This is a genomic window from Acinetobacter schindleri CIP 107287 (genome assembly GCF_000368625.1).
GTDB classification, from domain to species: domain Bacteria; phylum Pseudomonadota; class Gammaproteobacteria; order Pseudomonadales; family Moraxellaceae; genus Acinetobacter; species Acinetobacter schindleri.
This window is the reverse complement of sequence record NZ_KB849579.1, coordinates 1-115,343: the sequence shown is the minus strand read 5'-3', so window position 1 is coordinate 115,343 and position 115,343 is coordinate 1. Positions and strand designations below refer to the sequence as shown.

At 41.2% G+C, this 115,343-nt stretch carries 85 protein-coding genes and 8 pseudogenes (1 of these 93 running past the window's edge); 50 read left to right on the top strand and 43 right to left on the bottom strand.

Annotated elements, in window-relative coordinates:
- The 4 genes from ilvD to F955_RS13700 all read left to right on the top strand — a co-directional run.
- Positions 1 to 819, top strand: partial view of a dihydroxy-acid dehydratase gene (gene ilvD / locus F955_RS13715; protein WP_004895908.1) — the 3' end only. It extends 867 nt beyond the left edge of the window; 819 of the gene's 1,686 nt are visible here — the last part of the coding sequence; the start codon falls outside the window, past its left edge; the stop codon is at positions 817 to 819.
- A 155-nt stretch (positions 820 to 974) separates the two neighbouring features.
- Positions 975 to 2,297: a hypothetical protein gene (locus F955_RS13710; protein WP_004814079.1), complete on the top strand. Its 1,323-nt coding sequence runs from the start codon at positions 975 to 977 to the stop codon at positions 2,295 to 2,297.
- Positions 2,278 to 2,565 carry a chorismate mutase gene (locus F955_RS13705; RefSeq protein ID WP_004814081.1) on the top strand — a complete coding sequence of 96 codons (288 nt, stop codon included), beginning with the start codon at positions 2,278 to 2,280 and terminating at the stop codon, positions 2,563 to 2,565. Before F955_RS13710 ends, F955_RS13705 begins: the two co-directional genes overlap by 20 nt.
- 157 nt (positions 2,566 to 2,722) lie before the next feature.
- Positions 2,723 to 3,460, top strand: coding sequence for a sulfite exporter TauE/SafE family protein (locus F955_RS13700; RefSeq protein ID WP_004895906.1), 738 nt, complete (start codon positions 2,723 to 2,725; stop codon positions 3,458 to 3,460).
- Here the strand turns inward: F955_RS13700 and F955_RS13695 are convergent.
- The 4 genes from F955_RS13695 to F955_RS13680 form a co-directional block, all read right to left on the bottom strand.
- Positions 3,457 to 4,362, bottom strand: coding sequence for a LysR family transcriptional regulator (locus tag F955_RS13695; RefSeq protein ID WP_004895904.1), 906 nt, complete (start codon positions 4,360 to 4,362; stop codon positions 3,457 to 3,459). The two genes, F955_RS13700 and F955_RS13695, sit on opposite strands and share 4 nt — an antisense overlap.
- Positions 4,363 to 4,459: 97 nt before the next feature.
- Positions 4,460 to 5,755, bottom strand: a complete 1,296-nt coding sequence (locus tag F955_RS13690; protein WP_004895903.1) for a solute carrier family 23 protein — start codon at positions 5,753 to 5,755, stop codon at positions 4,460 to 4,462.
- Positions 5,756 to 6,053: 298 nt separating this feature from the next.
- A complete protein-coding gene (gene ppc, locus F955_RS13685; RefSeq protein WP_004895901.1) occupies positions 6,054 to 8,738 on the bottom strand; it encodes a phosphoenolpyruvate carboxylase in 2,685 nt (894 codons plus the stop codon).
- Between the two features lie 145 nt (positions 8,739 to 8,883).
- Entirely contained in the window at positions 8,884 to 9,504 is a 621-nt protein-coding gene (locus tag F955_RS13680; RefSeq protein WP_026056706.1) for a TetR/AcrR family transcriptional regulator, read from the bottom strand.
- Positions 9,505 to 9,652: 148 nt separating this feature from the next.
- On the opposite strand from F955_RS13680, the gene F955_RS13675 reads away from it, so the two are divergent.
- The 7 genes from F955_RS13675 (at position 9,653) to F955_RS13645 (ending at position 18,236) form a co-directional block, all read left to right on the top strand.
- The gene (locus F955_RS13675) at positions 9,653 to 10,756 is read left to right on the top strand and encodes an efflux RND transporter periplasmic adaptor subunit (RefSeq protein ID WP_004895897.1); all 1,104 of its coding nucleotides are present in this window, start codon (positions 9,653 to 9,655) and stop codon (positions 10,754 to 10,756) included.
- A 2-nt stretch (positions 10,757 to 10,758) separates the two neighbouring features.
- Positions 10,759 to 13,896 (top strand): efflux RND transporter permease subunit, encoded by a 3,138-nt coding sequence (locus F955_RS13670; RefSeq protein ID WP_004895894.1) that lies wholly within the window; start codon positions 10,759 to 10,761, stop codon positions 13,894 to 13,896.
- Positions 13,897 to 14,028: 132 nt separating this feature from the next.
- Positions 14,029 to 14,406, top strand: coding sequence for a hypothetical protein (locus tag F955_RS13665; RefSeq protein WP_004895891.1), 378 nt, complete (start codon positions 14,029 to 14,031; stop codon positions 14,404 to 14,406).
- Positions 14,407 to 14,511: 105 nt separating this feature from the next.
- Complete coding sequence (gene dnaJ, locus F955_RS13660) at positions 14,512 to 15,624, top strand: molecular chaperone DnaJ (RefSeq protein WP_004895889.1); 1,113 nt, start codon at positions 14,512 to 14,514, stop codon at positions 15,622 to 15,624.
- 296 nt (positions 15,625 to 15,920) lie between these two features.
- On the top strand, positions 15,921 to 16,394 hold the full coding sequence (locus F955_RS13655; RefSeq protein ID WP_004895888.1) for a Dps family protein: 474 nt from the start codon (positions 15,921 to 15,923) through the stop codon (positions 16,392 to 16,394).
- 313 nt (positions 16,395 to 16,707) lie between these two features.
- Entirely contained in the window at positions 16,708 to 17,529 is an 822-nt protein-coding gene (dapB, locus tag F955_RS13650; protein WP_004895886.1) for a 4-hydroxy-tetrahydrodipicolinate reductase, read from the top strand.
- Positions 17,530 to 17,591: 62 nt separating this feature from the next.
- Entirely contained in the window at positions 17,592 to 18,236 is a 645-nt protein-coding gene (locus tag F955_RS13645; protein ID WP_004895885.1) for an SRPBCC family protein, read from the top strand.
- Between the two features lie 50 nt (positions 18,237 to 18,286).
- Here F955_RS13645 and F955_RS13640 read toward each other — a convergent pair whose 3' ends face one another.
- Positions 18,287 to 19,462, bottom strand: a complete 1,176-nt coding sequence (locus tag F955_RS13640; RefSeq protein ID WP_004895882.1) for an MFS transporter — start codon at positions 19,460 to 19,462, stop codon at positions 18,287 to 18,289.
- An 8-nt stretch (positions 19,463 to 19,470) separates the two neighbouring features.
- Positions 19,471 to 20,277 carry a 2,5-didehydrogluconate reductase DkgB gene (gene dkgB / locus F955_RS13635; protein WP_004895881.1) on the bottom strand — a complete coding sequence of 269 codons (807 nt, stop codon included), beginning with the start codon at positions 20,275 to 20,277 and terminating at the stop codon, positions 19,471 to 19,473.
- A gap of 112 nt (positions 20,278 to 20,389) precedes the next feature.
- Between dkgB and F955_RS13630 the strand changes: the two genes are divergently transcribed.
- Positions 20,390 to 21,280 (top strand): LysR family transcriptional regulator, encoded by an 891-nt coding sequence (locus F955_RS13630; protein WP_004895880.1) that lies wholly within the window; start codon positions 20,390 to 20,392, stop codon positions 21,278 to 21,280.
- A 71-nt stretch (positions 21,281 to 21,351) separates the two neighbouring features.
- Here F955_RS13630 and ahr read toward each other — a convergent pair whose 3' ends face one another.
- The 13 genes and pseudogenes from ahr to F955_RS13565 all read right to left on the bottom strand — a co-directional run bounded on the left by ahr (position 21,352) and on the right by F955_RS13565 (position 33,294).
- Positions 21,352 to 22,374, bottom strand: coding sequence for an NADPH-dependent aldehyde reductase Ahr (gene ahr, locus F955_RS13625; RefSeq protein WP_004895878.1), 1,023 nt, complete (start codon positions 22,372 to 22,374; stop codon positions 21,352 to 21,354).
- 4 nt (positions 22,375 to 22,378) lie between these two features.
- Complete coding sequence (locus F955_RS13620) at positions 22,379 to 22,960, bottom strand: DNA-3-methyladenine glycosylase I (protein ID WP_004895876.1); 582 nt, start codon at positions 22,958 to 22,960, stop codon at positions 22,379 to 22,381.
- 16 nt (positions 22,961 to 22,976) lie between these two features.
- On the bottom strand, positions 22,977 to 23,222 hold the full coding sequence (locus F955_RS13615) for a hypothetical protein (protein WP_004895874.1): 246 nt from the start codon (positions 23,220 to 23,222) through the stop codon (positions 22,977 to 22,979).
- A gap of 15 nt (positions 23,223 to 23,237) precedes the next feature.
- Entirely contained in the window at positions 23,238 to 23,741 is a 504-nt protein-coding gene (locus F955_RS13610) for a M23 family metallopeptidase (RefSeq protein ID WP_171058615.1), read from the bottom strand.
- A 109-nt stretch (positions 23,742 to 23,850) separates the two neighbouring features.
- Positions 23,851 to 24,879, bottom strand: coding sequence for an A/G-specific adenine glycosylase (mutY, locus tag F955_RS13605; protein WP_004895871.1), 1,029 nt, complete (start codon positions 24,877 to 24,879; stop codon positions 23,851 to 23,853).
- Positions 24,880 to 25,037: 158 nt separating this feature from the next.
- Positions 25,038 to 25,406, bottom strand: a pseudogene (locus F955_RS13600) (HIT family protein); the annotation flags it as partial.
- Between the two features lie 71 nt (positions 25,407 to 25,477).
- On the bottom strand, positions 25,478 to 26,212 hold the full coding sequence (locus F955_RS13595) for a dienelactone hydrolase family protein (protein ID WP_004895868.1): 735 nt from the start codon (positions 26,210 to 26,212) through the stop codon (positions 25,478 to 25,480).
- A 140-nt stretch (positions 26,213 to 26,352) separates the two neighbouring features.
- Complete coding sequence (locus F955_RS13590; RefSeq protein WP_004895866.1) at positions 26,353 to 27,042, bottom strand: BamJ family beta-barrel-assembly machinery protein; 690 nt, start codon at positions 27,040 to 27,042, stop codon at positions 26,353 to 26,355.
- A 49-nt stretch (positions 27,043 to 27,091) separates the two neighbouring features.
- A complete protein-coding gene (locus F955_RS13585; RefSeq protein ID WP_004895864.1) occupies positions 27,092 to 27,796 on the bottom strand; it encodes a BamJ family beta-barrel-assembly machinery protein in 705 nt (234 codons plus the stop codon).
- 195 nt (positions 27,797 to 27,991) lie between these two features.
- Complete coding sequence (locus tag F955_RS13580) at positions 27,992 to 29,434, bottom strand: capsule assembly Wzi family protein (RefSeq protein ID WP_004895863.1); 1,443 nt, start codon at positions 29,432 to 29,434, stop codon at positions 27,992 to 27,994.
- Between the two features lie 146 nt (positions 29,435 to 29,580).
- Positions 29,581 to 31,764: a polysaccharide biosynthesis tyrosine autokinase gene (locus F955_RS13575; RefSeq protein WP_004895862.1), complete on the bottom strand. Its 2,184-nt coding sequence runs from the start codon at positions 31,762 to 31,764 to the stop codon at positions 29,581 to 29,583.
- Between the two features lie 17 nt (positions 31,765 to 31,781).
- Positions 31,782 to 32,210 (bottom strand): low molecular weight protein-tyrosine-phosphatase, encoded by a 429-nt coding sequence (locus tag F955_RS13570; RefSeq protein WP_004895860.1) that lies wholly within the window; start codon positions 32,208 to 32,210, stop codon positions 31,782 to 31,784.
- Between the two features lies 1 nt (position 32,211).
- Positions 32,212 to 33,294 carry a polysaccharide biosynthesis/export family protein gene (locus F955_RS13565; protein ID WP_004895858.1) on the bottom strand — a complete coding sequence of 361 codons (1,083 nt, stop codon included), beginning with the start codon at positions 33,292 to 33,294 and terminating at the stop codon, positions 32,212 to 32,214.
- A gap of 315 nt (positions 33,295 to 33,609) precedes the next feature.
- Here F955_RS13565 and tviB point away from each other — a divergent pair, with 315 nt between their 5' ends.
- The 17 genes from tviB to galE all read left to right on the top strand — a co-directional run bounded on the left by tviB (position 33,610) and on the right by galE (position 53,522).
- Positions 33,610 to 34,887 (top strand): Vi polysaccharide biosynthesis UDP-N-acetylglucosamine C-6 dehydrogenase TviB, encoded by a 1,278-nt coding sequence (tviB, locus tag F955_RS13560; protein WP_004895857.1) that lies wholly within the window; start codon positions 33,610 to 33,612, stop codon positions 34,885 to 34,887.
- Between the two features lie 21 nt (positions 34,888 to 34,908).
- Positions 34,909 to 35,934, top strand: coding sequence for an NAD-dependent epimerase/dehydratase family protein (locus tag F955_RS13555; RefSeq protein WP_004895855.1), 1,026 nt, complete (start codon positions 34,909 to 34,911; stop codon positions 35,932 to 35,934).
- 2 nt (positions 35,935 to 35,936) lie between these two features.
- A complete protein-coding gene (locus tag F955_RS13550) occupies positions 35,937 to 37,205 on the top strand; it encodes an oligosaccharide flippase family protein (RefSeq protein WP_004895853.1) in 1,269 nt (422 codons plus the stop codon).
- Complete coding sequence (locus F955_RS13545; protein ID WP_004895851.1) at positions 37,202 to 38,218, top strand: ATP-grasp domain-containing protein; 1,017 nt, start codon at positions 37,202 to 37,204, stop codon at positions 38,216 to 38,218. The genes F955_RS13550 and F955_RS13545 overlap by 4 nt, the downstream gene beginning before the upstream one ends.
- Positions 38,219 to 38,240: 22 nt before the next feature.
- Entirely contained in the window at positions 38,241 to 39,356 is a 1,116-nt protein-coding gene (locus F955_RS13540; protein WP_004895850.1) for a glycosyltransferase, read from the top strand.
- Between the two features lie 83 nt (positions 39,357 to 39,439).
- On the top strand, positions 39,440 to 40,552 hold the full coding sequence (locus F955_RS13535) for a glycosyltransferase (protein ID WP_004895848.1): 1,113 nt from the start codon (positions 39,440 to 39,442) through the stop codon (positions 40,550 to 40,552).
- A gap of 20 nt (positions 40,553 to 40,572) precedes the next feature.
- The gene (locus F955_RS13530) at positions 40,573 to 41,922 is read left to right on the top strand and encodes a phenylacetate--CoA ligase family protein (protein ID WP_004895845.1); all 1,350 of its coding nucleotides are present in this window, start codon (positions 40,573 to 40,575) and stop codon (positions 41,920 to 41,922) included.
- Positions 41,923 to 41,924: 2 nt separating this feature from the next.
- Positions 41,925 to 43,064: a glycosyltransferase family protein gene (locus F955_RS13525; RefSeq protein ID WP_004895844.1), complete on the top strand. Its 1,140-nt coding sequence runs from the start codon at positions 41,925 to 41,927 to the stop codon at positions 43,062 to 43,064.
- Positions 43,061 to 44,203, top strand: a complete 1,143-nt coding sequence (locus tag F955_RS13520; protein ID WP_004895843.1) for a glycosyltransferase family 4 protein — start codon at positions 43,061 to 43,063, stop codon at positions 44,201 to 44,203. Before F955_RS13525 ends, F955_RS13520 begins: the two co-directional genes overlap by 4 nt.
- Entirely contained in the window at positions 44,204 to 44,812 is a 609-nt protein-coding gene (locus F955_RS13515; RefSeq protein WP_004895842.1) for a sugar transferase, read from the top strand. It abuts the gene before it with no gap.
- On the top strand, positions 44,812 to 45,465 hold the full coding sequence (locus F955_RS13510) for an acetyltransferase (RefSeq protein WP_004895841.1): 654 nt from the start codon (positions 44,812 to 44,814) through the stop codon (positions 45,463 to 45,465). Before F955_RS13515 ends, F955_RS13510 begins: the two co-directional genes overlap by 1 nt.
- Positions 45,466 to 45,495: 30 nt before the next feature.
- Positions 45,496 to 46,671 (top strand): DegT/DnrJ/EryC1/StrS family aminotransferase, encoded by a 1,176-nt coding sequence (locus F955_RS13505; protein WP_004895840.1) that lies wholly within the window; start codon positions 45,496 to 45,498, stop codon positions 46,669 to 46,671.
- Between the two features lie 115 nt (positions 46,672 to 46,786).
- Positions 46,787 to 48,661, top strand: coding sequence for a polysaccharide biosynthesis protein (locus F955_RS13500; RefSeq protein ID WP_004895839.1), 1,875 nt, complete (start codon positions 46,787 to 46,789; stop codon positions 48,659 to 48,661).
- Between the two features lie 13 nt (positions 48,662 to 48,674).
- On the top strand, positions 48,675 to 49,550 hold the full coding sequence (gene galU, locus F955_RS13495) for a UTP--glucose-1-phosphate uridylyltransferase GalU (RefSeq protein WP_004895838.1): 876 nt from the start codon (positions 48,675 to 48,677) through the stop codon (positions 49,548 to 49,550).
- A 30-nt stretch (positions 49,551 to 49,580) separates the two neighbouring features.
- Positions 49,581 to 50,837, top strand: coding sequence for a nucleotide sugar dehydrogenase (locus tag F955_RS13490; RefSeq protein ID WP_004895836.1), 1,257 nt, complete (start codon positions 49,581 to 49,583; stop codon positions 50,835 to 50,837).
- Positions 50,837 to 52,510 (top strand): glucose-6-phosphate isomerase, encoded by a 1,674-nt coding sequence (pgi, locus tag F955_RS13485; RefSeq protein ID WP_004895834.1) that lies wholly within the window; start codon positions 50,837 to 50,839, stop codon positions 52,508 to 52,510. The genes F955_RS13490 and pgi overlap by 1 nt, the downstream gene beginning before the upstream one ends.
- Complete coding sequence (galE, locus tag F955_RS13480) at positions 52,503 to 53,522, top strand: UDP-glucose 4-epimerase GalE (protein ID WP_004895832.1); 1,020 nt, start codon at positions 52,503 to 52,505, stop codon at positions 53,520 to 53,522. The genes pgi and galE overlap by 8 nt, the downstream gene beginning before the upstream one ends.
- Before the next feature lie 63 nt (positions 53,523 to 53,585).
- Here galE and F955_RS13475 read toward each other — a convergent pair whose 3' ends face one another.
- The 11 genes from F955_RS13475 to F955_RS13425 form a co-directional block, all read right to left on the bottom strand.
- Entirely contained in the window at positions 53,586 to 54,959 is a 1,374-nt protein-coding gene (locus F955_RS13475; RefSeq protein ID WP_004895830.1) for a phosphohexomutase domain-containing protein, read from the bottom strand.
- A gap of 58 nt (positions 54,960 to 55,017) precedes the next feature.
- Positions 55,018 to 56,856: a glutamine--fructose-6-phosphate transaminase (isomerizing) gene (glmS, locus tag F955_RS13470; protein ID WP_004895829.1), complete on the bottom strand. Its 1,839-nt coding sequence runs from the start codon at positions 56,854 to 56,856 to the stop codon at positions 55,018 to 55,020.
- A gap of 11 nt (positions 56,857 to 56,867) precedes the next feature.
- The gene (glmU, locus tag F955_RS13465; protein WP_004895827.1) at positions 56,868 to 58,232 is read right to left on the bottom strand and encodes a bifunctional UDP-N-acetylglucosamine diphosphorylase/glucosamine-1-phosphate N-acetyltransferase GlmU; all 1,365 of its coding nucleotides are present in this window, start codon (positions 58,230 to 58,232) and stop codon (positions 56,868 to 56,870) included.
- 20 nt (positions 58,233 to 58,252) lie between these two features.
- Entirely contained in the window at positions 58,253 to 58,774 is a 522-nt protein-coding gene (locus F955_RS13460; RefSeq protein WP_004895825.1) for a phosphatidylglycerophosphatase A family protein, read from the bottom strand.
- Positions 58,752 to 59,669 (bottom strand): thiamine-phosphate kinase, encoded by a 918-nt coding sequence (gene thiL / locus F955_RS13455; protein ID WP_004895824.1) that lies wholly within the window; start codon positions 59,667 to 59,669, stop codon positions 58,752 to 58,754. Before thiL ends, F955_RS13460 begins: the two co-directional genes overlap by 23 nt.
- Before the next feature lie 24 nt (positions 59,670 to 59,693).
- On the bottom strand, positions 59,694 to 60,143 hold the full coding sequence (nusB, locus tag F955_RS13450; RefSeq protein ID WP_004814175.1) for a transcription antitermination factor NusB: 450 nt from the start codon (positions 60,141 to 60,143) through the stop codon (positions 59,694 to 59,696).
- 4 nt (positions 60,144 to 60,147) lie between these two features.
- On the bottom strand, positions 60,148 to 60,618 hold the full coding sequence (ribH, locus tag F955_RS13445) for a 6,7-dimethyl-8-ribityllumazine synthase (RefSeq protein ID WP_004895821.1): 471 nt from the start codon (positions 60,616 to 60,618) through the stop codon (positions 60,148 to 60,150).
- Positions 60,619 to 60,637: 19 nt separating this feature from the next.
- Positions 60,638 to 61,753 carry a bifunctional 3,4-dihydroxy-2-butanone-4-phosphate synthase/GTP cyclohydrolase II gene (ribBA, locus tag F955_RS13440; protein WP_004895820.1) on the bottom strand — a complete coding sequence of 372 codons (1,116 nt, stop codon included), beginning with the start codon at positions 61,751 to 61,753 and terminating at the stop codon, positions 60,638 to 60,640.
- A gap of 360 nt (positions 61,754 to 62,113) precedes the next feature.
- Entirely contained in the window at positions 62,114 to 63,625 is a 1,512-nt protein-coding gene (gene exaC, locus F955_RS13435) for an acetaldehyde dehydrogenase ExaC (protein WP_004814181.1), read from the bottom strand.
- Positions 63,626 to 63,994: 369 nt separating this feature from the next.
- A complete protein-coding gene (locus F955_RS13430; RefSeq protein WP_004895817.1) occupies positions 63,995 to 64,960 on the bottom strand; it encodes an alpha/beta hydrolase in 966 nt (321 codons plus the stop codon).
- A gap of 399 nt (positions 64,961 to 65,359) precedes the next feature.
- Positions 65,360 to 66,259, bottom strand: coding sequence for a LysR family transcriptional regulator (locus F955_RS13425; protein ID WP_004895815.1), 900 nt, complete (start codon positions 66,257 to 66,259; stop codon positions 65,360 to 65,362).
- 150 nt (positions 66,260 to 66,409) lie between these two features.
- On the opposite strand from F955_RS13425, the gene F955_RS13420 reads away from it, so the two are divergent.
- The 5 genes from F955_RS13420 to F955_RS13400 all read left to right on the top strand — a co-directional run bounded on the left by F955_RS13420 (position 66,410) and on the right by F955_RS13400 (position 71,526).
- Positions 66,410 to 67,447, top strand: coding sequence for a cupin domain-containing protein (locus F955_RS13420; RefSeq protein WP_004895813.1), 1,038 nt, complete (start codon positions 66,410 to 66,412; stop codon positions 67,445 to 67,447).
- 21 nt (positions 67,448 to 67,468) lie between these two features.
- Positions 67,469 to 68,689 carry a 3-hydroxybenzoate 6-monooxygenase gene (locus F955_RS13415; protein ID WP_004895811.1) on the top strand — a complete coding sequence of 407 codons (1,221 nt, stop codon included), beginning with the start codon at positions 67,469 to 67,471 and terminating at the stop codon, positions 68,687 to 68,689.
- Positions 68,686 to 69,324: a maleylacetoacetate isomerase gene (gene maiA, locus F955_RS13410; RefSeq protein WP_004895809.1), complete on the top strand. Its 639-nt coding sequence runs from the start codon at positions 68,686 to 68,688 to the stop codon at positions 69,322 to 69,324. The genes F955_RS13415 and maiA overlap by 4 nt, the downstream gene beginning before the upstream one ends.
- A gap of 36 nt (positions 69,325 to 69,360) precedes the next feature.
- Positions 69,361 to 70,065, top strand: a complete 705-nt coding sequence (locus tag F955_RS13405; RefSeq protein ID WP_004895807.1) for a fumarylacetoacetate hydrolase family protein — start codon at positions 69,361 to 69,363, stop codon at positions 70,063 to 70,065.
- 102 nt (positions 70,066 to 70,167) lie between these two features.
- Complete coding sequence (locus F955_RS13400) at positions 70,168 to 71,526, top strand: MFS transporter (RefSeq protein ID WP_004895803.1); 1,359 nt, start codon at positions 70,168 to 70,170, stop codon at positions 71,524 to 71,526.
- A gap of 786 nt (positions 71,527 to 72,312) precedes the next feature.
- Here the strand turns inward: F955_RS13400 and F955_RS16440 are convergent.
- The 4 genes and pseudogenes from F955_RS16440 to F955_RS13385 all read right to left on the bottom strand — a co-directional run.
- Positions 72,313 to 72,579, bottom strand: a pseudogene (locus F955_RS16440) (IS5/IS1182 family transposase); the annotation flags it as partial.
- A gap of 2 nt (positions 72,580 to 72,581) precedes the next feature.
- Positions 72,582 to 75,551: a tyrosine-type recombinase/integrase gene (locus F955_RS13395; RefSeq protein WP_004895802.1), complete on the bottom strand. Its 2,970-nt coding sequence runs from the start codon at positions 75,549 to 75,551 to the stop codon at positions 72,582 to 72,584.
- Positions 75,548 to 77,767, bottom strand: a complete 2,220-nt coding sequence (locus tag F955_RS13390) for a hypothetical protein (protein ID WP_004895800.1) — start codon at positions 77,765 to 77,767, stop codon at positions 75,548 to 75,550. The genes F955_RS13395 and F955_RS13390 overlap by 4 nt, the downstream gene beginning before the upstream one ends.
- 2 nt (positions 77,768 to 77,769) lie before the next feature.
- A complete protein-coding gene (locus F955_RS13385) occupies positions 77,770 to 78,351 on the bottom strand; it encodes a hypothetical protein (protein ID WP_004895799.1) in 582 nt (193 codons plus the stop codon).
- 421 nt (positions 78,352 to 78,772) lie between these two features.
- On the opposite strand from F955_RS13385, the gene F955_RS16435 reads away from it, so the two are divergent.
- From F955_RS16435 to F955_RS13365, 3 genes are all read left to right on the top strand, one after another.
- Positions 78,773 to 79,917 (top strand): IS3-like element ISAba14 family transposase gene (locus tag F955_RS16435; RefSeq protein ID WP_100222409.1). Its coding sequence is split into 2 segments (ribosomal slippage): positions 78,773 to 79,037 and positions 79,037 to 79,917, totalling 1,146 coding nucleotides; the frame shifts between segments, so codons are not numbered across the junction.
- A gap of 261 nt (positions 79,918 to 80,178) precedes the next feature.
- Positions 80,179 to 81,042, top strand: coding sequence for an OmpA family protein (locus F955_RS13370; RefSeq protein WP_000265727.1), 864 nt, complete (start codon positions 80,179 to 80,181; stop codon positions 81,040 to 81,042).
- A 42-nt stretch (positions 81,043 to 81,084) separates the two neighbouring features.
- Entirely contained in the window at positions 81,085 to 93,465 is a 12,381-nt protein-coding gene (locus F955_RS13365) for a VCBS domain-containing protein (protein WP_004895794.1), read from the top strand.
- A 330-nt stretch (positions 93,466 to 93,795) separates the two neighbouring features.
- On the opposite strand, the pseudogene F955_RS16635 reads toward F955_RS13365, so the two are convergent.
- The 3 pseudogenes from F955_RS16635 to F955_RS13350 all read right to left on the bottom strand — a co-directional run.
- A pseudogene (locus tag F955_RS16635) lies at positions 93,796 to 93,930 on the bottom strand (IS3 family transposase); the annotation flags it as partial.
- Positions 93,931 to 94,050: 120 nt separating this feature from the next.
- Positions 94,051 to 95,141 (bottom strand): annotated as a pseudogene (locus F955_RS16630) (IS4-like element ISAba33 family transposase).
- Between the two features lie 68 nt (positions 95,142 to 95,209).
- Positions 95,210 to 95,446, bottom strand: a pseudogene (locus tag F955_RS13350) (hypothetical protein); the annotation flags it as partial.
- A 441-nt stretch (positions 95,447 to 95,887) separates the two neighbouring features.
- On the opposite strand from F955_RS13350, the pseudogene F955_RS13345 reads away from it, so the two are divergent.
- Both F955_RS13345 and F955_RS13340 read left to right on the top strand, forming a co-directional pair.
- Positions 95,888 to 96,340 (top strand): annotated as a pseudogene (locus tag F955_RS13345) (LysR substrate-binding domain-containing protein); the annotation flags it as partial.
- 154 nt (positions 96,341 to 96,494) lie between these two features.
- The gene (locus tag F955_RS13340; RefSeq protein WP_004895784.1) at positions 96,495 to 96,680 is read left to right on the top strand and encodes a hypothetical protein; all 186 of its coding nucleotides are present in this window, start codon (positions 96,495 to 96,497) and stop codon (positions 96,678 to 96,680) included.
- 85 nt (positions 96,681 to 96,765) lie between these two features.
- Here F955_RS13340 and F955_RS16625 read toward each other — a convergent pair.
- Positions 96,766 to 96,854, bottom strand: a pseudogene (locus F955_RS16625) (transposase-like zinc-binding domain-containing protein); the annotation flags it as partial.
- Positions 96,855 to 97,057: 203 nt separating this feature from the next.
- On the opposite strand from F955_RS16625, the gene F955_RS13335 reads away from it, so the two are divergent.
- Together F955_RS13335 and F955_RS13330 are read left to right on the top strand one after the other, a co-directional pair.
- Positions 97,058 to 97,804 (top strand): IS5 family transposase, encoded by a 747-nt coding sequence (locus F955_RS13335; RefSeq protein WP_026056797.1) that lies wholly within the window; start codon positions 97,058 to 97,060, stop codon positions 97,802 to 97,804.
- 332 nt (positions 97,805 to 98,136) lie between these two features.
- On the top strand, positions 98,137 to 99,480 hold the full coding sequence (locus tag F955_RS13330; RefSeq protein WP_004895783.1) for an aspartate aminotransferase family protein: 1,344 nt from the start codon (positions 98,137 to 98,139) through the stop codon (positions 99,478 to 99,480).
- A gap of 68 nt (positions 99,481 to 99,548) precedes the next feature.
- Here the strand turns inward: F955_RS13330 and qhpR are convergent, their stop codons facing one another.
- Entirely contained in the window at positions 99,549 to 100,583 is a 1,035-nt protein-coding gene (qhpR, locus tag F955_RS13325; RefSeq protein WP_004895780.1) for an AraC-like transcriptional regulator QhpR, read from the bottom strand.
- 98 nt (positions 100,584 to 100,681) lie between these two features.
- Positions 100,682 to 101,686 carry a phosphotransferase enzyme family protein gene (locus F955_RS13320; protein WP_004681103.1) on the bottom strand — a complete coding sequence of 335 codons (1,005 nt, stop codon included), beginning with the start codon at positions 101,684 to 101,686 and terminating at the stop codon, positions 100,682 to 100,684.
- A gap of 181 nt (positions 101,687 to 101,867) precedes the next feature.
- On the opposite strand from F955_RS13320, the gene eat reads away from it, so the two are divergent.
- Positions 101,868 to 103,289 carry an ethanolamine permease gene (eat, locus tag F955_RS13315; RefSeq protein ID WP_004895778.1) on the top strand — a complete coding sequence of 474 codons (1,422 nt, stop codon included), beginning with the start codon at positions 101,868 to 101,870 and terminating at the stop codon, positions 103,287 to 103,289.
- Between the two features lie 110 nt (positions 103,290 to 103,399).
- Here eat and F955_RS13310 read toward each other — a convergent pair whose 3' ends face one another.
- The 3 genes and pseudogenes from F955_RS13310 to F955_RS13300 form a co-directional block, all read right to left on the bottom strand.
- The gene (locus tag F955_RS13310; RefSeq protein ID WP_004895776.1) at positions 103,400 to 104,113 is read right to left on the bottom strand and encodes an IS1 family transposase; all 714 of its coding nucleotides are present in this window, start codon (positions 104,111 to 104,113) and stop codon (positions 103,400 to 103,402) included.
- Positions 104,114 to 104,125: 12 nt separating this feature from the next.
- Positions 104,126 to 104,461 (bottom strand): annotated as a pseudogene (locus F955_RS13305) (hypothetical protein).
- A gap of 99 nt (positions 104,462 to 104,560) precedes the next feature.
- Complete coding sequence (locus F955_RS13300; protein ID WP_004895773.1) at positions 104,561 to 104,890, bottom strand: DUF4236 domain-containing protein; 330 nt, start codon at positions 104,888 to 104,890, stop codon at positions 104,561 to 104,563.
- Positions 104,891 to 105,041: 151 nt separating this feature from the next.
- Here F955_RS13300 and F955_RS13295 point away from each other — a divergent pair, with 151 nt between their 5' ends.
- From F955_RS13295 to cas6f, 8 genes are all read left to right on the top strand, one after another.
- Positions 105,042 to 105,632: a class I SAM-dependent methyltransferase gene (locus F955_RS13295; protein WP_004895771.1), complete on the top strand. Its 591-nt coding sequence runs from the start codon at positions 105,042 to 105,044 to the stop codon at positions 105,630 to 105,632.
- A 2-nt stretch (positions 105,633 to 105,634) separates the two neighbouring features.
- Positions 105,635 to 106,684 (top strand): HNH endonuclease, encoded by a 1,050-nt coding sequence (locus F955_RS13290; protein ID WP_004895770.1) that lies wholly within the window; start codon positions 105,635 to 105,637, stop codon positions 106,682 to 106,684.
- Positions 106,685 to 106,840: 156 nt separating this feature from the next.
- Complete coding sequence (cas1f, locus tag F955_RS13285; protein WP_004895768.1) at positions 106,841 to 107,800, top strand: type I-F CRISPR-associated endonuclease Cas1f; 960 nt, start codon at positions 106,841 to 106,843, stop codon at positions 107,798 to 107,800.
- A 5-nt stretch (positions 107,801 to 107,805) separates the two neighbouring features.
- Positions 107,806 to 111,204 (top strand): type I-F CRISPR-associated helicase Cas3f, encoded by a 3,399-nt coding sequence (cas3f, locus tag F955_RS13280; protein WP_004895766.1) that lies wholly within the window; start codon positions 107,806 to 107,808, stop codon positions 111,202 to 111,204.
- Between the two features lie 11 nt (positions 111,205 to 111,215).
- Positions 111,216 to 112,529, top strand: coding sequence for a type I-F CRISPR-associated protein Csy1 (locus tag F955_RS13275; protein ID WP_004895765.1), 1,314 nt, complete (start codon positions 111,216 to 111,218; stop codon positions 112,527 to 112,529).
- Positions 112,529 to 113,470 (top strand): type I-F CRISPR-associated protein Csy2, encoded by a 942-nt coding sequence (gene csy2 / locus F955_RS13270; protein ID WP_004895762.1) that lies wholly within the window; start codon positions 112,529 to 112,531, stop codon positions 113,468 to 113,470. Before F955_RS13275 ends, csy2 begins: the two co-directional genes overlap by 1 nt.
- A 26-nt stretch (positions 113,471 to 113,496) precedes the next feature.
- On the top strand, positions 113,497 to 114,507 hold the full coding sequence (gene csy3 / locus F955_RS13265) for a type I-F CRISPR-associated protein Csy3 (protein ID WP_004895761.1): 1,011 nt from the start codon (positions 113,497 to 113,499) through the stop codon (positions 114,505 to 114,507).
- Position 114,508: 1 nt separating this feature from the next.
- Positions 114,509 to 115,123 carry a type I-F CRISPR-associated endoribonuclease Cas6/Csy4 gene (gene cas6f, locus F955_RS13260; protein WP_004895759.1) on the top strand — a complete coding sequence of 205 codons (615 nt, stop codon included), beginning with the start codon at positions 114,509 to 114,511 and terminating at the stop codon, positions 115,121 to 115,123.
- Positions 115,124 to 115,343: the final 220 nt, after the last annotated feature.

Here is a 115,343-nt window from a genome sequence, read left to right as displayed (position 1 = left end):
AGTCTGGATGACTTTGTCCGGATTGGTAAAGATATTCCGGTGGTGGCCGATGTACGTCCATCCGGTAAATATCTGATGTCGGAGCTGATTGCGATTGGCGGGATTCAACCATTGATGAAACGTATGCTGGATGCCGGCATGCTGGATGGGTCCTGTTTAACGGTCACAGGTAAGACGCTGGCAGAAAACCTGGCCGATGTAAAAGATTATCCGGAAGGTCAGCAGATCATTTTATCTTTTGACAAGCCGGTGAAAAAAGATTCACATCTGATCATTATGAAAGGTAACCTGTCACCAAAAGGCGCCGTGGCGAAAATTACCGGTAAGGAAGGTCTTTACTTCAAAGGACCAGCACGGGTCTTTGAGGGTGAGCAGGGTGCCATGCGCGGGATTCTGGATGGTGAAGTTCAGCCGGGTGAAGTGGTGGTGATTCGCGGTGTTGGTCCTAAAGGTGGACCAGGCATGCCAGAAATGCTGAAACCGACCTCAGCGATTATCGGTAAAGGCTTAGGGGATTCCGTAGCACTGATTACCGATGGTCGATTCTCCGGTGGTAGTCATGGGTTTGTGATTGGTCATGTCACCCCTGAAGCCTATGAAGGTGGACCGATCGGTCTGGTACAAAATGGTGATGAGATTTCGATCAATGCCGAAACCCGTGAAATGACCTGGCATGTCTCGGATGAGGAAATCGCTGCACGTCAGGCCGCCTGGATTAAACCAAAACCGAATTACACGCATGGAGCATTAGCCAAGTTTGCCAAACTGACCTCTGGTGCAGAAACCGGGGCAGTGACTGACCTAAATCTCGAGATCTAAACGCTCTGTAAACATTGATCATTTTGTCTTGAATTGATATAAGTTTTTTCACATACAGCAGATCCAGGTGATCTGCTATTCTGGTGAAAAAGATAGTATCCTGTAGCAGTTAGACGCTGTCATCTGCTGCGTTGTTCTCTACTGAGGCTGATCTCATGTCCCTGTTACGCCGTTGGTTCGATCCAATCCGATCGAGTTGGTTTTATCAAAAGCCAACCCGCCAGGCGGTGCTATCTGCTGAAGATGGCTTAACGATTTATCTGCGTCTGGATGATGTGTATAGCTATCTGGCAGTGCAGCTGTTACCACAACTGGAAGAGATCCTGAGTCCGGAATTAAAACCGTTGAAGGTAGTCATCTCCAGTCAACGGGGCGAAATACCAAATCAGATGTCTTTTGAAGAATGGCAAAATTACTGTATTAATGATGCCAAAATCCTCTCCAGACAGCATCGTTTCAGCTTTCATGAAACACCAGAATTACCCACTGCAGAAGCCTTAAAACAGGCCGAAACCATTCTGCGCCGAACACCATTGCGTGGCCAGGATTTTCTTTATCTGCTGGAAGATATCTTTCATATGCTGTGGCAAAAGCAGTATGGCAAACTGCGTACCTTGCATACCATGGCCAGTCGCCATCATCAGCCACAGGATTTTTCTGAACGGGTCTTTGACACAACCCCGGTTTTGGCCAGCTATTTTGATTTCGGTGGCCGTCAGTATCATGCGGTAGATGATCTGCTGCGTTTAACCCGCCGTCTGAAACAGCAAAAATTACTGACGGGTAATCCAATCTTCCTGATCAATCATATTGAATGGCGTGAGCACCTGATCAGTGATGCTGAAGAACTGAATGAAATTCAGGGCTTAGATCCGGAACTGGATCTGTATATTGCCCTGGAAGATCCAATTTCCTGGCTGTTGCTGGCCTATATTAAGGAAGAACTGGCCGATTTTTATAATATCCATCTGAATGTCTATCCGCTGTCTTATCGTGGCCGTGATGGCTTTGACTGGGGACTGGCAACGCGTCTGTCAAAACGGACTGAAGTCGAATTTACCCCATTTTGCCGACCGACGGTACAAAGCATTTTGCCGATGGCACAGCTGTATTATAGCTGCCCGGAAGAAGGGCGGGTGGATGCGATGTACCGGATTTTGCAGGCGGTTTGGACGCGTGGACATGACTTGAGTTATACCCCACATTTCAATGCCTTACAGCAGGAACTGGGAATTGGGCAGCTGACCGAAGAAGATATTCAGGCCAAGCTTAAAGACAATGATATGCTCTGTGAAATGAAGTCTCAGCCCAACTTGCCGGTGCTGGAACTTCGGATTGATAATCAAAGTTTTGTATTTAATAGCTTATATCGTGTCTGGATGATTGAAAGTATTTTCAGTAATGTGTTAGAAGAAAAGTATAAGAGTGATAATCAAACTGAAAGTGAACTGAATAAACATGAACAAAGTAAAAGCTGAATCATTACAACATGCACGTGAGCAGATTGACGCGATTGATACAGCTTTGGTTGAGCTGATTGCTGCGCGCCAGTTTTATGTAGACCAAACCACCCGTTTCAAGAAAACTGAAACTGACCTGCAATCTCCGGAACGGATGGAGCAGGTTGTCGAAAATGTCAAAGCCCAAGCTCAAAAGCAGGGCATTGATCCAGTATTTATCGAGCACCTGTATCGGGAAATGTTTCAGCATTTTATTCAGCGCGAACTGAAAGAATTTCGTCCTTAAGCGCCCTTTATTTAAAATCTGTGCTGGTCAATCTGATGCTTTCCAGCAAAGTACATCTTGAGCCTCAAGATTTGCTTGAGGCTGTATCCTTAAAACCCTGATTTTTCTTTGGCAGTAATTTTTATAGCATGGTCCTAAATAAATTTGGGATCATCAGATGATTGCTTTCGTTATTGCCATTTTTACCTTGGCAGGTCTGATTAAAGGTACGATTGGTTTAGGTTTACCCGCAGTTTCTATGGGTTTACTGACTATTTTCATGAGTCCCTTTCAAGCGGCAACTTTACTGATCATTCCCTCCATGCTGACCAATTTCTGGCAACTCTTTGCTGAAGGTCATGTGTTACAGCTGATACGCCGTTTTTGGCTGCTGTTGTTAGGCATTATCGTCGGTTCAGTGTGGAGTGTTTTCCCGACCCTGGGACATTCTGAATTTCACAGCGAAGCTCTGTTGGGCGGGATGTTGGCCTTATACGGGCTGTATGGCTTGTTTGCGAAAAAGATGCCGGATTTAAGCCGGCATGAGAGCTGGCTGTCTCCAATTATGGGTTATCTCGGTGGTGCTTTAACCGTTGCCACAGGGGTCGTGGTGATTCCAGTCGTCCCTTATCTACAGACTTTACATTTAAAACGTGATGATCTGGTACAGGCTTTAGGCTTAGCCTTTACCACCTCGACGTTGTGTCTGGCGATTTTCCTGCATCAAAATCCTGTGGAAGACATTCCGATCGATTATGCGATGTCGGTAATTGCTTTAATTCCTGCGCTCATCGGCATGTGGTTGGGTAAGAAAATTCGCTATCGCATTCCTGAGCAGAAATTCCGTACTGTATTTTTTATCGGTCTGATTGCTCTGGGCAGTTATATGATACTGCACCAGTTCGGCTGGATTTAATCCAAGGCCTTCTGAATCTCGGCAGAAAGTAAAAACTGGCTAAAATGTTGATAGGCAATACTCAGTTCATCAAAATTTTTCGCAGCTAACAGTAACTTGCGGTTGGCCCAATCTCCAGTCAACTGGATTTGCTTAAATGCATAGAGCTTGGCCAAACGTTGCGCAGCACGTTGCGGCATGATGGCAATGCCAACACCATTCGCAACCACCTGAGCAATAGCAGCAAAATTCGGCAATCTTAAGCGGTATTGGATTTCGCAGTGGAGTAATCTGGCCTGGGTTTCAATGGACTGTTGTAAGGAGTGATATTGCATTAAACCCACAAAGGGATAATTCAGACAGTCCCCTAATTTCAATGCTTTACTGGTACTTAGATCATGCTGTTCTGGACAGATTAGCACCAAAGGATCATCTGAAAATTCCAGGGTTTGCAACTGTGGAGTAGCAAAGAAGCTGGAAATTAAACCGAGTTTGGCAGTGCCATTGGTCAATGCTGCAATGATGTCATTGCTCTCTGCTTCTTTTAGATCAATCTGGATATTGGGGTTATTCACCAGATACTGTGGCAATAATAGGGGAAGGTACTCACTTTGTGCTGAAGAGTTACACCATAAGCTGATATTGGAATTAAGTCCTTCACTAAAACCCGCCATGGCTTGAGACAACTGTTGTCCCTGTTGCAACAGGGCTTGGGCATGCTCAGCAAAGACCTGACCTGCAAAAGTCATTTTCACTCCGCCAGAATGGCGACTAAACAGACTGACCTGATATTGCTGTTCCAGCTTTTTAATCCGCTCACTGGCTGCCTGTAAGGAAATAGCAGAGCGTTCAGCACCTTTGGTCAGACTACCTGTGTCGACTATATTGAGAAAAAGACGTAAATCAAAAAAATCCAGACGCATCGGCAGGATGCTCATATAAAAGATCAGGCCTATTTAAACAATTCTTGCGATATAAAAAAAGCAGCCTGGAGGCTGCTTGAAAATTTAAGTCTTCGAATTATTTTTTATCAACTAGGCTAAAGAACCAGTTCAGGAATAACGCAGCAAAGGTCGCTGTACCAATTCCACCTAGGTTAAAGTTACCGAAGGTCAGGGCAAAGTCACCCGTACCCAGAATAATGGTCACTGCTGCTACCATCAGGTTTTTGTTCTGTGAAAAATCGACTTTATTTTCGATCCAGATTTTCGCACCGGCAATAGTAATCAGACCAAAGACCACAATTGAGGCGCCGGTTAAAATCGCCGTTGGAATGGTATGAATAATTGCACCAAACTTCGGTGATAAACCCAGGAACACAGCAAACACACCGGCTACGGCAAAGATAATGGTGGAGTAGACACGGGTCACAGCCATCACACCGATGTTTTCACCATACGTGGTCATCCCCGGAGCCCCGACACCACCAGCCAAGGTAGTCGCAACACCATCTGCAACAAAGGCTTTACCAATATGCGGATCCAAGTTTTCTCCAGTCATTGCGCCGACTGCTTTAATATGCCCGAGGTTTTCAGCGACCAGAATCAAGGCAATCGGTGCAATAATCAGCATGGCATTCAACTCAAAAGTTGGCGCATGGAAGGTCGGTAAACCAAACCAGGCAGCCTGCTGAATTGGCAGGAAATTGATTGCAGTGCCATAACCCATGACATTGCTGAGCACGAAATAGATCAGATAAGCCAATAACAGGCCGACCAATAAAAGTAGACGCTGTAATAGGCCACGAGTGAATACGGCAATTGAACCCATACACAATACTGTGACCAAAGACATCCACATATTAAAAATATTGCCCATCACGCTTTTTACAGTCACAGGAGCCAGGTTCAAGCCAATAATCATGACCACCGCACCAGTGACGACTGGTGGCATCAGTTTTTCAATCCAGCGGGTCCCTGTTGCCATGACCAGAAAACCCATCAAGGCATAGAAGATACCACAGGCAATAATCCCGCCTGCCGCAACGCCAATATTCGGATTGAGGCCAGCACCACCGGCATAACCGGTTGCCGCAATCACCACACCAATGAAGGCAAAGCTTGAACCTAAATAACTTGGAACTCGACCACCTGTCATTATAAAGAACAGAATGGTACAGATCCCTGACATTAAGATTGCCAGGTTTGGATCAAAGCCCATTAAAAACGGTGCCAGTACAGTGGCACCAAACATTGCAAAAGCGTGTTGTACACCCAGAATTACAGTTTGTGCGGGTGGTAAATACTCTGCGGTACCTACTGGTCGTGCATCGATACTGCCCTCATAAGGGCGCCATTTGGGAAACCAACTGGACATAAAATGAGCACTCAAAAGATAAATTGAGCACATCATACTCTTGTTCTTTCGAAGATTTAATTACCAAAACAAAATTTTTGTTCAAATTAATTCTATGACTTTATTTGAGATTTTACCGTGTGGTAAAAGTAACGTGGTTTAAAAATAAAGTGAAATCAGTAGATTAATTCATCAGCTACTTCTTGGGATGATCTATAAATAAATCTAATGTGATATATAAAAGAAAGCTTTTTTGGCTATTGACTGATCAATAAAAAAGCACATCATGGAGATGTGCTTCTTCATGATTAAAAATTACTTAGCCCGTATTACGTAAACCAGCGGCAATTCCGGCAATACTTACCATTAAGGCATGATCTACCGGGGTGTGTTCAGCATTTTGCTCTGCCAGATACAGACGACGGCGTTTCATCAGTTCGGCCTGTAACAAGTGCAGCGGTAGTAAATAGGGCTTACGCACACGCATTGATTGATCCAGCACATCGTTACTGGTCAGCAGTTTTGATTCACCTTTTAAAGTCAGTAGCGTTTGTACTGCATCTTTCAGACGTTGACGCAGTTCCTCACCCAATACTTTCAGGTCGGGATCATGAGTCAAGTGTGACTCATAATACAATGCCACATCACCATCTGCTTTGGACAGGACCATTTCCAGCATATCAATCAGGGTCTGGAAATATGGCCACTGCGCTAGCATTTCATCGAGTGTGGCACGTTGACCCTGATCCAGTACCTCATTTAATGCAGCACCCGTACCGAGCCAGGCAGGTAGCATCAAACGGATCTGGGTCCAGGCAAACACCCATGGAATTGCACGTAAAGATTCAATCCCGCCACTGACTTTACGTTTCGCTGGACGTGAACCTAAGGGCAGCATTTGCAGTTCCAGCTCAGGAGTAACGGTACGCAGGTATTTTACAAAGTGGGGATTTTCACGGACTGTCTGACGATAGACCTGTACCGATAAATCGGTCATCTGATGCATCAGGTCACGCCATTCTGTTTTCGGCACAGGGGGCGGCAATAGCGTTGCTTCCAGTGTTGCCGCGGTATAGATCTCCAGGTTTTGTAGCGCGATGCCTTCCAGACCGAACTTGAAGCGGATCATCTCACCCTGTTCAGTGACACGAATCGCACCTGAGATCGAGCCGGGTGGTTGTGAGAACAGGGCCTGTTGTGTTGGAGCACCCCCTCGGCTGATTGAACCGCCACGGCCGTGGAACAGCGTCAGCTGGATACCATGCTGTTTTGCAACAGCCGTCAGTTCCTCTTGGGCACGGTATTGCGCCCAGTTGGCAGACATAAAACCGGCATCCTTGGCTGAATCTGAATAGCCAATCATGACTTCATGCTTGCACTGAATATGCTGTTTATACCAGTGCATATTGAACAGGGTCGACATGGTGCTGGCTGCGCCGTCGAGATCTTTCAAAGTTTCAAAGAGAGGCACTACACGTAAAGCCTGTTTGATACCTGCTTCTTTTTGCAGCAATAAAACCGCCAGTACATCACTTGGATATTCCGCCATCGAAATGATATAGGCACCGAGTGATTCACTTGGCTGTTCTGCCAGCGTACGCATGGTCGCGAAGACTTCCTGCACATCCGGATGCTCAATCAGGCTGCCGGCCGGTTCATTGAGGTATTTTGGTAATAACGGACGCTTGCTTTGTAGTTCCTGTAATAAAAAATTTTGACGTGCCTGTTCAGTCCAGGTTTCAAAATTACCTAAGCCAAGATACTCCGTAATCGCAGAGATCGCTTGACGGTGACGGCCAGATTCCTGACGGATATCCAGTTTCAGCAATTCAATGCCGAAACTGTTCACACGGTAAATAAAGTCCAGCAGTTTGCCATTGGCAATTTCTGGCAGATTGCACGCTAGCAGCGAGCGATAGCACAGCAATAAAGGCTGTAATAACTCATCTTTGGTTTTAATTACCTGGCTGTCATCGGCATCATTGCCATGCAGTTTTTCTGCCAGCCAGTGCCGTGTTGCTTTCAGGCGTTCACGGGTGTCACGGAGATATTCACGATAAGGTTCCGGATGTGAGCTGCCCAGCGCCTGTTGCAGTTCTTCACTGCATTGCTGGATCGACAGTTCCCAGCGCAGATCTTCAATATCACGTAAATACAGATCAGCAGCTTTCCAGCGTGACAGCCACAGTACTTCCTGAGTAATGTGATGAGTCACATTCGGGTTACCGTCACGGTCACCCCCCATCCAGGAAGCAAAACGCACTGGCGCAACACTGAGCGGTAATGACTGACCGCACTGTTCCTGTACCATGCCATCCAGTTCACGGATGAATTTTGGTACTGCATTCCATAAGGTCTGTTCAATGGTAGTAAAGCCCCATTTAGCTTCATCGACTGGTGTCGGACGATGCTGACGGATTTCATCGGTCTGCCAGGCAGACGTGATTAGCTGTTTCAGTTCGGCCAAAATGGCTTGGCGTTCACGCGGGGTGAGTTTCTGCTGGTCGCATTTGGACAGACAGTCATTGATACCATCATATTTTTGAATCAGGGTACGGCGGCTGACTTCAGTCGGATGCGCAGTCAGTACCAGTTCAATTTTCAGTTCACAGATCTGCTGATATAGGCTTTCAGCGGAAATTTCCTGCTGTTTAAATTTTTCAAATAGGGGAACCAGGGGATTTGGCGATTCGGCAGTTTCATCAAATTCGCTTTGACGGCGACGACGGACCACGTGATATTGCTCGGCAATATTGGCAAAGTTCAGGAAGTGGGTAAAGGCGCGGGTAAGCGGAAGAATTTCATCATCTTCCAGACTGAGAAATAGCTGTTCGAGTTGTTTTTCTGCTTCTAGCTGGCCGTCGCGAGCACCTTTGGAAAGCGCCCGAATCTGTTCCACCTGATTAAACAAATCCTGCCCCGCATGTAGCTTTAAGGTTTCACCGAGCAGATTGCCCAGTAAACGTACGTCTTCGCGTAGTGGTGCATCAATTTGTTGAGCCATTTTTATATTCCCTCTGTTGCATTTCCTGACTATACCGCGCCTGGAAAGCATTCCAAGCCCGTTACAGACAAAAGTCGGACACGACCTGCCTATAAAATAGCAAGGTGAATGCCAATTTGTATGAATCTAATTACAAATTGGCATTTTAGGCGGCATAGCGCAATAAGAAAATATGAATAGCGTCCTGAATAATTATTTGCTGTTGTTCTAAGGCAGGTACGGGAAACACACCCAGCAGAACTTTCTGATGCCGGTTACCAAATAGCAGTGAGAGCATCAGTTCAGTTTGACGCAATGGATCATCTTGCTGAATAAAATGATAGCTCTGGGCCAGATGAAAGAACTCTTGCCAGAGCTGGCTTAATCGCAGATGCGAGGCATTAAAGAATTGTTGGGTTAAAGGACTTTGCTCGGAAGCCAGTTCCATCAGCAGTAAATCCAGTTTAATCGCTTCCGGCAGATTGACCATATTCATCGACAGTATAAAGGCTTCATGCAACGCATCACGAAAATTGCTCTCGGCATGCAGCAGTGTCGTTGGACTGGCTGGAATCAGATGCTCACAGGTATCTTCAATCGCGCAGGTAAACAGTGTGGCTTTGTCCTGAAAATGGTTATATACCGTCAGCTTGGTCACGCCCGCAGTCTGCGCAATCTGGTTCATACTGGAACCATGATAGCCATGCTGCAAAAACAGGTGTTTGGCCGCATCCAGAATCCGCCGGCGCTTTTCGAGATCTTTAGGACGTCCTACGGGAATTTGCACATTTTTTTCCAAAAAAATAAAAATGGTCATTGTTTTATGGGGGTAATTCTAATTAGTGTACCGCATGGTATATTAATTAAAAAATAACCAGTTCACTATAGCGCAGTCTATCGACCAGAAAAATCATTATTTGATAAGAGCAGACAACATGAGCACGATTCAGTACGTCCTGACCGGCATGATTATAGCTTGCAGTGTGACCTTAGGGGGATGCAGCAAAAACAATGCGGCAACAGAACAGGAAGTTCCCTTTGTCATGGTGACTCAGCCGAATACCTCCTATTTAGAACAGAAAAGCTATGCCGGGGATGTACAGGCACGTCAGCAAACGCCACTGGCGTTTCGGGTCGCTGGTCAGATCACCCAACGTTATGTCGATGTCGGGGATCAGGTTCGGGTAGGGCAAGTACTGGCAAGCTTAGATGTTAAAGATGCAGAACTGCAGTTAAACGCAGCACGTGCCCAACTGGAAAGTGCCCAGTCTGCAGCCAAAATTGCGGAAGATGAACTGAACCGTTTTAAACAGTTACTGCCGGCCAATGCGGTCAGCCGCTCGCAATATGATGCAGTCGAGAATCAATATAAGGCAGCTAGATCGAATCTGAAGCAGGCCCAGTCCAATTATGATGTCAGCCGTAACCAGACGAGTTATAACCGCTTAATTGCCAATAAAAATGGCGTGATTACTGCACGTCATATTGAAGTCGGTCAGGTCGTGGCAGCAGGGCAGGCAGCCTTTGAAATTGCGCTCTCCGGAGATCGTGAAGTGGTGATTGGGGTACCGGAACAGGCGGTGAGCGAAATTAAAGTGGGTCAGCCCGCTTGGGTTACCCTCTGGTCGAAAAAAGATGAAAAATTCAGTGCTTATGTGCGTGAGATTTCTCCAGCTGCAGATCAGTCCCGGACTTTTACGGTTCGGGTGGCATTACGTGAAGGCCAGAAGTCAATTCAGCTCGGACAAAGTGCCCGTGTATTCTTTATCAAAACTCAGGACAATGCTCTGAGCGTACCCTTATCCAGTGTCTCTGCGACGGATGGTCAGGCCTATGTGATGGTCGTTAAGCCGGACGCTACCGTGCGTAAGATCCCGGTACAGATTGGTGCTTATGGCCGTGATTCTGTGCCTGTGCTGAGTGGCCTCAAAGCAGATGATTATGTAGTGATTGGAGGCATTCACCTGCTCCGGGATCAGCAAAAGATCCGTCCGATTGACCGTCAGAACCGTAGTGTAACTATACGGGCTGGAGGTTAAACATGAATTTTAACCTTTCCGAATGGGCCCTGAAAAATAAGGGGCTGGTGCTGTATTTCATGATTCTGCTAGGTCTGGTCGGCATCATGTCTTATTCCAAACTGTCACAGAGTGAAGATCCGCCTTTTACCTTTAAAGTGATGGTGGTACAGACCTACTGGCCGGGGGCCAGTGCACAGGAAGTTTCCTTGCAGGTCACGGACCGGATTGAAAAGGAACTGATGACCACGGGGCAATATGACCGCATCATGGCTTATTCCCGTCCAGGTGAATCGCTGGTGACCTTTGTGGCCAAGGATTCGCTACGGTCCAAAGAAGTTCCTGATGTCTGGTATAACGTTCGTAAGAAAATTAATGATATCCGGCATGAACTGCCACAAGGCGTGCAAGGTCCGTTCTTTAACGATGAATTCGGCGATACCTTCGGCAATATCTATGTGTTGAAAGGCAAAGATTTCGACTACGCGACACTAAAAGAATATGCCGACCGTCTGCAACTACAATTGCAGCGTGTAAAAGATGTTGCCAAAGTTGAGCTGATTGGCCTGCAGGACCAGAAAATCTGGATTGAGATTTCTAATACCAAAGCTGCACAGCTGGGTATTCCAGTCACTGCTATTCAGCAATCGCTACAACAGCAAAATGCCATGAGCAATGCCGGTTTCTTTGAAACCGACACAGACCGGATTCAGGTTCGTGTCAGCGGTGCATTGCAGACTGTAGAAGAGCTACAGCAGATGCCACTCTATGTGAATGGTAAAACCATCCAGCTCGGCGATGTCGCAGAGGTCTATCGCGGCTTTACTGATCCAGCCCAGCCACGCATGCGTTTTATGGGGGAAAATGGCATTGGTATTGCGGTATCGATGCGTAAGGGCGGCGATATCATTGCGCTAGGTAAAAACCTGGAACAGGAATTCGCCCGTCTGCAGAAATCCCTGCCTCTGGGGATGGATCTGCAAAAAGTATCGGATCAGCCGGTGGCGGTAAAGCGCAGTATCAACGAGTTTATGAAGGTGCTGGTGGAAGCGGTAATTATCGTGCTTCTGGTCAGTTTCTTCTCTCTCGGCTTTCGCCCGGGTCTGGTGGTAGCTTTTTCAATTCCTTTGGTACTGGCAATGACCTTTGCCGGGATGCAGCTATTTGATGTCGGTCTGCACAAGATTTCCCTGGGTGCACTGATTCTGGCACTTGGCCTGCTGGTCGATGATGCCATTATTGCCATTGAGATGATGGCGATCAAAATGGAACAGGGCTATAGCCGGCTGGAAGCTGCCGGGCATGCCTGGCGTACCACGGCATTTCCGATGTTGACCGGAACCCTGATTACGGCAGCTGGCTTCCTGCCAATTGCGACTGCTGCATCCAGTACTGGTGAATATACCCGTTCTATCTTTCAGGTGGTGACCCTTGCCTTGCTGGTGTCCTGGATCGCTGCAGTGCTGTTTGTTCCTTATCTGGGTGATAAACTCCTGCCGGATTTTAATAGAGATCTGATCCAGAAAGCCCCTTGGTATCAGCGTTTATGGGCACGTCTGCGCAAGCAGCCTGAACCAGAGCCGATTGTGCATCATGCGGGGGAGCATCATGATCCTTATCAAACCCGGTTCTATCAGGGTTTTAGACGTTGGGTAAATACCTGTGTCACTTATCGCAAGACCGTGATTGCGTTGACTGTAGGAATTTTTGCCCTGTCGATCATCATGTTTAAATTCGTACCGCAACAGTTCTTTCCACCTTCTAATCGGGCAGAAATTCTGGTCGATCTGAAACTGGAAGAGGGGGCTTCACTGAAAGCTACCGAAGCTGCCGTGAAAAAAGTCGAAGCTTTCCTGTCTAAACAGGAGGGCATTGACAATTACGTGGTGTATGTTGGCACCGGCTCACCGCGTTTTTATTTACCACTCGATCAGCAGTTGCCTCAAACCAGCTTTGCCCAGTTTGTGGTATTGGCCTCTTCCCTGGAAGATCGCAATGAAATCCGTGAATCTTTAAGCAAGCAGATTCGTCTGCTGTTACCTGAAGTACGTACCCGTGTATCTTTGCTGGAAAATGGTCCACCGGTCGGCTATCCACTCCAATTCCGGGTGTCGGGTGAAGACTTGGCACTGGTACGCAGCTGGGCACAAAAAGTCGCTGCCAAGGTAGCCGAAAACCAGAATACCACCAATGTACATCTGGACTGGGGCGAGCCAAGTAAAGTGATCAAATTAGACATTGATCAGGACCGTGCCCGTCAGATGGGTGTGAGCAGTAGTGATCTGGCCAATTTCCTGAACAGCTCCATTGCAGGCGCGGGACTGGATCAGTTCCGAGAAAAACGTGAGCTGATTGAAATCCGTCTGCGTGGTGAGCAGGCTGAACGTGTCGATGTGGCATCTTTAAGCAGTCTGGCGGTACCCACTGCACGTGGTAACTTTGTGCCCTTGGCGCAGATTGCCAATATTGAATACAGCTTTGAAGAGGGACTAATCTGGCATCGTAACCGTTTGCCGACGATTACCGTACGTGCGGATATCCGTAGTAATTTACAACCAGCCACCGTGGTCAATCAGCTTGCTCCTGTCTTGGAGAGCATTAAAGCTCAATTACCAAGTGGCTACTTGATTGAGGTAGGCGGAACCGTAGAGGAATCAGCACGTGGTCAGACATCTGTGAATGCTGGTATGCCATTGTTCCTGGCAGTGGTTCTGACCCTGCTGATGATCCAGCTAAGAAGTATGTCACGGACCTTTATTGTGTTCCTGACCGCGCCACTGGGCATCATTGGCGTGGTACTCTTTCTGTTATTGTTTAATAAACCGTTTGGTTTCGTCGCCATGCTGGGTACGATTGCACTCTCAGGCATGATCATGCGTAATTCCCTGATTCTGATTGATCAGATTGAACAGGATATTCAGGCAGGGGAATCACAGTGGGATGCCATCATCAATGCCACGGTACGCCGTTGCCGTCCAATTGTATTGACTGCCCTGGCTGCTGTACTGGCCATGATTCCACTTTCACGTAGCATTTTCTTCGGTCCAATGGCGGTTGCCATCATGGGCGGACTGATTGTGGCGACACTGTTAACCCTGTTTTTCCTGCCGGCCTTGTATGCGCAATGGTTTAAGGTAAAGAAAACTTCGCAATCGGTCTAAAACTGTCTTAAAATCAGGTGCGAAATATTAAATTTTTTAATATAGTAGTGCCTGATAATTTTACAATTTTAAAAAATGCGAAGTTGCCGTTTTTCCAGTGTTGCAGAAACGGACAACGAGGTTGAAAGAGACATGAATCAAAAAAGTTTAACTCAAATGCGGCGCTCTGTAGCCATTGCATATGTGTTCATGTTTTTAGCCTCTTTTACCGTGATTTTTGGAATTTTTTCTTATTGGTTAGCACGCAAAGTCGCTCAGGTCGACTATGCAGAAGTCTGGCTACAGGCACAAGCGCTGTGGATCATGCGTAATGTGGTAATCTATACCATGCTGGCTGTTTTTGCAGCCCTCTGGTTCATTCCACTCTTTTTCCATGCCTGGGACAGCATGTTATGGGTGAAAGCCTGCACGGTTGCTGGCGTCGTATTCAGCTTTATTGCGTTTATTTTCATGATTAATGCCTGGCTCAAGGGCGTGTCCAAATTCTATCAAAGCAAAGCTGTCTTCTAGGCTTTCGATTTTTTTTCAGATTCCCCCTTGTAAAAACTGGTTTGGCCCCCAATTTCAGACCACAGTTAAGTATTAAATAAAATTCCGTGAGGAGCATCGCCAGACATGGCTAAACGTGATTATTATGAGGTTTTGGGTGTTGCTAAAACCGCTAGTGATGATGAGATTAAAAAAGCCTACCGTAAGTTGGCGATGAAATATCATCCAGACCGCAACCCTGACAATCCAGAAGCTGAAGAAAAGTTTAAGGAAGCTTCAGAAGCTTATGAAGTACTGTCTGACAGCGAAAAGCGCAGCATGTACGATCGCATGGGCCATCAGGCCTTTGAAGGTGGTATGGGCGGCGGTGGCGGCTTCGGCGGTGGTTTTAGCGCAGAAGATATTTTCAGCCAGTTCGGTGACATCTTTGGTGGGGCATTTGGTGGCGGTCGTCAGCAACAACGTGCGCGTCGTGGTTCTGACTTACGTTATGTCATGGAACTGAGCCTAGAAGAAGCAGTCAAAGGCGTCAAGAAAACTATTACCTTCACTGCGCCTGCACCATGTGATGCCTGTGATGGTAAAGGCTCTAAAAATCCGAATGATGTGGAAACTTGTCCGACCTGTCATGGTGCGGGCCAGGTACGTATGCAGCAGGGCTTCTTCTCTGTACAGCAAACCTGTAGTACCTGTCGTGGTCAAGGTAAGATCATTAAGAACCCATGTAATAAATGTCATGGTTCGGGCGTATCTGATCGTCAGCAAACCCTGGAAGTTACCATTCCAGCCGGTGTGGACAATGGCGACCGCGTACGTTTAACCGGTAAGGGTGAAGCGATCCGTGATGGTCAATCAGGTGATCTATACGTAGAAGTGGTGGTGCGTGAGCACGAGATCTTCCAGCGTGATGGTGCTGACCTGTATATGGATGTGCCTGTTTCAATTGCTGATGCTGCATTGGGTAAAGAGATTGAAATCCCAACCTTGGATGGCCGTGTCAGCCTGAAAATCCCGGAAGGTACGCAAACCGGTAAATTATTCCGTTTACGTGGTAAGGGTGTAAAACCTGTTCGTACCAGCATGACTGGTGACCTATTATGCCGTATTGTGGTTGAAACACCGGTAAACCTGACTGCACGTCAGCGTGAATTGCTGAAAGAGCTGCAAGCATCAATGGATGGGGAAGGTAGCCAATCTTCACCGAAGAAAAAATCATTCTTTGATCGTCTGTTTGACTAATTGAATGAAAATAAAAAAGGACGCTTAGGCGTCCTTTTTTTAGATCTCAGCTTTACAGTTCACCGCTTTTTAAAGAGAAAAAATTGGTATCTTCTTAAGGTTTGTGTATAAGTTTACTGCTCAGTAAAACTTCTGTCATACCTTGCATTCGGTGACTTGAACTTACTCTGTTATTTCAACAAAGCTAACATAAATGATACTGATCTCATCTTTTGCAATTTGTTGAAGTAGCTAAACTGATTATAAGAACAAAGAAATTGATCACGCATAATTTTTTAAAATTTAAGGTAACCGAGATGATAAAAGTAAATATTGGTATTTCAGCCGAAGACAGAGCGGAAATTGTAGAAGGTCTATCCAGACTACTTGCCGATAGCTACACCTTATATTTAATGACCCATAACTTTCATTGGAATGTCACCGGCCCGCAATTTAATACTTTACATAACATGTTTATGCAGCAATATACCGAACAGTGGAATGCTTTAGACATTATTGCAGAACGGATCCGTTCTTTGGGCTTTCCGACGCCAGGAACCTATCAGCAGTTTGCAAAGCTGACTTCTATTGAGGAAATTGAAGGTGTACCTAAAGCAGAGGAAATGATTCGGTTACTGGTGAATGCCCATGAGACGGTTGCCCGTACCGCAAGAAGCATGTTTGATACTGTAGATAAGGCAAATGACCAGCCAACTGCAGATATCCTGACTCAACGTCTAAATGTGCACGAGAAAACAGCCTGGATGTTAAGAAGTCTGTTAGAAGAGTAAATCTTTCAGATATACAAAGCTGAATTTTTATTTTTCTATTTTCAAAATATTGCTCTCATACAACTGGCCCATGGTTATCCTATGGGCTTTTTATATTTTTAATCCTGAGCTCGTAGTGTATACAGGAAAAACAGCTTGCCCAATATTTTATAGAAAACCGACTCTTTAGAATTTAATTAAACATTTCCTGCATATCAAAAACGCTCATGACCTTCTTTAATTCTTTTCATTGATTTTTATGCGATCAATCTTAGTGTTAGGAGCGAGTTTTGCTATAGTAAGAACAATTTCGAATCAATATCAGGACTATGTTATGTCAGCGACACCACGCATTGGAATTTTAGGGGCAGGCGGCCGTATGGGACGCATCCTTATTCAGGCAGTGAAAGAAGCCGGCTATCAATTGGGCGCAGCAGTTGAACGCCCAGAAAGTACCTTAATTGGTACAGATGCAGGTGAAATGGCAGGTATTGGTGCAGTTGACGTAAAAGTTGTTGGTAGCCTTGAAGAAGTGGTGAAAGACTGTGATGTTGTCATTGACTTCACTGCACCTGCAGCCACTGTACATCACCTTAAAGTGTGCCGTGAAAATGGCGTGGCCATCGTGATTGGTACCACGGGTCTCAACGACGAACAAAAAGCTTACCTCGATGAATCTGCAACTGAAACCCCTGTAGTTTACGCTGCCAACTATTCAGTGGGTGTAAACGTGTCAATTAAACTACTAGAGCTCGCATCTAAAGTTTTTGGTGATACCGTTGATATTGAAGTGATTGAAGCGCACCATCGTCATAAAGTGGATGCACCATCAGGCACAGCACTGATGTGGGGTGAAGCAATTGCAGATGCACTTGGCCGTGATCTGAAAAAAGATGCAGTCTATCACCGTGAAGGCCATACAGGTCCACGTGAGCGTCAAAGTATCGGCTTCCAAACGATTCGTGGTGGTGATATTGTGGGTGAGCATACAGCGATGTTTATTGCCGATGGCGAACGCGTTGAGATTACCCATAAAGCCACCAACCGCATGAACTTCGCTTCAGGTGCAGTACGTGCCGCAGCTTGGGTAGTTGGTCGCGAGGCGCGTAAATATGACATGAAAGATGTACTTGGTTTTAACGATATTCAAGTTTAAATTTTCGTCAAAATCATTTATAAGTATAAGAATAACTAAAACTAAAATAAGACGACAATGGAATGAAAAAAGTCATACTCATGATCTGTGCTGTGGCATTTGCCGCCGCAGCACAGCCTAAATCTGTACCAAATGCCAAACTCAGTATTAATAAAAATAATATCAAGGTCTGGACCTATCAAGACAAGAACAATCCGGTTTTTCTGTATAAAGCTGAAACGACCTATGATGTACCGATCGAACAGGCGGTGCACCTGATTATTGATGTCGATAATGCAGTAAAATGGGTGCCTTATATGGGCAATGTGAAGGTACTCTCCCGGGATGACAAAAAGGGCGATTTCACCTTGTATATGGTACTGGATTTTCCGTTTCCGCTGAAAGACCGGGACTTAGTGGTACAAGGGAAGATGATCCGTGAAGCCAATGGCCAGATCACGATTAAGAACAAAGCCATTCAAAAGGGCTATCCACTAAATCCGGATTATGTACGCTTGACCCATTATGAAGGTGATTGGACTTTTAATCGCTTAGGCGAGAAAAAGGTCAAGGTTTCTACCTATGGTTATGCCAATCCTGAAGGCTCTATCCCGCTGACCTTTGTAAATATGTTTGTACAGCAACAGCCTTATCAAATGTTGCAAAAAATGAAGCTGGAACTGAATAAATCCTCGACAGTTCCGGTATTGCCGGAAGCGCTGCGTTAGTCAGTCATAAAAAAAGCCCGCTTGATGCGGACTTTTTATGGCAAGGGCTTTTAGCTACAGGATGCAACATCCACAGTTTGTGGTGCAGCGATTTTCATTTGCAGTAAAACCAGTAACAATGCCAATGCACTCAGACCAGCGCCAGCAAAGGAAACTGCACTGTAGCTCAAACCAAGATTCAGCACAGCAGCCCCGGCAATCGCACCAACAGCATTGCCCAGATTAAAGGCACCAATATTGACTGAAGAGGCGAGTCCCGGTGCTTCATGTGCGACAGACATGACCCGCATTTGCAGTGGCGGTACTACAGCAAATGCTGCAGCGCCCCAGATAATTAAAGCCAGTGCTGCACCAATGGCAGTCGTAGCCAAAATCGGGAAGAGCAACATCATCAGCATCAAGAGTAACAGGAAGCCAATCAGGGTTTTATCCAGTGACAGGTCTGCAAATTTGCCACCCAGATGATTACCAATGGAAAAGCCTACTCCAATCAGGACCAGCATCAGGGTAATCAAGGTCGGTGAAGCTTGAGTAAAACTTTGCAAGCTTGGTGCAATATAGGTGTAGAGCGCAAACATGGCACCGGCACTCATGACGGTCGTCAGCAAGGCAAGGACGACAGGCAATCGGGTCAGGACTTTAAGTTCTCTACGGACATCTGGTTTTTGACTGCTTTGGCCTTCGGGTAGTGCTTTCCAGAGAGAGAACATGGTGAGCAGACCAAGTAGGGAAATTCCACAAAAAGCCATGCGCCAGCCGATATGTTGACCAACCCAGGTCGCCAAGGGCACACCACCGATATTGGCAATGGTCAGCCCCATAAACATCATCGCAACGGCACTGGCCTGTTTATCTTTGGGAACTACACTGGCGGCCACGACTGAGCCTATGCCAAAGAAAGCTCCATGATTTAAGCTGGTAATCAGTCGTGCACCCATCAGCCCGAGATAGTTCGGAGCAAGCATCGCCAGTAAATTGCCAATCGTAAAGATCGCCATAAGCAAGATCAGCGATTTACGTTTGGAATAGCGACTGAGCCATAAGGTCATTAGCGGTGCACCTATCATCACACCGAGCGCATAAGCGCTGATGAACATACCGGCACGCGGAATCGAGATGTCCAGATCCCGGGCAATTTCCGGTAAAAAGCCCATGGGAGAAAATTCAGTGGTACCAATGGCAAAGGCACCTACAGCCAAAGCCAATAAGGGAAAGTTAATTTTCATTCGTGTGCTTAATCCCAGATTGGTGCTAACTGTTCTGGATCAACTTCACGACCATTACGTTCCAGCGTACTGATCAATGCCATTTCTTCTTGAGTTAGCTGAATATCCTGTGCAGCCAGATTAGCCAGTAGATGTTCACGCTTGGTAGAAGATGGAATCACCGCAAAGCCTTTTTGTAAGGCCCAGGCTAAGGCAATTTGTGCAGTTGAAGCCTGATGTTGTGCAGCAATCTCTTGCAGGACTGGATCATTCAAGACTTTGCCATAAGCCAAGGTCATATAAGACGTTACATCAATATTCTGTGATTGCAAAAAATCGACCAGTTTTTGGTTTTGCAGATAAGGACTCAATTCAATCTGGTTGGTCGCAATATGTTCCAGCCCAATACTGTCAATTGCTTGCTGGGTTAACTCGATATTAAAGTTGGAAATACCGATATGTTCAGTCAGTCCTTGCTGTTTGGCTTCCAGCAGACTTTGCATCAATTCAGGAATGTGAGTGCCGAGTTTCGGCGCTGGCCAGTGGACTAGGGTTAGGTTGACTGTGTCGGTGTGTAACTTTTGCAAGCTTTCTTTGAGGCTTGGAATCAGTTTGTCTGGCGCGTAGTTATCTGTCCAGATTTTCGTAGTGATAAACAGCTCATTACGGTTGACTTGGCTTTCAGCAATTGCCTGACCAACTTCAGCTTCATTGGCATAGATCTGTGCAGTATCTACAGCACGATAGCCAACTTCTAATGCGGTTTTTACTGAGTCAATCACGGCCTGTCCAGAGAGACGAAAGGTGCCTACACCCATTTGTGGAACAATTTTCATAAATTCAATCTTGCTTATTTTTGATGTGAAGTATTTTGCGATTTTTATTGTTGCTAAAAAATAGTCTAATTTGCAAAATATTATTGACTAGAAATCAAAAAAAGGACGCAGGATGAAATCGACCATTGAGGAACTACAAGCCTTTGTCACTATCGTAGACAATGGTTCGATTATCAGAGCGGCAGAGCGGTTGGGACAGACAACTTCAGGCATCAGTCGGGCATTGCAGCGTTTGGAAAATAAGTTGAATGTCACTTTATTGGAACGCACGACACGTAAACTGAAATTGACCCAGGAAGGGCAATTATTTCTAGAAAAATCACGCAAGATTCTCAATGATCTGGCAGAAGCTGAAGATGCCTTGCTGAAATCAGATATCGATACTGCAGGCTTAATCCGGGTCGATTCAGCTACACCCTTTGTCCTGCATGTGATTGTGCCACTGATCCAGGAATTTATGCAGCAATATCCTAATATTGAGATTGAGCTGAATAATCATGATCAGGTGATTGATCTTTTAGAGCATAAAACTGATGTGGCCATCCGTTTTGGTGAGTTACAGGATTCTAGCCTGCATGCCCGATTATTATGTCGTAGTCGGCTCTACATTGTGGCGAGTCCTGATTATGTACAACAGAAGAGTGTTCCTCGATCTGTTGAAGACTTGTCTCAACATACTCTATTGGGCTTTAGCCATCCGACCCATCTGAATACCTGGCCGATTCAGCTAAATGATAGACATATTACGGTCGAACCCAAGATCAAGGCGTCTAATGGGGAAACTGTTCGTCAATTGGCTTTACATGGAGTGGGGATCACCTGCCTATCGCGCTTTCTGGTGCAGGAGGATTTGCAGGCAGGACGTTTACAGACACTGTTTGAAGATCAGATTGAATTGCAGTATCAGAATATTCATGCAGTCTATTATCGACAGGAACATTTACCGAAACGGGTGCATTTATTTATCGAGTTTCTAGCCACTAAACTGGCGAAATATCTCTAAAAGTTTATTGATACAATAAAAATCTGCCCGACTATCGCAGAAGGGCAGATGAGTGTATTCAAATCAACAATTTAAAAATCTGCTTTTAACACGATACGGTAACGGGCCTGACCAGAATGCAGACGTTCAATCGCTGCATTGATTTCTGACATTGGAAATAATTCAATTTGTGGCGCAATATTTTTACGCGCAGCAAATTTCAGTAACTGGCGTAAGGCTGCCGGTGAACCTGTCGGTGAACCCGTCACAGACTTAGCACCACCAATTAGAGAGCCAGCCGAAATTTGCATTGGTTCCAAAGGTAAGCCTAACATATGCACGGTACCATTCGGTGCCAGTGTCGCCAGATAAGCTTGCCAGTCCAAAGTGACATTTACGGTACTGAGCAGTAAATCGAATTTACCACGTAGCGTTTTAATCGCGGCAGGATCACGGCTATTTACCACATGATCCGCACCCATCGCTTTCAGCTCATCAGTCTTATCCAGATTTGAGGTAAAAGCGGTAATCTCACAACCCCAAGCCTTAAGTAGCTTGATCGCCATATGTCCTAAACCACCAATACCAATTACACCGACATGATGAATGGCCTGAATCTGATGCTTTAGAATTGGATCAAAGACGGTAATACCACCACAGAGCAGAGGTCCCGCACTTTCTGGGTCTAGATCTTCTGGTAGAGGAATTGCCCATTGCCAGCCAGCCCGGACTTTATCGGCAAAACCGCCGGCATGACCCACAATTGTTGCGACCTGACCGCCAGTACACAGGACCTGTTGGCCTGAAATACACGGATCACAATGCTGGCAGCTTTCAGCCGTCCAGCCAATCCCGACTCGCTGACCAATTTGCAAACCTTTGGCTTCTGAGCCTAATTGAGTGATGGTTCCGATAATTTCATGGCCGGCTACAACAGGATAGACTGAAGATCCCCAGTCATTATTGAGCACTGAAATATCGGAATGACACAGACCACAATATTCAACTTTGACTTCAACCTGATGTGGCTGCAGTTCACCTGCATCAAACTGATAAGGCTCAAGTAGCGCACCTGCAGACATCGCGGCATAGGCTTGAATGGTATTATTAGACATGGGCTCAGCTCTTATTTGAATGAGAGGATCTTGTTTTAAAGTGACAGTGATTTTCATGGTCATCGACCATGCCCACTGCCTGCATAAAGGCATAACAAATCGTTGGACCAACAAATCTGAAACCGGCTTTTTTCAGGGCTTTGGACATGTGCTGACTTTCAGCAGTTTGCGCCGGAGCCTGACGATAATTTGCCACATCATTATTTAAACGCGGCTGCCGGGCAAAAGACCATAACCATTCGACTACATCATGATCTTGAGATTTCAGCTGTTGCCAGGCCCGGGCATTATCCCGAATTGCGGTCAGTTTACCGATATGCCGGATCAGACTAGCATCTTGCAGTTTTGCTGTGAGTTGCTCATCTGTAAAGGCAGCAATGGTTGCAATAGAATATTGAAAGAAATGTTCACGGTATGCTTCACGCTTTTTCAGGACCGTGATCCAGGCCAATCCTGCTTGCTGGCCTTCCAGACACAGCATTTCAAACAGACGCGGTTCATCCAGAACAACCTGACCCCATTCCTGGTCGTGATATTGAATATAAAGAGGATTATCGGAGCACCAGCCACAGCGTTGAATGGTCATGTGATGCTCCTTATTTTTAGAGTTTGAACGTGGTCCATTGATCTTGCTGGTTATCCCAGTAAGATAACTCTGCCTGCTCCAGATCACTAAACTGGATCCAGGCATCTTTGCCGTTTTTATCGGCATAACCAGTACTGATCAGAAGTGCATCTTCGGTGATTTCCATAATCCAGCCCTGATAAGTCTGGTCATTGAGCACGATTTTTTGTTGATTGCCTGATTCAGCAAATTCTACCAGACGGTTGATCAACGCTTCTGACATGTACATTTCCTAAAATTAACGTAAATATGAATAGGGATTTACTGCACCACGGCCTTTACCCTGCAGATAAAGCGCATAATGCAGGTGAGGCGCAGTATGCCGTGCATTACCGCTATTGCCAACATAGCCAATCACCTGACCTTTTTTGACATAGTCCCCGACACTCAAGCCGCGCTTATGCCCGTCAAGATGCGCATAATAGTGCCAGGTTCCACCCGGGCCGAGTATCCAGATCACTTTACCACCCAAATTGTTATTGCGTAAGTCCGCAATCAGGCCCTCCGTCGCACTCAGAACCTTGGTTCCACGTGGAGCCATGATGTCGATACCCTCATGCAGGCGGCCACTGCTGCGGGAAGCTCCCCAGGTATCCTTGAGCTGGCGTGTCTTGATGTTATCTACCGGAATCGGCAGCCGGGAGGGCATTGATGTATTCCTCAGTTGCTGCACCAGAATCGGATTCAGTACTGCAGAACTCGGCTGTTTTGGAGTAGAGCTACACGCTGCCAATAGCAGCATTAAAACAGAAATAATGGCAAAACGAATATTATGCTGCAAAGCGTCCTTCCTTGTTCGCCTGTATCAAGTTCAAAATTATTAAGTTAAAAATCTCGTATTTCTAAATATGTCACAGTTGAGTTGCAGAGATCAATTTTTTCATTGCTGTGGGGATGCCGGCCTGAACTGCCGCGGTTGGCTCCAGCCAGATTCCGTTCAGTTCAATAGCTAAATGCTCTTGCAGATCAGCATCAATAGCAAATACCAGACCTTCCAGCTGCCAGGTAAAATGGGTAAAACTGTGCGAAATTTCGACTTTTTGTATGAACTGTTTTAAGCCTAGACTCTGTTTTAATACATCCAGTTCATGTACTTCTTCAATAATCGGCAAGCACCACAGACCACCCCAAAGTCCAGTATTGGGACGTTGCTGCCACAGCCATTGATCACCACATTGTAAGATCAGTACCTGGGCAGATTTCACCGGTACTGGTTTTTTAGCTTTTTTAAAAGGCAGCTCGTTTTCTAAGCCTTGCTGATGTGCCTGGCAATGCTGTTGCATCGGGCAATACAGACACAGCGGTTTCTTGGGCGTACAAACTGTGGCTCCCAGATCCATAATTGCCTGGGTATAGTCATGATTACGCTCGTGAGGACATAGCTCTTCAGCCAGTTGCCACATGGCACGTTCATGAATGGGCTTAGACAGATCATCTTCAATGGCAAAGAAACGCGACAAAACCCGTTTGACATTGCCATCCATAATCACGCCGTATTTACGTAACCCTAAAGACATCAATGCACCGGCAGTCGAGCGGCCAATACCCGGCAGGGCCATCCATTCTTGCAGGGTGTCAGGAAAATGACCTTGCTTAGCTACAATTCCAGCTGCTTTGTGCAGATTACGTGCCCGGGCATAATAACCGAGTCCAGCCCAGTAGGGGGCAACCTCATCCCAGGTCGCGGTTCCCAAATCCTGAACCGTAGGAAAGCGTGCAATAAAACGGTCAAAGTACTGTAATACCGTTTTGACCTGAGTCTGCTGCAGCATAATTTCAGAGACCCAGACTTTGTAAGGGTCATCTGCCACCTGCCACGGCAAGTCATGCCGGCCATGAACATCAAACCATTCTAAAAGCGCATCTGAAAATACAAACATGAATACTGGACAGGGCAGGGAAACAGAAAGGCATTATAGCGGATTCAGCTAAAGGAATCGGTGAAAAGTGTATCAAGGTAAACAGGCAGATCAGGCAATAAAAAAGTGAATGATCCGAAGTTCATTCACTCTGGTAAAACTTGATCTAAAAACTGATTTTAGTCTTCAATTCCCCAACGGGCATCCAGTTTCAGCACTTTGCCTTCATAACGTGGAATAAGGTGAATATGCAGGTGTTCAGACTTTGCCTTGAATACCTCACCGTCATTAAAACCTACATGGAAGCCAGCCGGCTGATAACGTAAATTCAATTCATTACGTGCCTGTTCCAGCAAAGACATCAAGCTTTTACGTTCTTTATCGGTAATTTCAAAAAAGGAAGCCACATGACGCAGCGGAACGATCACACTATGCCCTTGGGACAATGAATTCGGTTCAGGCAACACCACACCAAAGTCATTTTTGGCAATGACATTATATTCGTCATAGTTGCAGTATGGACAGTTGTTCTCAGCCATTTCATTCTCCTTATTTCTTCTTGAATAATCATTTTTGCACTAATTCGCTCCCCCTCAGAGTAGAATAGTACAAATATTCTTTATGCCAGGCGACGTGCTAGCAGGGCATACATTGCCTCAAGGCTCTGTTTTTCTGCTTCAGCATTGTAACCAAGGTCTACACCATTGGCTTTGGCCCGTTCATCGGCAAGCGGGTTGCTAAAGCCATGTTTAGCATCTTTGAAGATGATCACGTCGTGTTTCACATTGGCGGCCTGCATTTCCTTACGGAAACTTTCAACATCATCCAGTGAAACCATGCTGTCCTGTTCACCGTGCAGAACGAGAATTTCAGCCTGAACCTGACCTTCTTGAGCAGGTGCTTTGGGTGACAGATTGGCATGGAAAGTTACTACTGCCTGCAATGAGGCATTAGAACGCGCCAGATCGAGTACAACTTTACCGCCATAACAGAAACCGATTGCTGCCAGTTTATCTGCATCAACTTCATCTTGTGCAGCGAGGGTATTCAGGGCAGCCGTAGCACGGTTCACAATCGTATCGGGATCTTCAAAAGTCTGCATCATCCATTCATAGGCTTGGTTCGATGCCGTGGTGACTTTTTTATCGCCATACATATCAATCGCCAGGGCAGCATAGCCGTGTTCAGCCAGTTCACGGGCACGCTGTTCGGTATAGTCATTACGCCCCCACCATTCAGGTGCCACAATTACACCTGGAACAGGCGTATCGGATTCAGGCGCTGCAAAATAACCAATTAGCTGGCTGCCATCCTGTGCCGTATATTGAATCTCACGTGTCTTTATTGCTGCCATGGAAGTTCCTCTATTGTTGTTCAGTATTTTGATGAAAGCATAAACATAGCAAAAGCCAAACAGATGTCACAGGATTACAGCAGATTAATTTGTTCTTTTTAGTCAAAAAAAGGAGATATACCTGGATATCTCCTTTTTGATTATTTCATGACTTCAATCAGCTCAATATCGAAGATCAAGGTGCTATTCGGTTCAATCACATCACCTGAACCAATTTGCCCATAAGCAAGTTCTGCAGGTATAAAGAAACGGTATTTGGCACCAGGTTTCATCAGTTGCAGACCTTCGGTCCAGCCCATAATCACCTGACTGGTCTTGAATACGACCGGCTGATTACGTGCAATTGAACTGTCAAACACAGTACCATCAATCAAACGACCTTCATAATGTACTTTGACATTGCTGTTCGCATTTGGCGATTTTCCTTTGCCATCTTGCAGGATCTGGTATTGCAGTCCTGATATAGTCGTTTTAATCTCTGGTTTTTTAGCATTTTCAGCCAGGAATTCACGGCCAATTTTGGCATTTTCTTCAGCTGTTTTCTTGAGCTCAATTAACTCACGAGCATCTGCCTGACGCTTGTATTGCATCAGAACCTTGGCCATTTCTTCTTCAGTCAAGCTGGCTTTTTGCCCTGCTGCTGCGGCTTTCAGTCCAGCACTAAATGCATCCAGATTAATGCCTTTTAATGAGTCGGCATTATTGCGACCCATAAGATAGCCAAAGCTGTAACCCACCTGTTCTGCTTCTGTACTTTTGGTGGTGATATCCTTGGCATATAGGCTACCGGAACATAACAGCAGGGCAGCAAGACTAATTTGTATTTTCATTCTAATTTCTCAAAAACAAGGGAGAGCATATTGCTCTCCCTAAACCGTATTATTTTACTTCGATGAGTTCAACATCAAAAATCAAGGTGCTGTTTGGCGGGATGGTACCTGGCACCCCTTGCTGACCATAACCGAGCTGAGATGGGATATATAAGGTGGCTTTGCCGCCTTCTTTCATCAGCTGTAGACCTTCAGTCCAGCCTGGAATAACCTGATTCAGTGGGAATTCGATCGGTTCACCACGTTCTACTGAACTGTCAAATACCGTACCGTCAACCAGCTTGCCAGTATAGTGAACTTTGACCATAGAATCTGCAGCAGGTGGTTTTCCTGTACCTTCTTTGGTTACCAGGTATTGCAGGCCTGAAGCGGTGGTTTTGACGCCAGGTTTTTTCCCATTTTCAGTCAGGAAAGAATCACTTGAAGCTTGGGCCTTTTTAGCATCATCAAGCTGCTTTTGCTGCATATCCTTCTGGAACTGCTCATAAGCTGCCTGTAGTTCTTCTTCATTATAAGCTGCTTTATTACGGGCATGGCCATCACGAACACCGGTAATGAAGCTGTTGATATCCAGTTCTGGTGGAGTTTGATGTGCGACTTCATAACCGAGAGCATAGCTGATCTTAGAAACTGCAGATGCATCTTTAGATGCCTTAGAAGTTTGATTTACCGGATGTTGAGTTGCATAGTAAACAGGAACGAGCGCAGCACCGCCTAGAAGAACAGCGACAGCAATCGGTAAGGCCTTACTCATGTATTATTCCAATATGATGTTATCGTTAATGTTCGTTCCATCTTAGCAGAAATTTTTAAGAAATCTTGCAGAATGGGTGGTTTTTTAGCAAGCAAACATCGCCGTTTGGTAGAGTTTTATTTTAGCTTTTAATCATTGTTCGAGAATGTCTAACAACAATGATTGTCACAACTAAAAGTATCTTTTGCAAAGAACTTAGTAGGAAAATAAGCCTTTTTCTAAAGGAAATTCAATTCCAATCGATGCACCGCCATCATTACCATATAGGTCTGAATTACTGATCCAGCCATTTAATTTTAGTGGAATATCGGGACGTAGATAATGGGTCCAGCTCACATCAACAGCTTTTAAATTATCTTGCGCTGGAAAAGCTAAATTAGTAGTTCGGGTGGATTCATTCAACTTGGCAAACAGTACTCGTGCATTAACACGATTCAGGCGATCGAAACGAATATCACCACCCACAGAAATCATTTGCCCATCACCACCCATCGCATGCGCTAATGGATAACCATGCTGGTAAAAACCATCGGTATATACACTGTGATTATAAGAAATACCTTGGGCCTTGCCATTGGTGCGGGTGTCTGCCCATTCGGTATATAGCTGAAAAGGCATATTATTATAGCTAGAGGAATAATCGACTCCAGCCAAATACATTTTTTTGGCCGGTAAGCCGCCGGCTTCATCTTCACCAACATATTGTGCATACATTCCCATTGGGACTTGTAGCAATGGTTGTAGATTTAAGCGTGCATCAAAACCCGCAATTTGATTTGATGGATCAGGTTCACCTGTGCCGCCATTGTCTTTATTCCCGACAAAAGCATCCCAAAGTGAGCTCAGGCTTTCAGGTCTTCCTTCTCCCCCCCATTGAATAGCTCGCGAAGCACCCAGCTCCAGATAAGGTAAAGGTTGCGCGGTGACACGTAAACCAATCAACTTAGCATCAGGTACAGCATCGTAGTTATCTAGTTGTCCGGCAAAGGCTTGATATTGCCAAGGTCCGATCCAGGATAGCCATTTATTTGCAAAAGCATGCTGTTCGGCACGCTGCATGGTCACACCATACACAGGACGGCTGGCATCACCCCGAATTAAGCTGCCATCATGGCCAGGTCCCCAGTAGGTCGGGATTTGCCCAGCAATTAGCCATTGATTCCATAGTTTACCTGCGAGGTAAGACCCTTCAACATTCACATCTTGATCATGATCAATCTGGGGATCTTTTTCTGCATTCACGCGAAGTCTAGCATCCCAATTCTGATTACCTGTATTCAACTCTATACCTGCTTGATATTGAGCTTTTTGCTGGTCACCAAAGGCTTGAGGAATATTTTTTTGATCTGTCTCTGCAAACAAGGATGCTTTGAGTAACTGGTTATTGGTATTTAAGTGAGCCATGACAGAATCAATGACTTTTTGTTGATTACTATTGCTAACTTTTGCCTGAGAAAGGGCACGTTGAATTTCATCACCACTCATTGGCCAGGTCGAAGTGCTGATTTGAATCACACCTTGCTGATTTAACCAGTTTAAATCGGTACGCAGGTTTTGCTCATTTAAAACGATGCCTTGCGCAAAGGTTAGTGAGGAGCTTAATGCCAAGCTGGCGAGCAGTGTTTTCGATTTAAACATTCTTGTAAATTCTCAGGAGTTTTAAACTGTAACCACGATAGGTTTTTTAGTTGATTTTTTCAACAATGATCATTTGGGATAAATGTAATAGAGGGTGATTTCACACCCTGCTTAAGGCAGGATGTGAAATCAAAGCTTACAATGAATTAGTCATTGTCTTTATTTGCAGTATATACATAAGCATAATTATAACCATAGCTACTTGCCACCCCTTTTTGTACATCATTCAGAATCACACCATTCACTTTGACTTTCGCCTGCTCAAAACGGTTGATGGTCAATTCAAGCTCTTTCATCTGAGTTTTGGCATGACGTACCACCAGCAGGTTCACACCAGCAGACTGTGCAATGATCACACCATCTGTGACTGCCAGGGCAGGCGGCGTATCAATCAGAATATGATCAAACTGAGCAGATAACTCGCTCAAAAGTGCCTGGAACTTTTGTGAACCTAATAACTCTGCAGGATTAGATGGGTTTTTACCCCGTGAAATAAAGTACAGACCCTCATAGCTGTCGGCCTTGATGACTTGCTCCAAAGTATGAGTACCCAGCAGAAGCTCAGACAGTCCTGGGGCTGTATCCTGATTAAAATACTTGTGTAAATAGCCGCGGCGCATATCGCCATCCATCACCAAGACTTTTTTACCGCCCTGCGCCAGAATGGCACCCAGATTTGCTGTAATAAAAGATTTACCCACTTCTGGGGCCGGGCCAGAGATAGCAATAATATTATTTTTGGCTTCCGTCAGCGAAAAATGAATCGTAGTCCGGATACTGCGAATACTTTCCACCGCAATATCCTCGCTATCTTTAACTGCAAGAATAGGAATATTCTTTTTCTTCTTTAATAGTTTAATGTAACTTTCTTGAATAACAGAGCGAGGCACTGTGGCATAAACAGGAAGGTCCAGTTCATTTTCAATTTGGGTGGAATCCTTAACGCCACTACGTAGCATATTACGTAATAAGGCTAATAAAAGCCCAATAAATGTACCTATAAATAATGAGATGACTATTACTCGCATCTTTTGAGGCTTAATCGGTGCAAGAGGCTGAACTGCGTTATCAACAATACGTACATTGCCAATTTCCCCTGCTTTGACAACTCGCAATTGTTGGTATGAATTTAGCAGAGCCATATAAAGTTGTTGTTTAACTTCCACTTCACGGAATAGTTGCAGATATTGACGTTGTAACTCTGGTAGACGTCTTAAAGTGCCATCTAATTCTTTAATTTTCTTATTAATAGCAGCTAATTGTGCATTCATTTGTTGCATAATGGGGTGTTCAGCTGTGTATTTAGCTGAAATTTCTGCTATTTCTTGTTCAAGAGAAGCTTTTGTGGTTTCTAGATTAATACTTTGGGAAATATAAAGATTCGACTCTTGGGTAACATCTACAGTATTGTATTGTTCTCGGAAGTTATTAAATTCACGTTCTGCTATATCTAGTTGCTGCTTTAGTTCTGGTAACTGTTCTTCCAGGAATTTTAAGGTTTGTGCAGTTTCAGCAGTTCTTCGTTCAATATTTTGTTGACTGTAAGTAGCTAAAATAGCATTTAATACTTTAGTAATGTGTTCTCGATTTGTACCTTGTAAAGTTAATCCAAGAATACCAGTGCCTTTTCCTTTTTCTGAGATTTGATATGAAGAAAGTAGACTCGAAACGGCTGAAGGTAAATTTTGTTTACGGATCTGATAAGTAGTATCAAAAGTATCTTGTGTATAAATACCTACTTTCCATAGACCAGATGTAGACTGGGATTGACTTATTTGGTTTAAGGGGGCTGAAAATACTACTTCATTTGTAGTTGCATCAGTCAGGGTGTATTTACCTGAACTAAAGCTCAACAATAAGTTTCTATTTAAAAAGGAGGAGGGAACCTCAAAATACCGAATATCTAAGCTTTTTTGATTATCATTGAATAAGACAGACTTCTCTGAATATACTGTTCTATAGGTATTCGTTTGAAGTAAACGATTCCAAAAGGAATTTTCTGTAGGTGTAACAATAATATTTAAATGCAAATAGTTAATTACAGTCCCTAAGATCAAGCGAGACCTTAAAATTTCAATCTCTGCTTGAGCAGGTGACATTTGGTCAAGAGCAGAGGATAAATCTCCTGATAAGACGGCTGATGCTCCTTTACTGTTTTCAACTTGTATTAGAGCATCAACTTGGTAAGTAGGAAGCGTAGTTCTTAAATAAAGTAAGGCACAGATCAAACTTAAAATGACACAGAGAGTAATTAGTTTCCACTGGGAAATTAAGGAGAAAAATAATTCCTTCAGGTCAATGGTATCTTCTGTATTGGTATTTTGGCTCATAGTCTTTTGTTCAAAAGTTAAATATATTTTTTCCAGTCTGCAATGCAGGCTTGAATCAACTGACAGGTATCATCAAATACTGCCTGATCATGCTGGTAAGGGTCAGCCACATTTTTTTCTTGCCAGTGCCCGAGCCTAAAAGTTTTACCTTTGGCAAAGGGCCAGGTCTGTTCCACATGTTTTTTCTGGTTCAGACTCATGACTAAAATCAGGTCGGCTTTCTTGACGAGCTCGGCATTCAGCTTTCGGGCCACATGCGGGCTCATATCAATCCCTAAACGTTGCATGCACAGGCTGGCTTTATCATCTGCTGTATGACCGACCAGCCCGGAAATACCGGCAGATTCAATCTGTAAATGCGGAAATTCCTGTTTTAAAAAATATTCCGCCATGGGGCTACGGCAAATATTGCCAATACAGACCACAAGGATATTTTGAATTTTCATATTAATTGCTCAGATTGTTAGCCGTATTAATAAGACCAGAAAAAGGAACAATCTGATTAATTACACGTTGCCAGCGCGCAAGGCCCGATGCATCGACATAGACAATATCATTACTGCGCATTTTAAACTGATTGGCCAGGCCAAAGTCGGCAATACTGCTTAAATCTAGATGATAGACTTCAGTTTGTGTGCTACTTGGTTGACTGCGTACTACATAAATTTTGCTGCGGCTAGCAGTGAGAGGGTTTAATCCCAAGCTTTCTCCGAGGACATCTCCTAAACTCATACCTTCTGCACGCATTGGTAAAGATTGATTTTTACCTGCTTCACCCATCACATATATTTTTTGATTTTCTCTTGCATTGACATAAATTGTATCATTTGGCTGGATAAGCAAATTATGTAAAGAATATCCTGCTCTTTCTAATTCAATACTGTTAAGAATGTAACTTCTTCCATGGCGAATTAAAGTAATCGAGGCATTGTCACCTTGTTGAGCATTGATACCACCCGCCATACCTAAAGCACTATATATACTGACAGGTTGGTCTGTTAAATAATATACACCACCATTTTCAATATTTCCTTGAACTGAATAGCGTTGTCCTTGATAAGATGAGACTCGAGCAATCACATCCGGAGTTTTTAAGTAGCGAGATAATTGGCTGCGGAGTTCACGGTTAACTTGGCCTAAGGATTTTCCTGCAGCTTTATAGCGGCCAATAATCGGAAAGTGAATATAGCCGCTTTGGTCAATTTGATAACCATTTTTAGGATCAGTATTACTTCCTGAAATTTCAGGGTAGGCCCATAAATAAATGGACAGGATATCCCCTGGACTAAGGCTATAGTTACGGTGTGACTGGGTAAACAGGTGAGTATAATCTTGCTGAATATTTTGTACTGCTGGTTGCAAACCTAATACAGTATCTTGGGTCAGCCGGACCACATTCACCGACGTCCCCAAGTCTGTTTGATAGACACCTTCTGCCGGTAAGTCATAGGTTTGTAAGCCGGAGGTAACCGCACACCCGCTTGCTGTCACCAAAAAAGACAGTAGAATTATAGATTTAAATTGTCTCACGCGTATTCCCGTTCTCGATTTTTCTAAAATCATAAAAATAAAAAATAGTTTACCGAAGTTATTTTAAGGGTATATAACAAATTGTAAGTAGATTGCGAAAGTATACGCAAGCACAGCCATAAAAATGAGGCAAAAAGTATCTAAATTGTGAGACACAACAAAATTAAACAAAGATCATTTGCAAAAAACTGACACAAAAGGAAGCATTTTGGATTTTTTGGCTAAAAATCATAACAGAATATTCATGATTTTCTGCTAACATTCCCGCCGAAAGATTGACTCTTCATAAGTATAGTATATAAATAAGGCGTTAAAATGCTAAAGCTCTCTGACCTGAAAATTGCCGTAATTGGTTTAGGCTATGTTGGTTTGCCACTTGCCGTAGAATTTGGAAAAAAGATTCCGGTAATTGGTTTTGATATTCATCAAAAACGGATTGAAGAATTACGAAGTGGCCAAGACCATACTTTAGAAGTATCACCGGAAGAGCTACAACAGGCGACTCAGCTCTCTTATTCAGCCAATTTAGATGATTTAAAAAGCTGCAACTTTTTTATTGTGACGGTTCCTACGCCAATTGATGACTATAAACAACCCGATTTAACCCCGCTCATTAAGGCTTCGACCAGTATTGGTCAGGTGTTAAAAAAAGGCGATGTGGTGGTGTATGAGTCTACTGTATACCCAGGCGCAACTGAAGAAGATTGTATTCCGGTATTGGAAAAGGTTTCAGGTTTAAAGTTTAATCAGGACTTCTTCGCTGGTTATAGCCCGGAACGAATTAATCCGGGGGACAAGTTGCACCGTGTCACCAATATTTTAAAAATTACCTCAGGATCTACCCCAGAAGTTGCAGACTTTGTTGATCAGGTCTATAACCTGATTATTGAAGCCGGCACTCATAAAGCAACTAGTATTAAAGTCGCTGAAGCAGCAAAAGTCATTGAAAATACCCAACGTGACGTCAACATCGCACTCATTAATGAGCTGGCTGTGATTTTTAATAAAATGGGTATTGATACTGAAGCGGTTCTGAACGCGGCTGGAACAAAGTGGAACTTTTTGCCATTTCGCCCAGGTTTAGTCGGTGGCCACTGTATTGGGGTAGACCCGTATTATTTAACCCATAAAGCACAGTCTATTGGTTACCATCCTGAAATTATTTTAGCCGGCCGTCGTTTAAATGATGGTATGGGAGCTTATGTGGTTACCCAGCTGGTCAAGGCCATGATTAAGAAAAAGATTCAGGTCGAGGGTGCTAAAGTTTTAGTGTTGGGTTTAAGCTTTAAAGAGAATTGTCCGGATATTCGTAATACCAAGATTATTGATATTGTGAATGAGCTACAAGAATATAATATTCAGGCAGATGTTTATGACCCTTGGGTTGATACGCAAGAAGCACAACATGAATACGGTATTACCCCAATTGTAAGCCTAAAACAAGGCCAATATGATGCGGTCATTTTAGCGGTTGCGCATGAGCAGTTTAAAGCAATGGGGGCTACAGATATTCGCGCTTTAGCCAAACAAGAACATATTTTATATGACTTAAAATATGTATTAGAACAATCTGAATCTGACATTCGTTTATAATATTTAGGGACCTGTATAAGAATGAGTCAATATCAGACTATATGTGAGCAATTAAAACAAAATCCTAAAACTTGGTTAGTAACAGGTGTAGCAGGTTTTATTGGCTCTAACCTTTTAGAAACTTTGTTAAAGTTGGATCAGACTGTGGTGGGGCTAGATAACTTTGCTACAGGTCACCATTATAATTTAGATGAAGTCCAAAGCTTAGTATCTGCTGAGCAGTGGGAAAAATTTAGTTTTATTGAAGGTGATATTTGTAACTTGGAAGACTGTCAAAAAGCCTGTACAGGTGTGGATTATGTATTACACCAAGCGGCTTTAGGTTCTGTACCACGTTCTATTGCTGACCCGATTACCACCAATGCGGCCAATATTACAGGCTTTTTAAATATGTTGGTAGCAGCACGTGATGCTAATGTGGCAAGTTTTACTTATGCTGCTAGTAGCTCTACCTATGGTGACCATCCTGCGTTGCCAAAAGTTGAAGAAAATATTGGTAAGCCACTTTCACCTTATGCAGTCACCAAATATGTAAATGAATTATATGCAGATGTTTTTGCACGGACTTATGGGTTTAAGGCAATTGGTTTGCGTTACTTTAATGTGTTCGGTAAGCGCCAAAACCCAAATGGCGCCTATGCAGCGGTAATCCCTAAATGGACCACAGCTATGATTGCTGGCGATGATGTGTTTATTAATGGCGATGGTGAAACCAGTCGTGATTTCTGTTTTATTGAAAATACCGTGCAAGCTAATATTTTAGCAGCCACTACACAAAATGATGAAGCTAAAAACCAAGTTTATAATGTGGCAGTGGGGGATCGTACTACGCTGAATGATTTGTTTAATGCCATTAAAGCTGCATTAAATGAAAATGGTGTGACTTATACGAAAGAGCCTGTATATCGGGATTTTCGTGCTGGAGATGTTCGGCATTCTCAGGCTAGTGTGGAAAAAATTAATAACTTATTAGGATATAAACCGGAATTTATAATTTCACAAGGAATTGATCAAGCAATGCCTTGGTATATAAACTTTAGTAAGTAAATATGCTTAATAGAGTTAAGGCATTTAAAAACCGTATAAGTGCCAATAAAGATGGAAAAGCTTTAGCCAGTAACTTTGGTTATCTAATGATAATGCAGGTAACAAGTTACATTTTTCCATTGCTTACTATTCCTTATTTAGCAAAAATCATCGGTGTAGATGGCTTTGGGAAGATTGCTTTTGCAGCAGCAGTAATAGTCTGGTTTCAAACTATTACTGATTGGGGGTTTAGTTATACAGCAACTCGTGATGTGGCACGAAATAGAGATAGTTTAGAGAAAGTTTCAGAAATTTTTTCTAATGTATTATGGGCTAAAAGCCTACTTGCTTTGATATCTTTTATTATACTTTTTATCACCACTGAGCTTATTCCTTATTTAAAGGAAAATCAGATTTTGTTATTCATTACTTTTATACTGGTACCAGCCAAAATTTTATTTGCAGATTGGTTCTTCCAGGCAATTGAGAAAATGAAGTTTATTACAATTTTTGATTTAATTTCTAAAGCAATTTTTACATTATGTATTTTTGTTTTTGTTAAAGAAAAAACTGACTTTATTTTACAGCCATTATTTTTAAGCTTAGGTTCAATATTGGTAGGATTGGCTTCATTTTACCTAATTGTATTCAAGTTTAAGATTAAGATATTACCACCTAACTATCTAGAAATAATAAATACTATAAAAAATAGTAAAGATGTATTTATAAATAATATAGTACCAAACTTTTATAATAGTTTCTCATCAGTACTTCTGGGTTTCTGGGGTGGAAGTATAGCAAATGGTTTACTAGATGCAGGTAGTAAATTTGCTAATATTGCTCAACAGTTTATTAATATATTATCACGGGTATTTTTTCCATTTTTATCGAGGAAATCAAATAAACATACTGTATATGTGAAAATTAATATATCAATTTCAGTGATATCTTCTATTTTATTAATTATTTTAGCTCCCTTTATTATTAAAATATTTTTTACTCCTGAATTTTACGATGCAATACCAGTTTTGCAAATTATTGCATTCTCTTTGATTTTTCAGACACTCATTAGTACCTATGGCTTGAATTATATGATAATTCATGGTTTTGAAAAGTCATTAAGGAATATTACTATTATATGCTCAATGATTGGTTTTCTTGTTTCTTTTCCAATAATTTATTTTTATGATTTTTTGGGTGCAGCTATTGTAATTGCGGGAACAAGATCTCTTTTAGGTTTATGTATTATGTTTAAAGCTACAGCTATTCAACGGAGTATGTTAGTAAAATGAAAATTGCTATCCATCATAACCCTCATAGTTTTTCTGATCGTTGGATAAAATATTGTGAAAAAGAAAAAATAGAATATAAACTTGTAGATGCTTTTGATAGTAATATTATTGCACAGCTCAAAGGTTACGATGTTTTTATGTGGCATCATCATCATGCGAAATATAAAGATGTTTTAACGGCTAAGAGAATATTGTTTGCTCTAGAACATGCTGGTATTAAAGTTTTTCCAGACTTTAAAACCGGATGGCACTTTGATGATAAAGTAGCTCAAAAATATTTACTAGAAGCTATAGGGGTACCTTTAGTACCAAGCTACGTATTTTATGATAGAGAAAAAGCTTTAAATTGGGCAAACAGTACAGTGTATCCTAAAGTTTTTAAACTTAAGGGTGGTGCAGGAGCTTCTAATGTTAAGTTAGTGAAAAGTCAATCACAAGCAGTTGAGTTAATTAATCAGGCATTTGGTCAAGGCTTTTCTCAGTTTGATCGTATAGGTTATTTTAAGGAAAGGCTAAGTAAATATAGACAAAAAAAAGATACATTTTTAGGAGTGCTAAAAGGTTTTGCTCGGATTTTTATTGCATCTAAATATTCTCAACAACAAGCTAAAGAAAAAGGCTATATCTATTTTCAAGAGTTTATGCCAAATAATAACTCAGATATAAGGGTTATTATAGTGGGTGATAAAGCTTTTGCAATCAAACGAATGGTTAGAGAAAATGATTTTCGTGCCTCAGGAAGTGGTAATATAATATATGAAAAGCATGAAATTGATGAAAAAATTATTAAATTAGCATTTAAAATTAATGAAAAAATAAGATCTTCATCTATCGCTTTTGATTTTATTTTTGATAAAGATAATCAACCATTAATAGTAGAAATTAGTTATGGGTTTTCAGTTGAGGCATATAATAAGTGTCCTGGATATTGGGATAAGCAATTAAATTGGTATGAAGGTTATTTCAATCCTCAAGAATGGATGGTAGAAAACTTTTTATTAGGCAACTTTTAACTTAATTTAATTGAATTTTTATATGAACTGCAAACCTAAAAATTACTTATTTGTAAGTCCTACAGCTGTGCTTGGTGGGGCTGAACGTGTTATGTTTAACATAATTTTGACTTTATTAGATAATGGTAACTATGTAACCTTATATATAATGTCTAGAGGCGAACAATCTGGCTGGGATTTGATAAAAAACCATCCTAATTTTAATTTAATTATAAAAAAATATAATTCTGAGAAGACATCATTGCCTATGCTTTTATTTAGTTTATTCTACCTTAGTCATACAAGGAAATATGATTTTGGTTTTTCTACTCATAGTCATGTAAATGGTATAATGAGTCTTATGCGTAAACTAAAGCTCTTAAAAGTTGACTTTCTTATCAGTAGAGAATCAACAGTTGTTTTTGAGCGTTATTATGGAGTGTGGAAAATTATATTTAAATTAATATATAGATTTATGTATGGTTCTCAAGATTTAGTTATTTGTCAAACAGAGAGAATGAAAGTATCGCTTATTAATAATTTGGGTTATAAACCTGCAAAAAAAATTAAAGTAGTACCTAATCCAATAAATATTTCTTATATTGAAACCCAACTTCTTAATAATAAAAATTTAGTCAAACCTTTTAATACTTTAATTGTTGGGTGTGGTCGTTTAATATCTTTAAAGAAGTTTGATTATTTAATTGAAGCTTTTGCTTCAATAAGTTCAGTATTCCCTGAGGTGGGATTAGTAATTATTGGTGATGGACCTGAAAAGAGTAAATTAATTGCATTAGTGGATTCACTTGATATAAAAGACAAGGTTATTTTTACTGGGAAAATAAGTAACCCAATTCAGTGGTTCGCTCAAGCTGAAATAGGTGTGGTTTCTTCTGAGTTGGAAGGTTTTCCAAATGTCTTAATTGAGATGATGGCATCTGGGATAAAGCAGATTATAACAACTCCTTGTTCTGATGGAGTAAATGAAATTCCAAATATTGATGTTACTGATTCGTGTTCAATTAATGATATTAAAGAGAGTATAAATAAATCTTTAATTAATCCTATTGATTATTCTTTTGAGTATAAAGATTATGTCTATAATAAAAGGTCTACTGATAATTTTTTGAATAAAGTTGAAGTTTTATTGAAAGAGTGAATTGATAATTTTTTATAGTATTCTATTTGGCTTATTAATTGTTCCTTGTTTTTTAGTTTTGGGCTGTTGAGCAGGTTTTTCTAATGGAAAAAAAAATTGTGCATATAATAGTTGGGTTAAATGTTGGCGGTGCTGAACTTATGCTTAAAAGGCTAGTTTTGAACAGTCAAAAAAAAGGAAAATTTAAACACGAGGTAATTTCACTCACTGATCTAGGTGTTATTGGTGAAGATTTAAAAAAATCAGGTGTTTCTGTACATACACTGAATATGAAAGCCGCATACTCACTCTTAAGAACATATATATCTTTAAGGAATATATTAAAAGATATTAAGCCAGATGTTGTTCAAACATGGATGTATCATGCGGACTTAATAGGAGGCTTTGCTGCTAAGAGTTTAGGGGTTAATAATATTATTTGGGGTATTCGTAATTCTGCCTTAGATAGTAATAGTGGAATTATAAAGAAAGCTATCCGTAAAGCATGTGCATTACTATCCAATAAAATTCCAAAAAAAATCATATGCGTAGCTAGTAAAGCAAAAACTGTACATGGAAATATTGGTTATTGCGAAGAGAAAATGTTGGTGATTCCTAATGGGTTCGATGTAAACCGATTTAATGTTGATAATGAGCTACGTTATAGATATAGAGATGAATTGAAAATTCAGCATGATAAGTTAGTCATAGGAAATATTGGTAGATTTACACCAGCAAAAAATCAAGTGAATTTTATAAAAGCCTGCTTATTATTGTTGGAGAAAGGTTATGATTTTGATGTTATTATGGCAGGTCGAGATATATCATTAAATAATTTTGAAATTAAAAAATTGGTGGGTAATAAAGAGAATTTTAAGTTAGTAGGTGAAATTGATCAGCCAGAAAAGTTTTATAATGCGATTGATGTATTTTGTTTATCTTCAATAACTGAAGGATTTCCTAATGTATTAGGAGAAGCAATGGCAACTGAAAGAATATGTTTAACTACAGACGCAGGAGATGCGAGAGAAATATTAGGTAACTGTGGATATCATATTGATGGTTTTACATTTAATGATATAGCTAAATCAATAGAGATTAATATACTAAGTAAATATGGCTATAATCTAAAAAAAGTTGGAGATACAGCAAGATTACAGGTTATTGAAAAATATTCTCTGGAAAAAATTGTTTCAGATTTTGAAAAGTTATATTAATAAGTTTTAGGTGTATTATCATGTCTCTAAAGGAAAGTTTAATTAGGTTAAGTCCGTATTTAGTACAAAATACCGCAGTGACTCTTTTTAATGTTTACCAATACAAAATACGGCATGGTGGACATTATACTTACTTTCGTGAATTTTATGAAAAAGTAGATTATTTAAATGAGCAAGATTTAAATAATGAAATTCTTAAAAAGAAAGAAGATTTTTTTACATATGTTCTGTCTAAATCAGAATGGTATAAATGTCAAGATTTGAAGAGTTTTGAACAAGTTCGTCCTCTTGAAAAAACAGATGTAATTAATAATTTAGATAAGATAAAAACAATAAGTGAGTCAGAAGGTATTGTCAGTTTGACAGGAGGTACTACAGGTGCCTCTATGAAAGTAATTTATACAAAAAAAGATATGCAAGAAAGATTTGCAATTTTGGATCACTTTCGTGCACAGCATGGTTATGAGCTAGGTAAGAAAACAGCTTGGTTCTCTGGTAAAAATCTTATTACTCAGAAGGATATAGATAAGGGAATTTGTTCTCATTATGATTTCGTGAATAAAATCAGATTTTATTCTACTTTCTTAATTAATGAGAAGAACTTTGATATTTATTGGAAATCCTTAAATGAATTCCAGCCTGAATTTCTAGTAGGCTTTCCCTCTAGTGTTTTCGAGATTTGTCAAATTGCTCGAGATAGGGGATTAAAATATAAAGGCAAAGCTAAAGTTTTTTTCCCGACAGCAGAAACTGTTTTACCAGAATATCGAGAAGTAATTTTTGAAGTATTGGGTTGTAAACTAGTAGATCAATATGCGTCTTCAGAAGGTGCACCTTTTATTTTAGAATGTAGGGAAGGTCATTTACATATTCACCCTTTAACTGGTATCTTTGAAGTTGTCGATGAAGATTTAAACCCTGCTCAATCTGGTCAGATGTTAGTGACTTCTTTCACTACTCATGGAACTCCACTTATAAGATATAGAATTGGGGATTCAATTACTTTAACTGACAACTCAAAAAAATGTAATTGTGGTTCTATTTTTCCTTTAGTTGAACGTATTGAGGGGCGCACAAACGATTATATTCTTTCCCCCACCCACGGTAAAGTTAACCTTGGTAATATCAGTAATTCGACTAAAGACACTAAAGGTATAGTTTGTTTTCAGTTAATTCAAGACAAAATTGATCATCTAGAAGTCAGAATTGTAGTAAGTAAAGATTTCGATAAAAAACAGGAGTTAAGTTTCATTTCTTCACTGCGTGAAAGAATTGGAAATCAGATTGAATTAGATATTAGATATGTTGAGGCTATTGAGAAAGAAAAAAGTGGAAAATTCAGAATTGTTAAAAACTTAATTGGTAAATAGTTATGATAGAATTTAATTATTATCAAACTATGTTAACTATATCAATTTTAATTGTTAGTTTGTTTTTATCTTTTATTGTTGGTTGTAAAAAGAAACTAGATATTAATATTATAATAGCTCTTTTTCTTTGGCATACTTTTTTTAGTTTATTTTACTATTTTTTTACTCTATCAAATGCTGCAGATGCAGTAGTATATTATTATAATTCATTAGGTGAAAATCTCAAATTTTATCCGGGCTCTCCTTTTATTTATTATTTTTCATCTATATTCTCTAGAGGATTGGATGCAAATTACTTAAATGTGACTCTGGTATATAACTTATTTGGGATACTAGGTCTGATTTTTTTATATTTATCCATAAAAAAATATCTTGAGAGGCTTTATTGGTTGTGGGGCTGCTTATTATTTATACCTTCCATGAGTTTTTGGAGTGCTGGTTTAGGTAAAGATGCTATTTCTTTTTTTTCTGTATGTTTATTTTTATATACAATAACAACTAATAAAAAAATATATATCCTACTACCTATTTCATTTTTCTTTATGTTTATGGTGCGACCTCATATTGCATTAATGATAATCGTATCTTTTATACTTTATTTTATTTTAAAATCTAGAGTACATATATTATTTAAAATAACTACTTTACCTATTATTGTGGCCGGAATTATTCTTTCCTCTAGTTTTGTGCAACAATATGTGGGTTTAGAGGAAGCATCTCTTGATAGTGTTAGCAGTTATGTAGATCAACGTCAAGGGTATAATCAGAGTGGGGGGTCTTCTATTGATTTACAATCCATGAGTTATCCAATGCAGCTTTTCACTTATATTTTTAGACCTCTGCCTTTTGATGCACATAGCGCTTTAGCTTTATTTACCAGTATAGAAAATACTTTATTATTGATATTATTTTTATATATTTTATTTAAAAATAAATTTAGATTGCATTATTTTATAGAGGGTAAAAATACTTGGTTACTAATCTATGCATTTTTAACATGTAGCATGTTAGCAATTACAACAGCAAATTTAGGTATTTCGACTCGACAGAAGTGGATGTTTATGCCTATTTTTCTTTACTTATTAATTTATGCTTTTTACCAATATAAGCAAAATCAACATGTGATTAGTATTAAAAAATGAAATTTTTAATAATAGCTAGCTTCCTCCCTTCCGTATTAAACTTCCGTGGAAAGTTACTCGAAGCGATCCATCAGCAGGGTTATGAAATCCATATTATTGCACCTGATCTGACTTCTTTCCCTGCCGAGCATGAAAAACTATTAGAACTTGGTTATTACGTACATGAAGTTTCCATACAGCGTACAGGAACCAATCCAGTAGCAGACCTAAAAACCCTAGGAAGCATGTATACGCTTATAAAAAAAATCAGACCTGATTATGTTCTATCTTATACGATCAAGCCGGTGATCTATGGAACACTGGCCGCGTGGTTGGCACAGGCACCACATCGCTATGCTTTAATTACAGGTTTAGGCTATGCATTTCAAAATGTAGAAACTCAGACTAAGCGTAGTATTTTCCAGAAACTGGTTCATGGTTTATACCAGCAGGCATTGTTGCGCAGTCATAAGGCATTTTTCCAAAATCCGGATGACCTGAAACTTTTTCAGGATTTAAAACTTTTAAACGCTCAAATACCTACAGTAGTAGTGAACGGTTCCGGGGTCAATGTTGCCGACTTTAATGTATTGCCTTTACCTGTAACGGCTGATCAAGAAATTAAAATATCCTTTTTACTGATTGCACGTTTACTGGTAGATAAAGGTGTTCGTGAATATGCCGAAGCAGCAAAAATCATCAAACATAAATATCCGCATGTAGAATTTAATCTGGTGGGATGGATTGATGAAAATCCTTCAGCCATTGACCAGCAAGAATTGGATCAATGGGTAGCCAGTAATACATTAAAATACTGGGGGAAATTATCCGATGTTCGTCCTGCAATTGCAGAAAGCTCGGTGTATGTGTTGCCGTCTTATCGGGAGGGCACACCACGTACAGTTCTAGAGGCCATGGCAATGGGCCGGGCAATTATTACCACGGATGCACCAGGTTGTCGTGAAACTGTTACCGATGGCGATAATGGTTTTCTGGTTGAAGTAAAATCCGTAGAAAGTCTAGTAAAAGCAATGGAGAAACTCATTCTTCAACCAGAGCTTATCGCTAAAATGGGAAGTCGCTCCCGAGAAATCGCACTTCATAAATACGATGTACATCAGGTAAACACACATATGATGCAAGAAATGGGTTTGATCTAAATGCTAAAACGCCTTCTCGATATTATCATCGCCTCTATAGCCCTGATCCTGCTTTCACCACTTTATGCCTTTGTGGCTTATAAAGTAAAAAAAAATCTGGGCTCTCCGGTCTTGTTTCGCCAGGTGCGTCCCGGTTTACATGGCAAGCCCTTTGAAATGATCAAGTTCCGCACCATGAAAGATGCTGTAGACGAGCAGGGGAACCCATTGCCGGACAGTGAACGTTTAACGCCTTTTGGTCAAATGCTGCGCTCCACCAGTCTGGATGAAATGCCGGAACTGTGGAACGTGATTAAAGGCGATATGAGTATTGTCGGCCCACGCCCCTTACTGATGGAATACCTGCCACTTTACAACCCTGAACAGGCCAAACGCCATGATGTACGGCCGGGCATGACCGGTTACGCGCAGGTCAATGGCCGCAATGCCATTGGCTGGGAAGAAAAATTCAAGCTGGATACCTGGTACGTCGAAAATCAGTCGATTTGGCTCGACTTCAAAATCATGTTTAAAACGGTACATAAAGTTTTAGCAAAAGATGATATCAGTGCGGAGGGTGAAGCGACTATGACACGTTTTACTGGCTCACAACACAAGGACGAAACATAATGAAAGCTTTATATATTGGTGTTTACGGTGCAAGTGGTTTTGGTAAAGAAGTTATGCCATTGGTTCGCCAGCAATTTCCAACCTTAGCCAAAAATAACTTTGTTTTTATCGATGATGGCCAAGCGGGCAATAGTTTAAATGGCTATACTGTTCTAAGTTATCAGGATTTTCTCGCTACACCAAATACCCATAAGGCTGTAACTATTGCTATCGCGAATAGTCAAGTTCGTGAAAAACTGGTTCAGCGTTTAAATGAGGACCAGATACAGCATCTAGATGTTCATGCAAGCAATACAGTTATTCTAGATGAGGTGCATATTGGTGAAGGAAGTTTACTTTGTCCTTTCACTTGTCTGACATCCAATATCAAAATTGGAAAATTCTTTCATGCCAATATTTATAGCTATGTCGCTCATGACTGTGTCATTGGCGATTACGTCACCTTTGCTCCCGGGGTGAAATGCAATGGCAATATCCATATCGAAGATCACGCCTATATTGGTACAGGTGCCGTGATTAAACAGGGTACACCTGACCAACCTTTAGTGATTGGTAAGGGAGCTGTGGTCGGTATGGGTGCAGTCGTCACCAAAAGCGTTCCACCGGGTGTAACCGTAGTCGGCAATCCAGCAAGAATTCTAGAGAAAAAATAAGTTTTTAAATTTAAAAATTCAGGACACATCATGTTAAACACTGCATTTGAACCATGGCCAAGTTTTACCCAGGAAGAAGCGGATGCGGTTTCCCAGGTTTTGTTGTCGAATAAAGTGAATTATTGGACCGGACAGGAATGCCGTGAGTTTGAAAAAGAGTTTGCCCATTTTGCAGAAACCAAATATGCCGTGGCGTTGGCCAATGGCACTGTAGCTTTGGATGTAGCGTTAAAAGCCTTAGGCATTGGCGCAGGGGATGACGTGATTGTCACTTCTCGTACTTTTTTAGCTTCTGCCAGCTCCATTGTCACGGTTGGGGCAAATCCGATTTTCGCCGATGTTGAACTGGATTCACAGAATATCTCTGCTCAAACTATTGAAGCAGTACTTACCCCAAATACCAAAGCGGTTATCTGTGTGCATCTGGCAGGCTGGATGTGTGACATGGATCCGATCATGCAGTTGGCTGCCGAGAAAGGCCTGCATGTGATTGAAGACTGTGCTCAGGCGCACGGGGCAAAATATAAAGGTAAATCTGCCGGTTCAATCGGTCATGTCGCGGCCTGGTCCTTCTGTCAGGACAAGATTATGACCACAGGTGGCGAAGGCGGCATGGTGACCACCAATGACGAAACCCGGTGGAAAAAAATGTGGTCCTATAAAGATCATGGCAAAAACTTTGACAGCATCTATAACAAGCAGCATCCACCGGGTTTCCGCTGGCTGCATGACTCCTTTGGCACCAACTGGCGCATGATGGAAATGCAGGCTGTGATCGGCCGTATTCAGCTGAAAAAAATGCCGGAATGGACTGCAAAACGCCTTGCCAATATGGAAAAGATTTATGCGGCATTTGCAGACAGTCCATATTTTAGCGTCCATCGTCCATCCGGTGATTATGTGCATGCTGCCTATAAATGTTATGTGCAGGTCAATATCGATGCTTTGCCTGAAGGCTGGTCACGTGACCGGATCATGCAGGAAATCAGTGCGCTGAATGTGCCTTGTTTCAGTGGCTCCTGTTCAGAAGTCTATCTCGAGCATGCGTTTGATGGCACGCCATGGCGTCCAGCACAGCGTTTAGAAAATGCGCAGAAATTGGGTGAAACCAGTCTGATGTTTTTAGTTCATCCGACTTTAAGTGATGAAAGTATTAACAAAACTGTGACGGCAATTCAACAGGTCATTCATAGAATAGTTGCTTAAACTTTTGCAAGATAAGTGCACCGAACTCGGTGCATTTCTCTATGAGATATCACTTTAAATTACCAATAAAATTGTGATGCATTAAAAACTTATTAGAATTGAGACAAGGTACCCAGTGAAATCGATCATTACGCCTTTCGTAGAATCACCACGAGCTGCCAAACTTGCATTTTTAATTATTCTGGATTTTTGTAGTTTTCCCGTCTTGATCTGGCTATGTTATACCATTCGCCAGTTCGATCTGGGGGCAGAAGTGGTGCCCAACTTGGCTTTCGGGACGATCTGGGTCAGCGCGATTGCAGTTGCATCGCTTTTTGTCTGTGGGGTCTACCGCTTCATTGTCCGTACTTATAATGAAGTGTTTATGATCAAAATGGGACTGGCGACTGCATTGGCTGTCGCCGGTCTTTATGCGCTGGCTTATTTTACTCCAGCCTTTATTCCGACCTCTATTCCGCTGATGTTTGGCTTTATGATGTTTGCCTGGATCTGGTTTAGCCGTGGCATCATCCGCTTTATTATTCGTTCCTATTTGCAGGCTGACGTACAGAAAAAACGCATTGCAATTTATGGCGCGGGTCATGCAGGCCAACAGGTTGCTGCTGCACTTTATCGTTCCAATGCGCATTTGCCGGTCATGTTTATTGATGACAAACGCTCATTGACTGGACAGCAGCTGGGTCGACTCAAAGTCTATGACGCCCAGACAGCCCTCAAGCTCATGAGCAAGCAAAAAATTGATGAAATCCTAATTGCCTTGCCCTCGGTCGGGCGGGTCCGCAAAAGTGAAATCATTAAATTTTTGGAACCGGCACATTTAAAAATTACCGAAATTCCGGGCCTGACTAAACTGGTCGATGGTGAAATCCGTATTTCTGATATTCAGGAAGTCGATATTATTGACTTGCTGGGGCGTGATCCGGTGCCCCCAGTGCCGGAGCTTCTGGCCAGAAATATTCAAGATAAAGTGGTGATGGTCACTGGGGCAGGCGGCTCGATTGGTTCGGAGCTGTGCCGGCAGATTGTGAAAAACCAGCCGGCAAAAATCGTTATTTTTGAATTAACCGAGTTTGCCCTGTATAACATTGATAAAGAACTACGTTTAATGTCTCAGTGTGAGATTATTCCGATTCTGGGCTCGGTGCTGGATCAGCAGAAACTGGAACGTGTGATTGAGCAGTATGCGGTGCAAACCGTCTATCATGCGGCAGCTTATAAGCATGTACCGCTGGTCGAGTGTAATCCGCTAGCGGGCCTGAAAAACAATGCAGTAGGAACGGCCTTCAGCGTGAATGCTGCGGTGAAAAAAGGTGTAGAAACCTTTGTACTGATCTCAACTGATAAAGCGGTACGTCCGACCAATGTCATGGGTGCGACCAAGCGTATGGCAGAACTTTACTGTCAGGCGATGGCAGAGGCACAACAGCAGACGCAGATCAGTATCGTCCGTTTCGGCAATGTGCTCGGTTCTTCGGGATCGGTGGTACCGCTGTTTAAACAGCAGATTCTTAAGGGTGGGCCGATTACCGTGACTCATCCAGATGTGACCCGCTACTTTATGACCATTCCGGAGGCTTCACAGCTGGTCATTCAGGCCGGTGCCTTGGGCGTGGGCGGCGATGTGTTCCTGCTAGATATGGGGGAGCCGGTGCGTATTCAGGATCTGGCCCGTCAAATGATTGCCTTGAGTGGGTTGAAAGTTCGTGATGAGCAGCATCCGGAGGGGGATATTGCAATTCAATATGCCGGTTTGCGTCCAGGTGAAAAGCTGTATGAAGAATTGCTGATTGATCAGGAAAATACCGAGCTTACGTCACACAGTCGTATTCTAAGATCATTTGAAAAACACGTTCCGTTACAGGAAATTACACAAGTGTTTGATAAAATGCAGGAACTTTCTGCCATGCAGGCAGATATTGACTGGGCCTTGTCACAGCTTGAGTATTATGTTGATGGCTATCAACGTGGTAAAGAAATTAAAGTTAATTAAGTGAAGTTTATTTATGATTAAGAAAGCCATTTTGCCAGTCGCAGGTTTGGGTACCCGGTTTCTCCCAGCCAGCAAATCTATTCCTAAGGAAATGGTGACGGTGGTAGACCGTCCAGCGATTGAATATGTGGTGAAAGAAGCGGTCGCTGCGGGGATTGAACAGATTATTCTGGTCACCCATAGCTCCAAGGCATCAATCGAAAACTATTTTGACCGTAGTTTTGAGCTGGAAACCACCTTGGAGCAAAAAAAGAAATTTGACCTGCTTAAGGAAATCACTGAAATTCTGCCGCCACATGTCAGTGTGATCAGTGTACGCCAACCACTACCGCTTGGTTTAGGTCATGCCGTGCTCTGTGCCAAAGCAGTGGTGGGTCAAGAAGACTTTGCTGTGCTACTCCCAGATGTATTGGTCAAAGACTCAGACACAGAAAATGATTTAAGCTTGATGATTCAACGCTTTAATGAATCACAAGCTTCGCAGATTATGGTTGAAGCCGTACCGGATCATCTGGTGGATCAGTATGGCATTGTGGATGTCGCAGAATCACCTGCTGAAGGACAAAGCATCGTGATGCAAGGGATTGTAGAAAAGCCGGCGGTGGGAACGGCACCTTCAAACTTATCGGTAGTGGGTCGTTATATCCTGCCGGCAAAAATCATGCAGTTACTGGAACAGACCCCACGTGGTGCAGGCAATGAAATCCAGCTGACTGATGCGATTGCCATGTTACAGCAGACTGATACGGTAGAGGCCTATCGCATGAAAGGCCAGACCTTTGACTGTGGCAGCAAACTGGGTTATCTGAAAGCTGTATTGCACTATGGTGTGGATCATCCAGTACTGGGTGAGTCCTTTAAAGCCCTGATTCAAGAACTGAAGCTATAAATACAGACTTTAACAATAACAAGGATCCTTATGAACATTGCAGTATTTGGTCAGACTCTATATGCCGGTGTCATGGCAGCCTTACTGGCAGAATGTGGTCATCAGGTCTACTGGTGTGATTTGCTGAAAAAACCGTCTTCCGAGCAAGTCTATGCACAGGATGAAGCCGTACAGCAGTTACTGAACAAGCAGCATGCCAAGGGCTTTTTACAATACTGCAAGTTTGAGGCGATTCCTTTAGATATTGATATCTATCTGTTTAGCTTAAGTCCGACTGAAGAAAGTCAGGGTCTGGAAATCCTGCGTGAGCTCAAGCAGCGTCCAATTATTCATCCAAAACTGATGATCAATGCTTCTACCTTAGGCCTGCACGGTACCGAAAAATTCCAGCAAATTCTTTCAGAAGATTACTGGATCTATTTGCCAGATGTGATTCAGGAGGGTAATGCCTTACGCAGCTTGACCGAAGCCAGTCAGCTCATTGTCGGCTATAGCAATGAAACAGCGAAAACACTTTTGAAGGAATTGCTCAGGCCGTTATTCCCGCGTGAACAGCAATACCTGTTTATGCCGGTTCTGGATGCCGAATTTACCAAACTGAGTGTGTCTGGCATGCTGGCCACGCGTATCAGCTATATTAATGATCTGGCTCTGGTGGCTGAAAAGCTTGGTATTGATATTGAGCATGTACGCCAGGGGCTGGCAGCAGATAGCCGGATTGGTTCATCTTATCTGTATCCGGGGGCCGGGTTTGGTGGCGAAAACTTTTCGCATGATATTCAGATCCTGGCCAGTACTGTGTCAGGCACCGGCGCGAAAAGCCAGCTAATGGCTCAGGTCTGGGAAATTAATGAGCAGCAAAAAGAACTGCTATTTCGCAAGCTGTGGAATTATTACCATGGTGATCTGGCCGGGAAAACTGTAGCGATCTGGGGAGCATCCTTTAAGGAAAATACCTCGCGTATCCAGCAATCCCCGATTCATGCCATGTTGACCGCACTTTGGGCGCAAGGGGTGACCGTCAAGCTGCATGATCCTCAAGCCCTGGCGGAAATTGAAAAAGTCTACGGACAACGCGATGATCTGGTGTATTGCACAGATCAGTACGAGGCTGTAAATGGAGCACATGCCCTATGCGTGCTCACAGCCTGGAAACAATACTGGAGTCCCAATTACCGCAGCCTGTTGAATCACATGCAGCATCCACTGATCCTGGATGGACGTAATATTTATAATCCGGAGTATATGAAAGCACAAGGTTTTGCCTATAAGGGAGTAGGACGTTAATGAGTGTAATTCAGCAACCTTATCCCCTCGAAGAGAAAGAGACTGTTTTAAGCCGATTAAATACTTTAAAACAGCAGTTTGAACACAAGCATCTGCAAGAGCTGTTTCAGCAAGATTCTCAGCGTTTTCAGTACTTCTCGGTGAATCTGGAGCCGGTAACCTTTGATTTTAGTAAACATCGAATAGATCAGGACGTGTTGCAGGCTTTGGTGCAACTGGCACAGGTACAAGATCTGAAACAGTGGATCAAACGGCTTTTTTCCCAAGAGCAGGTTAACTATACCGAACAGCGTGCTGCAATGCATTGGGCCTTACGTTTGCCTGAGCAGAATGAACAGCATCCTGAACTGGCTGCCGAGGTGCATACCCAGTTACAGCGCATGTTCACCCTTGTAGAAAAAATCCATGCCGGACAGTACCGCGGTGCTACAGGTGAAGTGATTCAGGATGTGGTCAATATTGGGGTCGGTGGTTCGGATCTGGGACCGCTGATGGTCAGTCAAGCCCTGTCTGACTTTAAACAGCCCACTCAGCGTCCCCTCAATGTACATTTTGTGTCGACCATGGATGGCAGTCAGCTGTCTGATCTGCTGCATAAGCTGCGACCTGAAACGACACTATTTATTATCTCCTCCAAATCTTTCGGTACCATTGACACCCTCTCTAATGCGCAAACGGTGCGCCTGTGGCTGGAAAAAACCCTGGGACAAGACTTACGTACGATCCAGCATCATTTTATTGGAGTTTCGACCAAGCCGGAGAAAATGACTGCTTGGGGAATTGCACCAGAAAACCAGTTCCTGCTCTGGGATTGGGTTGGCGGCCGTTATTCGCTCTGGTCCTGTATTGGCTTGCCTATTGCATTGACGATCGGGGTACAGGGTTTTCAGCATTTTTTAGCAGGTGCTTATGCAGTAGATGAGCATTTTCAGACTGCGCCATTTGAACAGAATATTCCGGTGCTGATGGGACTGTTAGGGGTCTGGAACAATAACTTCCTGGATATACAAACCCATGCAGTATTGCCTTATGATGGCCGGTTAAAATATTTTGCTTCTTATTTGCAGCAGCTGGAAATGGAATCCAATGGTAAATCCATTCAGCGTAATAGCGAGAAAGTAGAATGGGATACCTGCCCGATTATCTGGGGAGAAGTCGGACCGAATGCCCAGCATGCCTTCTATCAGTTATTGCATCAGGGCACCCAATCGGTGAGCAGTGATTTTATTGCACCGGTTCAGCGTTATAATGCGAACCAGTTTACCTATGCCGATAATGCCGATGCGCTGATTGAACAGCATCATTTGGCTTTGTCCAACTGTCTGGCACAGTCGCGGCTACTGGCCTTTGGTAATCAGGCGCTCGATGCCAGTGAACTGGCCGACCTACCGACCTATAAGCAGTATGCAGGGAACCAGCCGAGTTCAACTATTTTAATGCAAGAGCTGAATCCTTATAGTCTGGGGATGCTGATCGCCATGTATGAACATAAGGTGTTTGTGCAGTCAGTGCTGTGGAATATCAATCCTTTTGACCAGTGGGGCGTAGAAAAAGGCAAGGAAATTGCCAATCAGCTCTTGCCGATTTTAAATGGAGAACAGGCGGATGTGTCCGCGCTGGATGCCTCGACACAAGGTTTAATTGCAATATTAATGGGGAAACAGCGTGGCTAAAGTACTGGTAACTGGTGGTGCTGGTTATATCGGCTCACATACCTGTCTGGAATTATTAAATGCCGGACATGAAGTCGTGGTATTAGATAATCTTTCTAATAGTTCTAAAGAGTCTCTGAATCGTGTGCAGGCTTTGGCTTCGAAATCTTTGGATTTTATTCAGGGTGATATTCTAGATCAGAATATTTTGAATCAGATTTTTAGTACCTATCAAATTGATGCCGTGATCCATTTCGCTGGTCTAAAAGCCGTAGGGGAAAGCCAGCAAATTCCGCTGACGTATTTTGAAAATAATATTTCAGGTTCCATCAGCCTGGTACAGGCCATGCAGCGCGCTGGTGTATTCCGCCTGGTCTTCAGTTCCTCGGCTACAGTCTATGATGAAGCCAATATCTCGCCTTTAAATGAAGATATGCCGACCGGGATGCCGAGCAATAACTATGGTTATACCAAGCTGATTGTAGAGCAGCTATTACAAAAGCTATCGGCATCCGATGATCGCTGGTCAATTGCCTTGTTGCGTTATTTTAATCCGGTTGGAGCACATAAAAGTGGTCAGATTGGTGAAGACCCGCAAGGGATTCCCAATAACCTGATGCCATTTGTTACTCAGGTGGCTGTAGGCCGTCGTGAAAAGCTGTCTATTTTTGGTGATGATTACGATACGGTAGATGGGACTGGAGTACGAGATTATATTCATGTGGTGGATCTGGCCAATGCGCATTTATGTGCATTGACTAACCGTCTGCAAGCACAAGGTTGCCGCGCCTGGAACATTGGTACGGGACAGGGCTGCTCAGTCTTGCAAATCAAAAATACCTTTGAGCAGGTTAACGAGGTGCAGATTCCATTTGAAATCGCTCTGCGTCGTGAAGGCGATGTGGCGACTTCTTTTGCCGATAATACCCGTGCAGTAAAAGAGCTAGGCTGGCAGCCACAATATGGTCTGGAAGATATGCTGGCAGACAGCTGGAACTGGCAGAAGCAGAATCCACAAGGCTATCGCGATTAATTTGTTCAGATAAGTAGCAAGCATAAAAAAGAGCCATTTTGATCTGGCTCTTTTTTTCTGACTTCAGCTGCCTTGAATCAGCTGGGTCAGCTCATCCACATAGTCTTGCATCGGTCGTGGCTGATGATCACGGCGGCTTTCAATATTCAAACGCAATAATGGTTCAGTATTGGATGCACGTACATTAAAACGCCAGCTACCAAAATTCAGGCTGACGCCATCAGTCTGATCAATTTCAGGTTTCTGATCGGCATAATGATCGAAAAGTTTTTGAATGGTTGCCTGGGTATTGGCCACTTTAAAATTAATTTCACCTGAACATGGGAACTTGGCAATCATTTCTTCCACGAGAGAAGATAAGGATTTTCCTGTTTCAGATAGTACAGCCATAGCCAGTAACCATGGAATCATGCCGCTATCACAGTAAGCAAAGTCACGGAAATAGTGATGGGCACTCATTTCCCCACCATATACAGCATTGTGCTCACGCATTTTTTCTTTAATAAAAGAGTGACCTGATTTTGATTGGACGGTGATGCCTTGATATTGGTTTACGATATCCAGCGTGTTCCATACCAGACGCGGGTCATGCACAATTTTTTCACCCGCTTGTTTCAGCAGGAATGCCTGTGCCAGCAGACCGACAATATAATAACCTTCAATGAACTGGCCTTTTTCATCGAACAGGAAACAGCGGTCAAAGTCACCATCCCAGGCAATGCCCATGTCGGCAGCATGCTCAATCACGGCATCACGAGTACTGTCGCGATTTTCGATTAAAATTGGGTTGGGAATTCCATTCGGGAAGTTGCCATCGGCTTCATGGTGAATTTTGATGAATTCGACGGGAACATTGAGTTCTTTAAATTTTACTTCGATCGCATCAATGACATGACCTGCTGCGCCATTACCGGCATTCACCACCAGTTTCATCGGGCAAATTTTTGCAGGGTCAATATAGGTCATTAGATGATCGACAAATTCAGGCAGGATATTATATTTTTTGGTTGTGCCTTTTTCTACAACCTCATTAAAAGTACCTGTTTCAGCCAGCGCTTGAATTTCTTTTAAACCTGTATCGGCACTGATCGGACGGGCATTTTCACGCACCAGTTTCATGCCATTATAATCCATCGGGTTATGACTGGCAGTGACTTCAATACCACCTTGCACATCTAAATGGAAGGCACCAAAATAAACTTCTTCAGTCCCGGTCATGCCTAAATCGAGAACATTCACGCCAGCATCATTTAAACCGCGGATAGTGGCCTGTTTTAAATCTTCACTGCTAAGGCGAACATCACAACCGACCACAACGGTTTTGGGCTGGTAAATTTGTCCATAGGCGCGACCAATTTTATAGGCAATCTCTTCATTGAGTTCGCTGCCCAATTTTCCGCGAATGTCATAGGCTTTGAAGCACGTCAGTTTTGTCATTTAGAGGCTCTCTATTCAGAAGAAAAAGGCCAGTTCCCCAGCCTTGATTCAATTCTAATTATTCTACAGTGACCGATTTTGCCAGGTTACGCGGCTGATCGACATCCGTACCACGCAGCACTGCGACATGATAGGACAATAACTGCACCGGAATGCTATACACAATCGGGGCCAGTACTGCATTGACTGCAGGAATATGGACCACATGTTGACGGTCTTTGGCTTTAATACCACTGTTTTCATCAGCAAAGACGAACAGCTCACCACCACGTGCCTGCACTTCTTCCATATTGGATTTGAGTTTATCCAGCATATCATCCTGTGGTGCGAGAATCACCACTGGCATGTCGTTGTCGACCAAGGCCAATGGACCATGCTTCAGTTCACCTGCCGCATACCCTTCAGCATGAATATAGGAAATTTCCTTCAGCTTCAAGGCACCTTCTAGCGCAATCGGGAAATGTGTACCGCGGCCCAGGAACAGACAGTGCTGCTTTTCTACAAACAGTTCAGAAAGGCGTAAAATTTCATTGTCATGATGCAAGGTATCCAGAATCACCTTTGGCATATGCCATAAGTCGGTGCTAATGGCTGCGACCTGTTCTGCTGAAATTGTGTTTTTGACTGTACCCAGTTTTAGTACCAACAGCATCAGTGCAGCTAGCTGTGTGGTAAAGGCTTTAGTCGATGCGACACCAATCTCAGGACCTGCCAAAGTCAGCAGACTGTGATTGGTTTCACGTACCATCGAGGAGGTTGCCACGTTGCAAATCGTCATGGTGGTGATATCCAGTCCTTTGGCAGCCGCACGTTTCTGTGTATCACGTAATGCAGCCAAGGTATCAGCAGTTTCACCAGATTGGGAAATACACACATACAGCGTGTGATTTACAATCACTGGCGTACGATAACGGAATTCGCTGGCAATCTCGATCTGGCAAGGCAGATCAATCAGCTGTTCAAACCAGTATTTGGCAATCATGCCGGCATGATAGCTGGTACCGCAGGCAATTATTTGAATTTGCTGAATCTTAGCAAAATCCTCAACGGCATTCGCAAGAAAATCTTCGCGCAGATCATTACCATTTAAGGCTTGGGAAATCGTCTGTTTGATCGCTTCAGGCTGCTCATAAATTTCTTTGAGCATGTAATGCTTGTATTCACCTTTAGAAGCATTGCTGACCGCAGCATCCAATTCCTTGACCGGACGATCGACCAGTTGACCATCCACAAAGACTTCAATGGTGGTGCGGGTCAAACGGGCAATATCACCTTCTTCAAGGTAGATAAAACGGTTGGTAATCGGTAGCAGAGCCAGCTGGTCAGAACTGATAAAGTTCTCGCCAATACCCACACCAATGACGAGTGGTGAACCTTCACGCACGGTAATCAGTTCATCTGGATGATCAGTATGTACAATGCCCAGTGCATAAGCACCTTTCAGTTGCGGAACCACCTGACGTACAGCTTCTAACAGGCTTGGGGTAGATTTCAGCGCATCATTGATCAGATGGGCAACGACTTCAGTATCCGTCTGTGAGGTAAACACATAGCCCAAAGCTTCAAGATCATCTTTAAGTTCTTGATAGTTCTCAATAATACCATTATGAACCACTGCCACATTTTCAGAAATATGCGGATGGGCATTTTCTTCAGTCGGTTTACCATGGGTTGCCCAGCGTGTATGTGCAATACCGAGTGAACCACTAATCTGTGATTCATTCACCGCCTGTTCAAGGTTGGAAACTTTGCCGACACGGCGCTCACGCAGGACCTGATGATTGTTGATCAGGGCTAAACCTGCTGAATCATAACCACGGTATTCCAGGCGTTTTAAGCCTTCAATCAAAATATTGGTAATGCTGCGTTCCGCAATGCCACCGACGATACCACACATATTTGTTCCCCTTATTTCTTGATTTTTTGCGGACGTGGATAGTTTTCTTTGGCAAATTGCTTAGAGCGCTCTACTGCCAAACTGTTGTCTTCCACATCACGGGTAATCGTCGAGCCTGCACCGACTGTAGCACCATTGCCAATTCTCACAGGTGCCACCAATGAACTGTTCGAGCCAATAAAGGCTTGATCACCAATAATCGTTTTAAATTTGTTGGCACCATCATAATTACAGGTAATGGTCCCTGCACCGATGTTTGAGCCTGCACCAACTTCAGCATCACCCAGGTAGGTAAAGTGGTTGGCTTTAGAGCCTAGACCAATCGTGGTATTTTTAACTTCAACAAAGTTACCAATGTGAACTTCATTGGCAAGTTTTGCTCCTGGACGTAAACGTGCAAATGGGCCAATTTGGGTGTCTTCACCCACGATGGCGCTGTCAAAAATACTATATGGCTGAACCTTGGTACCCGCTGCAATCTTGGTATTCTTGATGATACAGCCTGCGCCAATTTCAACATTGTTACCTAACTCGCAATCACCTTCGATAATCACGTTGATATCAATGCGGACATCTTGACCGACAGTTAAATTGCCACGCAAGTCAAAACGGCTTGGATCAATCAGATGTACGCCTTGCTGCATCAGCTGTTTGGCCTGAAATGCCTGGAACTGACGTTCTAAAGCAGCCAGCTGCACACGGTCATTTACCCCTTCAACTTCAAAAGCCATTTCTGGTTCTACAGATGCAACTTGCATACCATCTGCCAAAGCCATCGCCACAATATCAGTCAGGTAATATTCACCTTGCGCATTGTCATTGCTTAAACGTGGTAGCCATTGATGCAACTTGGCATTGCTGACGGCATAAATACCGGTATTGATTTCCTTGATTTGACGTTGTTCTTCAGAAGCATCCTTGTGCTCAACAATGGCCTGGATCTGACCTTGTTCACGTACGATACGGCCATAACCATTGGCATCCGGCAGGGTAAGCGTCACCAGACCAATACCGGTTTCTGCAGTAGCATCGAGTAATTTTTGCAAGGTTACAGGATTAATGCACGGCACATCGCCGGAAAGAATCAGCGAAACGCCGTCTTGTGGCAGGACAGGCAAGGTCATTTGCACTGCATGGCCGGTACCCAGCTGTTCAGCCTGTTCTACCCATTTAATCTCTTGCTCTGCAAAAGCAGCCTGAACCCGGTCACCACCGTGACCATAAATCGTAATAATATTATCTGCGTTTAATTTTTTTGCCGTTTCAATGACATGACCCAGTAAAGGGCGTCCTGCAAGGGGTTGTAATACTTTCGGTAAGCTGGAACGCATACGGGTTCCTTTACCTGCAGCAAGAATAATAACAGTCGTTGACATGTTCTAATCCTAAATATGGCTTATGCCACAGTGAAGTAAAAATAAAGCAAAATACAAAGGGCCGCCCACAGGCCAGCAATAATGTCATCCAGCATGATGCCGAAACCGCCGTCAATTTGACGGTCAATGACACGAATCGGCCAGGGCTTCCAGACATCGAATAAACGGAACAGAGCAAAACCGACCAATGCCCACATCCAGCTCATTTCATTCAGATAGAGCAAAGGCAAAAAGGTAATGGATTGACCTGCAAATTCATCCCAGACAATGCGACCATCATCATGTACACCCATGACTTTAGCCGTATGCCCGCAAATATAGATGCCAATGAGCGACATCAGAATGATGGCTAGTATGGTGCTCGATAGGTCAATTGCAAGCCATAGCGGAATAAACAATAAGGCAAAAGCTGAACCAAACGTACCCGGCGCTTTCGGTAATAGGCCAGAACCAAAACCAACACCACAGAACACAATAAAACGGTCGGTCCATGACATGGCTTTAAAATTGATTGAAGGTTTATGCAAAATGTTGATACCCATTAAATTGAAGCAAATGATCTACGCCATCTTTTTCAAAAGTTAAGCCACGCTGTTGCTGAATTGTGCCGATTATACTAATCGAATCATCAATTTGTTTTTGCAATAATTTTTCATAATTTTGCGGGCTTATTGTAAAACATAATTCATAATCGTCGCCACCCGCCAATGCATACTGCCATTTTTGTTCATCATTTAAGGCGTGCAGGGCAGTACTTAGTGGTAAGTTTTCAAGTTGCAGCTTTGCGCCGACATCCGAGGCTTTTAAAATATGTCCCAAGTCTTGTGCAAGACCATCTGAGACATCAATCATACTATTGGCCAGGCCTTTAAGCGCAGCACCTAAAGCACAACGTGGCGTTGGATAATCCAGACGTTTTTGTAGATCATGACCTAAATGCTTTAAGCCAAATGCCGCATCGCCAACCGTACCTGAAACACAAATCAGATCACCGATTTGGGCACCTGAACGTGGTACAGCAAGGCCTGTATCGACCCAGCCCAGTGCTGTGACAGATAGAGTCAGATGTGGACTTTGCGTGGTATCACCACCAATTAAACGCACGCCAAATTGATCGCAGCAGTCGTATAGCCCTTGGCTAAAGCCTTTGAGCCAAGCATGATCAATTTGGGGTAAGCTCAATGCCAATAAAATACTATGCGGTGTGGCGCCCATCGCGGCAATATCAGATAAATTGACTGCAACAGATTTCCAACCAATGGCATGTGGGTTTGTATCTAAAGGAAAATGTCGACCCACAACTAAGGTGTCGGCACAAATCACCAATTGCTGGTGAGGTGGGGGAGTGAGCAAGGCTGAGTCGTCACCGACCCCTAAATCGACAGAATCTTGATTCTTACGATTGAAATAGGTGTCGATAATCGAAAACTCAGCCATACAACAAATCTACTTAAAAAAAACTTAGTTTGCTTGTTGTTTTTCTGCTGCACGTAAAGTTGTCGCTAAACGATCTAATACACCGTTGATGTATTTATGGCTGTCTGCACCGCCAAAATGTTTAGCTAACTCGATTGCTTCGTCTAAAACGACACGATATGGAATCTCAAGATGTTCTTTGAGCTCATACGCACCTAAACGAAGTGTTGCGAGTTCTACACCGTCAAGTGCAGAAAGTTCGCGATCCAGCACAGGGATAAGCAAAGCATCCAATGCTTCATGATTGGCAACCACTTGAGTCAACAATTCATGATAATAGCCAAGATCCACTTTGTGCATGGCATTGTCCACACGTGTACGTGCTTCAATCTCATGCACAGGGTTGTGGCTCATTTGCCATTCATAAATTCCTTGTACAGCAAAACGACGTGCTTTACGTTTTGCAGCATAAGTTGCTTGAAGTGTTTGCGACATAGCCTTAAATAGCCTTTAACAAGTTAACCATTTCAATCGCAGTCAAGGCAGCTTCACTACCTTTATTGCCTGCTTTTGTTCCAGAGCGTTCAATCGCTTGTTCAATACTATCCGTAGTGAGTACGCCATTAATGACAGGAAGACCAGCGTCCAGACCAACTACGCCTAAACCTTTGGCACATTCACCTGCCACGAAATCGAAGTGCGGTGTGCTACCACGAATCACAGCGCCCAAGGCAATGATGGCATCGAAATTACCAGTCGCTGCTAATTTTTTTGCAACGATTGGAAGTTCCCAGGCACCAGGTGCATGAACGACCGTGATATTATCCTCTGATACACCATGGCGTTTCAATGTATCAACGGCACCTTCTAACAGATGTTCAACAACAAAGCTATTAAAACGACCAACTAAAATCGCATAACGGTCTTCGTTCGCGAGATGTAACATACCTTCAATACGGCGAACAGCCATAATAACCTCGATTCTTATCTTAAGATGTGTGTTGTGCGGTGATGTATTCCACCACTTCTAAATTAAAACCTGACAATGCATTAAAGCGTAATGGTGAACTCAGCAGTTTCATTTTTTCTACGCCTAGATCACGCAAAATTTGTGCACCGACACCAATCGTTTGATACTGCTGCGACAGTGCAGCATTGGATTTCACATTTTTGGGTGCTTTTAAAGTATCAAGCGCAGGACCTAGATCTTGTAAATGACGTTGACCAATCCAGACCAGGACACCACGATCACTGCTTGCAATTTCTTTAAGTGCCTTGTCTAAATTCCAAGCCGGTTCGCCGTCCTGTTTATTCAGTTTTAATAGGTCCCGTGTCGGGTTAAAGCCGTGGACACGTACAGTCGTTACGCCTTCTTTCGGCTCGCCTTTGACTAGTGCTACATGAATATCCGGGTTACCTAATTCACGGTAACGATACAGATCAAAGGTACCGTATTCGGTATCAATTGTTTGCTGATCTAAACGTTCAACCGTCTGCTCATTGGTCATGCGATAATGAATCAAGTCAGCAATCGTACCAATTTTCAAGCCGTGTTTTTCAGCAAAGACTTCAAGGTCTGGACGACGTGCCATTGTGCCATCTTCATTGATGATTTCACAAATGACCGATGCTGGCTCTAAACCTGCAAGACGCGATAAGTCACAGCCTGCTTCGGTATGACCTGCACGGTGCAGGACACCACCTGGCTGTGCCATCAATGGGAAGATATGACCAGGCTGTACGATGTCTGTAGGTTTAGCATGAGCTGCCACAGCGGTTTGAATGGTATGCGCACGCTCTGCAGGTGAAATACCGGTAGAAATACCTTCAGCTGCTTCAATCGATAACGTGAAGTTGGTCCCGTGTTGAGCACCATTAGCATCCACCATCAATGGAAGATTCAACTGTTGGCAACGTTCTTTACTTAAAGTCAGACACACTAAACCACGAGCATGGGTGATCATAAAGTTGATGTCTTCAGGACGCACGTGCGTGGCAGCAATGACTAAATCGCCTTCATTTTCACGATCTTCATCATCCATCAGGATGACCATTTTTCCTGCACGGATATCTGCTACAAGCTCTTCAACTGTATTGAGCGGCATCAACCTTCACCTTCTTTTTTGATCTTGTTCAGACCGAATCATGACATTATTGGTTGCATAGTCTAACGCTTTTTGAGCAATTTTGCCTATGCTTATTGATTTCCCTAAACTGAACATTGTTATACACAGTCTTTTTCGGCAAAGAAAGCCGACTTTATATGGAAGTTTTTAATTTTTGTATTTTTTTTATCCAATTGAAAATATTAAAAAAATCAATGCTTATCATAGAGGGATATATATACTTGTTTTGGATAGCTTTATGATTTTATTGGGATAGAGGGACGGTTATTTTTCTGTTTAAGATAAAATTACCAAGTCAATAAAAAAGCGAACCGAAGTTCGCTTTTGCTTAGAGAGGAATTAGAAGAAACCTGCTGGTTTGGTCGAGTAGCTGACAAGCAAGTTTTTGGTTTGTTGATAATGATCGAGCATCATTTTGTGGTTCTCGCGTCCAATCCCTGATTTTTTATAACCACCAAATGCCGCATGGGCAGGGTAAATGTGATAACAGTTGGTCCAGACGCGACCTGCCTGAATCGCACGGCCGGCACGATAGGAGGTATGGGCTGAACGCGACCAGACACCCGCACCTAAGCCATAAATGGTGTCATTGGCAATTTTAATGGCATCATCAAAGTCTTTAAAGGTGGTGACCGCAAGCACCGGTCCAAAAATTTCTTCCTGGAAGGTTTTCATGTCATTGGTGCCTTTAAAAATGGTCGGTTCAATATAGAAGCCTTGACCTACTTCATGGCGTGCTTCACCACCTGTTAAGACCTGAGCACCTTCTTCACGACCTGTGGCGATACAACCCAAGATCTTATCTTGCTGTTCTTGCGATGCCTGTGCGCCAATCATTGTGTCGGTATCCAGTGGATGACCGGTCTTAATGCGCTTGACACGCTCAACTGCACGTTCCAGGAATTTGTCAGCAATACTTTCCTGTACCAGTGCACGTGAAGGGCAGGTACAGATTTCTCCCTGGTTGAGGGCAAACATGGTAAAACCTTCCAGGGCTTTATCTAGGTATTCATCCTCTTGATCCATCACATCTGCAAAGAACAGGTTTGGTGATTTACCGCCCAGTTCCAAGGTCACAGGAATAATATTTTCAGTCGCATATTGCATAATCAGCTGGCCGACTGCGGTTGAACCGGTAAAGGCAATTTTTGCGATACGAGGGTTGGTCGCCAGTGGACGACCGACCTCAACGCCATAGCCATTAACAATATTCAGTACACCAGGTGGTAAAAGATCCTGAATCAGTTCAACCAACACTAAAATACTGACAGGGGTTTGTTCTGCTGGTTTCAGCACAATACAGTTACCGGCAGCTAAAGCCGGAGCCAGTTTCCATGCGGCCATGAGAATTGGGAAGTTCCAGGGAATTATTTGACCGACAACGCCGAGGGGTTCATGGAAATGATAGGCGATGGTGTCTTCGTCAATTTCTGAAATGCCGCCTTCTTGCGCGCGAATACAACCAGCAAAATAACGGAAGTGGTCGATACATAATGGAATATCCGCATTTAGGGTTTCACGAATCGGTTTACCGTTGTCCCAGGTTTCTGCCACCGCGAGCAATTCCAGATTTTCCTCTAGACGATCGGCAATCTTGAGCAGGATATTTGAACGTGTGGTCGGTGATGAGCTATTCCACTGTGCTTTGGCAGCATGGGCGGCATCGAGTGCAAGTTCAATATCTTCGACACTGGAGCGTGGTGCTCTGGTAAAAACTTTACCATCGACTGGGGAAATATTATCAAAGTATTCACCTTTGACTGGCGGCACCCATTTACCGCCAATAAAGTTTTCGTATTGTGCTTTAAATTGAATTTTTGAACCGTCAGTATTTGGATCTGCATAGCGCATATTCTTGTCCTTTCATTGGTTGTTATAGCTGTGAGAGAAATAAGGGTGAGAGACGAAGTCTCATCTTGGAATGAATAGTTATAGCTAATATAAAGAGCAAATCTGACGCTATGTCGAGGGTTTACAAGCGTGCTACAAAAGGTAACAAAGCGGGGATAAGAAGATTTCCTTATTTTTAATAAAAATCAAATTATTAGCCTATAAAGATTAAATTTTTAAGGCGTTAAAACATGATATTTCGCACATATAGGCTTGCTAAAAAATAACAATTAATACCTGCTTGATGAAAAATCTTTGAGCAAATTTTGGGGAAGGTGATTTATCATTTTCCTTCCCGCTATCTTGCCAATAATGAGGGTTATGACCTGGTCAAAGTCCTTTGGTCTGTAACCATTCAAACAGCTGTTGATAGACCTGTTCCCGTACCGCTTTTTCTGACAGGACCAGGTCATGCAAGCCATTATGAATTTCGCACAAGGTGACATCGCCCGATATTTTGCTGGCATGCTGAATCATATCCTGCACTTCCAGAATCACATCGCTGCTTTGTGCATGACGATTAAATTTTCGTGGATAAGTCGTCTGATGCGAATGCATGATCAGGACAGGAATGCTTAACTGAAGACCTTGATGCAGTTCTTTTTGCGCCTCATGAATGGCATGTACAAAGCTCAAACGCACCATGGGATAACGGACTTTTTTCCATTCGAGGTTAAAGTTCCATTCACCATGATGGCTGGCGTGCAAACTCGGGACATACCACTTATTAAGACGACTTGGGAACAGCAAGTTTGGAAAACGTTTGCCCATTGCTGCCATTCGAGGAATGGCAAATTTCTTTTCCAGACGGCTCATATTGAAATCATAAAAGGGACTGTTTGCCCAGAGCGCTTTAATCAGGGGATGATCAGGATGATGTGCTGCATACAAGGTTGTGGTTAAGCCCCCCGTTGAATGTCCGCAAAGCAGCACGGCGTCATGACTTTCCTGACCGATAATATCCAGTGCCTGAGTAATTTCTGCATCATATTCTGACAGGCTATGAACGTTATAGTACTTCTGATGCGGCAAATAGGAGCGGCCATATTTACGTAGGTCCAGCGCATAAAAGTCAAAACCCTGCTCATTGAAACGCTCTGCCATTTCAGTCTGGAAAAAATAGTCGATAAAACCGTGGATATATAGCACCGCCTTTTTAGTCGGTTTAGCGGCTTTCTTGCGAACGAGGGTCGCCACCACCTGACCTTCATAATCATTCGGAAGATCTAAGGTGACCTGTTCATAGCCAGCCCCTAAAATATCGGGTTGATAATTTACCTCTATCTTTGTTGTCATTATTTTCTCTTAACTTCTTGTTCGGATTTTATATTTAGATATTTCTACACTAGCGTCAAATAAAAACAACACTTTTGATCGAAGAACTGATCACCTAAATTTAACAGATAAAGTGCTCAGCAAAATTGAATGAATGGGAGTAAAACTTGTAATTTTCTACAAGTAGATACTGAGATCCCGATTTGCTTTTAAGCAAAACAGGCTGAAATGGATGCAAAAATAGGCCTAAAACTTTTAAACTTTAGTCTATTGTTAATTTTTAATAAAGATTTCTATTGATCTAAAATTACTTTATCACTTATCGAAAAAATGTATAAATAGAGAAGGTTTTTTCTCGTCTATATAATCAAGTTTCCTTTATATAAGTTTTAGTTTAAACCCTCTATTTGACTCAAGCGTTTACTGACCATATTCAGAAAACAGCTCAAAACAGACCTTACGTAACCATTCTACGTTCGGGTTGCTGTGTGAACGTTCATGCCAATGCTGTTTGACATTGTATTGAGGGAAAGAATAAGGCGGTCTTAAGATTTTAATATCACCACGGGATTGTAAAAAACGGCTTAAATAATGAGGGACTGTCGCAATGGCATCTGTATTTTTAATAATTGGACCAACACCCAAATAACCCGGTAAGCGCATCAGAATATTACGATTTACCCCGCGTTTACGTAGTTCATTTTCAATAATGTAATGTCCACCCGTGGCTCGAATCACGATATGCAGTTCCTGGCTATATTCTTCAGCGGTCAAGCTATCCTTAATCAGGCGTGGATGGTAGGGGCTACAGATCACGGTATATTCTTGTTTAAAGAGCGTTTGTTGATAGAAGCCTGCTTCTAGATGGGGCAAAAATCCAATCGCCAGATCGATTTGGCCGTTTGCCATTTTTGCCGGAGTATCTTTATCAATGGGGACAATACTCAGAGAGATATTAGGTGCATGTTCTCTCAAGTAATTGATCAAGGTTGGGAGTAATACCAGATGACTGATATCGGTCATGCTGATTTTAAACTCATAATTCGATTTTTTAGGATCAAAATCAATATTGTACTGATTGATTGACTTCAGCTTTTCAAGAAATTCTACCGTAATCGGAAAAATATCCTTGGCGAGATCAGTAGGCTCCATGCTATTGCCCACACGGACGAATAATGGATTATTAAAATGCTCGCGCAATTTATTTAAACCGATACTTAAAGTCGACTGTCCCGTACCTAAAGCAGCAGCTGCCTTCGACACACTTTTATGGCGATAAATCTCATAAAAAATTTGTATAAGTCGCGAATCAATATCCATCGTTTTAATCAGCTGTATTGATTTTATCAATACAGCCTATTCATTTCTGCATATGTATACAAGTTTTTTTGGTTGATAAATTGGCCGAAAACATAGGGTGGTTAAGCAATTTTGCATCGAAATTGCTTTTGAATATAAAGAGGCTCGCTGATGGAACAACTCGCAACATTAGAAGATTTACCGAAAGAGTATGTCTCAAATTTGACTGACTCGAATCTTGTCCCACTTTGGCCAAGTCTCCGTAATGTATTACCACCGCTTCAACCGATTCCTCAGACTCAAGTCACCGCTTGGCACTTTAAGGACATTAAGCCTTTATTGCTACAAGCGGGTGAGTTAACCCCGATTGAAAAAGCTGAGCGTCGTGTACTGGTTTTGGCAAATCCAGGTCATGGCCTGGAAAACATGAAAGCGACCTCTTCTATTTATCTGGGCATGCAATTGCTCTTACCAAATGAATGGGCGCCGTCACATCGTCATACACCAAATGCAGTCCGCCTGATTGTGGAAGGTACGGGTGCCTATACGACAGTCGAAGGTCAAAAATGCATGATGGAGCATGGTGACCTGATCCTAACTCCATCAGGTTTATGGCATGAGCATGGTCATGACGGTGACGAACCAGTGATCTGGCTAGATGTGCTTGATCTTCCACTGGTGTATTACATGGAAGCCTCTTTTGTAGAAGGCGGTGATGTTCAGGAGGTCAAAGGTACCGACCGTAGCCATCACTATGGTAAAGGCATTGTGCCAAGCGTGCATTTTGTTCGTGAAAACTCTGGCTATCCATTGCTGCGTTATTCATGGAAAGACGTCAAACAGGTACTTGATGATCTTGCTAATGACTCAAGCCATCAAGGACCAGCGCAAATCAGTTATGTAAACCCGGAAACTGGGGAAGACTGTCAAAAAATTATTGGCTACTCGGCAATCCGTTTAGCACCGAATGAAGTGGTACAGCTGGAACGCCGTTCAGCAGCTCAAGTATTCCATGTGATTGAAGGTCAAATGCAGATCGATATCAATGAATATAGCCACGAACTGTCCCGTTCAGATACCGCATGTGCACCTTGTTTTGCACAAATTGATTTAATCAATAACGGTGATGAGCCTTGTTACATCTTTGTTGCCGATGAAGCACCTTTACAGAAAAAGTTAGGTCTTTATTCGACACGCGCACGCATCTAAACGTATTTGGAAGGAATCGACATGAGTATTGATCAACGTCCTATTTTAATCGCAGGTGGCGGTATCGGTGGTTTCGCAGCAGCATTGGCACTGACGAAACAAGGCATCAAAGTCAAAGTATTTGAACAAGCGCCTGAGATTGGTGAGATTGGTGCAGGCATTCAGTTAGGTCCAAATGCATTCCATGCTTTTGATGCACTCGGCATTGGTGAAATTGCACGTGGTAAAGCTGTATATACCGATTACATGGTCATGCACGATGCATTAGATGAGTATCAGGTTGGTAAAATTCCAACAGATGAACACTTCCGTGAGCGCTTTGGAAATCCATATGCCGTGATTCACCGTGCCGATATCCATGGTTCTTTGGTAGAAGGTGCAGCGAAAGTCGGTGATCTGGAAGTGATTACCGATTGCCGTATCCAGTCTGTATCACAAACTGAAGATGAAGTATCGATTACTGATCAACACGGCAATACCTATGTTGGTCAAGCACTCATTGGTGCAGATGGTGTGAAATCTGTGGTACGTGAAACTTTGGTTGGCGATCCAGCATTAGTCACAGGTCATGTGGTTTATCGTGCAGTTGTGCCTAAAAATGAGTTCCCAGACAACCTGAAATGGAATGCGGCAAGTATCTGGGTTGGTCCAAACTGCCATCTTGTGCACTACCCATTACGTGGCGGTGAAGAGTACAACGTGGTTGTAACCTTCCATAGTCGTCAGCAGGAAGAGTGGGGCGTAACTGATGGTTCCAAAGAGGAAGTGTTGTCTTACTTCGAAGGCATCTGTCCGAAAGCACGCCAACTCATTGAACTACCAAAATGCTGGAAACGTTGGGCAACAGCAGACCGCGAACCAATTTCACAATGGACCTTTGGTCGAATTACATTATTGGGTGATGCTGCGCATCCTACTACCCAATATATGGCACAAGGTGCATGTATGGCGCTTGAAGATGCGGTGACTTTGGGTGAAGCACTGCGTGTATGCAATAACGATATTCATCAGGCATTTGATTTGTATCAAAAATCACGTATTTCACGTACGGCGCGTATTGTGTTGTCTTCACGTGAGATGGGCAAGCTTTACCATGCGCATGGTGTACAGCGTTTGATTCGTAATGACTTATGGCGTGGTCGTTCAGCAGAACGCTTCTATGACGCGATGGAATGGTTATATGGCTGGAAAGTTGAAAACTGTCTGGTTGCAGCACAACACTTTCAAGGAAAAGTAGCATGAAACTGTATGGCTTCTTCCGCAGCGGTACCTCACACCGTTTAAGAATTGCATTAAACCTGAAAGGCTTAAGCTACGAACAGGTTTCTGTATCACTGGCTAAAAACCAGCATCATCAGGCAGATTTTAAAGCACTGAACCCTCAGGGTTTGGTGCCAGTACTGGAAACTGAACAAGGTTTACTGACACAAAGCCCAGCGATTATTGAATGGTTAGAAGAAGTATATCCAGACGTAGCTTTACTTCCGAAAAGTCCATTTGAAAAAGCCAAGGTTCGTGCTCTGGCAGCGATCGTAGGTTGTGATATTCACCCAATCAATAACAAGCGTGTGCTTGAGTATCTGCGCAACAATCTTGAGCAAGATGAAACCCAAGTATTGGCATGGTGTGGTGAATGGATTTCTAAAGGCTTTGATGCTTTGGAAAAACTGTTACAGCAAGATACGACACGTGAAAACTTCTGTTATGGCAATACTGCAACGTTGGCAGATGTGTATTTAATTCCACAAGTCTATTCAGCAAAACGCTTCAAGGTAGATTTAACGCCTTACCCAACAATTGTTTCGATTTATGAGCATTGTATGCAGTTAGACGCTTTCCAAAAAGCTGACCCTGCACAGCAACCAGACACGATCTAAACACAGTTATTGAAGATTTAAATTAGGAAATTTTATATGTCATTTGTATTTGAACCGATCGAAACTGCTGCACTGCCAATTGTAGATTCTGAACAGCAATATCCAGTCCGTCGTGTGTACTGTGTGGGGCGTAACTATGCAGCACATGCACGTGAAATGGGTTTTGATCCAGATCGTGAACCACCATTCTTCTTTTGCAAGCCAAATGATAAAGAATCAATTGTGCCAGTACCTGCAGGTCAAGCCGTTGATCTTCCATACCCAACACAAACTTCAAACTACCACTATGAAATCGAGTTGGTCGTTGCCATTGGTAAAGACGGTAAAGACATCTCTGTTGAAGATGCCAAAGACTACATTTTTGGTTATGCGGTAGGTCTGGATATGACTCGCCGTGACTTGCAAATGGGTATGCGTGAAAAAGGCCGTCCATGGGAAATCGGTAAAGCATTCGACTTCTCTGCACCAATTGGTCCAATTCACCCAATTTCTGCAACAGGCGAAATCAATCAAGCAGACATTCACTTAACAGTGAATGGTAAGACGGAACAGCGCAGCGATGTGAGCCACCTGATTTGGGATGTATCAGAAACCATTGCCAACCTTTCAACTTTATTTGAATTGAAAGCAGGCGACTTGATTTTCACAGGTACACCAGAAGGCGTTGGTGCAGTTGTGAAAGGTGATGTCATGCGTGCTGAAGTAGCAGGCTTAACTGGTATCACTGTAAATGTAATCTAACATTTGCCTTAAAGATGGCTCACAACAATAACAGCATGGGCCATCTTTTATTTGCTCAGGAATGCAAAAGCGTAGGGATACGTTTTTGAAAGAGGGTTTCCTATGTCTCAGAATCAGCAATCGATTGATGTACAAAGCTTCATTGATCGCAATCCACTTTCCCGTTCACAAAAACTCATTATATGGCTCTGCTTTATCATCGTGGCGATCGATGGTTTTGATACAGCTGCTGTCGGCTTTATCGCTCCAGCGTTAAAAGCTGAATGGGCATTAGAAGCGACTAGTCTGGCGCCATTATTTGGGGCAGGTTTGTTTGGTTTGATGGCCGGTGCATTGGTTTTTGGACCGCTTTCCGACAAATTGGGCCGTAAAACGATTTTGATTGGTTCAATTTTTGTATTTGGTCTGGCCAGTCTCATCTCTGCATTTGCTACGGATTTAGAATCATTGATTTTTTGGCGCTTTGTGACCGGACTTGGTTTAGGTGGAGCAATGCCAAATGCCATTACCTTGACCTCTGAATATAGTCCAACACGCCGTCGTTCTAATCTTGTGACCTTAATGTTCTGTGGCTTCACGATTGGTTCAGCATTGGGTGGTATTTTATCTGCACAACTGCTTCCAAGTATCGGCTGGCACGGGATTCTGATGATTGGTGGGATTGCGCCACTGGCAACCATTCCTTTCTTGCTTGTATTCCTTCCTGAGTCACTGAAATTCTTGGTGTTGAAAAATAAAGCCCAAGAAAAAATTGACAAAATTGTCCGTAAAATTGCACCTCATGTAGCAGATATTCCACATCTGGTACCAATACCAAATGAAATCAATCAAACAGGTATTCGTGACTTATTTAGCCGCCAATATGCATTAGGTACTTTCCTGATCTGGTGTACATTCTTTATGAGTTTGCTCATCATCTACTTGATTTCAAGCTGGATGCCAACCATGCTGACCAATCATGGTTTCAATCTTGAAAATGCATCTTGGGTAACTTCAGTCTTCCAGATTGGCGGTACGATTGGTGCGATTGTGATTGGTTACATGATGGATAAAACTGACTCGACTAAAGTGCTGAGCATGGCATATATCTTGGGTGCAGTATTTTTGGTGTGCTTAGGGTTTGGCATTGAAAATGCCATGATGCCACTGTTACTTTTAGGTATGTTTGGTGTGGGGATCGGGATCAGTGGTTCACAAGTGGGTGTAAATGCCTTTTCATCAAGCTTCTACCCAACCCATTGTCGCGCAACAGGGGTGAGCTGGGCGAATGCAGTAGGTCGTTCAGGTTCGGTTGCCGGTTCGGTGATTGGTGGCTGGTTGATGTCATTAAACCTCACCACATTTGAAATTCTTTCCCTTCTAGCTGTTCCTGCACTGTTTGCTGCCTTTGCACTGTTTATGTTGAAACAGATGAAGAAAAAAGCAGTAAAAGCAGAATATACAGCAGTTGCTCAAAGCTAAAAATTAAGTTTCAACGCAAAAAAAAGTTGGGCATCTGCCCAACTTTTTTATTTTTAATACTCAAGAAATGAAATCTCTTCTCGATACTAAACAGCAGTTTCGGAATCGATTTATTAGTATGGTCTTGATACAGACTGGCATTATCCTATACCCATTTGATTTTACGTAAGATTAAGCCAGAATCGTGGATAGTAGGCCGAAGGTGATAATTTTTATCTTTTAGATGAATGACTTAATTTAAGTGAGAGATGGGGAGATAGTCAGAGAGAAGTACATTCAACTCAGTATCTAATTTCTAGTTAGCCAAATATTTTGGATATAAAAAAGCCCCAATCTTTCGATCAGGGCTTTTAGAATTTGGAGCGGGAAACGAGACTCGAACTCGCGACCCCAACCTTGGCAAGGTTAACGAGATTTTTTACATTAATTTATATTCAATCTATCTATTTGATATTAATATATTTTAAAGGATAAATATGAGGTGAAATTCGATATGGATTTTGGTGATATGAGATCATTTTGGTCACAAATTTTGGAAAAAAACTGTATCAAAAGTCACATATATTTGATTATAGAAGTATTGAATTTAAAATAAAAATTTACCGATTGGTAAAAATATCTTAAAATGTCTAGCTAAAATATAAATACAGTGGACATGGATTTTATAATCAAAGATCTTTCTATGGAAATATAGAAAGAATTTATATTGATATTTCAATTTTTGGTAATATTCTGGCTATGTTGCACAAAGATTTGAAATGCAAAGCACCCCTAATTGAGCCAAATTTAAGGCATAACTTGGGTAAGTGGTAGACCGAATTCCGTAAATCTGTTGAGGACTGCTACACGTGCATGAATCTCATTGACTTGGCTATCAAAACGCCTTGCACTGAGTTTATCTCCTAATAATTTAATGCAGTGCATCTTAGTTTCAACCAAACTTCGCCGATGATAGCCTGACCATTTTTTCCATAGTGCCCTGCCTAAACGTTTAACTGTTCGAAGTAATTCATTTCGCTCTAGCGAGCTGCTCTTTGTATCTTTCCATGGTTGAATCACATATCCGATTTGATAAAAACAATGATTAACAACATCACAAGTTTAAATACGCCTAAAGCCTTACCCTCTGATATTTTGAATGAAAAGCTAATATTTTTACTATCCTCTGACATCGTGAAGTTTTTCGAGGTTAAATTTAAGTCTGATAAGACATGTCCAAGCTCTTGTTTTACTTTCGAAGAAAGTTCCAAGTGAATGTATTTTTTGGGAAATAAGTCATTAATGAATGAGAGAAATTTTTTCAATTGACGCTTTTCATTCACTGCGAATTTAAACTCTGAGGAGTTGGATTGCACCTTTTCAAGATAAATTTCGATAATCTGCATTAACTCTTTTTTATGATTTTTATATGCAATTACATAGTTATTTTCTGCATAACCAATGAGCTGTTGCTCAATCTCATTAGTGGGCAAGCTGGTAATTAGTGCATTAGGGTGCTTTCGCAAGAAGTCAGTGGTAAATAACTTAGATGATTTTTTTTGATTGATACACGTCGTTTTAAGTTGAGAAGCCGTATCACGAATTTTTATTGCAACTTGCAGTGGAATGCTTTCTGGGAGTAATAGATGATCTTCATGGGGAGTTGAAAGTATATGATGTAATAACTTGAATGTAAGATCCGAATCATGGGCTCCAAGCACAAGTGTATTGGGTGCAGCTACGTGTAGCTCCTTATAATTATGATCATATTCCTTATATGGATGAAGCGTTAACTGCTTATAGAGAAAAGTGTGAATCGCTCTTTGCTGTACGGGGAATGAAGTATTATCTTTACAGTGGAGTATGTTGAAATAAGCTTCTTTTGTGAGTGGCGTATGCATTTGATTGAGTTGGTATGTAATGGCTAAATGTGCAAGATGCAGATAACTAGAACAGGTTGTCGATGGGGTTAAGTGCCCAGCTAAATGTGCTAATGCGTACCAAGTTTGTTGTGTATTGCCATGCCTTAATAAAGCATAACGGATTCTCATTTGTTCATTAGCGGAATAATCAGTAAAGTGATTTGCAAGAGGGGATTCGGCTAGTACGAGATAGAGATGGTTAATTGCTGAATGTCTAAGGCTGTGATAAGTGCAACGATGCTCAGGGTAAACAGAATCTAATATTGTTTTTAAGAGTTCATTGACTTCATTTTTATGGGTTTCTTTGAAATTTTGTTTAATAAATAACGGTTGTTTCAGGGAATATCTCTTTTCTAAAAGCTCACGCTTACGATTATTGATGTAAGTCATTAATGATTGTAGTTCATCGTGTTTGAGAAGATGGTGTAAGGCAATTTTTCGGTATGCGGAATAGCTTTTTTGATTTTTATTTCGATGATTTCGGATACATAGAGTCAATTGATCCGCATTTATTTGAAAATCATTAACGAAAATATTTAAGGTCTCATTGATCCGCAATCCAACTTTAAACCCAAGGGTAAAGATATGCTTAAACATCGACCTATCCAGACGATGGATTTCAGACATAGACTCGAGCGCTTGAAGGGCTTTGTGAAAAAGATGGGGTGAAACGAGATCAGTTTTACAAATTTTAATCGTCAGCAAATTTTCTAAGTTCACGTTAGGTGCGTTAAAAAATGACACTTGTTTGTGATGAAACTCACTTAAGCGTTTCTGCGTGTTTGAGCGAGTTTGTTCTGCTTTTAACGCTAAAATTTCAGCATAAAGTTCTTCATAATCTATCGCTGTGAATGCATGAATGTTTTTACCTTGGGTTAAATAAAGCCAGTGGAAGACAAATTGCGAGAAAAAGGTATTCAGCGAGCTTCGTTTAAGAGGCTGAAAGTCTGCATGAATTAGTGTCCTTGAAAGTCTCTTTTTACTGCAAATAATTTCATTCAGTTTAGCTAGTTGATTGCTGTTAAGTCTTGAACGAATGATTGCCCAAAAGACAATACGTTCTATTGAAGGTGAAAGTTCACGTGCATACAGTTCAATGAGTTTTTCGACATAACCATCAGCACGAAGAATCACGCGAATGTCTTTCAAAAAGTTGGTTAGCCCACTTTCAATATTGCCTTTAATACTCCGTTCATTTTGTTCGAGGATTTTATATCGAGATCTTGTGGCAGATGTATCAAATTGATGAAAGTAGACGGCTAATTGTTTTTTGAGGGGGCTCGAACTTGGAATTTCATGTTTTAATAATCCTATAGACATTTGATCAAGCTGAGCATTTTTCAAAAATTGCGTGAAATAGAAAGCGTATTGAATCAGTTCTTTATATCGAATTTTTACATCAGGCAAATATATACGAATACAGTCATTAATGACGTGTTCAGGGTCTAATGCTTGTGTAAACAAATCTTTTTCATATTGGTTAAGTCTGAATAACCAACATTTAACGATATCGTGTATGACGATGGTTTTTGTGTAAGTTGTACTGTGATGAGGATGATCAATTTTTTTATTGCCATACTGTGAATTGGGTATTTCAAGACTTATGAAATGATCTTTAGTATCTAAGAAAGAGTCAAAACTTTTTTTTGTTTCAATGATGTGTGAAAATGCTTTTAACTCTGCCTCATTCCAAACACCATTAAAGAGAATAGCGCTTATTAATGCAAATCCATGGCAATGTACGGGATGATCAATGGATGTTGTGTGCCAAAGATGAGTTAACCTTTGTACAAATAGGACGATATTTTTGCCGTGCTTGATGGTTTCAATGCTTTGCAGTGGCATAACAGATTCATAGATTACAGGGCTACTCGGAACCGGATAATCAGTACCTTTGGCAAGATTAAGACGTTTGATATATTTTGCTAATTGTAAACGTCCAAAACGATATGATTGTAAATTGGAACCCGCTTTTTCTAAGAGTTTTTTGTCGATTTCGTTGCATATGCTTTGAAAATTTTCATCTGTTGAGCATTCAAATTTTTCCGAGAATAATGTAATCAGTGATTTAATTTTCGCATTATTTTTTTGCTTGCGACGGAGGCTATGTGGATGATTACTCATATGAAAGTAACCTCATTCAAATTGGACATACCCTTTAAGTTTAATATTGCGACTAATTTATCCTGAGCATTTCTAATTTGACTCAAGTTAGTTGGCTTAAAGCTAGAATATTTATCAAAAAGACCCTGCATATTTTCATCATGTCCAAAAATGGATTTGATAATGTCTTCATCACAAAACTGTGCAAAGAAATAACGACAAAAATGTCTGGTCCAATTTTTTTGCAGATCTAAGTTTTCATAAATATGCTGCAGATCAGACAGGCCAAACGGTCTTAATTTATGTTTATCTTGGAAAAGGAGAATAGGAGCTTGCCCATTGAGAACATCTTGAATGGGTTGGATATATTCAGAAGGATAGAGTATTTGCATTAAGGTCTTAAATTTATTTAAGAATGCCAAATAATGCTGTATCTCTGCTTTAAGAAAATCATTAAAAGGAATACATCGTCCAATCGTGCTCGCGTAACGCTGCTCTTTATCTGCAACACCCATTATCTGCATTTCAAAATCAATATAGTCTAAATTAGGTGGAAAGGAGTGACTTGGTCGAGCTGAAGTAATGATCATGCAGATGTGCCATAACCAAATAGAATAATGATTCAGGCAAGAAAATGGGTCGGCAGCTTGTCGAACACAGCGGTCGAGTTCATTAAAGAAGGCTTGGGCCAATGCTACATCTGGAGATTGCTGACTTCCGAACGATATTGAACTACTCAAGTTATGAATGTACTGAGTATCAAACGTAGAGGTAACTAATTTTAAAGTTTGTTCATAGCTATCTAATAAATCAACCACTGTCGAAGAAAAATAATTGCAGGACACATAGTGTTTAATACTCATCCCAGCCAGCAATTTGCTTTCCAGTTCGTAACCGAGTTCATTTAAAGTAATATCACTGATCAAACGAGGCAGATTTTCTACTGTAAGGTTAAATGTCAAATCTTGACCAATAGTTCTTAAGTATTCATTCACCTCGGATTCAATATCGCCCATATCCCATTTTTTAAGTTGAATTAGGGTCGAAAAATATGATTGAGGCAAGGGAATAGCATAGCTGTTTGTGGTGTTCAGCTTATGCTCTTTGAGTTTGATGTGATTACTTTTAAAAGTAGAAACGTCAAATGATTGCTTAAAGTAACATTCAAATTTATTCAAATACAATTTTTTTGTGCGATTGGATTCACATGGTTTGTTGCTAAAACTTACTATGTCCTTATAGTGCGTGAGGCTTAGTACTGAAAATAACAATAAACTATGAATAGGTGAGTCTGTGGCTTTTTCAAGTATGCGTTGCATAATGAGCTGAGCTGTCAATAGATCATAAACACGCGGATTTGATTTACTCATCAAATTGTTTTTTTGATGATGTTGTGCTTGTGCCATTAATTTAATTTTTTGGAAAGCTAAAGAATATTTTTCCTTTTCATCAAAATTAAAACCGTGATCTTGAAGCGTGGACTGTTCCTGATCCTCAATATCATAAGTATCCTCATTACTGCGAAAAGTTGTGAACAGTAAAACTTCATCATCAAGTGAAACTTTTTTATGTCTATATGTTGGTTGATCAATTGGCTTAGAAGACTTTCTGGTTTGACTAGAATGCGTACGTTGTCTTTTTTGCTGTGTAACGATGAAGTTATAAGCATTCTTAATAACACTTAAACGATTGATATCTTCTTCAGACAGACTTGGTAATGAGCGTTTTAGTCGCTCTTTATTTTTACCAATAATAGAATCTAGCTGATTGATGAGCTCTTGTAGATCTGAAGGTATCGAAGTTAAGGTCTTATATATTTTGTTTTTATCGTGATTCGCTAATCTAAAACATCTACATATATCGCAGATAGTAGTTTTATATTTTGAAGTAATCTCATTAAAATTGTTTTCAGTTATATTCTCTGTCTGAGCAATAGATTCAAAAGATTGAATGTTGAAAACTGCCCATTTCAAGGCAATCAATTTATTCTCTGTGGACACATTAAATAGCGAAAACAAATAATGAACTAGGGGTAACTCGGTTTTTGTTCTCTTAAGTTCATTTTTCTGCATTAAATCTATGAGAACGTTTCTTTCACTAGATTTTGTAAAATCTTCTAAGCGAATATTTTCTTCTATTCTTTGTTTATTTATTTTAGCTAAGCCTGTATAAAAAGCCTTGAAAGGTGCTAAATCAACTTTCTCGTAATTTAGATAGGCATGTCCAATCATGTTCATACTTATTGATCCTTTAACGCATTGAGTATGTTGTTTAATGAAAATTGAGCACTTGATTGGTTTTTTGGAAAGCTTGCTGGACTTTGTCTAATTGAAAGTTTTGTGATTTCTCTAAGGGTGTCTAAGGACAGTTGATTGTAGCCAAACACTTGATGTAATTGAGTAGAGGTATAATTTTGATTCAAACAATTTGCGAGAACATCAAGCTTAGAGATGACTTTAAACTGCTTTGATTCTAGTAAATTTAAAACATCCCGTAGAGCTGAAAGAATATTCTCATGATGATCAAGATTCTGATATCCCTTGAATTTAAATTTCAGCGATGGGTCATAGAAATATCCATGTATTCCTGCGAAATGGCTTGTAAATAAATATGTATCTTCCTTATCTGTAATGATGATAGGGATTTCACATTTTGCATCTGACAGAAGTTTAAAAGTGAACTCACGTTGTTGAATCTCAAGCTGAGAAAAAAGTGCATGCCAACACACAAAAGCATGGATGCTTTGTGGGTAGCAATATAAATTCAGGTTTTTGGATGACACCCGAAATGTTTTTAGTACTTTATTCGTTGAATTTGTCATGAGTAAAACCCAATTTTAAGACTGCTTTAGATGACTTTCTTCTTTGGTTGATCGTATTTTGTTTGTGTATTCTTAATATATGCAGGAATTTTTATAATGTAAATATTTTGATGGTTTTATTTAATTTTTATTGCATTTATTTTTTGAAAAATACGTTTATTGAGATTCTTTGGTAAAAGAATACTCATGCCTCATTGGTATTATAATACTCATGGATTTAAATATTTTTACTGCCCATAACTTTTTATTGTGTGTAGTATTTTTTTATATAAATAAATCAATTTATTGCTTTATTTGAATTGTTGTGAGAATTAAAAAATATGCACGTGATTGATTATATGAGTCAGAGATGGATCCGTAAATTTGAACAACTCCTATAAGTGATATTCTGCTCCTCAAATGATGTTACAAACATCAATATATGGAGTATTTTATGGCACGTAGACCAAGAAGAAATCATTCAAATGATTTTAAAGCTAAGGTAGCACTTGCTGCGATTAAAGCAGAAAAAACACTTGCTGAATTGAGTGCTGAATTTGATGTTCATCAAAACCAAATTATTGACTGGAAAAATCAATTGATCTCAGCTTCCTCGCAAGCTTTCGATCAATCAAAAGCTCCATCAGAACCCCCCATTGATCTTAAAAAGTTACATGCAAAAATCGGTGAGCAGGCATTAGAAATTGATTTTTTAGAAGGTGTATTGAAGAAACTGGGCCGCTTCAACCACAAAAGTTAATCGACGACTCACTTCAGATTTCAGTATCTAAGCAAGCTAAGCTGCTGAAAGTCTCCCGTGGTTGTTATTATTATCGCCCAAAACCTGTTAGCTCATCAGATCTGAAGCTGATGCGATGTATTGATGAATTACATATGCAATATCCTTTTGCAGGCAGTCGTATGATGCGTGATTTGTTGAATCGTCAAGGGCATCATATAGGACGACGTCATACACGTACTTTAATGAAGAAAATGGGTATTCAGGCGTTATATTGCAAACCAAATTTAAGCCAGGCTAATCAAGCTCACCGTAAATATCCATATCTGCTCAAAGGGTTGGCTATTCAGCGCAGTAATCAAGTGTGGTCTACGGATATAACGTATATTCCTATGGCAAAAGGCTTTGTTTATTTATGTGCTGTGATTGATTGGCATAGCCGCAAGGTACTTGCGCATAGGGTATCGATTAGTATGGAGGTGGATTTTTGTATTTCGGTTTTAAATGAAGCGATTGAAAAATATGGATCACCTGAAATATTTAATACAGACCAAGGCAGTCAGTTCACCAGTGATGCATTTATTGATGTATTGAAATCAAATGGCATTCAAATCAGTATGGATGGTAAAGGTCGATGGGTAGATAATGTGATGGTTGAACGATTATGGCGGAGCGTTAAATATGAAGAGGTGTATCTCAAAGCTTATAGCAGTGTCACAGATGCGAAAAAGCAATTAAGTGCATATTTTGAGTTTTATAATTTGAAACGACCTCATTCGAGTCTAGACAAAATGACACCAAATAAGTTTTACTATGATCAGCTACCCCAACAAAACAAGGTGGCTTAACTAGAGCGGAATATCACTTATAAATACGCTTTTAGTTGTTCAAACAAGTGGGACCACCTCTTGACAATCGCTGAGTAAAATTGCTCTATGATTAAAAATACAGAAATGATAAATTCGTAAATGGACATAACTTGCTTTGCTTTTCTTAGTCGAAAATTAAATTGGGTTATGTCCTTTTTATTTCAAAGACTTAAAAAGTTGAGATTCGCGTAAATATGTCATATAAATCTAATAATACATTAAGTCTACCAAGGGTTGTTCATGTGGAAATTATCGCTTTTAACTACTGTAATTTCATTGGTGGTAGCCTCTTGTGCATCTGATCCTTACTCAAAGCCTTCTGCTTTACGGTTTCAAAATAATAAGCAAGGTTATAATCAGGAGATCAATGTCAACAGAGATGCTAAATTATGCGCAGGGGATACAAGAGATGAACAGAGTTGCCCAATTCATTTCTATATTGACAGTATTGAATCAGGTAAATTCTATATCAATAATACGGCAAAGTATTATTTAAAACCAGAAGTTTATAATTTCAAAGTTAAAAATTGTAGCGGCGAAAAAAATTGTCAGAGTTGCGATGTCGACTTGCGGCCAGATCAATTAAAAGATCGTAACTTTATTCTTTCTGTAGATGCTGCTGGTGTACCTTTTATTTCAAATAATGGTCATCCTTTGGCTTGTAGACAACAGCCAGCAGCTCAAAAGCCTGTCGTTGCTCCTGTTGAGCATACTGAAACAATTGATTTGGCAGCCGATACATTATTTAAATTTGATGGTTCATCTTTAAATGATTTATTGCCTAAAGGCCGTCAGGAAGTTCAGGACGTAGCATCAAAAATTTCAACAGGTTTTGTTTCTGTCAGTAAGATCATATTGGTCGGTCATACGGATCGTCTAGGAAGCGAAACTTATAACCAAAAACTTGGTCAGAATCGTGCTGAAACTGTACGTAGTCTGCTTGTTCAAAATGGCGTATCCGCAAATATTATCTCGGTGGCAAGTGCAGGGAAGAATCAACCAGTCACGGACGGCTGTCCTACGGTTAAATCTCGTGAAGCACTAAAAGCATGTTTACAGCCCGATCGTCGCGTGACGGTACAAATTACGGGCATTACCAAGTAATTCAGCATTTAAAAGTTTCAACGAATATAGGCCACACAGAACATGACAAATTTTATTGTAGTAGAAAAAGATTCTTTAAATAAAGTATCTATCAACACGCAACATATCACTTTAACAGAAGCATCAATTGTCCATACCAAAATGCATCGTAATGATGTAGCAGAGTTTTTACGTGATGGCAATAACCTGATTTTAAAGTTAAATAATGGTGAAACTGTCCTTATCGAAAACTTCTTTGTCGTATATGACAAAGTTGATTCTGATCTGGTTTTTGAAGAAGATGGTTGTATCTTATACTGGTTTGATGGTGTTTCTGGTTTTAAGGGAATACCTGGGCTTGAGGTCTTATTACCTGCTAGTGCGGCAGGTGGGTCTTTACTGCCATGGATTATTGGTGGTGGTGCTGTTATTGGTGGCATCATTGCAGCCGCAGGAAGTGGCGGTGGAGGGGATAAAAACGCATGGCCAATCGCCGTTAAGGATGAAATTACAGGTGTTGAAGATACCCCAGTTAATGGCAATGTTTTAACTAATGATCGTGATCCTGATGGAAACGCAATCACAGTTACTCAATTTGTTGTGGAGGGTAAAAGCTATAATGCAGGCCAAACCGTTACAATTGATAAAATTGGCGAGCTAACGCTCAATGCCGATGGAACTTATCACTTTGTCCCTGCGACTAACTGGAATGGCACCGTTCCAACAGTTGCTTATACAATTAGTGATGGCCAGGGTGGAACCGCTTCAGCGGAATTGGTAATCACAATTACACCTGATGCAAATCCTTCGATTAGCATAAAAGATGAAAATGGCGGCAGTGAAAATCCGAACAATACTACTGATACATTAATTGAACAGGGGCATGTTACTGTATATGAACAGGGTTTAACTGATACATCGGGTTCAAATAAAGAAACGGGTAGTATTACGATTGGGGCTGGTGATGGCGTAAAGTCTGTTACGGTTGGTGATACCAATATTTTGCTAACAGATCTGGAAAATGCCTCAACTACACCGATTATTATCAACACGCCTCATGGCAAGATCATCATTACTGACTATACGCCAAATGGTCAGGAATTTAATGGCGTATCTACGGGTGGCACCATTACTTATGAATATGAACTAGATCAACCTGTTACCAACGATGCATCACACACCGATAACTTTCTGGAAGAAGTCGGTATATCTGTGACAGATCAAAGTAATATTGTGAGCAGTGGCAGTCTAGTCATTAGCATTATTGATGATGCACCACTTGCCAAAAACGACATCGATAATGTGGCTGCTAATCAATTTACCCCTGAAACTGGAAATGTACTGACGGGTGTTGGTACGAGTAGTGGGGCTTCAGGTGCAGACAAAATTAGTGCCGATGGAGTGAGCATCTCCACAGTGGTTAGTGATAATGTATCTGCTAACGTGGTAACAGATGATGGCACAACGCTGACGATCGAAGGGCAGTATGGTACTCTAATACTCAATAAGACCACAGGTGAATATAGTTACGAGCGTCATGAAGGTACGCCGGGCGGTGTAAATGAGGTATTTACTTATACATTGGTTGACGGTGATGGGGATAGCTCAACAGCTAGCTTGACATTAGTCATTGGCAATAGTGCGCCTCTTGTTACGCTTCCTTCGAGCGATGGAGAGAGTACCAAAGTCTATGAATCAGGTTTGAATAATGGTGGCTCTAAAGCATCTACTGATAAGGAAACAACAAGCGGTACAATTGCTTTTACCTCTCCAGATGGTTTGGCTTCTCAAGATGCAGTGAAGTTAGGTGGACATACCCTAACGACAGCAGATCAAACATTCTCGGATGGTTTAACTGCACGCTATGAATACAATTCGGCAACTGGTACAGGTACTATCCACTATAGCTACAGACTTCCTGCGAATACGTCAGGTGATAATACCAATGCAACATTTGCAGTGGAAGTGACAGATATCGATGGCGATAAAACAGCTTCGGGTGATCTGGTTATTAATATTATAGATGACGCACCTGTTGCGAAGCCTGACACGAATAGCATTACAGAAGACAGCGTCCCTAATCCAGTCAGTGGCAACGTACTGACAGGAGGCGTATCTAGTGGAGATACAGCTGATACCCAAGGCGCAGACAAAGCTAACGTCAGTGGAGTACAGGCTGGAACAGTTGCGTCAGGTGAACACGTAGCAAATGGCGCATTGAATACAGCAGTGAATGGAGAATACGGAACATTAATTCTCCGTGCTGACGGTAGTTACACCTACCAATTAAATAATAACAATACGGATGTAAATGCCCTTAAAGATAACCAAAGCCTCCAAGACGTATTTAGCTACACCATTACCGATGGAGATGGAGATAAATCGACAGCGACCATTACCATCACCATTAACGGACATACCGATGGCGCACCTAACGTGGTTATCACTGATCATAATGGATCAGCGCTTGGTGCGAACAGCATTGCCGAAAATGCAACGACCCCAGTACAAGGCGAGTTTACCGTCAACGCAGCAGATGGACTGAAATCTATCACGATTGGTGGCACGACCATTCTGACCAGCGAACTCTTGGGTCTATCCCCGACCACACCAAAAACAATCATAGGTACACAAGGAACACTGACCCTTACCGACTATGATCCAGTAACAGGCAAAGTCAGTTATAGCTACCAACAAAGTGGCACCAGCAAAAACCACAGCGGTGGTGATACTAGCGTAAGCGATACTTTCCCAATTATAGTGACAGACAATGCCAATGAAAGCTCAGCAGCGACGAATCTGGTCATTCTCATCACAGATACCGCCCCAGAAGCCAAAGCTGACACAGGCACAGTGACAGAAGACGGTGCAGCACTTGAAGGAAACGTGATCACAGGTGGCAGTAGCAACAGCACAGATGTTGCTGACAGTTTAGGTGCAGATGCAACACAAGTGACAGGAGTCAGCAAAGGAAGCTCAACAACAGAACAAACAGGTAATGTTGGTGGAACAGGACTTGCAGGTGACTACGGCACACTGATACTCAATAGCGATGGTAGTTACAGCTATACCGTTGACCCAAATAATGCAACCGTGAATGCATTAAAAGATGGAGGCAAGCTCACAGAAACATTTAGCTACACCATTAAAGATGCAGATGGGGACTGGAGTACCACAACATTAACCATCACCATTAACGGACATACTGATGGCGTACCAAGCATTACACCGAACGATGAGAACGGAAACAATGTTGGTGGTCAGATTACAGTGTATGAAAGTGGTCTAAGTACAGGTAGCAATGCAAGTGCAGCGAGCGAATCTGCCAGTGGAACGATTCAGATCAATGCAGGAGATGGCTTAAGCAGTATTAACATAGGCGGACAGACCTTTAGCCTTTCACAATTACAATCACTGAGTAGCAGCAACCCATCGGCAGCGATCAACGTCGCTGGTGGAACCATCGTTCTAAATGGTTTTACGGCAAATAGCAGTGTAGGTGGTATCCCAACTTCAGGTAGTTTGAGTTATACCTATACTTTGAACAACGCCCAGACACATAGCGCTGTTGGAAATGATGATTTACTTCTGAGTGGCATTCCACTGAGTGTCACAGATGCAGGAGGGGTAACCACAACAGGTAGTCTGGTTGTACAAGTGATTGATGATGTTCCAACTGCTGTGAATGATAGCAATAGCATTCCTGTAGGTAGTTTGGCAGTAGTTACTGGTAATGTGGTCAGCAACGACACGAAAGGTGCAGATGGCGCACGAGTAACTACAGTAAAATCAGATACTGCTGGTGGGGCAGATGTCACGATTAATCCAGTTGGAAACTATCAAGTTAGTGGTCAATATGGCACATTAACGATTCATTCCGATGGTAGCTATAGTTATGCACGTAATGCAGGTTCAGCTGGTGGTGTAAGTGACGTATTTACTTATACTTTAACGGATGGCGATAACGACAAAGCAACAGCACAATTGACAATCACTATTGCTGATGCAACCCCGACCAGCACAATACCAATGGCTGGTGGTGCAACAACGACAGTCTATGAATCTGGTTTAAATGGTGGTACAGAAGCTTCAACTAATAAAGAAACCACCAGTGGCACAATTAGCTTTACCTCTCCAGACGGTCTGGCAGTCAGTGATGCAATCAAGCTGGGTGGGCATACTTTAACTACCACGAATCAGAGCTTTTCAGATGGTCTAACTGCGCGTTATGAATACAATGCAGCAACTGGAACGGGTACGATTTATTATAGTTATACCTTGCCTGCAAAAACGAGTGGCGATAATACAACAGCTACTTTCGCTGTTGAAATCAAGGATGCTGATGGAGATAGTGCAACAGCAGGGAATTTGGTCATCAATATTGTTGATGATGCACCAATCACCGTAGCGGATACAGGAAGTGTTACAGAAGGCGCGCTTTTGACCAAAGATGCAGCCAGTGGTGTACTTTCTAACGACCAGTCAGGCGCAGATGGTTGGGCTATTGGTGGCGGTGTAGTCGGTGTTGCTAAAGGCAATACAGGTACAACTTCGAGTACTGGAGTAGGAACAAGCATCACAGGTGATTATGGTACGCTTACATTAAATGCCAATGGTAGTTATAGCTATAAAGCGGATCCAAACAAAATAACAGCCAATGCACAGGATGTATTTACTTATACAGTGCGTGATGCTGATGGTGACTTAAAAACATCTACCCTTACCATTAATGTGCAGGATGTTACAGCCAATCCATTAACTACAGTGGGTAGCGTACGTGAGGATGGGATTGATGCCAATGGTAGTCAGCCTGCGGGAACAGATGCAACCAGTAATAGCAATATTGCTACGGGTCATCTCAACTTACAGACTGGCTGGACGGCAATCGCAACAACTGGCACTACAGCAAATGGAACGTATACCGTCAATTCAAATGGTACTTATAGCTTTACTTTAACTTCAGCAACCAAAGATTTAGCAGGCAATGAAACCAATAGCTTCACTTACACTGCTGTAGACCAATATGGCAATACGGTTACCAATACAGTGACAATTACGATTGTTGACGATAAACCTAAAATCAGTGAGAACGATGCAAATGTTGGTCGTGTAACTGTTGATGAAACTAATTTTGTCTCAGGTTCTGTTTCAGCTACAGATGCTAATTTTGTCAAAGATGTATTCACCCCTGTGTATGGTGCAGATGGTCAAGCTACAAGTAATGCGTTGATTTATGCACTTAACATTAGTTCCAATGGTGTGGATAGCGGATTAGATACCACCAGCGGCCAAAATGTCTTGCTGTATAAAGTAGGTAATCAGATTGAAGGACGTGCGGGTAGTGCATCAGGCGATGTGGTATTTCGTATCTCCATTGATCCGACCACGGGTGCTGTTACCTTAACTCAATCAGAAGCACTTAAACATCCAGTGGGCGGTTCTTCTTATGATGAAAGTCTTTCTATCAGCAATGCAGGTTTAATTACCCTAACTGCAACTGCTACAGATGGTGATGGTGATGCGGTCACCAGTGATCCTGTTGCGGTAGGTGATCGTTTTATCTTTAAGGATGATGGGCCATCAATTGGTTCTGAGCCAGCAGTAACTTCTGTAGATGAAAAAGGTCTAGCGACAGGAAGTGAACCAAACACATCGTTACTCACCGCAGAAGGCAATTTGAGTGTGAGTTATGGTCAGGACGGTTCAGGTAATGGCGGTGGTTTAAGCTTTGCTGCAAATCAAACTGCTTTAAAGGCAGTGCTAGATAGTACAGGTAATAGCGGTATAAGCTTTAGTATTAATACGGCAGGTAACGTACTGACAGCCAAGCGTGGCGGCAGTGATGTGTTCAAAGTCACTTTGGATACGACTGCAGGCAAATATACCTTTGAACTATTGGGTTCATTAAACCATCCAAGTCCTACTACACCATTGAATCTGAATTTTGACTTTATTGCCAAAGATGGTGATGGCGATACGGCATCTGGTAGTTTCGTTGTTCAAGTGATTGATGATGCACCAAAAACTGAGATTGTGATCACGATGGATGAGGATCATAGTTATGGTCCGTTCACCACCTCAGCTGATTCACGACTTGAGAATATTACCATTCAGGATGCGAATGGTAATACCATTGCTGGAACAGATAACGGTAATGGAAGCAAAAGTTTCAGTGTTGCACATGGCACTGTGACTGTAGATGAGGCTGGTCGAATTACTTATAAACCTGCCGATAACTATAGTAACTATGATGGAAGCTCTTCGACCAGTCCCGATACATTTAAAGTATTAGTTACTGATGACAGTGGGCAAACCACAACAACCAATGTGACTGTAAATGTAAATCCAGTCGCAGATGCTCCTACCTTAACTGTTGTGGATGATGAGGTTGAAACCCCAGAAGATACAGCGGTAAGTTTAGGCTTAAAAGCACCAGTTGTAACCGATAATACTGATCAAAATGGCAATACAACAACGGGTGATAGCCCAGAACGTCTAGGCGTGATTACCTTAAGCGGTATTCCTGCTGGCGCAGCGCTCTTATCTGGTACTGATACTACATTATTCACATCGAATGGCGGCAATATCTCCATTTGGTTAACCGATGTTAATCATCCGACTGATGAAACCAAGCCAACAGGTGCTTTGGAGATGACGTCTGCTGAGTTTGAAGCATTAAAGGTTTTACCACCTGCGGAAAGTCATGCCAATTTTACCGTAACGGTAAGTGTAACCAGTTATGAAGTTGAGGATAGCGGTGCTAAAGTTTCTGGTGTTAACGGTGCAACCAGTACTGCAACAGTCGTGGTCAATGTTCAGGCGGTTACGGACGGTATTGATCTGAAAATTTCAGATGGCACTAGTTTTGTTGATACAGACAGTACGACACCTGTGATTAAAGAGATTGAGGAAGATACTGCACTTAATTTGACTAATTTGTTGCAAGTGACATTGGCGACTGGTGACGATGGTAATTCGATTGCCGACACCGATGGTAGTGAGCAACGCTGGATGACCATTATGGGGTTACCAGAAGGTACAACCTTAACTGTAAGTGGACAGCCTCACACCATTACTGCAACAGAATCGTCGAATGGCTATCGAATAGACATTCCAAATAATTACAATGGCGTTTCACCAAGCTTACCATCGATTACAGTGACACCACCAAAAGACTTTAGTGGTGACATTAACAATATCCAGATCACGCTACATGCGCAGGACCAAGATAGTGATGGTGTAGGTAATGGGCCGACTACTGTAACTAAAATTACTGACAGTGTTTATTTAAATCTACATGTTACGCCAGTAGCAGGTGATGTCGCAGCAGGTGATGTTTCTACCAATGAAGACACAGCAGTTGCTTTCCTGCAAAATGTAAGAGTGACGGATACAGGTACAGATACAGGTACAGAAGTTATTACAGAAGTCGCATTTGAAATTCCGACAAGTTGGTTCGTGATTGCTCCAACCAATAACGGAGGATGGAATACTCGTGGAGATGGTTCGAGCAGCTCCCCATATACCATCACTTTTGACAACAATTTGAGTGAAGCACAGCGTGAGGCTATCTTGGATGGTTTCACAATTTTGCCGCCAGCACACAGTAGTCAAGATGCAACCATTCAAGTGAGTGTTACATCAACAGATACCAATGGTTCTGATACAGATACCAAGACTGTAGCATTGCCAGTAAAAGTCACTGTAAATCCTGTTGCTGAAATCGTGGGTAATCTTTCTGGTTCAGGTGATTCTGACAAAGATAGTACAGCTGACCTGACCATGACAGGTGGTCACACTTACACGACAGCAGGTGCAGAAGACACATGGTATACACTGGGTACTGAGAGTGGATTTAACCTTGCCAATGGCTGGACGAATCAGGACGCAGATGAACTGACTTATGCACATTTAACTCCTGAGTTAGTTTCAGGGGATAGCTATGCGACAGTCATCGGATCACAATTCAAATGGACTGATTCCGATGGTGAACATACTGCGACTTATACAGGCACACCAATTGATGTACCTGTTAGTGCATTGTCAACATTACAGTTCTTGGCTCCTGAAAATGTATCGGGTACTTTCAAAATCAAAGTTGAAGCTTATACAGTAGACTATGATGATGACAATGAAGGGACTGGCACACCAGCGACAGCAGTATCAGGTGAGGCTTGGTTAGAAGATATTATCATCGCACCTGTTGCTGATGGTATTAATACCTTGTCATTAAATGGTCGTGCGATTGGTTTGGAAGATACGCCAATCCCACTGTCGATTACGCCAAGAAGTTCTGATCCATCAGAAACCTTTAATATCACCATTTCAGATATTCCTGATGGTGCAAAAATTATCTATGGCGGTGTAGAACGAACGATTACTAACGGTTCAGTCACGATCTCTAACTTTAGTACATCTACGCCACTGACGATTACTCCACCTTTTAACAGCAATGAAAACTTTACCTTAAGTGTTACTGCGACGACGACAGATGGTAACCAGACATCTTCTGGATCAAGCGTGTTGTCTATACCTGTTACAGTTTATGGTGTAGCAGATACACCGACAGTTACCTTAAAAGATTATGACAGTAATCAGTCTGGTGTACAGTCTTATACAACCACTGAAGCTAATCTGGATGGTACTGCCCAGCATAAAGTGTCACTCTCTAATTTGATTGAAAATGTTTCATCGATTGATAATACAGATGGCTCAGAAAGCTTTACCCTTCGTATCACTGGCTTAGCCAAAGATTTCAATCTGGGTGGACCAGCCACTGTTTTGGTCACTGGCACAGGTGAAGAACGTGTCTGGGTGATTAAACCAACAGATTTAAATAATGTATTTATCACAGTACCAGAGAATTACAGTGGCAATGTGAATTTCAAAGTTGCAGGCGTTTCTACTGAAAATGATGGTGATTCCAAAACTGGTGCATTAACTGATGTTAATTTCATAGTGACACCTTCTGCCGAAGCAGAAGCAACGACCAGTGCGACACTGGTTGAAGATGAAATTACGACCCTGAATTTTGGCATTGTTCATGTAAATGGTGACAATGACGAAACTTTGGGACATGTTTGGATTGCACAGGATCAGGCGGCAGGAGCAAACTATACTTTATATCTGGGTACTGGCACATCGGCTGTTCTTTTAAGTAATGCAGGCTTACCAACTGAAATGATTGATGGGAAGACTTACTATAAACTGACTGCTGAACAAGCTCAAACCCTTGCAGCTAAAGGTGGTGATCAGCTTGATGGTGATCAGGGCTTCTTCACTTACAAATATGAAGTGACCGATAATCATTATGGTTCGGTGCAAACCGCACCAGCGGACACGGTGGTTAAAGATGGAGAATTAAAATTAACGGCGAGTGCAGTTACCGATGCTGTTGAGTTATCTGTTACTGGTATTTCTGGAATAAGCAATACCACTTCATCATCAGATCAACATGAAAATGATGATGCTACTCCAGACACCGCAACGCTCACTGCAACGGATACTGTGACCGTTAGTCTGAACGTCGCTTCGATTGACCATGATGGCAGTGAACACGTGGTTCGTATCTTGATCGAAAATGTGCCAGAGGGTGTAACTGTACAAGGTGCAAATGTTCAACAGATAGGTGCTGGTACATGGGTACTGGTCTATCAGGCAAATAATGCACCTTCAATCAACGCACAGGGTGGTATTGATGTACCAGTCACTTTCAAGATTGGTTCCGACGCGGATGGCTTAACAGACCATCCGATTAAGATAACTGTACAGACACAAGATCTAGGGTCTGATTTGACTGCTATAACAGACATCAAATCTGATTCAGTGACATGGTATCTAAATACAGATTTTGCTGAGGCTCCAGGCAGTAAAGCACCGCTTATTGACCAATGGCAATATAATGATGCATCTGCTACGGAAGATACACCATTTAAATTAAGCGATGTGGTAGATCAAGCCATTACCATTCAGGATAATTCGGCAAGCAACTTGTTTACTGTCACCTTGAAAGATTTACCAGCAGGTACAATCGTCAATGGTATGGTACAAACCATGATCGATACAAATAATGATGGTAACCCTGATACCCCAGTATGGACAGCAAGTGTTACGGTAGATCCGAATGCCACTGATGCCGAAGCCGAAGCTGCTTTGCAAAATCTGTTAGACAGTATTGTGATCACGCCACCAGCAGACTGGAATGATAATGGTCAATCTGGACAGTTCCATTTCGATGCGACACTTACGACTTCGGTCTTGGGTGGCGCTACCGAAGAGGCAACGATTCAAGACATGACGATTCCAATCGCTCCTGTGACGGATAATCCGATATTCACCATGTCTGGAGATAGTATGGTGGGTGAGGGTGCGACAGCAATCACAAGTTCTATTACACTCGACCCTGCCGATGGAAGTTTTGGTAAGGTTGTCGATGGTAAAATGTATGTGCAGGTCAATGCTGCTGATACAACCGATGCCATGGAAGGTGGTCAGCTATACATCACGGGTAGTACAACACCACTTGTTTTACAAAGTGTAGATATTGATGGTGATGGTACAACTGATGGTGATTTCTACGTCATTGACATTGGTGAAAATGGCGGAACAGTAGACTTAACGTATACCATGCCAAATGGTGAGAAAACTGTACCAGGTAATGTATCATTTACTGCTTATGCAAACGTACAAGAAGACGGTGCAGATGTTAAAGCAGTCAGTGTCACGGGTTCTGTGGAAGTTCAACTGATCAATAATGGTGTAAATGTTGTTTCACAAAACTTTATTGGTAATGAGTCAGAACTGGCAACTAAAGCCAATGCAATTGAGCTGACTGGTGCAGGTGGACTAAGCGTGAGTTTGAACGATTCAGATGGTTCAGAGTCTTATGGTGCAATTTTGCTATCTGATGTTCCAAATGGCTTCTTGGTTTATGTCGGAAATGATGCGGCATCCGCAACGCTTGCAAGTAATGCAGGTGGTGATGGCACAACCAACACTTGGGTACTCTCAGAAAGTGGTGGACTACCAGTTTATGTTGCGATATTACCGCCGATACACTGGAGTGGTACTGTTGAAAACTTACAGTTGGTTGTAACTTCTGGTGAAAGTAGCTTATCTCCTTTAACTGAAACCAAAGACATTGGAGATTTGGTGGTTAATGCCGTAGCCAATGGCGTTGATATCAAACCGACTCAAACTTTCGGTAAAGAAAATGAGATTATTCCACTTAACCTGAATGCATCGATGCATGATCCAAAAGTTTCAGAAGTTGCAAATGACAGCAGTACTGAAACTATGACCATTAAACTCACAGGTCTGGGTCAATATGCCTCTTTTTATATCGATGGTGTACAGATTTCATCTAGTCAAATTACAGTAAGTGGAACTGGATCAAGTACGACTTATACCATTACAGGTTTAACCCAAAGCAATATAGATAAGTTAGGCTTTAAACAGGCGAAAGCAGCTTTAACTGATCAGGATTCAGCGACTACAGGTACACAAATCGGGGTAGAAGCATGGACAGTTGAAAGTGGTGCTGGAAATAGTGCATCTGCTCATGTTTCTACGAACATTACTGTAAATATGACGGCCCAACGGGCTACAACAGGTAATGATACCTTGCTATATACAGCAAGTAGTATTAATGCTGGAGCAGGTACAGATACGATTCAGCTCCGTTCTGGTGAAACTGTATCAGGTGCTACTTTGGCAGCAAATCTGAAGAATGTTGAAGTGCTGGATTTGTCTGTAAATGGAGCAAATAATATCACTAGCCTGACAGCATCACATGTATTGACCATGACTGATGCGGCACATACCTTGAAGATCAATGGTACTGCTGAGGATACTGTTGGACTTGGTTCAGGCTGGACACAAAGTGCAACCAATAATGGTTATGTGACATACACCAGTACCGTATCGGGTACGGCTGTCACTTTGCTGGTGAGTGAAAATGTTCATACCCAATCTGGAGTAAATCCATTATCAGCGAGAAGCTTCAGCGTAGCTGAAACCAGTTCGGATGATGTGATTGTGGCCAAAGCGGGTAACGATACCATTACGACGGGTCAGGGTCACGATACATTGATTTATAATGTGCTAGATGCGAGTGATGCCAAAGCGGGGCATGGTATTGATCATTGGACAGATTTCGGTTTTGGTTCTACCGCAACAGATAGCAATGCCGAAACGATTCAATTCTCATCAGAATTCTTTAATGATTTGCTTAGTGATAGTGATTTGACATCATCTCATCTTTCACAAGTCGAAAAATTCATTAAGGTTGACTATGATGCAGCAACTGAATCTGCAACCGTGAAAGTAGATCGTGATGGTGAAGCAAATGGTTCAAATTATCAGGATCTTTTGGTCTTAGAACATCAAACTTCGAATGTAACGCTTGCAGAGCTGTTAAATAATCATCAAATTACGATTGGCTAACTTATCGTGTTGATGAATAAAAGTTGCCCCATCCGTGGGGCAATTTTTATGCTAGATGTGAATAATTTCGCTAAATCATTTAATGGCAAAACAAAATTCCAGTACAATGCTTGAGTTTTGATTTTCCTCATCATTATTATAGTCGTGAAACAATATCATGAATAAACGGGATGTATTAATAAAGACGAGTTTATGTTCACTTCTTAGCCTTTATATGCCTGAACCGTACCGGGTTTGTCGGAGACTTTTTTATTTAAGTTAGGCCACCTGACCTAACGGGTTAATCTTATAATCGTACATTGCTTCAAGCTCAAAAGACGATACATAACTCAGCGCATCAAGCACCATATCTGTATTCTTACGTGTTGATACTTTCCAGCCAACAATTGCACATGAAAAAACATCAATAATAAATGTGGTTTAGACCCAATCTGAATGAGTTTTAATATATGTGAAGTCAGCGACCTGAGATACCGTCTTGGTAGTCAATCAGGTTTTGAGATTATTCGGCTAATAAATAATCTCTTTGATAGGCAGTCTGATGTTTTAAAACGCTATAACACAGATCTCTGTACACGGCAAATTTCATAGGATCCTTGTCCTATCAGGCTTTTTCTTTCTTAAAATTGCTAGCACTTTCTTAAATTCTTCTTTTTTTCCAAAACCAATCAAACGTAGAATAGCCATTTGAACATAGTCCAAACCGTAGCGAAATAAACTTACTGAAAGTCGTCCATGCTTCTTTATTTTTATCGCTTTTTTCCGATCATGTTGCCATTCACCTGTTAAATAGCACCAACAGAAACCGATAGCTAGCACTGCTATCAATTTCTTGACTCGTCTAGGGTCTGTTAAACGAGTATTTTCAAGATTGAATCCACGTCCTTTGAGACAACTAAATAACGTTTCGATTTCCCAGCGTAATGCATAATCACGAATAGCAGAAGCATTAAACATAGGAGAAACAACAAGTAAAAGCTCTCCATCTTCTAATCGTAGCGCACTAATATACAGTTTCACTCGACCAACCCAAATACGTCGTTTACGACATTCAGTTTGACCAACTTGAAGATGACGAAATAAATCACTAATTTTATGATTCTTGGCTAAGTGATTGGTCACAATAAAGTTTTTTTAACACGTATACAGAAGTTAATGTCATTTTCAATTAACCATGTAAACCATTTCTCACCGATAAATTCTCTGTCTGCAAACACATTCACTATACGATCTTTACCAAAAATGGAGATAAAGCGTTGAATCAAAGTAATACGCTCTTTTGTATCTGAATTTCCACGTTTATTGAGCAATGTCCAAACAATAGGTATCGCTATTCCACGATAGACGATGGCTAACATCAAGATATTAATATCTCGTTTTCCCTATTTCCAATTAGTTCTATCCAAAGTTAATTGGACTTTATCGAATGAAAATATATTGAAAATTAACTGAGAAATTTGACGATAATCGAAATACTGATCTGCAAAGAAGCGTTGTATACGTCGATAAAATGATTGTGGTAAGCACTTGATGGGTAAGGCTTTAGATGCAGAAGAAAGATTACATGTCTGTTTTACAATTAATGCAAGCATAATCAGTGTAAAACATTTTGCATGTGACTTGTTCCACTTTAGATATTTGTTTAAGATGAGATGTAACTCATTGAAATGTGTCATCATATTCGTCGTCAGAAAACAAGTATTATGCCATTATTTCAATGAGTTATCTTTTTTTGTCGTGTACAAAGGTGAATATTATTGAAAATGGAGTAGCCATCAAATTCTGAAGTTTTCCACACATGGAGTTCTTTTATGCGATTAGAAATATCTAAATCTGCAGTGAGATTTTTAAACATATTTAAGTAGCATAAGTTGAAACCATACGCTTGTGGATGAATGGTGATTCTGCTTTTTTTGAAATTTTTTAGAGTACTTATCTGTGTTGCTGGAAACTTCAAAAGTAGTTCAGATGTCAGATCCATGTGTGCTATTGAATAAAAATAATACAGCAATATTCACGTATATTTAGAGTTTTTGAATATGGCAGGAGGTATCATTTTTTCCTTGTTTTTAAAGTTTATTTATTATTGAAAGTTTCAAATTTTCCTCCTCGATTAGATACTCACTATTAGTTAGCTATATTTGTGAGTTGGCAAAAAATATCATGTTTCTATTATGATGTTCACATAGCAGATTACAATGAATACAGTAGGGATGAGTATAGTTGATTATTACAATAACAATGCTCAAATTTGATCTTTTTTAATGGTAATTAAAACCAAATAGGAATCAATTTTTGATAAGTATATGGCTTTGTTGCACAAAGATTTCATAACTATATGATTTTAAAAGTTTTGATTATTTTTTGATCCAAAATTAAATTTATTTAAATCAGATGCTTACATATTTATGCAACAAAGCCCATTGTGTTCTTACGCAAACCTGCACCGATTGGCCTTGGTTTAACCAGTCTACATATACTAGATGAGCCACTCATTGTGGCCTTACCCAACAATCATCCTTTGGCTGAACAAGCCGAACCAATTCATTTGCTGGATCTTGAACCGCATGATTTTGTGTTGTACCGACGTTTAGCGGGGCAAGATTTATTTGATAATATTTTGGCCAGTTGTTACCAAGCTGGATTTAGTCCCAAAATTGTACAAGAAGCGCCACGTTTAACCTCGAGTTTAAACTTGATTGCTGCAGGGATTGGTTTATCCATCGTGCCTGAGGCCATTCGTGACTTTTGGAATAAGCAGATTGTTTACAAAGCACTCAAGGCGAACAATCCATGTATTGCGCCGATTTATGCAGTGTATAAAGAAAATATAGACAATGTCCGTTTGCAACACATCTTAAAGTTATTGCAATAATTCGTTCAATATTGAGCACTTTATTCTGCCTGACAAGAGTTTGCTTAAAGTACTAAGGTCAGAGTGATGATGTGTTGTATTTAAAGTTTTATACCTATAACGAATGCTCGTATGGAGCAAAATATAATATTTAGCAATATGAAATGTTTAACCCATGCTTTTTAATAAAATTTCTTTTGCACTCACGGCTCTGATTTCTTCCACTGTGGTAATGATGAGTGGTTGTGCAACCAGTCTGTCTAGCACCGCTTCAAACACACAACAACAGGCGCAAAATGCCTTATTGGTCTATGGTGGACCTATTTTAACCATGCAAGGCATGCAGCCCAGCTATAGCTGAATACTTACTTTATTATCACACTTAAAACCATAGGAAATGAGGTTTTACAGATGTTTCCATGTGCTAGTGTTTTTAGAATTTAGCTATAGTTTTGTTTCCCATCTACTTTGATGCCATTTTTTTTATACTGTCACTGAGGCAGGTTGGACATTTGATTTCTAGAGTTATTTGCATTTCTCTATTTTATCAAAATTCAACCTGCTTTTTTTTAGCATACTTTTTGATACACCACCAAAAATTGGATGAGTTTTGCTAAATAGCTCAAAGTTCAGTTTGTATGTTGATAAATGCATATTACTAGGGTCTGTTGACATTTGTTGATTAAAAAAATAGCGAGATAGTAAAATTAAATCGCCAAACCCAATTTTACACTCGCTATGCCTCGAACAATGCTAAATGATCAACACTGGTCCAAGTTACTTGCTATTTTCCGTCACTTTAATATTTATCTCAAATTAAATTTACGGAATTTTATTGAAGCGATTTTATTTCGAATTAGAACAGGCTGTCCTTGGCGTGATTTACCTCAAGAGTTTGGTAAATCAAATTCTATTTTTAAGAAATATAATCGATGGTCTAAAAATAGTAAGTTTATGAATATTTTTAAATTATTCAGCCAGCATGCTGATAAAGAGTGGATTTTTATCGATGGGAGCCATGTACGAGCGCATCAACATTCAGCTGGTATTAAGAATCAAAGTATTTCCAAAAGTATTGGTGGTAATAGTTCAAAAATACATTTAGCAATCGATTCAAATGGTAATCCTATTGAATTTATTATTTCAGATGGAACTTCACATGATATTAAGGTTGCACCTGATCTTGTATCAAAATTAGATTTAACAGAGTCAGAAATGCTATGTGCAGATAAAGGCTATGATTCAGAAAGTTTCAGAAAGAAAATTAGAGAAAGTAATACGAAAGCAAACATTCCTCGAAGATCAAATGCCAAATCTAGCAATGATGATATGGACTGGTATATGTATAAAATCAGACATTTAGTTGAAAATGCATTTTGTAGATTAAAACAATTTAGAGGAATTGCCACAAGATACGATAAGCTAAAACGTAACTATCAAAGCGCTGTTGCTTTAGCTTGTATATTTATATGGTTGCCTCTTTAGCTCAATTTATCGGCTGTAAATGTCAACACACCCTAATATAGAGCCTGTAAATAAATTTCAGTAGTTTTATCATTTATTAGGGATGATGGAATTCAACTTTATTTTTTGTCAGGCTTCTTTAGCGAATTCATTTAAAGGCTATTTATTCACTTTTCATAATAAAAGTGCTCAAATAGATATCCTATCACTCGTATTGTGAAGAAATTATCTTATAAGATTTGACTTCAAAAATTACATATCGCGCTCTAAAGTCAAGTCTTTAAAATGAGCAGTGTGCAATATAAAAATCATTCAAATGCACTAAAAAACAGTTTGTGAGAGAGGAATAGTAGATGAATACGCGATCTACCATTATGGATACCAATAGCTTCCGTGCCGAGCATGCGAGTGCACTAGATTCTGAAACCCGAGAACTGACCGATCGACGTAGCCAAAATTTAGGTGAATCTTACCGCTTGTTTTATCGAAACCCAGTGCATCTTGTAAAAGGGCAAGGACAATACCTTTGGGATGCTGCAGGCAATCAATACTTGGATGCTTATAACAATGTCGCTAGTATAGGACATTGCCATCCTGCGGTAATCAATGCCGTAAATGAACAAATGCAAATGTTGAATACACATACTCGTTATTTACATGAGCGCATTTTAGATTATACCGACGAACTTTTAGCGACCACACCGACTGAAATTAACAAAGCCATGTATATGTGTACGGGTTCTGAGGCGAATGATTTGGCCATTCGTATTGCCCGTGAATACAGTGGTGGTACGGGTATTATTGTGTCGCAAGAAGCCTATCATGGTACTAGTGATCTTACTTCGGGCTGTTCGCCTGCGCTTGGTACAGGACAGACCTTAGCTGCTACAACTCGTTTGGTGGCAGCACCTGATCAATATCGTTTTGAGGGTGAAGATTTAGGTGACTGGTTCGCCGCGCAAATTCAAGCACAAATTGATGATATGAATGCCAATGGCATCAAGTTTGCAGGCTTCTTAGCCGATTCCATTTTTTCATCAGACGGGGTAATGCCAAATCCTACTGGTTTCCTGAAAAAAGCAGTGGATGTAGTGCATGCCAATGGTGGTATTTTCATTGCTGATGAAGTACAGCCTGGTTTTGCTCGTACAGGCGATTCTTTTTGGGGTTTTGGGCGTCATGGTGTGGTGCCCGACATCATTACCACAGGCAAGCCGATGGGCAATGGTATTCCAGTATCAGGTTTACTCGCGAAAGATCATGTGTTGTCTGCCTTTAGTCAAAAAATCCCTTATTTCAATACCTTTGGGGGGAATCCTGTGGCGATGGCAGCGGCGCAGGCCGTGCTGAAAACTATTCAAGAAGAAGAGTTACAAGCCCATAGTCAGCGCCTTGGTGGTCTACTTTTGACAGAATTGCGTAAGCTGATGGAAAAGTATGACTGTGTTGGTGATGTGCGTGGTGCTGGTTTATTTATTGGTTTCGAATTGGTACAAGATCGTTTCACCAAAATGCCTGATAAAGCTCTGGCACTGGATTTGATTGAAGAATTGCGTAATACGCATCGTGTGCTGACCTCTGTTGCGGGACCATATGGCAATGTCTTGAAGTTACGTCCACCATTGGTGTTCCAAGAAAAGGATATTGATTGGTTGGTTGGAGCGTTGGATCAAGCCTTAAGTAAACTGCAAAAATAAACTTAAATGTCATACATATTTAACCCCGCTCAATGAGCGGGGTTTCTTTTTTATTGATGTCTTACCACTTAATGTCGTAATTGGCGTGGTGTACAGCCAAACCAACGCTTGAATGCACGGGAAAAGGCACTGACTTCGGAATAGCCTAATAAAAATGCTACTTCAGAAATCGGTAAATTCTTCTGTTGAATATAGTGTTTGGCCAGTTCATAACGAACTTGATCAATTAGTTGAGTAAAGGTGATGTCGTGTGATTTTAAGCGCCGTGATAAGGTACATGGACTCATATGTAAATCTAGTGCAACTTTTTCCAAGTTGGGTTCACCATGAATCAAATCTTGCTGAATGTGTGCACGGACTTGATTGGTTAAAGTTTGTGACTGCGATTGCGTATTCAGAATTTTTAAAGTGTCGAGCATCATGGTGAGCAGCAACGGGTCTGACTGTGGCATTGCGGTTTTAAGGTCTGATTTGGCAATCAAAATTGAATTGAATGGCTGATCAAAAAACACTGATGCATTAAACAGTTTACTGTGTTCTTGCCAAAACTCGGGACGTGGGTGTTCAAAATGAATTTCGCGTGGTGAATAGTGTGTGCCCAAGACTTCACGAATTACATTCATAAACATGCCCACTGTGAGTTCGGCATCTTGTCGTCGCGATAAAATTGCACCATGCTGGACTTGGTAGTCGAAACGATAGGCATCATTGACTTCAACCATACGGCATAAAGTATCTTTTTGATGCAGATTAAAATGTGAGGTCATGTTCTTTAATGCATCTTCCAGCGATGCTGAACATAAACCAATATAGCCAATCAGTCCTAAAGCTTTGGGATGAAATTGCTGTCCATAATGCAGTCCGAAATTATCGCAATGTGATAGTTTTGCGGATTGTTCCAAGACTTCGCAATAATTGGTGAGTTGCAAACTGAGGGTGGGGCTGAGCAATAATTCAGGATTAATACCACTGATCCCAAAAATGCGATCGACATCGGCACCTTTATGCAGAATAAAGTCACTTAGGCCTGTCGCGGCAGCTGATAAAATGCCTTGGTTGCTGATGTCTTGAGCGTTGATGGAGAGAGGATTAAATTGAATCATGCATAGCCTCTTTTAATACAGAACCGTTATTGTTCTAAATTAAGCAAGAGCTATGCCATTCAATGCTTTACGGTTTGCTTCTGCCTACAGGTATTTTTTTATATACCTGCTGGAATTTGGTTGTTAAGATATTTTTTGCAAAGTCGCACAGTTTCATCCGACCATTGAGCTCCCAAACTTTTGGCCATGTCGGTATAGGCATGTGAACCGAACCAAGCCATCAATTGGATTCTACGTTGCATAATAAAGGTGGGAACCAACGCATACTCTTCTGCACTCACATGCCCAATTTTTTCATAACCATTCAACCATTGTTCGACCCACTTGGGTGCAGCAGTATAGTGTTCATTAAAACTAATTGCTGCAGCTAAGTCATGCATAAACCAGCCCATGCCGCAGTCGTCAAAATCAATCACACCAACCTTTTTTTCATTCAACAACAGATTGGTCAGTCTGAGGTCAGCATGGATCAGCCCATAGTGATCTTTGGACTTCCCAAATTGATTTAGCTCGGTGGCAACACGGCAAATTGCCTCATCAATCACGGCATGATCTACCGATTTTAACTGTGGGGCATGACGCCAGTCACCCCAATGTCCATCGGCAAAAACCATACTTTCATGATCCCAAACAATACGTTGGAAGTAGGCTGGCATCTCCCATGTTTTACTGTGCAGGTGCAGTTGTGCTGTGATTTCACCCAACTGCTTAAAATCACATGGATCGACATTATCTGCTGTAGGCATTACACCTTTCACCCAATGAAAGAGCACTGCATGCCTTGAAATATCTGGACTGAGTGCCAATGTTTGGACTTTATCTCCATGACAGTCGGCAATGGCAATCGGCACCGCGATGCCATGCGCATTTAACGCATCTAACCATGCTAGTTCACTTTCGATTTGTTGTTTGGAATGATAATTGGGACGATGAATGCGTAGTGCATATTGTTGTTGAGCGGTTTTCACAACAAAGGTGGCATTTTCAGATTGGCAGAGTAATTTGATCTCGCCTTGATAGCATGCTGGATAGGTTTGCATGGCTTTTTTTGCCAATTCGTAGAGTTGTTGAATGCTTAAATATTCATTTTGTTGGACGCTCATGTTGTACTCCTTTTCATGCTGATCTTGGGTGCGGAGTCCCAGACTTTGAGCTGATCTTATAAAAGAAAAAAAAGAGCAACTTGACTTCAAGCGACTATGCTCATGATTTATTGTCAAGTTTAAAGCCGATATTTCACCGATATTAAAGTGGTCGAATTTGGTGAAAAGGTGATCGAGCATCATGAAAAATGAAATGATAATGACGGAGAGTGTCGCAGATAACACCGAATATTTTGCCCAACGCCAACTGAAAAAGGGTGCCGTCGGTTGGTTACTGTTGGTGGGGTTAGGGGTGTCTTATGTGATTTCGGGTGACTTCGCAGGTTGGAATTTTGGTATTGCGCAAGGTGGTTGGGGCGGATTATTTGTTGCTACGATTGTAGTGGCATTTATGTATCTATGCATGAGCTTGTCGATGTCAGAAATGTCGACCATGCTGCCAACAGCAGGCGGGGGCTATAGTTTTGCGCGAGTGGCGTTTGGGCAATTTGGTGGTTATCTTACAGGGACTGCAATTCTGATTGAATATGCAGTCGCACCTGCCGCAATTGCAGTTTTTATTGGCAATTATTGTGAAGCTTTATTTGGCATAGGTGGCTGGCCGATTTATCTGTTTTGCTATGTGTTTTTCATGGCAATTCATTTACAAGGTGCAGGTGAGGCTCTGAAAATAATGTTTGGCATTACCGCAATTGCTTGTGTGGCGCTGTTGGTGTTTATAGTGGCAATGGTTCCACACTTTAATGCTGCCAATTTATTTAATATTGCAGTAATGCTAAATACTGCGGGGGCGAGTTCATTTTTGCCTCTCGGTTACATGGGCATTTGGGCTGCTGTCCCGTTTGCAATCTGGTTTTTCCTTGCAGTTGAAGGCGTGCCTTTGGCTGCTGAAGAAGCCAAAGATCCAGTCAAATCTTTACCACGTGGTTTAATTGGTTCAATGTTGATTCTGGCTGCATTTGCCCTGCTGATTTTGTTTTTAAGTGCTGGTGCGATGGGTGCAGAGCAAGTGAAAAATTCAGGAGCACCATTGGTTGATGCATTAATTGCAGTCTATGGACAGCATTCATGGATTGCCAGTTTTGTGAATTTTGTGGGATTAGCAGGTTTAGTAGCAAGCTTCTTCTCGATTATTTATGCTTATTCGCGTCAAGTGTTTGCCCTATCGCGTGCGGGTTATTTACCGAAAATATTATCGCTCACCAATAATAAACAAGCGCCGAAATGGGCGATTGTGATTCCTGGGGTAATTGGCTTTGTATTGTCATTAACGGGTGAAGGAGATTTGCTGATTTTGATTGCGGTGTTTGGTGCCACCATTTCTTATGTGTTGATGATGATGTCGCATATTAAATTGCGTTTTTCCCGTCCAGATTTAGCACGACCATATAAAACACCCGGCGGCATCGTCACTTCAAGTATAGCATTGGTTTTGGCCTGTGCTGCAGTGGTGGCGGGTTTAATGGTTAATCCAAAAGTATGGTGTTTGGCAGCGCTAATTTATGGTTTATTCATTCTGTATTATCTGCTGTATAGCAGACATCATCTGGTGGAAGGCACGCCTGAACAAGAGTTTGCATCTATTGAAATCAGAGATGAATAGTTGAGTGAAATTTACCTAATTTTTAAGAATATCAATCCCATTTTTAATGGGCTTGATATTCTTAAATGCTCATTAAATTATTTGGTGGTGTTTTAAAAAGTATGCTGAGATTAAATGAAGCCATTATTGATGTAAAAGAAGGTTAAGTCGAAGGCTTTAAAATGGTTTCCAGGTGGTGTTTCAAGCTTTTTGGAGAAATTACAACTTCTTCTAAAACCACGCCTTATTCGATGCCTTATTTTGCAATTATTACCTTCAATTCCTACAGTAAACAACTTACCAATACTTTGCTTGCAGTTTTTAAAAGCAGTGATGAAACTGTCCCAATGATCACTTGCAATTCGGGTGTAGTGAATACCTAATTGTTTAAGCTTTGTCTTCAACCTTTGGACTGTAGCTAAATGTCTCTTACCCCAAACATAAGCAACAACCTCACCTGTTTCTCGATGGTAGGCGTAAATAAGCCATTGTTTATTATTTTTATTTCCAACAAAAGTCCAGAATTCATCTACTTCGAGAGATTCATAATGACTTTGTTTAGGCTGAATTTGATAGGCCGATTCAGTTAAAGTCCGTAAGACTTTACCGATACTAATGCGCTCAACTTCAGCGATATCTCGTATACCGCTGCCTCTGACCATTAACTGTAATATTTTATGAGTAATGCCAGAATTACATCCTAGATAGCTCAGAGCATGGTCACCAATAAACTGACGTTTGCAGTCTTTGCATTGGTAGTTTTGTTTCCCATCTACTTTGATGCCATTTTTCTTTATACTGTCACTGAGGCAGGTTGGCCATTTGATTTCTAGAGTTATTTGCATTTCTCTGTTTTATCAAAATTCAACCTGCTTTTTTTTAGCATACTTTTTGATACACCACCAAATATTTTTCTTTGCTTCGAGGTCGCTGAGTTCGTAAAAGGCCTGAATACCGCCTGCGGCTTTAATTCCATCTAAAGCGACAGATAGAGCTTCCTGATCTGACGGGAATGTTTCATCTCATACCGTAGAAGTACCATTTTGGTTTACCACTTCCAGTGTCCAGTCACTATCGGGTAATCGATAAATTAGAACTTCAATTTGCTCATTATCCTCTTTTAAAATTTGAGACAAGGGAGAATCGATTAAATCATTTTCATCATAATCCATAGTACTGTCATTATCAGACATCAGCGGCAGCCTTTATTGTATTTAATATCCGTCCATAGTAATGAATGAATTAAATTTTGCCTAGCAGTGGATATTATGGGGTACAAAGAATGGCTAAATTCAAAAAATAATTGCCCCGACAATAAAACAAAATAATCCAAAAATTACCCAAATCCAGACATTCGATTTGGGTTTCTCAGTATGTGATGTATAGAGTGGTTGTTGTTCCTGAGCAGGAATTTTTTGGTTGCCTGCTCTTTTTTTATAGGGTTGGTGCTTGGAATAGGATAGGCCTGTGCCTGGAATACCAACGCTGGTTCGGGTGCCTTTTTTGCCAATATTTAAAGAAGCACCAGGTTTGCCAATGCTCGCGCTACTAATGCCTTTATGCGTCAGATTAATTTTTAATCCAGGTAGCAGTTTAATACTCTTGCGAAATCTGAAGCCCATATTTTTTCCATTTACAAGAACCAGTTTGGTTTCTATCTCAGTTGTCCGGATACAGTGAAATAAGAGTTTGATTCATTCATAGGACTGATCATTTGACTTATCTAGTGAAAAATCAGTATGTTCTTTAACATAAGATATTGGCTTTTAGACAATGAATCAAACATCAAATTATTACAATCAACATGCTCAAGCATTTTTTGAAAATACCTATCAGGTTGAAATGGAAAGTCTTTACGCACCATTTCTAAGATATTTGCCGGAACAGGCATTGATCCTGGATTTGGGCTGTGGTTCGGGTCGGGACACTTTGGCATTTAAGAAAAAAGGCTATCAAGTTGAGGCAATTGATTATTCTACCGAGCTGGTTGAAAAGGCGAGAGAGCTGACAGGCATCGAGGTACGTCAGCAAAGTTTTTATGAGCTGAATGAAGTAGCTAAGTATGATGGGATTTGGGCCTGTGCTTCTCTTTTACACTGTGAAAGAGATCGCCTGACTGAAGTGCTGGCGCGCATATTTAAAGCATTAAAGCCAAATGGTGTGTGTTATATGTCTTTTAAATATGGAAATACAGATCGTGAGAAAGAGGGGCGTAGCTTTACTGATCTAAATGAGCAGCAAGCTCATGACTTACTCAAACAAATCGACCAGGCTTTACTTTTACAGCAATGGATTACAGTAGATAAACGTCCAGACCGTACAGAAGAGTGGTTAAATATCCTGATTAGAAAAATGCAGGCTTAGCCATGTTATTTAGTACAGCTGAAATACCAACACCTCAAGAACAGCTGAAATTCTTGAAGCATATTCAGCAGATATTGCAGTCAGGGACTTTTACTTCGACATATAAGTTTGCTTTGCTGATAAGTATCACGCGTCTGGCGATTGAACAGGGTCAAGATACCGGTGCTGCCTTGCATTTGGACTATCAGGATATTGCGGAAAAGTTTATTGACCTGTACTGGAAACAGTCTCTGCCGTTTCAGTTTAACCAGTATGAGCCTTTTACTATTCATCAAAGCACTGGTAAGCAGGCAAAGATCATCAGTGAAATTCAGAATGCACAGCAACAATTCAAGACCTTGGCCGCGTTGAGAAAGAATGTACTTTACTGGAATAGGCTGAAGCGAACAGTTGCGACAACGGTTAAGCAAATGCCGGTAGTATATTTGCAGAATCTGAATGGTCAAACGGTAGAGTTTCTCTATCATCTGCAGGATTGCAAACAGTCACTTAAGCTGTTGCCCAAGGTGATGTATTGCTTAAGACAATTCAGTGAAATTATTGAAGAGCTGTGCCAGAAGCGCTGGATTGATTTTGTCCGACTGAACAAGCAGAACCTAGTTGTACTTGATGGCTTGCCTGACCTAGATGAATTCATGTTTGCTCCAAGTCGTAATCAATTGGGGCAGGTCGCGGACTTCTTAATTGACTTACAGCAATGCCAGTGTTTTTACTGTGGCAAAAGCCTGAAAAACTCAAAATATGCCGTGGATCATTTTATTCCCTGGTCTCTATATCCTGCCGATACCGGACATAATTTTGTCCTGGCAGATGATAAATGTAATTCACAGAAAAGTAATTATCTAGCGTCCGAGCAATTCCTAGATCAATGGAGAGAACGTAATCATCTGCATGATCAGGCGATTAGTCGGGAGATTTCGCAACTCGGTTTTTTGACCGATCTGCGGCGTTCACATCGGGTTGCAGACTGGGCCTATCAGCAGGCGATTGAGCATGAGTATTTAGTCTGGTTGGGGGGAAAAGAGAAGAAGATATTAGCCCGAGTGTATTAAACTATTAAGTTTCAAAAATATTTTTAACTGTATGAATCACACAAATTCTTTAAAAAGACTGCGTCAATATGTGACGTTAATTTCCTGAAATTTCTTCAAATAATTATTGGAAAAGGATATTTTAAGGACAACTCTTCTTCATAATTGATGATAAGAATGGAACAGCTCAATCCATCAGATCTAAAAGCAATATTACATTCGAAACGTGCCAATCTGTACTATCTTGAACATTGTCGTGTGATGCAGAAAGATGGTCGAGTACTTTATCTGACTGAGGCTAAAAACGAAAATCAATATTGGAATATTCCGATTGCCAATACTACAGTGATTTTATTGGGTACAGGTACATCGATTACTCAAGCAGCCATGCGTATGCTTGCCAGTGCAGGGGTGCTTGTAGGTTTTACGGGTGGTGGTGGAACGCCTCTTTTTATGGGCTGTGAAATCGAGTGGATGACACCACAGAGTGAATATCGCCCAACTGAGTATATGCAAGGCTGGATGCAATTTTGGTTTGATGATACCAAACGCCTAGAAGTAGCTAAACAATTTCAACTCACGCGGATTGAGTTTATAAGAAAAATTTGGTCAAAAGACCGAGATTTAAAAGAGTACAGCTTTTATATTGATGATTTAGATATAACACAAGCTTTAGATGGCTTTGCTAATAAAATTCCACAGCAAACCAAAGTAGGTGATTTACTCCTTACAGAGGCAGCAACGACAAAACAGCTTTATAAAATTGCAGCAACACGTACAGGCTTAAAAGATTTTAGCCGTAACCCTGAACAAGGTGATTTAGCTAATGATTTTTTAAATCATGGCAATTATCTGGCTTATGGTTTAGCAGCGACAACACTTTGGGTACTTGGAATTCCACACGGTTTTGCAGTCATGCATGGCAAGACGCGTCGAGGGGCTTTAGTGTTTGATGTGGCAGATTTAATTAAGGATGCTGTGGTTTTACCGTACGCGTTTATTTGTGCCAAAGAGAAAATGACTGAGCAAGAATTTAGACAGCAGATTTTGCAAAAATTTACCGAGCATAAAGCACTCGACTTTATGTTTGATCAAGTCAAAGCACAAGCTTGCAAAAATCATGATGTAGAGGAGTAAGCATTATGATTGTGACTTTTATTTCCCAATGTGAAAAGAAAGCCATTCCACGCACCCGACGTGTTTTGGATGCTTTTGCTGACAGGATTGGCGATAACACGTGGCAAACCATCATTACCGAAGAAGGTCTAATAGCTGTTAAAAAATTATTGCGTAAAACCGTGACCAAAAGTACAGCGGTGAGTTGTCATTGGATTCGAGGACGGCGTAGAAGTGAATTGCTATGGATTGTAGGAAATCGGAATAAGTTTAATGCTGAGGGAATTGTGCCAGTAAATACTACACAGAAAAAGTTAGATCAAAACAAATGGGAAAATGATTGGCATTATTTACCTCTAATTAAAGCATTAGTAGCTATTTCAGCCCTATTACATGATTGGGGAAAAGCCACAGTTTTATTTCAAGAAAAACTGCAACCAAAGAATAAACAGAGTATAAAGGGTGATCCATTACGCCATGAGTGGATATCCTGTTTATTACTTAATGCCTTAGTACATTCTTCAGAAAATCCAAAAAATGATGAGGCATGGTTGAATTTATTCATTCATCAATCATGGGTTGAAGGCAAACTTAAAGCAACAGTCCTAAAGAATTTAGACAAAACCAAAGCTCTGGATTATTTACCACCTTTAGCTCAGTTGGTGGCATGGTTAATTGTGTCACACCATCGATTACCTACATTAAAATCTAAAGATGAAAATAAAAAGTCAAAAGATTATTTAGAAGATTTTATAGATGAAGATGTAAGAAGTTTCTCTTCATTATTTTCTTATATTCAAGCTGAATGGGGTTATCAAAATAAATTCGATGAAGAAGAATATCAGCAACGCCTAAAACAGTGTTTTGAATTTCCACAAGGTTTATTAAGCCAATCTCAATCATGGACAAAAGAGATTCAAAAATGGTCTAGGCGTTTGTTGCAAGAGCAAGAGAATATTGCACAGGTCTTAAAAGATGGCAGTTGGCGTGTAGTTTTACACCATGCACGTTTATGTTTGATGTTGGGTGATCATTATTATTCATCTTGTGATGCGGATAAAACGTGGAAAACAAATTTGAGCTTAATTGCTAATACTGATCATAAAACTAAACAGCCGAAGCAATTTTTAGATGAACATTTAGTACATGTCAGTAAAAATGCCATGCGTGTTGTACAATCCTTAAGTCGTTTAGCGGATGAAATGGAACCTGCGTATGATATTCAAAAATTAAAAAAGAAAAGTCCGCAAGGTTTTGAATGGCAAGATCATGCAGTTAAAGAGATCAAAAAATTTCGACAAAAATATGACGATGACATCGAACAGGGATGGTTTATTGTCAATATGGCAAGTACAGGCAAAGGTAAAACCATTGCTAATGCCAAAATTATGCAAGCCTTATCTAAAGATGGACTATCACTACGTTATGTGCTGGCATTGGGGCTACGGACTTTAACTTTACAAACTGGAGATTCATACCGTAAAGATATTGGTTTGGGTAATGATGAACTTGCGGTCTTAATTGGTTCTAAAGCTGTACAAGAATTACATCAGCAACAGCATCAGAAACAGAATAATCAAGATGAGAATCCATTGGATGAAATCGGTTCGGAATCTTTAGAACAGCTTTTAGACAATGAGCTTGATTATGCAGAAATGCCTCAAGCTGATTTTATGAATGTTCTATTTCCACAAGCTCAAGCCGAACGTAATAAAGCCTTTTTATATAAGCCTGTTTTAGCCTGTACGATTGATCACATCATGTCGGCAACTGAAACTAAACGTGGTGGCAAATATATTTTACCTAGTTTACGCCTATCTTCTTCTGATTTAGTCATCGACGAAGTAGATGACTTCAATGGCCAAGATTTAATTGCGATTGCTCGATTAATTCATCTTACAGCGATGTTAGGTCGTAAAGTGATGATCTCATCGGCAACGATTCCACCAGCATTAGCAGAAGGTTTTTTCAATGTATATCAGCAAGGATGGCGAGTATATTGCGCTTTTAAAAAGCTCAAACAAGTTCAAACAGTCGGCATGTGGGTAGATGAGTTTAAGTCAAAAATCCAAGGTATTGACTTAATATCAGATAACACGATTCAGCAGTATAAAAATGCTCATGAAGCATTTGTTGAAATTCGGTCAAAAGCTTTAGTACAACAAGTGATTAAACACAAAGCTTATATTATTGAATGTCATGATTTGGTGGCACCGAAAGAACAGAAGCAACTTGAGGAAAGTCTGCAACAACAATATTTTGATCGTATTCGTCAGCATATAGAAAAATTGCATCATCACCATCATACAGTTGATGAAACAACAGGGAAAAAAGTGTCATTTGGAGTGTTACGCGTTGCCAATATTCCACCTTGTGTTGCACTCACACAATTTTTACTCAATGCTGAATGGTCAGAAAAAATTGCTCCTCGTGCGATGGCGTACCACAGTCGGCAGATTTTATTGTTACGTAGTGAGCAAGAACGTCATTTGGATACCGTACTCAAGCGTAAAGAAAAACAACATGAACAGCCTATCGCATTTTCAAATGAAGTGATTCGTCAGCATTTGGACAGTACGGATAGTGAACATGTGATTTTTATCCTCGTGGCAACACCTGTGGAAGAAGTAGGGCGTGATCACGATTTTGATTGGGCAATTGTTGAACCTTCTTCTTATCGTTCCATTATTCAATTGGCAGGGCGGGTTTTACGCCACCGTAGCTTGGAAAAAGATATAGAACAGCCGAATATTGGTCTGTTGCAATATAATTTAAAAGGGCTGCGTGGTGCGAAAGTGGCTTTTGAAAAACCAGGTTTTGAAATCAATAATGATAAGTTTAAATTAAAGACCAAAAATTTATCAGATCTGATGGATTTAAATGAAGAGGCTGGAATTAATGCTATTCCAAGAATTCAAGCCAACTCACCGTTAAAAGCTACCGAAAAACTAGCTGATTTAGAACATGCAGTTTTAGCACATAGTCTTACCAATTATAAGCAAGTTGGAGCAAAACCATTAAATGCTTGGTTAACGCAGTATTGGTTTTTAACGGCTTTACCGCAACAGTTTATGCCATTTCGACAAAGCTCACCCAATATTCAGCTCTTTGCAGTATGGAAAGATCGTAAGCTTGTGTTTTCTGAAAAAGATGATTTTGGACAATATATTGATCGAAATGGTTTTTACAAGATTCAATATTCTGAAATGACTGATTTAGAACAGCAACGTTTATGGCTTAATCGAAACTATAGCGACATATTGTGTCGTATGGTTATTGAAAAAATTTCAGAAAATCAGCACATTGAAGACGAAATAGAAGAATTATCAAAACGTTATGGGGAAATTATGTTGCCACAATATGACGAGAATAAAACACTGATGTATTCAGACCAATTTGGCTTAGTGATTCAACATTCAAAATAAAGGGAGGGGGTATGCAAAATATTATCGTAAGCTATTTGGAAGCACGAAAGGAAGATTTTTTACAGTCAAAAATTAATTCTAAGCTACGTGGCAAAAAAAATGAATTTGATGAAGAAGCTCGATTAAAGGTACGTCTAGAGTATCAGGGAGAAGCAGATGCTAAATATAATATAGGAGTATGGTTGGACAATATCATTCGTAAAGTGAAGCCAAATGTCACAACCCATCCTGCAAAATTTACCAATGCCAAAATTGACACAGATACGAGTCAAATTTTTTTAGGTCATTATGTGAATGATGGTTATATCAAAACTGGCAATGTTCATTTAAAGAATAAAGTGGATGTATCAGGTAACTCGGCGACGAATACAATTGTGTATGAACTGTATGATTTACTCGATCAAGATTTGGATAATGATCAGAAACTAATTCATAAATTTGAAGACAATAATGAATCATTAATTCAATTTTTTGAAAAAAATAAAGCCGATTTCGAATACATAAAAGCAAAGTGTTTAAAAGTTTATTATGGTGAAAAATCTACACCTGAAACGCATAGCTCAACTAGACAAGTGTATTTCCCAATAGGGAATAATGAATATCACTTATTATCTGTTAAAACAGCATCAATGTTGATGTATGAAGTAAAAAATCGTATTGATGATATGAATATTTGGGTTGATGGACAACATGCTAGAAGTTTTAAAAAAGAGAATAAATTTTTAGAAGGCGGGTTTAGTGAAGTTTTTGACATTACTGAAATTGGTTTCAGTAATGGTGATTTCATCAAAATGGGCAATTATAGTTTGTTAAATGTCAAAAATAAGGGCATTGCTTATTTACTTTCAAGCTGTCCACCTATTTTAGAAAAACGTACAGTACGATTGCCAAGAACTGATTTTTTTGCGCAGTGTTTATATCGAAAAAATTATCAAGATAGTTTTGTGCAATTGCATAAATTTATGCAGTTAGATCTAAACAATATTGATATAAGAACTGCAATTCGAAACATCCTTCAATTTGTGATTGATCAAGTCATATTAGAAGGACTAAAAATCCGAGAATCTCATCCTGCGGGATGGTCACAACAAGAATATTACGCAAGTTTACCTAAACTACAGCGTATTTGGCTTGATTCAATGTACGCAGAACAACGTGAAAATGATAGTGAATGGCGTAATGAGCTGAGTGAAGACATTGCGCGTTGGATTTTACGCACTTACGAAAAAATCATTAGTGAAGCTGGAATGTTGGGAACGGCTGAAATCAATGATGTGAAACAGCGTGTAGAAGAATCATTGCGACAAGCCAAGGAGTTTTTTTAATGCGTCATTTTTTATTGATTCCGCATCTTAAACTTCATAATGCCAATGCCATGAGCAGTCCTTATACGATTGGTTTTCCTGCAATGACCGCATGGCTTGGGGCAGTGCATGCACTTCAACGTAAACTCAAGCAACAAGGATGTGATCTTAACTTAAAGAAAGTAGCAGTGAGTTGCCATGAGTTTAATTTGCAAACCTATAAGGGAAAAAAGGATTTTGTAAAATCTTTAAAAGTATATAGAAAAGCATCAATTTTTGACGCTGACTATGGAAAAAAATATCCTAAAGACGTTTATAAATCCAAATATGATGCTCCTCTAACATCAGATGCTTTTAACGAAGAAGCTCGTTGTCACTTAGAAGTGTCTTTATTGATTGAAATTGAAAGTTCATCTAAAAGACAGAGAGATCAGCTTTTAGAGCTTGTACATGAGATTGTGGCTGGTATGAAATTTGCGAGTGGTGATGTGCTCTCAGTTAAGCCCTGCACAATATTAAATTTTGATGATGATGAAGATCAATCACAGCAATTACGTCCGATTTTAAATAAGTTGATGCTTGGGCATGTACTCATCGAACGTCGTGATTTGGTTATACAAAGTATGCAAGAGGGCAAAGATGCTTTGGATAGTGTCTTGGATTATCTCAAAGTCACCCATAGTTCAATTCAAGATGATGAAGGCAAAGTGACTTGGACATCAAAACGTCAAGCACAAGGCTGGCTTGTTCCTATTGCAGTGGGTTTTCAGGGAATTTCAGAACTCGGACAAGCCAAAAACCAGCGAGATGCCAATACACCACATCGCTTTGCAGAAAGTGTGCTGACTCTAGGTGAGTTTGTGATGCCATATCGGATTGAAAGTATTGACCAGTTATTATGGCAATACCATGTTGATTTAGAAAATAATTTATATCTATGTCAAAACCAAAATACACATTAATTTAGACTTTACAAGGAAAAATACTCATGGCTAAAAATGAAAAAGCAGTTGCAAGTGTTCTTGCATTTGAAAAAAAACTCGTTCCGTCTGATGGTTATTTTTATGGAACAACATGGGCAAATCGTACAGAACAATCCGCTTTAAAGCTGATTGAAAAGTCAGTGCGTGGCACAATCTCAAACCGTTTAAAAGCTGCTGATGCTGATCCATTAAAATTAGATGCTAAAGTGGAAAATGCTAATCTTCAAATTGTTGATGCATGTGCATTAGCAGAGCATCAAGATACGTTAAAAGTCGCATTCACTTTAAAAGTTTTAGGTGGTATTGAACAACCATCAGCATGTAATAATGAAACATTTCTAAATTCATATAAAGAAGTAGCGAAAAACTATATTCAAACTCATGGTTTTGTTGAGCTAGCTAAACGTTATGCCTTAAATATTGCTAATGCGCGCTTTTTGTGGCGTAACCGTGTAGGTGCAGAAAAGATTGAAGTTGTAGTGAAAGTTAATGAAAGTGATGCTGTAACGTTTAATGCCTTTGATTATAAATTACATGATTTTGACTGTGTAGATGCTAAGGTGCAAAACTTAGCAGATCAAATTGCACAAGCTTTAAAAGGTGAAATACCTTACTTATTAATTAAAGTAGAAGCTTACGCTTTAGTTGGAAAAGCTCAGGAAGTTTATCCAAGTGAAGAACTTGTTTTAGATAAAGGTAAGGGCGATAAGAGCAAAATTCTTTATCAAGTGAATGACGTAGCTGCGATGCATTCTCAAAAAATTGGTAATGCATTACGTACCATTGATACGTGGTATCCAGACTTTGAAGAGCAAAAATCTGCTATTGCTATAGAACCTTATGGTGCTGTGACGAACTTAGGCAAAGCGTATCGCACACCTAAAGCCAAACAGGATTTCTTTAGCTTATTTGATAAATATGCTTTAGGAGAATCTTTAGAAAATATTGAACAAGAGCATTATGTGATGGCTGTGCTCGTACGTGGTGGTGTTTTTGGTCAAAGCTCTAAGGATTAATATGAAATTTTATCAAGAAATCACCTTGATTGATCAGGCTGAAATTTCTCCTTATTTCATTTGGTCTAAGCTTTATGCACAATTGCATATTGCTTTAGCGGAACAAAAAAATATTGAGGAGAAAGTCAATATTGGTGTGTCTTTTCCTCACTATATTTATGAAGAAAAAGGCGATAATGAAAAAGCGAAGATTAATTTAGGAAAAAAGCTACGTTTATTTGCTGACTTTGAATCTGATTTAAAAAAATTAGATATCAGACATTGGCTTGATCGTTTAGAAGATTATGTACATATCACTTCTATTCGTGAAGTACCTAGCGACATTAAAGGCTATGCCATTTACAAGCGTAAGCAAGTGAAAACCAATGCTCAGCGTTTGGCACGACACCGTGTAAAACGTGGTGATATTGGTTTTGATGAAGCATTAGCAAGATATAGCAATGTGGTGACCACAACTAACTTGCCTTATATTGAAATGAAAAGCCTGAGCACTTCAGATCAGCAAAGTGAAAAACGTTTTAAATTGTTTATCGAAAAGCAATCTGCTGAAAAATCTGAAACTCAGGTTTTTAGCACTTATGGATTAAGTTCGGTGTCATCTGTACCAGAATTTTAACCCAATATTTTTATACTCTTTAACAGCTTAATAAAATCAATAGCTTATGATAGTGGTTTAAAACTTGGGTCTTTTGAGAGATTTAAGAGTTAAATCACTGTTATAACTTTATTTTTTGCTTTAAAATTGCTGTTCACTGCCATATAGGCAGCTTAGAAATGTTTATTAAAATCAATCAGACTGCATTTTCTGTTCACTGCCATATAGGCAGCTTAGAAAA

Coding starts and splice junctions, on each gene's coding strand:
- F955_RS13710 (WP_004814079.1), top strand. CDS start 975: ATGTCCCTGTTACGCCGTTGGTTCGATCCAATCCGATCGAGTTGGTTT.
- F955_RS13705 (WP_004814081.1), top strand. CDS start 2,278: ATGAACAAAGTAAAAGCTGAATCATTACAACATGCACGTGAGCAGATT.
- F955_RS13700 (WP_004895906.1), top strand. CDS start 2,723: ATGATTGCTTTCGTTATTGCCATTTTTACCTTGGCAGGTCTGATTAAA.
- F955_RS13695 (WP_004895904.1), bottom strand. CDS start 4,362: ATGCGTCTGGATTTTTTTGATTTACGTCTTTTTCTCAATATAGTCGAC.
- F955_RS13690 (WP_004895903.1), bottom strand. CDS start 5,755: ATGTCCAGTTGGTTTCCCAAATGGCGCCCTTATGAGGGCAGTATCGAT.
- ppc (WP_004895901.1), bottom strand. CDS start 8,738: ATGGCTCAACAAATTGATGCACCACTACGCGAAGACGTACGTTTACTG.
- F955_RS13675 (WP_004895897.1), top strand. CDS start 9,653: ATGAGCACGATTCAGTACGTCCTGACCGGCATGATTATAGCTTGCAGT.
- F955_RS13670 (WP_004895894.1), top strand. CDS start 10,759: ATGAATTTTAACCTTTCCGAATGGGCCCTGAAAAATAAGGGGCTGGTG.
- F955_RS13665 (WP_004895891.1), top strand. CDS start 14,029: ATGAATCAAAAAAGTTTAACTCAAATGCGGCGCTCTGTAGCCATTGCA.
- dnaJ (WP_004895889.1), top strand. CDS start 14,512: ATGGCTAAACGTGATTATTATGAGGTTTTGGGTGTTGCTAAAACCGCT.
- F955_RS13655 (WP_004895888.1), top strand. CDS start 15,921: ATGATAAAAGTAAATATTGGTATTTCAGCCGAAGACAGAGCGGAAATT.
- dapB (WP_004895886.1), top strand. CDS start 16,708: ATGTCAGCGACACCACGCATTGGAATTTTAGGGGCAGGCGGCCGTATG.
- F955_RS13645 (WP_004895885.1), top strand. CDS start 17,592: ATGAAAAAAGTCATACTCATGATCTGTGCTGTGGCATTTGCCGCCGCA.
- F955_RS13640 (WP_004895882.1), bottom strand. CDS start 19,462: ATGAAAATTAACTTTCCCTTATTGGCTTTGGCTGTAGGTGCCTTTGCC.
- dkgB (WP_004895881.1), bottom strand. CDS start 20,277: ATGAAAATTGTTCCACAAATGGGTGTAGGCACCTTTCGTCTCTCTGGA.
- F955_RS13630 (WP_004895880.1), top strand. CDS start 20,390: ATGAAATCGACCATTGAGGAACTACAAGCCTTTGTCACTATCGTAGAC.
- ahr (WP_004895878.1), bottom strand. CDS start 22,374: ATGTCTAATAATACCATTCAAGCCTATGCCGCGATGTCTGCAGGTGCG.
- F955_RS13620 (WP_004895876.1), bottom strand. CDS start 22,960: ATGACCATTCAACGCTGTGGCTGGTGCTCCGATAATCCTCTTTATATT.
- F955_RS13615 (WP_004895874.1), bottom strand. CDS start 23,222: ATGTCAGAAGCGTTGATCAACCGTCTGGTAGAATTTGCTGAATCAGGC.
- F955_RS13610 (WP_171058615.1), bottom strand. CDS start 23,741: ATGCTGCTATTGGCAGCGTGTAGCTCTACTCCAAAACAGCCGAGTTCT.
- mutY (WP_004895871.1), bottom strand. CDS start 24,879: ATGTTTGTATTTTCAGATGCGCTTTTAGAATGGTTTGATGTTCATGGC.
- F955_RS13595 (WP_004895868.1), bottom strand. CDS start 26,212: ATGGCAGCAATAAAGACACGTGAGATTCAATATACGGCACAGGATGGC.
- F955_RS13590 (WP_004895866.1), bottom strand. CDS start 27,042: ATGAAAATACAAATTAGTCTTGCTGCCCTGCTGTTATGTTCCGGTAGC.
- F955_RS13585 (WP_004895864.1), bottom strand. CDS start 27,796: ATGAGTAAGGCCTTACCGATTGCTGTCGCTGTTCTTCTAGGCGGTGCT.
- F955_RS13580 (WP_004895863.1), bottom strand. CDS start 29,434: ATGTTTAAATCGAAAACACTGCTCGCCAGCTTGGCATTAAGCTCCTCA.
- F955_RS13575 (WP_004895862.1), bottom strand. CDS start 31,764: ATGAGCCAAAATACCAATACAGAAGATACCATTGACCTGAAGGAATTA.
- F955_RS13570 (WP_004895860.1), bottom strand. CDS start 32,210: ATGAAAATTCAAAATATCCTTGTGGTCTGTATTGGCAATATTTGCCGT.
- tviB (WP_004895857.1), top strand. CDS start 33,610: ATGCTAAAGCTCTCTGACCTGAAAATTGCCGTAATTGGTTTAGGCTAT.
- F955_RS13555 (WP_004895855.1), top strand. CDS start 34,909: ATGAGTCAATATCAGACTATATGTGAGCAATTAAAACAAAATCCTAAA.
- F955_RS13550 (WP_004895853.1), top strand. CDS start 35,937: ATGCTTAATAGAGTTAAGGCATTTAAAAACCGTATAAGTGCCAATAAA.
- F955_RS13545 (WP_004895851.1), top strand. CDS start 37,202: ATGAAAATTGCTATCCATCATAACCCTCATAGTTTTTCTGATCGTTGG.
- F955_RS13540 (WP_004895850.1), top strand. CDS start 38,241: ATGAACTGCAAACCTAAAAATTACTTATTTGTAAGTCCTACAGCTGTG.
- F955_RS13535 (WP_004895848.1), top strand. CDS start 39,440: ATGGAAAAAAAAATTGTGCATATAATAGTTGGGTTAAATGTTGGCGGT.
- F955_RS13530 (WP_004895845.1), top strand. CDS start 40,573: ATGTCTCTAAAGGAAAGTTTAATTAGGTTAAGTCCGTATTTAGTACAA.
- F955_RS13525 (WP_004895844.1), top strand. CDS start 41,925: ATGATAGAATTTAATTATTATCAAACTATGTTAACTATATCAATTTTA.
- F955_RS13520 (WP_004895843.1), top strand. CDS start 43,061: ATGAAATTTTTAATAATAGCTAGCTTCCTCCCTTCCGTATTAAACTTC.
- F955_RS13515 (WP_004895842.1), top strand. CDS start 44,204: ATGCTAAAACGCCTTCTCGATATTATCATCGCCTCTATAGCCCTGATC.
- F955_RS13510 (WP_004895841.1), top strand. CDS start 44,812: ATGAAAGCTTTATATATTGGTGTTTACGGTGCAAGTGGTTTTGGTAAA.
- F955_RS13505 (WP_004895840.1), top strand. CDS start 45,496: ATGTTAAACACTGCATTTGAACCATGGCCAAGTTTTACCCAGGAAGAA.
- galU (WP_004895838.1), top strand. CDS start 48,675: ATGATTAAGAAAGCCATTTTGCCAGTCGCAGGTTTGGGTACCCGGTTT.
- F955_RS13490 (WP_004895836.1), top strand. CDS start 49,581: ATGAACATTGCAGTATTTGGTCAGACTCTATATGCCGGTGTCATGGCA.
- pgi (WP_004895834.1), top strand. CDS start 50,837: ATGAGTGTAATTCAGCAACCTTATCCCCTCGAAGAGAAAGAGACTGTT.
- F955_RS13475 (WP_004895830.1), bottom strand. CDS start 54,959: ATGACAAAACTGACGTGCTTCAAAGCCTATGACATTCGCGGAAAATTG.
- glmS (WP_004895829.1), bottom strand. CDS start 56,856: ATGTGTGGTATCGTCGGTGGCATTGCGGAACGCAGCATTACCAATATT.
- glmU (WP_004895827.1), bottom strand. CDS start 58,232: ATGTCAACGACTGTTATTATTCTTGCTGCAGGTAAAGGAACCCGTATG.
- F955_RS13460 (WP_004895825.1), bottom strand. CDS start 58,774: ATGGGTATCAACATTTTGCATAAACCTTCAATCAATTTTAAAGCCATG.
- thiL (WP_004895824.1), bottom strand. CDS start 59,669: ATGGCTGAGTTTTCGATTATCGACACCTATTTCAATCGTAAGAATCAA.
- nusB (WP_004814175.1), bottom strand. CDS start 60,143: ATGTCGCAAACACTTCAAGCAACTTATGCTGCAAAACGTAAAGCACGT.
- ribH (WP_004895821.1), bottom strand. CDS start 60,618: ATGGCTGTTCGCCGTATTGAAGGTATGTTACATCTCGCGAACGAAGAC.
- ribBA (WP_004895820.1), bottom strand. CDS start 61,753: ATGCCGCTCAATACAGTTGAAGAGCTTGTAGCAGATATCCGTGCAGGA.
- exaC (WP_004814181.1), bottom strand. CDS start 63,625: ATGCGCTATGCAGATCCAAATACTGACGGTTCAAAAATTCAATTTAAA.
- F955_RS13430 (WP_004895817.1), bottom strand. CDS start 64,960: ATGACAACAAAGATAGAGGTAAATTATCAACCCGATATTTTAGGGGCT.
- F955_RS13425 (WP_004895815.1), bottom strand. CDS start 66,259: ATGGATATTGATTCGCGACTTATACAAATTTTTTATGAGATTTATCGC.
- F955_RS13420 (WP_004895813.1), top strand. CDS start 66,410: ATGGAACAACTCGCAACATTAGAAGATTTACCGAAAGAGTATGTCTCA.
- F955_RS13415 (WP_004895811.1), top strand. CDS start 67,469: ATGAGTATTGATCAACGTCCTATTTTAATCGCAGGTGGCGGTATCGGT.
- maiA (WP_004895809.1), top strand. CDS start 68,686: ATGAAACTGTATGGCTTCTTCCGCAGCGGTACCTCACACCGTTTAAGA.
- F955_RS13405 (WP_004895807.1), top strand. CDS start 69,361: ATGTCATTTGTATTTGAACCGATCGAAACTGCTGCACTGCCAATTGTA.
- F955_RS13400 (WP_004895803.1), top strand. CDS start 70,168: ATGTCTCAGAATCAGCAATCGATTGATGTACAAAGCTTCATTGATCGC.
- F955_RS13395 (WP_004895802.1), bottom strand. CDS start 75,551: ATGAGTAATCATCCACATAGCCTCCGTCGCAAGCAAAAAAATAATGCG.
- F955_RS13390 (WP_004895800.1), bottom strand. CDS start 77,767: ATGAACATGATTGGACATGCCTATCTAAATTACGAGAAAGTTGATTTA.
- F955_RS13385 (WP_004895799.1), bottom strand. CDS start 78,351: ATGACAAATTCAACGAATAAAGTACTAAAAACATTTCGGGTGTCATCC.
- F955_RS13370 (WP_000265727.1), top strand. CDS start 80,179: ATGTGGAAATTATCGCTTTTAACTACTGTAATTTCATTGGTGGTAGCC.
- F955_RS13365 (WP_004895794.1), top strand. CDS start 81,085: ATGACAAATTTTATTGTAGTAGAAAAAGATTCTTTAAATAAAGTATCT.
- F955_RS13340 (WP_004895784.1), top strand. CDS start 96,495: ATGCTTTTTAATAAAATTTCTTTTGCACTCACGGCTCTGATTTCTTCC.
- F955_RS13335 (WP_026056797.1), top strand. CDS start 97,058: ATGCCTCGAACAATGCTAAATGATCAACACTGGTCCAAGTTACTTGCT.
- F955_RS13330 (WP_004895783.1), top strand. CDS start 98,137: ATGAATACGCGATCTACCATTATGGATACCAATAGCTTCCGTGCCGAG.
- qhpR (WP_004895780.1), bottom strand. CDS start 100,583: ATGATTCAATTTAATCCTCTCTCCATCAACGCTCAAGACATCAGCAAC.
- F955_RS13320 (WP_004681103.1), bottom strand. CDS start 101,686: ATGAGCGTCCAACAAAATGAATATTTAAGCATTCAACAACTCTACGAA.
- eat (WP_004895778.1), top strand. CDS start 101,868: ATGAAAAATGAAATGATAATGACGGAGAGTGTCGCAGATAACACCGAA.
- F955_RS13310 (WP_004895776.1), bottom strand. CDS start 104,113: ATGCAAATAACTCTAGAAATCAAATGGCCAACCTGCCTCAGTGACAGT.
- F955_RS13300 (WP_004895773.1), bottom strand. CDS start 104,890: ATGGGCTTCAGATTTCGCAAGAGTATTAAACTGCTACCTGGATTAAAA.
- F955_RS13295 (WP_004895771.1), top strand. CDS start 105,042: ATGAATCAAACATCAAATTATTACAATCAACATGCTCAAGCATTTTTT.
- F955_RS13290 (WP_004895770.1), top strand. CDS start 105,635: ATGTTATTTAGTACAGCTGAAATACCAACACCTCAAGAACAGCTGAAA.
- cas1f (WP_004895768.1), top strand. CDS start 106,841: ATGGAACAGCTCAATCCATCAGATCTAAAAGCAATATTACATTCGAAA.
- cas3f (WP_004895766.1), top strand. CDS start 107,806: ATGATTGTGACTTTTATTTCCCAATGTGAAAAGAAAGCCATTCCACGC.
- F955_RS13275 (WP_004895765.1), top strand. CDS start 111,216: ATGCAAAATATTATCGTAAGCTATTTGGAAGCACGAAAGGAAGATTTT.
- csy2 (WP_004895762.1), top strand. CDS start 112,529: ATGCGTCATTTTTTATTGATTCCGCATCTTAAACTTCATAATGCCAAT.
- csy3 (WP_004895761.1), top strand. CDS start 113,497: ATGGCTAAAAATGAAAAAGCAGTTGCAAGTGTTCTTGCATTTGAAAAA.
- cas6f (WP_004895759.1), top strand. CDS start 114,509: ATGAAATTTTATCAAGAAATCACCTTGATTGATCAGGCTGAAATTTCT.